The organism is Nocardiopsis sp. NPDC006139 (assembly GCF_040614155.1).
Classification (GTDB): Bacteria; Actinomycetota; Actinomycetes; order Streptosporangiales; family Streptosporangiaceae; genus Nocardiopsis; species Nocardiopsis changdeensis.
This window is the reverse complement of sequence record NZ_JBEXTT010000004.1, coordinates 56,040-170,787: the sequence shown is the minus strand read 5'-3', so window position 1 is coordinate 170,787 and position 114,748 is coordinate 56,040. Positions and strand designations below refer to the sequence as shown.

The 114,748-nt window shown below is 73.2% G+C and carries 100 protein-coding genes and 1 riboswitch (2 of these 101 only partly in view); of the genes, 63 read left to right on the top strand and 37 right to left on the bottom strand.

The window, feature by feature from the left end; genetic code table 11:
* The 3 genes from cydB to ABZ249_RS06900 all read right to left on the bottom strand — a co-directional run.
* Window positions 1-816 carry the 5' portion of a cytochrome d ubiquinol oxidase subunit II gene (gene cydB / locus ABZ249_RS06910; RefSeq protein WP_355258752.1) on the bottom strand. 210 nt of this gene lie to the left of the window's left edge, so 816 of the gene's 1,026 nt are visible here — the first part of the coding sequence; the start codon lies at window positions 814-816; its stop codon lies beyond the left edge, outside the window.
* A 9-nt stretch (window positions 817-825) separates the two neighbouring features.
* The gene (locus tag ABZ249_RS06905; protein WP_355258316.1) at window positions 826-2,283 is read right to left on the bottom strand and encodes a cytochrome ubiquinol oxidase subunit I; all 1,458 of its coding nucleotides are present in this window, start codon (window positions 2,281-2,283) and stop codon (window positions 826-828) included.
* 302 nt (window positions 2,284-2,585) lie between these two features.
* Complete coding sequence (locus ABZ249_RS06900) at window positions 2,586-3,317, bottom strand: DUF305 domain-containing protein (RefSeq protein ID WP_355258313.1); 732 nt, start codon at window positions 3,315-3,317, stop codon at window positions 2,586-2,588.
* Window positions 3,318-3,406: 89 nt separating this feature from the next.
* Here ABZ249_RS06900 and ABZ249_RS06895 point away from each other — a divergent pair, with 89 nt between their 5' ends.
* On the top strand, window positions 3,407-4,213 hold the full coding sequence (locus tag ABZ249_RS06895) for a DUF3105 domain-containing protein (protein ID WP_355258310.1): 807 nt from the start codon (window positions 3,407-3,409) through the stop codon (window positions 4,211-4,213).
* Between the two features lie 173 nt (window positions 4,214-4,386).
* Here the strand turns inward: ABZ249_RS06895 and ABZ249_RS06890 are convergent, their stop codons facing one another.
* A complete protein-coding gene (locus ABZ249_RS06890; protein ID WP_355258308.1) occupies window positions 4,387-4,851 on the bottom strand; it encodes a DUF3515 domain-containing protein in 465 nt (154 codons plus the stop codon).
* 21 nt (window positions 4,852-4,872) lie between these two features.
* Entirely contained in the window at window positions 4,873-5,106 is a 234-nt protein-coding gene (locus ABZ249_RS06885; protein WP_355258306.1) for an Lrp/AsnC ligand binding domain-containing protein, read from the bottom strand.
* Between the two features lie 116 nt (window positions 5,107-5,222).
* Here ABZ249_RS06885 and ABZ249_RS06880 point away from each other — a divergent pair, with 116 nt between their 5' ends.
* Window positions 5,223-6,191, top strand: a complete 969-nt coding sequence (locus ABZ249_RS06880) for a thiamine-phosphate kinase (protein ID WP_355258303.1) — start codon at window positions 5,223-5,225, stop codon at window positions 6,189-6,191.
* 130 nt (window positions 6,192-6,321) lie between these two features.
* Window positions 6,322-6,966, top strand: a complete 645-nt coding sequence (locus tag ABZ249_RS06875; protein ID WP_355258300.1) for a cellulose binding domain-containing protein — start codon at window positions 6,322-6,324, stop codon at window positions 6,964-6,966.
* A gap of 108 nt (window positions 6,967-7,074) precedes the next feature.
* On the opposite strand, the gene rpmB is transcribed toward ABZ249_RS06875, so the two are convergent.
* Complete coding sequence (gene rpmB, locus ABZ249_RS06870) at window positions 7,075-7,260, bottom strand: 50S ribosomal protein L28 (protein ID WP_013151263.1); 186 nt, start codon at window positions 7,258-7,260, stop codon at window positions 7,075-7,077.
* Between the two features lie 378 nt (window positions 7,261-7,638).
* Here rpmB and recG point away from each other — a divergent pair, with 378 nt between their 5' ends.
* On the top strand, window positions 7,639-9,819 hold the full coding sequence (gene recG / locus ABZ249_RS06865; RefSeq protein ID WP_355258297.1) for an ATP-dependent DNA helicase RecG: 2,181 nt from the start codon (window positions 7,639-7,641) through the stop codon (window positions 9,817-9,819).
* A 372-nt stretch (window positions 9,820-10,191) separates the two neighbouring features.
* On the opposite strand, the gene rsmD is transcribed toward recG, so the two are convergent.
* On the bottom strand, window positions 10,192-10,758 hold the full coding sequence (gene rsmD, locus ABZ249_RS06860; protein WP_355258294.1) for a 16S rRNA (guanine(966)-N(2))-methyltransferase RsmD: 567 nt from the start codon (window positions 10,756-10,758) through the stop codon (window positions 10,192-10,194).
* Between the two features lie 171 nt (window positions 10,759-10,929).
* Here rsmD and coaD point away from each other — a divergent pair, with 171 nt between their 5' ends.
* From coaD to smc, 8 genes are all read left to right on the top strand, one after another.
* On the top strand, window positions 10,930-11,412 hold the full coding sequence (gene coaD, locus ABZ249_RS06855) for a pantetheine-phosphate adenylyltransferase (protein ID WP_220563109.1): 483 nt from the start codon (window positions 10,930-10,932) through the stop codon (window positions 11,410-11,412).
* A 154-nt stretch (window positions 11,413-11,566) separates the two neighbouring features.
* Window positions 11,567-12,145 (top strand): DUF177 domain-containing protein, encoded by a 579-nt coding sequence (locus ABZ249_RS06850; RefSeq protein WP_355258291.1) that lies wholly within the window; start codon window positions 11,567-11,569, stop codon window positions 12,143-12,145.
* A 144-nt stretch (window positions 12,146-12,289) separates the two neighbouring features.
* A complete protein-coding gene (rpmF, locus tag ABZ249_RS06845) occupies window positions 12,290-12,466 on the top strand; it encodes a 50S ribosomal protein L32 (RefSeq protein ID WP_073379826.1) in 177 nt (58 codons plus the stop codon).
* A gap of 544 nt (window positions 12,467-13,010) precedes the next feature.
* Window positions 13,011-13,736 (top strand): ribonuclease III, encoded by a 726-nt coding sequence (gene rnc, locus ABZ249_RS06840; RefSeq protein WP_220563106.1) that lies wholly within the window; start codon window positions 13,011-13,013, stop codon window positions 13,734-13,736.
* Window positions 13,737-13,744: 8 nt separating this feature from the next.
* Window positions 13,745-14,605: a bifunctional DNA-formamidopyrimidine glycosylase/DNA-(apurinic or apyrimidinic site) lyase gene (mutM, locus tag ABZ249_RS06835; protein WP_355258287.1), complete on the top strand. Its 861-nt coding sequence runs from the start codon at window positions 13,745-13,747 to the stop codon at window positions 14,603-14,605.
* 105 nt (window positions 14,606-14,710) lie between these two features.
* Entirely contained in the window at window positions 14,711-14,998 is a 288-nt protein-coding gene (locus ABZ249_RS06830; protein ID WP_220563104.1) for an acylphosphatase, read from the top strand.
* A 387-nt stretch (window positions 14,999-15,385) separates the two neighbouring features.
* Complete coding sequence (locus tag ABZ249_RS06825; RefSeq protein WP_220563103.1) at window positions 15,386-15,574, top strand: hypothetical protein; 189 nt, start codon at window positions 15,386-15,388, stop codon at window positions 15,572-15,574.
* Window positions 15,575-16,019: 445 nt separating this feature from the next.
* Window positions 16,020-19,565, top strand: coding sequence for a chromosome segregation protein SMC (gene smc, locus ABZ249_RS06820; RefSeq protein WP_355258283.1), 3,546 nt, complete (start codon window positions 16,020-16,022; stop codon window positions 19,563-19,565).
* Between the two features lie 60 nt (window positions 19,566-19,625).
* On the opposite strand, the gene ABZ249_RS06815 is transcribed toward smc, so the two are convergent.
* Window positions 19,626-22,250 (bottom strand): S8 family serine peptidase, encoded by a 2,625-nt coding sequence (locus tag ABZ249_RS06815; protein WP_355258280.1) that lies wholly within the window; start codon window positions 22,248-22,250, stop codon window positions 19,626-19,628.
* A 624-nt stretch (window positions 22,251-22,874) separates the two neighbouring features.
* Between ABZ249_RS06815 and ABZ249_RS06810 the strand changes: the two genes are divergently transcribed.
* From ABZ249_RS06810 to ABZ249_RS06735, 16 genes are all read left to right on the top strand, one after another.
* Window positions 22,875-23,882, top strand: a complete 1,008-nt coding sequence (locus ABZ249_RS06810; RefSeq protein ID WP_355258278.1) for an ABC transporter substrate-binding protein — start codon at window positions 22,875-22,877, stop codon at window positions 23,880-23,882.
* On the top strand, window positions 23,882-24,919 hold the full coding sequence (locus ABZ249_RS06805; protein WP_355258275.1) for an iron ABC transporter permease: 1,038 nt from the start codon (window positions 23,882-23,884) through the stop codon (window positions 24,917-24,919). Before ABZ249_RS06810 ends, ABZ249_RS06805 begins: the two co-directional genes overlap by 1 nt.
* 90 nt (window positions 24,920-25,009) lie before the next feature.
* Window positions 25,010-26,191, top strand: coding sequence for a signal recognition particle-docking protein FtsY (gene ftsY, locus ABZ249_RS06800; protein ID WP_220563099.1), 1,182 nt, complete (start codon window positions 25,010-25,012; stop codon window positions 26,189-26,191).
* Window positions 26,192-26,628: 437 nt separating this feature from the next.
* A complete protein-coding gene (locus tag ABZ249_RS06795; protein WP_355258271.1) occupies window positions 26,629-27,954 on the top strand; it encodes an ammonium transporter in 1,326 nt (441 codons plus the stop codon).
* 379 nt (window positions 27,955-28,333) lie between these two features.
* A complete protein-coding gene (locus ABZ249_RS06790) occupies window positions 28,334-29,539 on the top strand; it encodes a hypothetical protein (protein ID WP_355258268.1) in 1,206 nt (401 codons plus the stop codon).
* A gap of 141 nt (window positions 29,540-29,680) precedes the next feature.
* Window positions 29,681-31,273, top strand: coding sequence for a signal recognition particle protein (gene ffh / locus ABZ249_RS06785; RefSeq protein WP_220563096.1), 1,593 nt, complete (start codon window positions 29,681-29,683; stop codon window positions 31,271-31,273).
* 179 nt (window positions 31,274-31,452) lie between these two features.
* Window positions 31,453-31,896, top strand: a complete 444-nt coding sequence (rpsP, locus tag ABZ249_RS06780; protein ID WP_220563095.1) for a 30S ribosomal protein S16 — start codon at window positions 31,453-31,455, stop codon at window positions 31,894-31,896.
* A gap of 1 nt (window position 31,897) precedes the next feature.
* A complete protein-coding gene (locus tag ABZ249_RS06775) occupies window positions 31,898-32,140 on the top strand; it encodes an RNA-binding protein (RefSeq protein WP_220563094.1) in 243 nt (80 codons plus the stop codon).
* Between the two features lie 158 nt (window positions 32,141-32,298).
* Entirely contained in the window at window positions 32,299-32,811 is a 513-nt protein-coding gene (gene rimM, locus ABZ249_RS06770; RefSeq protein WP_355258263.1) for a ribosome maturation factor RimM, read from the top strand.
* Window positions 32,812-32,821: 10 nt separating this feature from the next.
* Window positions 32,822-33,595, top strand: coding sequence for a tRNA (guanosine(37)-N1)-methyltransferase TrmD (gene trmD / locus ABZ249_RS06765; RefSeq protein WP_355258260.1), 774 nt, complete (start codon window positions 32,822-32,824; stop codon window positions 33,593-33,595).
* Between the two features lie 214 nt (window positions 33,596-33,809).
* On the top strand, window positions 33,810-34,169 hold the full coding sequence (gene rplS, locus ABZ249_RS06760; RefSeq protein WP_220563091.1) for a 50S ribosomal protein L19: 360 nt from the start codon (window positions 33,810-33,812) through the stop codon (window positions 34,167-34,169).
* Window positions 34,170-34,231: 62 nt separating this feature from the next.
* Complete coding sequence (gene lepB, locus ABZ249_RS06755; RefSeq protein WP_355258257.1) at window positions 34,232-35,092, top strand: signal peptidase I; 861 nt, start codon at window positions 34,232-34,234, stop codon at window positions 35,090-35,092.
* A gap of 225 nt (window positions 35,093-35,317) precedes the next feature.
* The gene (locus ABZ249_RS06750; RefSeq protein ID WP_073379808.1) at window positions 35,318-35,644 is read left to right on the top strand and encodes a DUF2469 domain-containing protein; all 327 of its coding nucleotides are present in this window, start codon (window positions 35,318-35,320) and stop codon (window positions 35,642-35,644) included.
* 79 nt (window positions 35,645-35,723) lie between these two features.
* Window positions 35,724-36,089, top strand: a complete 366-nt coding sequence (locus tag ABZ249_RS06745) for a YraN family protein (RefSeq protein WP_355258254.1) — start codon at window positions 35,724-35,726, stop codon at window positions 36,087-36,089.
* A gap of 427 nt (window positions 36,090-36,516) precedes the next feature.
* Window positions 36,517-38,040, top strand: coding sequence for a YifB family Mg chelatase-like AAA ATPase (locus tag ABZ249_RS06740; RefSeq protein ID WP_355258749.1), 1,524 nt, complete (start codon window positions 36,517-36,519; stop codon window positions 38,038-38,040).
* Between the two features lie 96 nt (window positions 38,041-38,136).
* The gene (locus tag ABZ249_RS06735; RefSeq protein WP_355258251.1) at window positions 38,137-39,273 is read left to right on the top strand and encodes a DNA-processing protein DprA; all 1,137 of its coding nucleotides are present in this window, start codon (window positions 38,137-38,139) and stop codon (window positions 39,271-39,273) included.
* A gap of 2 nt (window positions 39,274-39,275) precedes the next feature.
* On the opposite strand, the gene ABZ249_RS06730 is transcribed toward ABZ249_RS06735, so the two are convergent.
* Complete coding sequence (locus tag ABZ249_RS06730; RefSeq protein WP_355258248.1) at window positions 39,276-40,403, bottom strand: helix-turn-helix domain-containing protein; 1,128 nt, start codon at window positions 40,401-40,403, stop codon at window positions 39,276-39,278.
* A gap of 341 nt (window positions 40,404-40,744) precedes the next feature.
* On the opposite strand from ABZ249_RS06730, the gene ABZ249_RS06725 reads away from it, so the two are divergent.
* Genes ABZ249_RS06725 through ABZ249_RS06710 form a run of 4 tightly spaced genes read left to right on the top strand, consistent with a single transcriptional unit; the run spans window position 40,745 to window position 44,186 of the window.
* Window positions 40,745-42,088 (top strand): NAD(P)-binding domain-containing protein, encoded by a 1,344-nt coding sequence (locus ABZ249_RS06725; protein ID WP_355258245.1) that lies wholly within the window; start codon window positions 40,745-40,747, stop codon window positions 42,086-42,088.
* On the top strand, window positions 42,085-42,948 hold the full coding sequence (locus ABZ249_RS06720) for an SDR family NAD(P)-dependent oxidoreductase (RefSeq protein WP_355258242.1): 864 nt from the start codon (window positions 42,085-42,087) through the stop codon (window positions 42,946-42,948). Before ABZ249_RS06725 ends, ABZ249_RS06720 begins: the two co-directional genes overlap by 4 nt.
* Before the next feature lie 12 nt (window positions 42,949-42,960).
* A complete protein-coding gene (locus ABZ249_RS06715) occupies window positions 42,961-43,314 on the top strand; it encodes a RidA family protein (protein ID WP_220563084.1) in 354 nt (117 codons plus the stop codon).
* Window positions 43,311-44,186: a tyrosine recombinase XerC gene (locus ABZ249_RS06710; protein ID WP_355258238.1), complete on the top strand. Its 876-nt coding sequence runs from the start codon at window positions 43,311-43,313 to the stop codon at window positions 44,184-44,186. Before ABZ249_RS06715 ends, ABZ249_RS06710 begins: the two co-directional genes overlap by 4 nt.
* 178 nt (window positions 44,187-44,364) lie before the next feature.
* On the opposite strand, the gene ABZ249_RS06705 is transcribed toward ABZ249_RS06710, so the two are convergent.
* Window positions 44,365-44,856 (bottom strand): M23 family metallopeptidase, encoded by a 492-nt coding sequence (locus ABZ249_RS06705; protein WP_355258235.1) that lies wholly within the window; start codon window positions 44,854-44,856, stop codon window positions 44,365-44,367.
* A 280-nt stretch (window positions 44,857-45,136) separates the two neighbouring features.
* Here ABZ249_RS06705 and rpsB point away from each other — a divergent pair, with 280 nt between their 5' ends.
* From rpsB to ABZ249_RS06675, 6 genes are all read left to right on the top strand, one after another.
* Window positions 45,137-46,060, top strand: a complete 924-nt coding sequence (gene rpsB / locus ABZ249_RS06700) for a 30S ribosomal protein S2 (RefSeq protein WP_355258232.1) — start codon at window positions 45,137-45,139, stop codon at window positions 46,058-46,060.
* Window positions 46,061-46,182: 122 nt separating this feature from the next.
* Window positions 46,183-47,019 (top strand): translation elongation factor Ts, encoded by an 837-nt coding sequence (gene tsf / locus ABZ249_RS06695; RefSeq protein WP_355258229.1) that lies wholly within the window; start codon window positions 46,183-46,185, stop codon window positions 47,017-47,019.
* A gap of 184 nt (window positions 47,020-47,203) precedes the next feature.
* Window positions 47,204-47,929 (top strand): UMP kinase, encoded by a 726-nt coding sequence (pyrH, locus tag ABZ249_RS06690; protein ID WP_220565329.1) that lies wholly within the window; start codon window positions 47,204-47,206, stop codon window positions 47,927-47,929.
* Window positions 47,930-47,988: 59 nt separating this feature from the next.
* Window positions 47,989-48,546, top strand: coding sequence for a ribosome recycling factor (gene frr / locus ABZ249_RS06685; protein ID WP_220563080.1), 558 nt, complete (start codon window positions 47,989-47,991; stop codon window positions 48,544-48,546).
* 3 nt (window positions 48,547-48,549) lie between these two features.
* Window positions 48,550-49,500, top strand: a complete 951-nt coding sequence (locus ABZ249_RS06680; protein ID WP_220563079.1) for a phosphatidate cytidylyltransferase — start codon at window positions 48,550-48,552, stop codon at window positions 49,498-49,500.
* Window positions 49,501-49,597: 97 nt separating this feature from the next.
* The gene (locus ABZ249_RS06675) at window positions 49,598-50,779 is read left to right on the top strand and encodes a pyridoxal phosphate-dependent aminotransferase (RefSeq protein ID WP_355258225.1); all 1,182 of its coding nucleotides are present in this window, start codon (window positions 49,598-49,600) and stop codon (window positions 50,777-50,779) included.
* 151 nt (window positions 50,780-50,930) lie between these two features.
* Here the strand turns inward: ABZ249_RS06675 and ABZ249_RS06670 are convergent, their stop codons facing one another.
* The 5 genes from ABZ249_RS06670 to ABZ249_RS06650 all read right to left on the bottom strand — a co-directional run bounded on the left by ABZ249_RS06670 (window position 50,931) and on the right by ABZ249_RS06650 (window position 60,736).
* On the bottom strand, window positions 50,931-52,340 hold the full coding sequence (locus tag ABZ249_RS06670) for an APC family permease (RefSeq protein WP_355258223.1): 1,410 nt from the start codon (window positions 52,338-52,340) through the stop codon (window positions 50,931-50,933).
* A gap of 250 nt (window positions 52,341-52,590) precedes the next feature.
* On the bottom strand, window positions 52,591-54,756 hold the full coding sequence (gene glgB, locus ABZ249_RS06665) for a 1,4-alpha-glucan branching protein GlgB (protein ID WP_355258744.1): 2,166 nt from the start codon (window positions 54,754-54,756) through the stop codon (window positions 52,591-52,593).
* Between the two features lie 588 nt (window positions 54,757-55,344).
* Complete coding sequence (locus ABZ249_RS06660; protein WP_355258220.1) at window positions 55,345-56,727, bottom strand: phosphotransferase; 1,383 nt, start codon at window positions 56,725-56,727, stop codon at window positions 55,345-55,347.
* Between the two features lie 2 nt (window positions 56,728-56,729).
* Entirely contained in the window at window positions 56,730-58,655 is a 1,926-nt protein-coding gene (treS, locus tag ABZ249_RS06655) for a maltose alpha-D-glucosyltransferase (protein WP_355258217.1), read from the bottom strand.
* Window positions 58,656-58,765: 110 nt separating this feature from the next.
* Entirely contained in the window at window positions 58,766-60,736 is a 1,971-nt protein-coding gene (locus tag ABZ249_RS06650; protein WP_355258214.1) for an alpha-1,4-glucan--maltose-1-phosphate maltosyltransferase, read from the bottom strand.
* 750 nt (window positions 60,737-61,486) lie between these two features.
* Between ABZ249_RS06650 and ABZ249_RS06645 the strand changes: the two genes are divergently transcribed.
* The 9 genes from ABZ249_RS06645 to ABZ249_RS06605 all read left to right on the top strand — a co-directional run bounded on the left by ABZ249_RS06645 (window position 61,487) and on the right by ABZ249_RS06605 (window position 74,850).
* A complete protein-coding gene (locus ABZ249_RS06645; RefSeq protein WP_355258211.1) occupies window positions 61,487-63,604 on the top strand; it encodes a transglycosylase domain-containing protein in 2,118 nt (705 codons plus the stop codon).
* A gap of 158 nt (window positions 63,605-63,762) precedes the next feature.
* Window positions 63,763-63,868: riboswitch (TPP riboswitch) on the top strand.
* Window positions 63,869-63,974: 106 nt separating this feature from the next.
* Complete coding sequence (locus ABZ249_RS06640; RefSeq protein ID WP_220563073.1) at window positions 63,975-64,586, top strand: ECF transporter S component; 612 nt, start codon at window positions 63,975-63,977, stop codon at window positions 64,584-64,586.
* Between the two features lie 2 nt (window positions 64,587-64,588).
* Complete coding sequence (locus ABZ249_RS06635) at window positions 64,589-66,142, top strand: ABC transporter ATP-binding protein (protein WP_355258207.1); 1,554 nt, start codon at window positions 64,589-64,591, stop codon at window positions 66,140-66,142.
* Window positions 66,129-66,917: an energy-coupling factor transporter transmembrane component T gene (locus tag ABZ249_RS06630; RefSeq protein ID WP_355258204.1), complete on the top strand. Its 789-nt coding sequence runs from the start codon at window positions 66,129-66,131 to the stop codon at window positions 66,915-66,917. The genes ABZ249_RS06635 and ABZ249_RS06630 overlap by 14 nt, the downstream gene beginning before the upstream one ends.
* A 62-nt stretch (window positions 66,918-66,979) precedes the next feature.
* A complete protein-coding gene (locus tag ABZ249_RS06625; protein WP_355258201.1) occupies window positions 66,980-67,768 on the top strand; it encodes an enoyl-CoA hydratase-related protein in 789 nt (262 codons plus the stop codon).
* 422 nt (window positions 67,769-68,190) lie between these two features.
* Window positions 68,191-70,620, top strand: coding sequence for a bifunctional serine/threonine protein kinase/MFS transporter (locus ABZ249_RS06620; protein WP_355258199.1), 2,430 nt, complete (start codon window positions 68,191-68,193; stop codon window positions 70,618-70,620).
* 463 nt (window positions 70,621-71,083) lie between these two features.
* The gene (locus ABZ249_RS06615; protein WP_220563069.1) at window positions 71,084-71,863 is read left to right on the top strand and encodes an electron transfer flavoprotein subunit beta/FixA family protein; all 780 of its coding nucleotides are present in this window, start codon (window positions 71,084-71,086) and stop codon (window positions 71,861-71,863) included.
* 33 nt (window positions 71,864-71,896) lie between these two features.
* Entirely contained in the window at window positions 71,897-72,841 is a 945-nt protein-coding gene (locus ABZ249_RS06610; protein WP_220563068.1) for an electron transfer flavoprotein subunit alpha/FixB family protein, read from the top strand.
* Between the two features lie 269 nt (window positions 72,842-73,110).
* The gene (locus ABZ249_RS06605) at window positions 73,111-74,850 is read left to right on the top strand and encodes an HD domain-containing protein (RefSeq protein ID WP_355258195.1); all 1,740 of its coding nucleotides are present in this window, start codon (window positions 73,111-73,113) and stop codon (window positions 74,848-74,850) included.
* A 70-nt stretch (window positions 74,851-74,920) separates the two neighbouring features.
* Here ABZ249_RS06605 and ABZ249_RS06600 read toward each other — a convergent pair whose 3' ends face one another.
* Together ABZ249_RS06600 and ABZ249_RS06595 are read right to left on the bottom strand one after the other, a co-directional pair.
* The gene (locus ABZ249_RS06600) at window positions 74,921-75,382 is read right to left on the bottom strand and encodes a hypothetical protein (RefSeq protein WP_355258192.1); all 462 of its coding nucleotides are present in this window, start codon (window positions 75,380-75,382) and stop codon (window positions 74,921-74,923) included.
* A 104-nt stretch (window positions 75,383-75,486) separates the two neighbouring features.
* Complete coding sequence (locus ABZ249_RS06595; protein ID WP_355258189.1) at window positions 75,487-76,551, bottom strand: hypothetical protein; 1,065 nt, start codon at window positions 76,549-76,551, stop codon at window positions 75,487-75,489.
* 50 nt (window positions 76,552-76,601) lie between these two features.
* On the opposite strand from ABZ249_RS06595, the gene ABZ249_RS06590 reads away from it, so the two are divergent.
* Both ABZ249_RS06590 and ABZ249_RS06585 read left to right on the top strand, forming a co-directional pair.
* Complete coding sequence (locus ABZ249_RS06590) at window positions 76,602-77,192, top strand: TetR/AcrR family transcriptional regulator (protein ID WP_355258186.1); 591 nt, start codon at window positions 76,602-76,604, stop codon at window positions 77,190-77,192.
* Between the two features lie 236 nt (window positions 77,193-77,428).
* Window positions 77,429-77,761 carry a hypothetical protein gene (locus ABZ249_RS06585; protein ID WP_355258183.1) on the top strand — a complete coding sequence of 111 codons (333 nt, stop codon included), beginning with the start codon at window positions 77,429-77,431 and terminating at the stop codon, window positions 77,759-77,761.
* A gap of 158 nt (window positions 77,762-77,919) precedes the next feature.
* Here ABZ249_RS06585 and ABZ249_RS06580 read toward each other — a convergent pair whose 3' ends face one another.
* Both ABZ249_RS06580 and ABZ249_RS06575 read right to left on the bottom strand, forming a co-directional pair.
* Entirely contained in the window at window positions 77,920-78,747 is an 828-nt protein-coding gene (locus ABZ249_RS06580; protein WP_355258181.1) for a class I SAM-dependent methyltransferase, read from the bottom strand.
* Between the two features lie 573 nt (window positions 78,748-79,320).
* Window positions 79,321-79,545 (bottom strand): DUF397 domain-containing protein, encoded by a 225-nt coding sequence (locus ABZ249_RS06575; protein WP_355258178.1) that lies wholly within the window; start codon window positions 79,543-79,545, stop codon window positions 79,321-79,323.
* 263 nt (window positions 79,546-79,808) lie between these two features.
* Here ABZ249_RS06575 and ABZ249_RS06570 point away from each other — a divergent pair, with 263 nt between their 5' ends.
* Window positions 79,809-80,228, top strand: coding sequence for a hypothetical protein (locus ABZ249_RS06570; protein ID WP_355258175.1), 420 nt, complete (start codon window positions 79,809-79,811; stop codon window positions 80,226-80,228).
* 99 nt (window positions 80,229-80,327) lie between these two features.
* A complete protein-coding gene (ligD, locus tag ABZ249_RS06565) occupies window positions 80,328-81,203 on the top strand; it encodes a non-homologous end-joining DNA ligase (RefSeq protein ID WP_355258172.1) in 876 nt (291 codons plus the stop codon).
* 59 nt (window positions 81,204-81,262) lie between these two features.
* Here ligD and ABZ249_RS06560 read toward each other — a convergent pair whose 3' ends face one another.
* Entirely contained in the window at window positions 81,263-82,237 is a 975-nt protein-coding gene (locus ABZ249_RS06560; RefSeq protein WP_355258169.1) for a glycoside hydrolase family 6 protein, read from the bottom strand.
* A gap of 270 nt (window positions 82,238-82,507) precedes the next feature.
* Between ABZ249_RS06560 and ABZ249_RS06555 the strand changes: the two genes are divergently transcribed.
* Together ABZ249_RS06555 and ABZ249_RS06550 are read left to right on the top strand one after the other, a co-directional pair.
* Entirely contained in the window at window positions 82,508-83,518 is a 1,011-nt protein-coding gene (locus ABZ249_RS06555; RefSeq protein WP_355258166.1) for a LacI family DNA-binding transcriptional regulator, read from the top strand.
* 115 nt (window positions 83,519-83,633) lie between these two features.
* Window positions 83,634-84,920 carry a hemolysin family protein gene (locus ABZ249_RS06550; protein ID WP_355258163.1) on the top strand — a complete coding sequence of 429 codons (1,287 nt, stop codon included), beginning with the start codon at window positions 83,634-83,636 and terminating at the stop codon, window positions 84,918-84,920.
* Here the strand turns inward: ABZ249_RS06550 and ABZ249_RS06545 are convergent.
* Both ABZ249_RS06545 and ABZ249_RS06540 read right to left on the bottom strand, forming a co-directional pair.
* The gene (locus tag ABZ249_RS06545) at window positions 84,894-85,652 is read right to left on the bottom strand and encodes a class I SAM-dependent methyltransferase (RefSeq protein ID WP_355258160.1); all 759 of its coding nucleotides are present in this window, start codon (window positions 85,650-85,652) and stop codon (window positions 84,894-84,896) included. The two genes, ABZ249_RS06550 and ABZ249_RS06545, sit on opposite strands and share 27 nt — an antisense overlap.
* Window positions 85,649-86,377 carry a methyltransferase domain-containing protein gene (locus ABZ249_RS06540; protein ID WP_355258157.1) on the bottom strand — a complete coding sequence of 243 codons (729 nt, stop codon included), beginning with the start codon at window positions 86,375-86,377 and terminating at the stop codon, window positions 85,649-85,651. Before ABZ249_RS06540 ends, ABZ249_RS06545 begins: the two co-directional genes overlap by 4 nt.
* A 150-nt stretch (window positions 86,378-86,527) precedes the next feature.
* On the opposite strand from ABZ249_RS06540, the gene ABZ249_RS06535 reads away from it, so the two are divergent.
* The gene (locus tag ABZ249_RS06535; RefSeq protein ID WP_355258154.1) at window positions 86,528-88,588 is read left to right on the top strand and encodes a hypothetical protein; all 2,061 of its coding nucleotides are present in this window, start codon (window positions 86,528-86,530) and stop codon (window positions 88,586-88,588) included.
* A 4-nt stretch (window positions 88,589-88,592) separates the two neighbouring features.
* Here ABZ249_RS06535 and ABZ249_RS06530 read toward each other — a convergent pair whose 3' ends face one another.
* Window positions 88,593-89,918, bottom strand: coding sequence for an acyltransferase (locus ABZ249_RS06530; protein ID WP_355258151.1), 1,326 nt, complete (start codon window positions 89,916-89,918; stop codon window positions 88,593-88,595).
* A gap of 171 nt (window positions 89,919-90,089) precedes the next feature.
* On the opposite strand from ABZ249_RS06530, the gene ABZ249_RS06525 reads away from it, so the two are divergent.
* The 4 genes from ABZ249_RS06525 (at window position 90,090) to ABZ249_RS06510 (ending at window position 94,197) form a co-directional block, all read left to right on the top strand.
* Entirely contained in the window at window positions 90,090-91,013 is a 924-nt protein-coding gene (locus ABZ249_RS06525) for a DUF3068 domain-containing protein (protein ID WP_355258148.1), read from the top strand.
* Between the two features lie 72 nt (window positions 91,014-91,085).
* Window positions 91,086-92,024 carry a decaprenyl-phosphate phosphoribosyltransferase gene (locus ABZ249_RS06520; protein WP_355258145.1) on the top strand — a complete coding sequence of 313 codons (939 nt, stop codon included), beginning with the start codon at window positions 91,086-91,088 and terminating at the stop codon, window positions 92,022-92,024.
* 12 nt (window positions 92,025-92,036) lie between these two features.
* Window positions 92,037-93,407, top strand: a complete 1,371-nt coding sequence (locus tag ABZ249_RS06515; RefSeq protein ID WP_355258142.1) for an FAD-binding oxidoreductase — start codon at window positions 92,037-92,039, stop codon at window positions 93,405-93,407.
* A 37-nt stretch (window positions 93,408-93,444) separates the two neighbouring features.
* Complete coding sequence (locus tag ABZ249_RS06510; protein ID WP_220563051.1) at window positions 93,445-94,197, top strand: SDR family NAD(P)-dependent oxidoreductase; 753 nt, start codon at window positions 93,445-93,447, stop codon at window positions 94,195-94,197.
* Here the strand turns inward: ABZ249_RS06510 and ABZ249_RS06505 are convergent.
* The gene (locus ABZ249_RS06505; RefSeq protein ID WP_355258139.1) at window positions 94,194-94,850 is read right to left on the bottom strand and encodes a TetR/AcrR family transcriptional regulator; all 657 of its coding nucleotides are present in this window, start codon (window positions 94,848-94,850) and stop codon (window positions 94,194-94,196) included. The two genes, ABZ249_RS06510 and ABZ249_RS06505, sit on opposite strands and share 4 nt — an antisense overlap.
* Window positions 94,851-94,965: 115 nt before the next feature.
* Between ABZ249_RS06505 and ABZ249_RS06500 the strand changes: the two genes are divergently transcribed.
* Entirely contained in the window at window positions 94,966-96,366 is a 1,401-nt protein-coding gene (locus ABZ249_RS06500) for a DHA2 family efflux MFS transporter permease subunit (RefSeq protein WP_355258136.1), read from the top strand.
* Between the two features lie 15 nt (window positions 96,367-96,381).
* Window positions 96,382-97,293 carry an NADP-dependent oxidoreductase gene (locus ABZ249_RS06495; RefSeq protein ID WP_355258133.1) on the top strand — a complete coding sequence of 304 codons (912 nt, stop codon included), beginning with the start codon at window positions 96,382-96,384 and terminating at the stop codon, window positions 97,291-97,293.
* A gap of 42 nt (window positions 97,294-97,335) precedes the next feature.
* Here ABZ249_RS06495 and ABZ249_RS06490 read toward each other — a convergent pair whose 3' ends face one another.
* The 7 genes from ABZ249_RS06490 to ABZ249_RS06460 form a co-directional block, all read right to left on the bottom strand.
* On the bottom strand, window positions 97,336-98,715 hold the full coding sequence (locus tag ABZ249_RS06490) for an MFS transporter (RefSeq protein WP_355258130.1): 1,380 nt from the start codon (window positions 98,713-98,715) through the stop codon (window positions 97,336-97,338).
* On the bottom strand, window positions 98,712-99,689 hold the full coding sequence (locus ABZ249_RS06485) for an oxygenase MpaB family protein (protein ID WP_355258127.1): 978 nt from the start codon (window positions 99,687-99,689) through the stop codon (window positions 98,712-98,714). The genes ABZ249_RS06490 and ABZ249_RS06485 overlap by 4 nt, the downstream gene beginning before the upstream one ends.
* Window positions 99,690-99,745: 56 nt before the next feature.
* A complete protein-coding gene (locus ABZ249_RS06480) occupies window positions 99,746-100,729 on the bottom strand; it encodes an oxygenase MpaB family protein (RefSeq protein ID WP_355258124.1) in 984 nt (327 codons plus the stop codon).
* 254 nt (window positions 100,730-100,983) lie between these two features.
* Window positions 100,984-101,565, bottom strand: coding sequence for an ATP/GTP-binding protein (locus tag ABZ249_RS06475; RefSeq protein WP_220563044.1), 582 nt, complete (start codon window positions 101,563-101,565; stop codon window positions 100,984-100,986).
* Window positions 101,546-101,995, bottom strand: coding sequence for a DUF742 domain-containing protein (locus ABZ249_RS06470; RefSeq protein ID WP_220563043.1), 450 nt, complete (start codon window positions 101,993-101,995; stop codon window positions 101,546-101,548). The genes ABZ249_RS06475 and ABZ249_RS06470 overlap by 20 nt, the downstream gene beginning before the upstream one ends.
* A 9-nt stretch (window positions 101,996-102,004) precedes the next feature.
* The gene (locus ABZ249_RS06465; RefSeq protein ID WP_220563042.1) at window positions 102,005-102,451 is read right to left on the bottom strand and encodes a roadblock/LC7 domain-containing protein; all 447 of its coding nucleotides are present in this window, start codon (window positions 102,449-102,451) and stop codon (window positions 102,005-102,007) included.
* 2 nt (window positions 102,452-102,453) lie between these two features.
* Complete coding sequence (locus ABZ249_RS06460) at window positions 102,454-104,985, bottom strand: nitrate- and nitrite sensing domain-containing protein (protein ID WP_355258119.1); 2,532 nt, start codon at window positions 104,983-104,985, stop codon at window positions 102,454-102,456.
* Between the two features lie 524 nt (window positions 104,986-105,509).
* Between ABZ249_RS06460 and ABZ249_RS06455 the strand changes: the two genes are divergently transcribed.
* Window positions 105,510-106,586, top strand: a complete 1,077-nt coding sequence (locus ABZ249_RS06455) for an antibiotic resistance protein VanZ (RefSeq protein ID WP_355258116.1) — start codon at window positions 105,510-105,512, stop codon at window positions 106,584-106,586.
* Here the strand turns inward: ABZ249_RS06455 and ABZ249_RS06450 are convergent.
* The 4 genes from ABZ249_RS06450 to ABZ249_RS06435 all read right to left on the bottom strand — a co-directional run bounded on the left by ABZ249_RS06450 (window position 106,583) and on the right by ABZ249_RS06435 (window position 110,608).
* Entirely contained in the window at window positions 106,583-106,999 is a 417-nt protein-coding gene (locus ABZ249_RS06450; RefSeq protein ID WP_220563039.1) for a DUF3592 domain-containing protein, read from the bottom strand. The two genes, ABZ249_RS06455 and ABZ249_RS06450, sit on opposite strands and share 4 nt — an antisense overlap.
* A gap of 13 nt (window positions 107,000-107,012) precedes the next feature.
* Window positions 107,013-107,657 carry a TetR/AcrR family transcriptional regulator gene (locus ABZ249_RS06445; RefSeq protein ID WP_220563038.1) on the bottom strand — a complete coding sequence of 215 codons (645 nt, stop codon included), beginning with the start codon at window positions 107,655-107,657 and terminating at the stop codon, window positions 107,013-107,015.
* Window positions 107,658-107,721: 64 nt separating this feature from the next.
* Window positions 107,722-109,830, bottom strand: a complete 2,109-nt coding sequence (locus tag ABZ249_RS06440) for a YhgE/Pip domain-containing protein (protein ID WP_355258112.1) — start codon at window positions 109,828-109,830, stop codon at window positions 107,722-107,724.
* The gene (locus ABZ249_RS06435; protein ID WP_355258109.1) at window positions 109,820-110,608 is read right to left on the bottom strand and encodes an ATP-binding cassette domain-containing protein; all 789 of its coding nucleotides are present in this window, start codon (window positions 110,606-110,608) and stop codon (window positions 109,820-109,822) included. Before ABZ249_RS06435 ends, ABZ249_RS06440 begins: the two co-directional genes overlap by 11 nt.
* Window positions 110,609-110,852: 244 nt before the next feature.
* On the opposite strand from ABZ249_RS06435, the gene ABZ249_RS06430 reads away from it, so the two are divergent.
* Window positions 110,853-111,629: an endonuclease V gene (locus ABZ249_RS06430; RefSeq protein WP_355258106.1), complete on the top strand. Its 777-nt coding sequence runs from the start codon at window positions 110,853-110,855 to the stop codon at window positions 111,627-111,629.
* 77 nt (window positions 111,630-111,706) lie between these two features.
* On the opposite strand, the gene ABZ249_RS06425 is transcribed toward ABZ249_RS06430, so the two are convergent.
* Window positions 111,707-113,146, bottom strand: coding sequence for a GuaB1 family IMP dehydrogenase-related protein (locus ABZ249_RS06425; protein WP_355258103.1), 1,440 nt, complete (start codon window positions 113,144-113,146; stop codon window positions 111,707-111,709).
* Window positions 113,147-113,375: 229 nt separating this feature from the next.
* Between ABZ249_RS06425 and ABZ249_RS06420 the strand changes: the two genes are divergently transcribed.
* Complete coding sequence (locus ABZ249_RS06420; RefSeq protein ID WP_355258100.1) at window positions 113,376-114,326, top strand: CDP-alcohol phosphatidyltransferase family protein; 951 nt, start codon at window positions 113,376-113,378, stop codon at window positions 114,324-114,326.
* Window positions 114,327-114,422: 96 nt separating this feature from the next.
* Here the strand turns inward: ABZ249_RS06420 and ABZ249_RS06415 are convergent, their stop codons facing one another.
* Window positions 114,423-114,748: the final stretch of an acyltransferase family protein gene (locus ABZ249_RS06415; RefSeq protein ID WP_355258097.1), read on the bottom strand. 847 nt of this gene lie beyond the right edge of the window; 326 of the gene's 1,173 nt are visible here — the last part of the coding sequence; the start codon falls outside the window, past its right edge; the stop codon is at window positions 114,423-114,425.

Sequence of the window (114,748 nt, the reverse complement as noted above, 5' to 3'; positions counted from 1 at the left end):
GTCCGGGAACAGCGACCCGAACAGGGTGACCACGGCGGCCAGGATGGTGGCCACCATGAGCCCGAACGCCAGGCCCTCGCGCCGCGCCCGGGCCGCCGCGACCCCGCCGACCAGGGCGAGGGCGGCCAGCGCCACGAGCGGCCAGGTCCACGCCTGTCCGTGGGCGAGCTGGGTCCACAGCAGGAACGCGGCCGCGGCGGGCACGGCGACGTACGCGGTGCGCAGCGCGGCGGTGCGGGCGCGGGCCCGGACCGGCCCGTCGGTCTTCAGGCTCAGGAACACCGCCCCGTGCAGGGTGAACAGCGACAGGGTGGTGAGCCCGCCCAGGAGCGCGTACGGGTTGAACAGGTCCGCCAGGGACGCGGTGACGATGTGGTCGGCGTCCATGGCCACGCCCCGGACGACGTTGGCGAAGACGACCCCCCACAGCAGGGCCGGCGCGGCGCTGCCGAAGAAGATGGCCCGGTCCCACCACAGCCGCCAGACGGGGTCGTCCCGCTTGCCGCGGTACTCGAAGGCCACACCGCGCAGGATGAGCGCGATGAGGATGACGAACAGCGGCAGGTAGAACCCGCTGAACAGGGAGGCGTACCAGGCGGGGAACGCCGCGAACGTGGCGCCGCCCGCGGTGATCAGCCAGACCTCGTTGGCGTCCCACACCGGTCCGATGGAGTTGATGGCGACCCTGCGGTCGACGGAGTCCCTTCTGCCCATGAACGGCATCAGGGTGCCGACGCCGAAGTCGAACCCCTCCAGGACGAAGTACCCGATCCACAGGACCGAGATGGCGATGAACCAGATGACGGCCAGATCCATGGTCATGTCCTAGTAGCTGAAGTGAGGGATCTTCGACTCGTCGCCGTCCCTCTCGAGGTCGGGGACGAGGTGGGACGGGCCCGCCTTGATGTACTTGACCAGCAGGCCGACCTCGACGACGGCGAGGACGCCGTAGACGAGGGTGAACCCGGTCAGGCTCAGGGCGACGGTGCCCAGGCTCACCCCGGGCGAGACGCTGGCGGCGGTGAGCAGGTAGCCGTGGACGGTCCAGGGCTGGCGGCCCATCTCGGTGAGCACCCAGCCGAAGATGTTGGCGGCCAGGGCGGCGGGCAGGGCGAGCACGGCCAGCGGGTAGAACCAGCGGGTCAGCCTGCCGTGCACGGACGGCGTCCGGCCGCCGCGGGTGAGCCACAGCCCGAGCGCGGCGACGGCGACCCCGGCCATGCCCAGGCCCATCATGAGGCGGAACGACCAGTACGTGACGAACACGTTGGGGACGTAGTCCCCCTCGCCGTACTCGGCCTCGTAGGCCTCCTGGAGGTTGTTGATCCCGTGGACCTCGCCGTCGAACTCGCCGGTCGCGAGGAAGCTGAGGATGTTGGGGATGGTGATGTCGATGGGGTTGTACCGCGCCTCGGTGTCGCCGACGGCGAACGCGGAGAACGGCGCCCCCTCCTCGGTCTCCCACAGGGCCTCGGCCGCGGCGAGCTTCATGGGCTCGTACTGGGCGGCGAGCTTGGCCTGGTGGTCCCCGGAGAACACCACGATCACACCGGCGATGAGCGTGAACACCAGCCCGACCTTGAGCGTGCCGCGGAAGAGGGCGAAGTCGCCCTTGGGCGGGGTCGTCCCGCGGATCCCGGTGTCGTTGTGCCTCTGGTTGCGCCACAGCTTGTAGGCGCTGACGCAGACCACGAACAGCCCGGCGGTGATGAACGCGGCCGAGACGGTGTGCAGGTAGGTGGACCAGGCCTGGTCGTTGCTGAGCACGGCCCAGATGTCGTTGAGCTCGGCGCGCCCGTTCTCGGGGTTGACCTCGAACCCGACGGGGCGGCGCATCCAGGCGTTGGCGGCCAGGATGAAGTAGGCCGACAGGTTGGTGCCGATCGCCACCATCCAGATGCAGGCCAGGTGGGCGGCGCGGGGCAGCCGGTGCCAGCCGAAGATCCACAGGCCGATGAAGGTGGACTCCAGGAAGAAGGCGAGCAGCGCCTCCATCGCCAGCGGGGCGCCGAAGACGTCGCCGACGAACCGGGAGTACTCGCTCCAGTTCATGCCGAACTGGAACTCCTGGACGATGCCGGTGACCACGCCCATGGCGAAGTTGATCAGGAAGAGCTTCCCGAAGAACTGGGTCGCCTGGAGGTATTCGTGCCTTCCGGTGCGGTACCAGACCGTCTGGAGGACGGCCACGATGAACGACAGGCCGATCGTCAACGGAACGAACAGGAAGTGGTAGATCGTGGTGACACCGAACTGCCACCGCGCGAGTTCAAGGGCTTCCATACCCGCCTCTCAGGTACCGACCACCGGTAGTACTACACATCGTAGTTCTACAACGTGTCGTAGTCGCCTCCGGGGGCCCGCGAAGGGCCTCGGAGGGGCTTCCGGCGGGGAGGGAGAGGGGGTGCCGGCCCGGGGAGGGCGGCCCGAACGCGGTCGCGTGACCATTCTGACCTGGGAGAACGCGGTATCCACGGAGGCCGGGGAGTCGTGTCTGTGGACTCGGACACATGCGGGGCCGCCCCGGGAACGACGGAGGCGGCGCACCCCCGCGGGGTGCGCCGCCTCGGCGTCGACGGAGTCGGTCAGGTGTCGGTGCGGTCGGCCAGCATCCGCTCCATGAGGTCCACCTCGGCCCCCTGGGCGTCGATCATGCCCTGGGCGAAGTCCACGACCATCTCCTCCCGGCCCAGGTCCACCTCGGCCTCGGCCATCTCGATGCCGCCCAGGTGGTGGGCGATCATCAGCTCCAGGAAGACGATCTCGGCCTCCACGCCCTCGGCCGCGCGGAGCCCGTCGAGCTGCTCGGCGGTGGCCAGCCCCGGCATGGCCTCGGGCACCCCGCCGTCCCCGCCGCCGTGGTCGTGCCCCGCCATCCAGGCCATCGGCCGGTCCGGGGCGCGCATCGGCAGGTTCCAGGCCAGCAGCCACCCCTGCATGCGCCCCACCTGGGCCTGCTGGGTGCGGGCCATGTCGGTGGCGACGGTGTGCAGCTCGGGGTCCTCCGTCTTGTCGAGGATGATCATCGACATGTCCACGGCCTGGTTGTGGTGGACGCTCATGTCCCGCAGGAAGCCCGCGTCGGCGCCGGTGTCCAGCGGGTACGAGGGGCGTCCCAGCAGGTAGCCGCCGAGCAGGGCGACTGCGACCAGGATCACCGCGGCCCAGCTCGGTACGGAGGCGAACGACGTCCTGCGGGGCTCGGACTCCTCCGGGAACTCCCCCGGGACGGCCTCCCCGCCGTCGTCCCCGGGTCCGTCCGCGGTGTGGCCGAGGTCACCGATCGGGTCGCGCTCGGTACCGCTTTCGTCTCCCATGGGAACCATCCTGGTCAAATCGCCCGACTCTGATGCCAAAGTAGAGGATAGGTAAGTCCCAGGCCCCACCACCCACCTCAGGAGACCCAGTGGCCAAGAAGAAGACGGCGGAGGAGCGTCGCCAGCGCGCCGCCGCCCTCAAGGCGGAACGCCTGCGCAAGGAGAGACAGCGCAAGATCCTCGGCATCGCCGGCGGCGCGCTGGCGGCCGTGGTGGTCGTGGGTCTCATCGGTTTCCTCTTCTACATGGATCATCGCAGCCGGCAGATCCCCGGTATGGCGGAACACGAGATCGGCTCCTACCTCCACGTCGACACCGGTGAGAAGGTCGACTACGAGCAGAGCCCGCCGGTCGGCGGCGACCACTGGAGCGCCTGGCAGAACTGCGGCGTCTACCCCTCGCCGGTGACCCCCGAGTTCGCGGTGCACTCCCTGGAGCACGGCGCGGTGTGGATCGCCTACGACCCCGAGCTGCCCGCGGACCAGGTCGAGCAGCTGAACGGCTTCTACACGCCGGGCTCCTACCTGCTGGTCACCCCGTACGAGGGTGAGATGGACGGCCCGATCGTGGCCTCCGCCTGGGGCCGCCAGGTCGCCGTGGACAGCCCGACCGACGAGAGCCTCCAGCGCTTCGTCCGCGCCTTCGAGCAGAGCAGCGACGTGCCGGAGCCGGGCGCGCTGTGCTCCCAGGGCGTGGCCGAGAACGCCGAGGAGGTCGAGGCCATGCTCGCCGGCGGTGGCGGCGAGGAGCAGCTCCCCGAGGGGATGGACGGCCCCGCCGAGGGCGCCGAGGGCGACGCGCCGGCCGAGGGCGAGAGCGACGCCCCTGCCGAGGAGGAGAGCGACGCCCCCGCCGGGGACGAGAGCGAGGCTCCCGCCGAGGAGGGTTCCGAGTAGCGGGCGCCGCATGTCGGAAGACGGAGGGAAGGGGCGGTGCGACCACGGTCGCACCGCCCCTTCCGGGTTCTGCGGGCCGCTCCCGGGACCGCTCTTTCGCGGGCCGTCCGTCGGGGACCCTCCGCCGTCCGGCGGGCGGGCCGCGGCGCGACGGAGGCCCGAAAGGACTCTGCCTAGAGCTCTCCGTCGGGCAGCGGCGGCAGGTGCTCGGAGACCAGGTCGCCCACGGTCGTGAGCGCCGCGGCCGGGGGGCCGTAGGAGGTCGGGATCAGCAGCTCGACGTAGGCCTCGTGGCCGACCGCGGTGAAGACCGTGGGGGCGTCGGCCGGCTCGGACAGCCACGGGACCCCGTTGACCTCCTCGAGCAGGGAGTCCGGGGCCAATGCCACGGGCCGCTCCACCCCGCAGCGCAGGCCGATCGCCGGGTCGCCCCAGGCGGCGGTGAGGTCGGACGCGGGCCGGACGTCGACGCGCTCGGCGTCCATGAGGGTGTCCGGCAGGTCGGCGACCAGCGCCGTGCACAGCTCCTCGGCCGCGGCGTCGGGCAGTGGCGGCTCCATGCGCACCGTCTGCGCCCCGCACCCCGCGACCGCGCCCAGCAGGAGGAGCACGGGGGCCAGCCGCAGGAGTACGCGCACCACATTCTCCGAAGGGTCGGGTCAGATGTTGACGATGGGACAGGTGAGCGTCCGGGCGATCCCCTCGAGACGCTGGATGCGGGCCACCACCAGCGACCCCAGGGCGTCCACGTCGTCGGCCTCGGCCTGGACGATCACATCGTAGGGGCCGGTCACGTCGTGGGCCTCCGTGACCCCCTCGATGCCCCGGATGCGCTCGGCGACCTCGGCGGCGCGGCCGACCTCGGTCTGGATCAGGATGTATGCCCGCACCATGTGTACTCCTTCGTGCATGCCGGGTACGGGAGCACCCGACGGTGAGGCCGATGACGAACGTGTGACGAACGTGGGTCTGGACCACCGCGCCGGAGCGTCACCGTACCCTGTTCCCTGTGCAGAACACCATTGGGGGTCTGGGCGAGTTCGCTCTGATCAGACGCGTGACGGGCCAATTCCCCGGGACGGACGATGTAATCCTCGGCCCGGGTGACGATGCGGCCGTCGTCGCCGCCCCCGACGGCCGGACCGTGGCCACCACCGACCTGCTGGTGGAGGGGCGCCACTTCCGGCGCGACTGGTCCACGGCCCGCGACGTCGGCCACCGGGCGGTGGCCCAGAACTTCGCCGACGTCGTCGCCATGGGCGCCCGCCCCACCGGCCTGCTCATCGGCTTCGCCGCCCCCGCCGACCTGCCCCTGGAGTGGGCGGAGGAGTTCACGCTGGGCGTGCGCGACGAGTGCGCGGCCGCGGGCGGCGCGGTGGTGGGCGGCGACACCGTCGGCTCCGACACCATCACCGTCGCGATCACCGCGCTGGGCGACCTCCAGGGCCGGGCCCCGGTCCGCCGCGACGGCGCCCGCCCCGGCGACGTCGTCGCCTACTGCGGGCACCTGGGCCTGTCCGGCGCCGGGCTGGCCCTGCTCACCGCCGGGATCGACGGGCCCGCCGCCTGCCTGGACGAGTACCGCAGGCCCTCCCCGCCCTACTCCGCCGGACCCGAGGCGTCCCGGCTGGGCGCCACCGCCATGCTCGACGTCAGCGACGGCCTCGCCCAGGACCTGGGCCACGTGTGCCGGGCATCGCGGGTGCGCATCGACCTGGACCCGGACCTGCTGCGCCCCGAGCCCGCGCTGGTCGAGGCCGTGCGCGTCCTGGGCGGGGAGCCCGGCCGGGCCCTGGCGTTCATGGTCTCCGGGGGCGAGGACCACGCCCTGGCCGCGACCTTCCCCGCCGGAGCGGACCTGCCCGACCACTGGCACCGCATCGGGACCGTCCTCCCGGCCGAGGAGGGGGAGCACCGCGTCACCGTCGGCGGGCGGGTCCCCGAACGCACCGGATGGGATCATTTCCCCGGCGAATGAGCGCGTTTGGATTTGTCTGTTTTGGCTCGCGCGCTAGGCTTGCGGCCGGGAATCGCCCGGTCCCGCTCGCACCGAGCGGCGGCCACCGGGCAGGGCGAGATCGGTTTCCGATCCCGGGGAGAGGCGGTCCATGGGGCGGCACGGCCAGCGGCAGGGCACCCGTCGCGGTGCGCACCGCAACGAGCCCGCGGACACCGGGGCGCTGCGCCGGCTGGGCGGCTTCATCGAGAGCACCGTCCCCAAGCGCGTGGAGCCCCCGCGCCTGCTCAACGTGCTCGTCGTCTCCGGTGTGATCCTGGGCCTGCTCCTCTTCGGCTACAGCACCACCCAGATCTACCTCCAATTCGGCGGCACCCCCGGGGGCACCGCGCAGAACCCGGGCACCCAGGACGGGGTGGGCCCCAGCGGCGGCGTCACCCCCGAGCCCGACGCCGGGACGCCCGCGCCGCAGACCCAGGCGGGCACCGAGCCCACCACCGTCTCCTACCGCGTCGTGGAGTCGGGCGAGGCGGGCTTCAGTGCGCAGGTCACGGTCACCAACACCTCCCGCAGCAGGCTCGACGCCTGGGAACTGGCCCTGGCGTTCGAGGACGCCGAGGTCACCCACGTCGAGGGCGCCGATTGGGAGGCCATCGACGACGGCATCCTGGCCCGCCAGCCCGGCAGCGCCGACGGGCTCGAACCCGGGGAGAGCGCCTCGCTCACCTTCCAGGCCCTGGGCGCCGCGCAGAGCCCGACCCGCTGCTCCCTCAACGGGCACATCTGCAGCCTGTGAGCGGTCCCACCGCGTTCCGGCGCCGACCCCTCCGTCCGGGCCCGGGAACGGCGAAGGCCCCCCGACCGGAGTCGGAGGGCCTCGAAGACCTGTCGGGGGCGGTGCTCCCTAGCGGGTCACCTTGCCGGCCTTGATGCACGAGGTGCAGGCGTTCACGCGCTTGGGCGTGCCGCCGACGCGGGTGCGGACGGTCTGGATGTTGGGGTTCCAGCGGCGGCGGGTGCGACGGTGCGAGTGGGAAACACTGTTACCGAACCCTGGTCCCTTGCCGCAGACGTCGCAGACGGAAGCCACGGTAACTCCATTCAAGTGTTCGGGATCGCGCACGTCGCCGCACGCGAAGGTTCAACCGGCCGGAAGGGGCCGGGCGGACAGGCCGGCGCGAACGCCAACCGTGGAAGAGTACACGAGGGGAGGTAAAAAGCCCCCCGCGTGCGCCGACGGGACGTGGTGCCGCCGGAAGGACCATCGACCGCCGCCACGCGGGCACGGCGGAAACACGATGAACTCACACGAGTATAGCGCCGCCGGAGACGTCGGCGGACATCCGTGCCTTCGGCCCCGTCCCGGGAGAATGCCGACCCGCCGCCGCCCCGCTCCCGGGAGCCGCCGCCGAGCGTCGCAGCGGGGCACTAGCGTTGGCCGTGACCGGCGATCCTGAAGAGGAAGACCATGACCACCTGGGACGAACCGCTGGGCCGGGGCCCGCTGCGCGGCAAGACGGCCAAGGCCCTGGAGGAGAAGCTCGACCTCCACACCCTCGGCGACCTCCTGCGCTACTACCCGCGCCGCTACGACCGGCGCGGCGACCTCACCGACCTGGCCCTGCTGCGCGAGGGCGAGCAGGCCACCGTGCAGGCCCGCGTCCTGGACGCCAAGAGGCGCACGGTCCCGCCCCGGCAGGGGCGGCGGAGGATGGACCTGCTGGAGGTCGTCGTGACCGACGGCACCGGCCGGCTGCACCTCACGTTCTTCAACCAGGGCGCCTACCACCAGACCCGGCTCACCCCCGGGCGGCTGGCCATGTTCTCCGGCCGGGTCGGCACCTTCAAGGGGCGCCGCCAGCTCGACCACCCGCAGTACGAGCTCCTCGACGAGGACGGCTCCGAGGTGGACCGGGCCCGCGCCTACGCCGACGAGCTCATCCCGGTCTACCCGGCGGTCAAGGGCATGGACTCGGCCACCATCGGCCGCGCCGTCGAGGTCGCCCTGGGCGTCGTGGACGACCTGCCCGACCCGCTGCCGCCCGCCGTCCTCGGCGACCGCCCGGGGATCGCCGACGCCCTGCGGAGGATCCACCGGCCGCAGAGCGATCAGGACATCGGCTCCGCCCGCCGGCGCCTGAAGTGGGACGAGGCGTTCGTCCTGCAACTGGCGCTGGCCCGCCGGCGCCGCGACGCCGAGAGCCTGCCCGCGGTGCCCCGGCCCGGCGCCGACGGCGGCATCCTCGACGCCTTCGACGCGCAGCTGCCGTTCACCCTCACCGACGGCCAGCGGGAGGTCGGCGACCTGCTCGCCGCGCGGCTCGACTCCGCCCACCCCATGCACTGCCTGCTCCAGGGCGACGTGGGCGCGGGCAAGACCCTGGTGGCGCTGCGGGCCATGCTCCGCGTGGTGGACTCCGGCGGCCAGGCCGTCATGCTCGCCCCCACCGAGGTGCTGGCCCAGCAGCACCACCGCTCCATCGGCGCCATGCTGGGCGCGCTGGGCCGGGCCGGGCAGATCGACGGGGCCGAGCGGGCCACCCGGACCGCCCTGCTCACCGGGTCCATGGGGGCCGCCGCCCGGCGCGAGGCCCTGCTGGACGCCGCCTCCGGCGCCGCCGGGATCGTGGTGGGCACCCACGCCCTGCTCCAGGAGCACGTGTCCTTCGCCGACCTGGGCCTGGTCGTGGTCGACGAGCAGCACCGGTTCGGGGTGGAGCAGCGCGACGCCCTGCGGGCCAAGGCCGCCGACGGCCGCCCGCACGTGCTGGTGATGACCGCCACGCCCATCCCGCGCACCGTCGCCATGACCGTCTACGGCGACCTCGACGTGGTCGCCCTCACCCAGCTGCCCGCCGGGCGGGCGCCGGTGTCCACCCACGTGGTCCCGGCCAAGGACAAGCCCCACTACCTCAGCCGGGCCTGGGAGCGGATCCGCGAGGAGGCGGCCCAGGGCCGCCAGGCCTTCGTGGTCTGCCCGCGCATCGGCGACGGCGACTCCGCCGAGGACGCCCAGGCCGCGGGGGAGGAGGGCGAACGCGCCCCGCTGGCGGTACTGGAGATCGCCGCCCGGCTGACGGAGGGCCCCCTGGCCGGCCTGCGCGTGGAGGTGCTGCACGGGCGGATGGCCCCCGACGACAAGGACGCGGTGATGGGCCGCTTCTCGGCCGGCACCACCGACGTGGTGGTGTCCACCACCGTCATCGAGGTGGGCGTGGACGTGCCCAACGCCACTGTGATGGTCATCATGGACGCCGACCGGTTCGGGGTCTCCCAGCTGCACCAGCTGCGCGGCCGGGTCGGCCGCGGCAAGCTGCCGGGTCTGTGCCTGCTGGTCACCGAGTCCGAGGAGGGCTCGCCCGCCCGGGAGCGGCTCGACGTGGTCGCCTCGACCACCGACGGCTTCGTGCTCTCCCAGGAGGACCTGCGGATGCGCCGCGAGGGCGACGTTCTGGGCGACGCCCAGTCGGGCCGCTCCAGCCTGCGCCTGCTCACCCTGCTCAAGGACGAGAAGGTCATCGAGGAGGCCCGCGAGCGCGCCGCCGCCTACCTGGAGGAGGACCCGGAGCTGACCGCCCACCCGCCCCTGGTCCGCGCCCTGGAGGAGCTGCTCCCGGAGGAGCGCGCCGAGTACCTCGACAAGACCTGAGCTCCTGGCCCCGAGGCCTGTCCTTCGAACGGCTGCGCCGCCGGGGTTCGTGAGGCGCCCGGCGGGTTCCAAAGGCCCGGGGGAGCGGAGGAGGCGGTCCTCGGCGAAAGCCTGCGGCCGTGGGCCGTCCGCCGGGGGCCTTCCGCCGCCCGACGGGCGGGCCGAAGGGCGGCGGAGGTACGAAAGGGCGGCCTAGGGCGTGTTTTTTGAACCTCCGCTGCGCTTCGGTTCGTGCTCGGCGCCCCCCGAGGGCGGGAACCTTCGGCCCTGCGTCGACATCCTCGTTCCTCGGATGCCTCCTCCGGGCCTCCAGAACCCCGCCGGGCGCCTCACGAACCCCCAGCAGTACAGGAGAGCATTCAAAAACAGGCACTAGGCGGAGTAGTGGGCGTACCAGAGGACGGCCTCGCCGTAGCCGCGCTTGCGGTCGCGGGCGAGGCCGGCGGGCCAGGCGGGCTCGGCGGTGCGCTTGGAGCGCTCCACCACCACCAGCGCGCCGTCGGCCAGCCAGGAGCGGGAGGCCAGGTCGGCGAGCACGGCGGCGATCTCGGCGTCGGTGACCGCGTACGGCGGGTCCGCCACCACCAGGTCGTAGGGCCCGTCCGGGTTGTCCTGCGCGACCACCCGCTCCACCCGGTCGGCGGCCAGCCGGGCGCCGGGCAGGCCCAGCGCGTCGATGTTGTCCCGCACCACCTTGGCCGCCCTGCGGTCGGCCTCCACCAGCAGCGCGTGGGAGGCGCCCCGGGACAGGGCCTCCAGGCCGATGGCCCCCGAGCCCGCGTACAGGTCCATGACCCGCAGCCCGGTCAGCGGGCCGAGGTCGGACTGGGCGGAGGCGAACAGGGCCTCGCGGGCCCGGTCGCTGGTGGGGCGGGTGGTGCGGCCGTCGGGGACGGAGAGGCGGCGCCCCCCGGCCGTCCCGGCGATGATGCGGGTCATGGCACCACCGTAGCCAAGGCGCCGCGCCTCCCGGACTCCCCGGCGCGCCTCCTCCCGCGGTGGGGCCGACGGGGGGAAAGTGGCCACTAAGCGGGAGTTGCCCGAATCCGTACCGGAGGCGACCCCTACGATCGCGGTACTCGAACGCCATGTCCGAAAGGGGCGATCACCGTGCGCCGTGCCGTCTGCCCGGGTTCCTTCGATCCGGTGACCTACGGTCACATCGACATCATCGGCCGGGCGGCCAAGCAGTACGACGAGGTCGTCGCCGCTGTGCTCAACAACGTGAACAAGAGGGGCTTGTTCACGGTCCCGGAGAAGCTCGACATGCTCCGCGTGGGGACCGAGGACCTCGCCAACGTGCAGGTCGCCGAGTTCGACGGGCTCCTGGTCGACTTCTGCCGCGCCAACGGCATCGACACCATCGTGCGCAGCCTCCGCTCGGTCAGCGACTTCGACTACGAGCTCCAGATCGCCCAGATGAACTACCGCCTGTCCGGGGTGGAGACGGTGTTCATGACCGCGAACCCGCAGTACTCCTTCCTGTCCTCCAGCCTGGTCCGGGAGATCGCCCAGTACCACGGCGACGTCTCCAACCTGGTGACGCCCTACGTGCAGGACCGGCTGCGCGAGAAGTACACCGCGAACGGCTGATACGCGGGCCTTCCGGAGCTGATTTGGGTGCTCGGGGACGTGATGGGTAGAATCCAGGTTCGACCATGTGCGTCGCCGTCTTCGGCGTGCGCGCGGGCCGGTACCGGCCGCCACCGGCGGACCGCCCGGCTCCCGGAATCCTCGTGAAAGCCCGATGACCCTGTCTCGTCTCAATCCCCGTGACCCGTTCGTGGTCGACACCCAGGCGCTGGGCCGCCAGCCGGGGTCGATGCGGACGGTCCAGCGCATCGTGACCGTCCCCGAGGCGTTCGCGAACGCGATGTCCTCCGTGCCCGAGGGCCGCGAGCTGGAGCTCGACCTGCGCCTCGAAGCGGTGATGGAGGGCGTCCTGGTCACCGGGACCGTGCGCGGGCAGATCACGGCCGAGTGCTCGCGCTGCCTCGACCCCCTCTCCGAGGACTTCGAGGCGGGCTTCCAGGAGATGTTCCGGTACACCGCCGACGAGGACGGCCTCCACCAGGAGGACCTGGAAGCGGACGACGACGATGAGGACTACTATCTAGAGGGCGACCTGCTCGACCTCGAACCCGTGGTCCGAGACGCCGTCGTCCTCGCCCTCCCGCTCTCGCCGCTGTGCGACCCGGACTGCCCGGGCCTGTGCTCGGAGTGCGGTGCCCGACTCGCCGACGCGGGACCCGACCACGGTCACGGCGACCGTGTCGACCCCCGGTGGGAGGCGCTCCGCGACCTCGCGGAGCGGCCCGGCGAGTGACAACAGCCCTTCCCCGTGCACCACGGGGATGATCCCGGCCCCGTGCCGGGCGCCCCGTTCTACGGAGCACACCCCGCAGTGCGCGGGGCCGACCAGATAAGCGACCTCCCGCGATCCGCGCGGGGGTGACCCAGGAGGATTGAAGTGGCCGTCCCGAAGCGGAAGATGTCGCGGAGCAACACCCGGACCCGCCGTTCCCAGTGGAAGGCGTCGCGCCCGGTGCTGGTCAACTGCCCGCGCTGCCGCGACCCCAAGCAGCCCCACGTCGCCTGCCCGACCTGCGGCACCTACAACAACCGCCAGGTCGTCAACCCGGCGTAACCGCGTATGCCAGGTCCTCGGGTCACCGCACCCGACTCCTGCCCCCGGGGCGGGTCCGTACCACGGACCCGCCCCGAACGCTGTCCGGGGCCCGCGGGGGAGGCGCGGACGGGCCGGGATTTGTAGAGTGTGACCGAGGGACGGCCCAGGGCGTGTTCCGCGGATGTCCTCGTGCCGTCCGGCGTTCGCGCCGTCCGGCACGAGCGGCCTCCAGGCGATCTCTCGCAGGACGACCGTTCCGGGGTGCCGCGCGGCACCGCGCGGCGGGGCCCGCCCGGGCCCGGCCGGCACCGCGAGAGACGGACCGGAGGACGCGAGCGAACACGCCCCGAGCCGCCCCGCCCGTCCTACCGTCCACGCGACGGCCGGCCCGCGGACCGCACCGGAGTTCCCGAGTTCGTGGTGGCCGCCGGGGGAGCGGGCGCCGTGTCCGGCGCCGGGCTCCCGCGACGCTCACCTCGTTTTCGAGCACCCTGGTCGGGCCGTGCGTCCGCGACCGCGCACGCGCGCCGCACCGGCGTGCCCGAACAGGGAAGTGAAACGAGTGGCCACCCAGCTCTCCTCCGCCGAGACCAAGGCGTTCCACCAGGCCATCGGGGTCGAGGTCGACCCCAGGATCCTGGTCCGCGCGCTGACCCACCGCTCCTACGCCTACGAGAAGGGCGGCCTGCCCACCAACGAGCGCCTGGAGTTCCTGGGCGACTCCGTGCTCGGCCTGGTGGTCACCGACACGCTCTTCCGCAAGCACCCCGACCTGCCCGAGGGGCAGCTGGCCAAGCTGCGCGCCGCGGTCGTCAACATGCGGGCGCTGGCCGACGTGGCCCGCGGCCTGGGCATCGGCGCCTACATCCGGCTGGGCCGCGGCGAGGAGGGCACCGGCGGGCGCGACAAGTCGTCGATCCTGGCCGACACCCTGGAGGCCATCATCGGCGCGGTCTACCTGGACCGCGGCCTGGACACCGCCTCGGAGTTCGTGCACCGGCTGTTCGACCCGCTGATCGCGACCGCCTCCGGGCTGGGCGCGGGCCTGGACTGGAAGACCTCGCTCCAGGAGCTGACGGCCGCGGAGATGCTGGGCGTGCCCGAGTACCACGTGGACGAGTCGGGCCCCGACCACCAGAAGACGTTCCGGGCCACGGTCAGGGTCGCGGGGGAGAGCTACGGCCTGGGCGAGGGCCGCAGCAAGAAGGAGGCGGAGCAGCAGGCCGCCGAGTCCGCCTGGAAGGCGATCAAGGCCCGATCCGAGGCCGCCGGAAACGGAAAGAGGTAGGTACCCCGATGCCCGAGCTGCCCGAGGTCGAGGTCGTACGCCGGGGGCTGGCCGCCCACGCCGTGGGACGCACCGTCGCCGGGGTCGAGGTCCTGCACCCCCGCGCGGTGCGCAGGCACGCCCCCGGCCCCGCCGACTTCGCGGCCCGGCTCGAGGGGCGCACCCCCACGGCCGCGCTGCGCCGCGGCAAGTACATGTGGCTGGCCCTGGACGACGGGTCGATGCTCCTGGCCCACCTGGGGATGAGCGGCCAGATGCTGGTCCAGCCGCAGGGCAAGCCGGACGAGAAGCACCTGCGGGTGCGGCTGCCGCTGTCGGACGGCAACGAGCTGCGGTTCGTCGACCAGCGCACCTTCGGCCACCTGATGGTGGACGGGCCGGGGGAGCGGGCGGACGTGCCGGCGTCGGTCGACCACATCGCCCTGGACCCGCTGGACGCGGAGTTCGTCCCGGAGGCGTTCGTGCGCGCGCTGCGCGCCAGGGACACCGAGGTCAAACGGGCGCTGCTGGACCAGTCGCTGATCAGCGGCGTGGGCAACATCTACGCCGACGAGGCCCTGTGGCGGGCCGGCCTGCACGGGCGGCGCGGCACCCGGGGGCTGACCCGGGCGCAGGCGACCGAGCTGCTGGGGCACGTGCGCGACGTCATGACGGAGGCGCTGGCGGTGGGCGGCACCACCTTCGACGGGCTGTACGTCAACGTCAACGGCGAGAGCGGCTACTTCGCCCGGGGGCTCAACGCCTACGGGCGGGAGGACCGGCCGTGCGGCCGGTGCGCCTCCCCGATCGTGCGGGAGTCGTTCATGAACCGCTCCTCGTTCAGCTGCCCCTCGTGCCAGAGGCCCCCGCGGAGGTCCCGCACCGCCTGACGGGTCTGTGACGGGTGGGGCGGGTGGGGTTTTCCGGGTCCGAACGGCCCAGAGGACCGCACAGTGAGGAAAGTGTCTCCCCAAGGTAAGGAAGAGGAACGGTCAATGAGCGGCGGCGACGAGGTCGTCCGACTGACCGCGTGGGTGCGCGGACATGTACAGGGAGTGGGTTTCCGCTGGTGGACGCGTTCCCGAGCGCTGGAACTGGGGCTGGTCGGGGCCGCCACGAACCTCGCGGACGGCCGTGTGGAGGTCGTGGCGGAGGGTTCCCGGAAAGCCTGCGAGGAGCTTCTTGAACGCCTCAAGGGCGGCGGAACACCCGGCCGTGTGGACTCTGTGGTCGAACGTTGGGGTCCGGTCGGGGGTACGTTCACCGGTTTCGTCGAGCGGTGAGTATCCTGGAGGGGTAACGCGATTCGAGCGCACCCCGCGACCGCGACGGTCGGTACCGAAGGCTCGTGGCAGGGTCTCGTGAGGTGCGTCGGCCGTCATCGTGCGTTCCCGCGCGTCTCCGGCCCGGCCGGGGCGGCCTTCTTCGCATCGTGTTGACGCCACCTGCCCGGGACTTCTCACTCCGGATCAGAGTGGTTACCGAGTGTTTGTAATCCAATCTTGACCAGTGGCGCGCCTAGTGAGACTCTGGAAGGCACACCGCGCAGCCTTCCACCCGCGTGGAAGAAACGTCCATGAAAGCGAATCGCACATCATGGAGAAAGAAATCCCGCGGGGTGTCGCATGCGCAAAATCACAACTGGTCACTCAGTGTGGAGGACCCACATCATGGCGAAGGCTCTGTTCGGCCACGTCGGCGGCTCCGACCCTCGTATGGTCCAGGAGATGCGACGGCTTCAGAAGCGGGTACGCGACCTCGAGGACGAGGTCAGCCGGCTCCAGGCGCGCAACGACCAGCTCAGCATGGCGGTCAGCGACGTCGCGGGTGCCACCGACCGCGAGCCCGCGCTCGCCTGATCCGCGCGTTCCGCGCCCGGCGATGACCGGCCGCGCGCGCCGCGCACGAATCCAGGGGTGGGGACGCCTTTCCGCTGTATCGTCCGGGCGTCCCTGAATCCTCACCGGTGGGATTCCCACCGGATCCACAAGTCCACCGCGCCGCAGTCTTTCCTTTTCCATTGCGGCCTCTTTTCCTTTTAGTACCCGGCGGACTCCGTCACAACCCTCCGTGTCCGCCGGTGATCCCCCCTCCTCGACTCCTCCCGGGAAAGCCGGGAGGAAACGTACGAACACGCGACGCGCAGGGCGGACCTGCTCCGCCCGGCGACGCGTCCCCCACCGGCACACCGCGCCGACCCCCGCACCCCTGTCGCCTCTTCGTGGCACCCTTGTACGGGTCGGCCCGCCTTCCCTCCCCGGAAAGCGCGGCGCGAACGCCCGGTGGCCACTGCGGGAGGTGTGGGTGTACCTGAAGAATCTGACGCTGCGCGGCTTCAAGTCGTTCGCGTCGGCCACCACCCTGCGCTTCGAACCGGGGATCACCTGTGTGGTGGGCCCCAACGGCTCGGGCAAGTCCAACGTCGTCGACGCCCTGTCCTGGGTGATGGGCGAGCAGGGCGCCAAGTCGCTGCGCGGCGGCAAGATGGAGGACGTCATCTTCGCGGGGACCTCCACCCGCCCCGCGCTGGGCCGCGCCGAGGTCAGCCTCACCATCGACAACACCGACGGCGCGCTGCCCATCGACTACACCGAGGTCACCATCAAGCGGACCATGTTCCGCAACGGCGGCTCGGAGTACGCGATCAACGGCGACACCTGCCGCCTCCTCGACATCCAGGACCTGCTCAGCGACTCCGGCATCGGCCGCGAGATGCACGTCATCGTCGGCCAGGGCCAGCTCGACACCGTCCTGCACGCCGGCCCCGAGGAGCGCCGCTCGCTGGTGGAGGAGGCCGCGGGCATCCTCAAGCACCGCAAGCGCAAAGAGAAGGCGATCCGCAAGCTCAACGCGATGCAGGGCAACCTGGACCGGGTCACCGACCTCACCGCCGAGCTGCGCCGCCAGCTCAAGCCGCTGGGCCGCCAGGCCGAGCTGGCCCGCCGGGCCGCCGTCATCCAGGCCGACCTGCGCGACTCCCGGCTGCGGCTGCTCGCCGACGACATCGTCACCCTCACCGAGCAGCTCGCCAAGGAGGAGGCCGACGAGAAGGACGTCCTGCGCCGCCGGGCGGCGGTGGAGGCCTCCCTCGCCCAGGCCCAGGAGCGCGAGTCCGAGCTGGAGGCCCAGGCCGCCGAGGCCGCCCCCGCCCTGGCCCGCGCCACCGAGACCTACCACGCGCTGTCCCGGCTCACCGAGCGGCTGGACGCCGTGCGCGGACTGGCCGCCGAGCGCTTCCGCAACCTCGCCTCCGTCGGCGACGAGCCCGCCCACCGGCGCGACCCCGCGGAACTGGAGATGGAGGCCGAGGAGGCCGCGGCCCAGGAGGAGGAGCTGCTGGCCCGGCTGGACGAGGCCCGCGAGGTCCTGGAGACCGCCGTCGCCGAGCGCAGCGCCGCCGAGGACGCCCTGTACCGCGAGGAGAAGCGCCTGGAGGCCGCGGGCCGGGCCGCCGCCGAGCGCCGCGAGCAGCTGGTCCGCCTGTCGGCGAGCGTGGAGGGGCTGCGCGGCCGCCTGGCCTCCGGCGAGGCCGAGATCACCCGGCTGGAGGAGGCCGCCGCCCAGGCCGCCGAACGCGCCGAGCAGGCCCAGGCCGAGTACGAGATGGCCGCCGAGGAGGCGGCGGGCCTCGACGAGGGCGACGCCGAGCTGGACGCCGCCCAGGAGGAGGCCGCCGCCGCGCTCGCCGCGGTCGAGTCCGAGCTGAACCGGCTGCGCGACGCCGAGCGCTCCGCCGAGGGCGAGCGGGCCGCGCTGGCCGCCCGCAAGGAGGCCCTCGAACTGGGGCTGGCCGGCAGGGACGGCGCCGCCGCCCTGCTCGGCTCCGACCTGCCCGGACTGCTCGGCTCGCTGGCGTCCCTGGTCCAGGTGGAGCCCGGCCGGGAGGCCGCGGTGGCCGCCGCTCTGGGCGCGGCCGCCGGCGCCGTCGCGGTCGCCGACCCCGACGCCGCCGTCGCCGCCCTCGAACTCCTGCGCGCCGAGGACGCGGGCCGGGCCGGGATCGTCATCGCCGGGGCCGTGCCCGCCGTGCCGCGCGCCGACTGGCCCCAGCCCCCGCCCGGGGTCCGCTACGCGGTGGACGCGGTCACCGCCCCCGAGCACCTGGCCGGGCCGGTCACCGCGCTGCTGGACCGGGTGCTGCTCGCCGCCGACCTGGCCGCCGCCCGCGACCTGGTCGCCAAGCTGCCCGCGGTGCGGGCCGTCACCCCCGACGGCGACGTGCTGGCCGGGGCGCTGGCCCACGGCGGCTCGGCCGCCGCGCCCAGCCTGCTGGAGGTCCAGGCCGCCGTCGACGAGGCCGCCGCCAAGCTGGAGACCGCCACCGCGGCCGCGGCCGCCGCGGCCGAGGAGCTGGACGCCGCCAAGGCCGAGCGGGCCGAGCTGTCCGCCCGGGTCCAGGAGCTGACGGCCCGCCGCCGCCAGGGCGAGCGCAAGCGCAACGAGACCGCCCAGCGCCTGGGCAAGCTCGGCGGTCAGGCCCGCTCCGCCGAGGCCGAGTCCGCGAGGTACGCCGCCGCGGCGGCCAAGGCGGCCGCCGCCCGCGCGGAGGACGTCGAGAAGCTGGCCCGGCTGGAGGAGCGGCACGCCGAGGCCGAGGAGATGGCCGCCTCCCTGGAGGAGGAGGCCCCCGACCCGGAGGTGCGCGACGAGCTGTCCGCGCAGGCCTCGCGCGCCCGCGCCGCCGAGATGGAGCGCCGCCTGGCGGTGCGCACCGCCGAGGAGCGCGCCCGCGCCGTCGCGGGCCGCGCCGAGCAGCTGCTCGCCCAGGCCGCCGAGGAGCGGCGGGCCGCCGAGCGCGCGGCACAGCGCCGCGCCCTGCGCGGGGCGCAGGCCACCCTCGCCGAGGCCGTCGCCGAGGGCGCCCGCCTGGCCCTGGAGCGCATCGCCGCCTCGCTGGCCGCCGCCGAGTCCGAGCGGTCCGCCGCCGAGGCGGGCAAGGAGGCCCGCGACGCCGAGCTGCGCACCGTGCGCGCCCGCGTCCGCGAGCTGTCCGTCGACCTGGAGAAGCTCACCGGTTCGGCGCACAGCGGCGAGATGGCCCGCGCCGAGCGCCGCCTGCGCCTGGAGCAGCTGGAGACCAAGGCGATGGAGGAGATGGGCGTGGACGTGCCCACCCTCGTCGCCGAGTACGGTCCGACCGTCCCGGTGCCGCCGCCCGCCGAGGCGGGCGAGGACGGCGTCCCGGTGCCGTACGTGCGCGAGGTCCAGCTCAAGCGGGCCAAGGCGGCCGAGCGCCAGCTCAACCAGCTGGGCAAGATCAACCCGCTGGCGCTGGAGGAGTTCGCCGCGCTGGAGGAGCGGCACGCCTTCCTCAACGCCCAGCTGGAGGACCTCAAGAAGACCCGGCGCGACCTCATGGACATCGTCCAGGAGGTGGACGCCCGGGTGCAGGAGGTGTTCGCCTCCGCCTACCTGGACGTGGAGCGCGAGTTCTCGGCGATCTTCGGCCGGCTGTTCCCGGGCGGTGAGGGGCGGCTGCTGCTCACCGACCCCGACGACATGCTCACCACCGGCATCGAGGTGGAGGCCCGTCCGCCCGGCAAGAAGGTCAAGCGGCTGTCGCTGCTGTCGGGCGGCGAGCGCTCGCTGACCGCGGTGGCGTTCCTGGCGGCGATCTTCAAGGCCCGCCCGTCGCCGTTCTACGTGATGGACGAGGTCGAGGCGGCCCTGGACGACACCAACCTCCAGCGGCTGCTGGTGATCTTCGAGGAGCTGCGGGAGTCCTCCCAGCTCATCGTCATCACCCACCAGAAGCGCACCATGGAGGCGGCCGACGCGCTGTACGGCGTCACCATGCAGGGCGACGGCATCTCCCAGGTCATCAGCCAGAAGATCGAGCGCTCCGCCTGACCCGGGAAGGGGAGCGGCCGCCCCCTCCTGGAGAGGGGACGGCCGCGGGCCGGGGAGGGGTCAGCCCCGGTCGATGGTGATGACCGGGGAGGTCCAGGTCTCCCAGTGGTCGGGGTTCCCGGCGTCGCCGAGCGCCTTGAGGGCGCGCAGCTCCAGCCGGTACTCGCCGTTCCTCACGTCCTTGACGCGGCCGTGCGCGTCGACGTAGGTGCCGTCCCACACGTAGCTGTGGAACGAGGTCGGCGTGGCGTTGCGGCCGACGTGGTCGACCGACACCGCGATGTTGTTGCGCGGGTGGATCGGGCGGCCGGTCCGCTCGTCGATGACCACCAGCTCCAGCCTGGAGACGTGGTGGTCCAGGTGCGCGATGACGTAGGGGGCGTCGGGCAGGCCGTCCACCCACTCCAGGGTGTAGGTCTCGCCGTCGGGGCGGTTCTCGAACGAGCCGCCGTCGGCGCACTCCAGGCCGGAGAACGCGGCGCACTCGGTGATCCGGGTCAGCCAGGGCAGCCCGTACTCGGTCGGGGTGACCGCGGTGATCTCCTGGTAGTCCCCGTTGTAGGCGGCGTAGGGGACCCGGAAGGTCTCCCCGCCGACCTGGGACACCACCACGTAGCCGCCGTAGACCATCTGCTCGTAGTCGCGGGCGGGCGGGGTGACGGTGACCCGGACGTCCACGGAGTCGCCCGCGGCGACGGTCACCTTGTCGGAGTCGAACGCCACGTCGGCGGAGCCGTCGTTGAAGCTCGGCGCGAAGGTGTCGCCGTGGGTGCCCAGCGCGCTCTCGTGGGAGAGCTCGTACACGGCCTCCTCGTCACCGTCGTTGGTGATGGTGACGGTCTCCGTGGCCGGCCCCTCGGTCGCGCCCAGGGACAGCTTGCCCGGGGTGACCGTGGAGGCGGCCAGCACCGAGCCGGGGATGTCGAGCATGCCCGCGCCCTGGCGGTGGACGTTGTCCAGGAGGCCGAGGCCGGGGTTGCCCCACCAGGCCCGGGGGTCGGCGCTGTTCTGGAGGACGGTGCGCACCTCGTGCGCGTCCAGGTCGGGGCGGGCCTGGAGGAGCAGGGCCACGCCGCCGGCCACGTGCGGCGACGACATCGAGGTGCCGCTGATGGTGGCGTAGCCGCCCTTGGCCATCGGGTAGGTCGAGTTGATCAGGCCGCCGGGGGCGCCGATGTCCGGCTTGACGGAGAGGTCCGCGGCCAGGCCGTAGGAGCTGAAGGAGCTGATCAGGCCGCCGGTCGGGTTGGGGACGGTGGAGGTCTGCTCGGTCCACTCCAGGGTGACGGGCTCGCCGCCCTCCAGCAGTTCCAGCAGATGGGCGCCGGAGGTGTCGGAGACGCCGACGGAGAAGGCGTCGCCCGCCGCGACGCCGCCGCCGGCGAACAGGCCGGGCACGTTGTTGTAGATGACGACGCCGGTGGCGCCGGCCGCCACGGCCGCGTCGTACTTCTCGGCGAAGGTGCACCCGCCGCGGATGACGAGCGCCGTCCGCCCGGTCATGTCGCCGACCTCGTCGCCGAGAGCGGTACAGGCCCGGCCGGCCTCGGCGAGCGGGTCGGTGGTGCCCGAGGTGGCCGGCACCGGGGCGTCGTCCATCTCCATGTAGGGGACGGGCTCGCCGCCGGGCCGCGCGAGGGCGGTGGCGGTCCGCACGTGGGTGTTGTCGAAGGACGCGACGCCGATGACGTTCTCGCCCAGGCCGGGCGCGCCCGCAGAGTACAGGCCGGTGGCGCCCTCGTTGCCGATGGAGGCGACGACGACCATGCCCTCGTCGACCAGGTTGTCGGCGGCGGTGGCGGTCGGGTACTGCGGCCAGGAGTGGGAGGAGCCGATGCTCATGTTGAGCACGTCCATGTCGTCGGCCAGCGCCTGCTCCATGGCCGCGATCATGATGTCGGAGGTGGTGGAGCCGGAGCAGCCGAACACCTTGTAGGCGCCGAACTCGACGTCGGGGGCCACACCGGTGACCTCGCCCTCGGCGCCGACGATGCCCGCGACGTGGGTGCCGTGGCCGTTGCAGTCCTGGGGGTCCGCGTCGGGCACCGGGACGGCGGCCGGGTCCTGGGCGTTGAAGTCGTCGCCGACGAAGTCGTGACCGGTGACCACGCGGTCGTTGGGGAAGCCGCCGCCGCCCAGGTCGGGGTGGGTGTAGTCGACGCCGGTGTCCATGATGGCGACCCGGACGCCCTCGCCCCTGAGGCCGAGCTCGTTCTGGGCGATGTCGGCGCCGGTCATGGGGAGGGCGGTGTCGAGGTCGGGGACGCTCTCGTCCACCTCGGGGATCCGGTAGGTGACGACGGGGTAGATGGCCCGGACGCCGGGGATCTCGCGCGCGGTGCTCACCTGCGCGTCGTCCATCTCGACGGAGAAGCCGTTCCACAGGTCGCTGAAGGAGTGGCGTTCGTCGTACTCCAGGCCGAACGCCTCGGCCTCGGTGCGGAACTCGTCCTGCTCGGCGTCGACCTTCGACTCGGAGGTGCCCTGGGTGGTGGGCGGGCTCTCCAGCTCGATGAACCACAGGCCGTTCGCCTGGTGGACCAGTTCGCCGTCGCCGGGGGCGGGAACGGGGTGCAGGGGCGCGAGTTCCGAGATCTCGTCGGCTCCCGCCGGGGCGGCGGAGACGAGGCCCGCCAGCAGGGTCAGCCCGGCGAGTGACGCCAGGTGTTTACGGTGGGGTGCCACCTTGTCAACACATCCCTTCTCTGCGCGCGCCTCGGGACGCCGGGGGAATGGTGGCGGGACAGCCCGTGGGGGTACGGGGTACACGGTTGGGGCTATACACCGCGTCAAGTCCTTACTCGGTTAAATGGCGCGCATAGCAACGAGATCATTGCTGTGTGCCATCTCCGTGTCAATGTTCACCAAGACTCAATATGGCCACACAGAGGATGAAAACGCTCCCAAGTGACGTGTGTTTCGCAAGGTGAGAAAGCGGATGAAGTTCACTTTTGGGTAGATTCCGGAGTCCTGAATTGTGGTACCGGGTTCCTTTTCCGCCCTCGTCCGCCGCGAACGCCGGGCCGGACGCGGTGTCGCCCCGGCCGGTGCCCGCCGGGCGCCGGCCAGTACAGTGGTGGGGCCGATCCGCCCCGCACACGGGCGACCGGCCGGTGTCGACAAAGCGAAGTCCGGTACCGCGGCCCCCACGGCCGCCCAACCCGGCGCTGCCCCGCAACCGTGAAGCCCCGCCCCGGCGGGGACGAGCCGGGTCGCCTGACCGACACCGCACGCCACCGTCCTCGTGGGAGGGACAGGGCCGTCCTCCGCCATGGCCGCTCCCCTTCCCCCGGTTCCCCAAGGAGCACCGTGCGGATCGCACACCGACTTCCCGCCGTCCTGCTGGGCGCGACGCTCGCCCTCACCGCCTGCGGCGGCCAGGGCGAGGAGCCCGAGCCCGCCGAGTCCGCCGAGCCGGGCACCGACACCGCCGCCGCGACCTGCGCGCCGCCCGCGGCCGACCCGGACCGCCCCGGCGTCGGAGACGGCACCTTCCCGGTCACCCTCACCGACGCCACCGGCGAGGTCACCCTGGAGGCCGCCCCCGAGCGGATCGTCTCCCTCTCCCCGAGCCACACCGAGATGCTCTTCGCCATCGGCGCGGGCGACCTGGTGGAGGCGGCCGACGAGTACTCCAACCACCCGCCCGAGGCGCCCACCACCGACCTGAGCGGGTTCACCCCCAGCGTGGAGGCCGTCACCGAGTACGACCCCGACCTGGTCGTCATGTCCGACAGCACCGCCGAGGTCGCCGAGCAGCTCGGCGAGGTGGACATCCCCACCCTGGTCCTGCCGGCCGCCGCCACCCTGGAGGACACCTACGCCCAGATCCGCCTGCTGGGCGACGCCACCGGCCACAGCGAGGACGCGGACGCGGAGGCGACCCGGGTCGAGACCGAGTTCGCCGAGGTCGTCGAAGAGGTCTGCGCCGAGGCGGGCGACAGCGGCCTGACCTTCTACCAGGAGCTGGACGAGACCCCCTTCGCCGCCACCTCCGAGACCTTCGTCGGCCAGGTCTACTCCTCGTTCGGCCTGGTCAACATCGCCGACGCGGCCGACGACGGCACCGCCGGGGGCTACCCGCAGCTCTCGCAGGAGTACATCGTCGAGGAGAACCCCGACCTGATCTTCCTGTCCTACGGCGACGAGGCCGCCGTCGGGGCCGTGGCCGAGCGCCCCGCCTTCGACACCGTCACCGCCGTCCAGAACGACGCCGTCTACCTGCTCGACGCCGACATCGCCTCCCGCTGGGGGCCGCGCGTGGTCGACTTCGCCCGGCTCGTCGGCGACGCCGTCCTCGAGAACGCGGACAAGTAGTGCCCCGGGGCGTTGTCGGTGTCCCCCTCGGCTGGGGCGCGGGCGGCCTGGTCCTGTTGGCCGCGGCCGTCCTCTTCGGGGTCTCCGCGGGAGCGGCCTCCCTGTCCGCGTCCGACATCGTCCTGCACCTGCTGAGCCTCCTGCCGCTCGACGTGGAGTCACCGCTCACCGAGCGGCAGGCGGCCCTGCTGGTCGAACTCCGGCTGCCCCGGGTGGTCATGGGCGCCGTGGTCGGAGCCCTGCTGGCCACCGCGGGCGCCGCCTACCAGGGCGTCTTCCGCAACCCGCTGGCCGACCCCTACCTGCTGGGGGCCGCCGCCGGGGCCGGGCTGGGCGCCACCGCGGTCATCGTCTTCGGCGCCCAGATCAGCGACGACCCCCGGGCCCTGGTGCCGGTGGCCGCCTTCGCCGGGGCCCTGGCCGGGGTCGCCGCCGCCTACCTGCTCGGCACCACCGCGGGCGGGGGCGGCACCGCCGCGCTCGTCCTGGCGGGGGTGGCGGTGTCCTCGTTCCTGTCGGCCGTCCAGACGTTCGTGCAGCAGATGGGCACCGACCAGCTCCAGCGCATCTACGCCTGGCTGCTGGGCGGACTGGGCCGGGGCGGCTGGGACGACGTGCGCCTGATCGCCCCCTACGCGGTGACCGGGATGCTCGTCCTGCTGGTGTGCGGCCACCTGCTGGACATGCTCGCGCTGGGCGACGACAAGGCCGTCAGCCTGGGGCTGGACCCGGCCGTGGTGCGGATCACCGTGATCTCCGCCGCCTCCCTGGCCACCGCCGCGGCGGTGTCGGTGAGCGGCCTCATCGGGTTCGTCGGCATCGTGGTGCCGCACATCGTGCGCCGGCTGGTGGGGTCGAGCTACCGGGCCGTCCTGCCGGTGACCATGATCGTCGGCGCGGCCTTCCTGGTCGCCGTCGACATCGTCGCGCGCACCGTCGCGGCACCGGCCGAGCTGCCGATCGGGGTGGTCACCGCGTTCCTGGGGGCGCCGTTCTTCGTGCTGATCCTGCGCACCACACGCCACCGCTCCGTCTGAACGGGCCCGTGCCCGGTCACCGGTTCGTTCCCGGCACGCCACCACGGTGTGATGCGAATGCGTCGAACACTCTGGGAGACTGGGCGGGCTATGGAAATCTACTTGTACGCAGGTCTTGCCATCGTCCTCGTGCTCGCGGCCGTCGGCGGATTCTTCCTGGTCAGGACCCGGCGTTCGGTCGCGCCGGGCGAGGAGGAGACCGCTCCCGAGGTCACCCGCGAGCCCCAGCCGACCACCCCGGAGGACCGGGAGAAGGACGGCGGGGCCGACCTCCTCCCGCCCGCCCAGGCACCTCCGGCGGGCGCGACCGCGGCCCCCGCGCCGCCCGCCGAACCCGAGCTGGAGACGCCCCCGCCCTCGGCCGGACGCATGGTCCGGCTGCGCGCCCGGCTCGCCCGCTCGCAGAGCGCCCTGGGCCAGGGGCTGCTCAACCTCCTGTCCTCCTCCTCCCTCGACGAGGACGCCTGGGAGGAGATCGAGGACACCCTCATCACCGCCGACATCGGCGTCACCTCGGCCACGCAGATCGTGGAGAACCTGCGCACCAAGGTCAAGGTGCTGGGGACCCGCGACCGCGACGAGGTCCGCGCCCTGCTCCGCGAGGAGCTGCTCGCCCAGATCCGCACCGACGCCGACCGGGCGGTGCACACCGCGCCGCACGGCGACCGCCCCGCGGTCATCATGGTCGTCGGCGTCAACGGCACCGGGAAGACCACCACCACGGGCAAGCTGGCCCGGGTTCTGGTGGGCGACGGCCGCTCGGTCGTCCTGGGCGCCGCCGACACCTTCCGCGCCGCCGCCAGCGAGCAGCTCCAGACCTGGGGGTCGCGGGTGGGCGCCCCGGTCGTGCGCAAGGAGGAGGGCGCCGACCCGGCCAGCGTGGCCTTCGACGCGGTGGCGCGCGGCATCGAGGACGGCGCCGACACCGTCATCATCGACACCGCCGGGCGCCTGCACACCAAGACGGGCCTGATGGACGAGCTCGGCAAGGTCAAGCGCGTGGTGGAGAAGAAGTCCCAGGTGGACGAGGTGCTGCTGGTGCTGGACGCCACCACCGGCCAGAACGGCCTGCGCCAGGCGCGGGTGTTCGCCGAGGTGGTCAACGTGACCGGCATCGCGCTCACCAAGCTGGACGGCACCGCCAAGGGCGGCATCATCGTGCAGGTCCAGCGGGAGCTGGGCGTGCCGGTCAAGCTGGTCGGCCTGGGCGAGGGCCCCGACGACCTGGCGCCGTTCGACCCCGAGGTGTTCGTGGACGCCATCCTCGGCTGAGCGCGGACCCCTCCACGGCGGCCGGCCGCCCCGATACGGGGCGGCCGGCCGCCGGCGTCTCCGGGGGAGTCGCGCGAGCCTCCTGTGACCCACGTCATGCAATTGGAATACCGGTGTTACACGGCGGGGTGACTTCCTGGCAATGACTCCGTTATCGCCGTGAGATGTGACGCTACGCTGCGCGAACATCGCCCAGAGTCGATGTGAGGGTGGTCGCCCTGCGCCGGTGCACGTGCATCGGCCGCATGCGGGGGGTTCGTTCACGGGGCGTTAACACGACTGGCTGTCCTTTTACGCCCGTGCAACACGTGGGGCGACACCGAGAAACACCCCGGTCGGACAGTTGCCTGCGTGGTGTTCTGCATCGGGCCCGATGATGCGCTCGCTGACTGCCGCCCTCACAGACAATCCCCCGTCCGTCCTATGGAGGCGACGTAATGATTGACACCGGCACGACAGCCTGGTTGTTGACCAGTGCCGCGCTCGTGATGCTCATGACACCGGGCCTGGCCTTCTTCTACGGAGGCATGTCGCGGGCCAAGAGCGTCCTGAACATGATGCTGATGAGCTTCGCCAGCATCGCCATCGTGAGCATGCTCTGGGTCCTGATCGGCCACTCGCTGACCTACTCCGAGGGTTTCGGGCCCCTGCAGGCGTTCATCGGCGGCTTCGACTACGTCGGCCTCACCAGCCTGATCGGCGAGAACTCGGGTGAGGGCCCCGGTTCCTACCCGCTGCTGGTCGACGCCGGATTCCAGATGATGTTCGCCATCATCACCGTCGCCCTGATCAGCGGTGCCATCGCCGACCGCGCCAAGTTCGGCGCCTGGCTGCTGTTCGTCCCGGTGTGGGCCCTGCTGGTCTACTTCCCCGTCGCCCACTGGGTCTGGGGCGAGGGCTGGATCGAGAGCATGACCATCGGCGGCTACAACGTCATCGACTTCGCCGGCGGCACCGCGGTCCACATCAACGCCGGCGCCGCGGCCCTGGCGCTGACCTTCGTGCTCGGCCGCCGCAAGGGCTTCGGCTCCGAGTCGATGCGCCCGCACAACCTGCCGTTCGTCCTGCTGGGCACCGCGCTCCTGTGGTTCGGCTGGTTCGGCTTCAACGCCGGCTCCGCCTACGTCGCCGACGGCACCGCCGCCCTGGCCCTGGTCAACACCCAGGTCGCGACCGCCGCCGCCACCGCCGCGTGGATGCTCGTCGAGCGCATCCGCTACGGCAAGGTCAGCGCCCTGGGCTTCGCGTCCGGCGCCGTCGCCGGCCTGGTCGCCATCACCCCGGCCGCCGCCAACCTCACCCCGGTCGGCGCGATCATCCTCGGCCTCGTCTCCGGCGGCGTCTGCGCCTACGCCATCAGCTGGAAGTTCAAGTTCAAGTACGACGACGCCCTGGACGTGGTCGGCATCCACATGGTCGGCGGCATCATCGGCTGCCTGGCCCTGGGCTTCCTGGCCGCCGACGTCACGGGCGGCTCCGCCGGCCTCTTCTACGGGGGCGGTGTCGGCCTCCTCGCCGTCCAGGCCGTCTCCGTGGTCGGCGTCATGCTCTACTCCTTCGTCATCACCTTCGTCATCGGCAAGGTCATCGACCTCATCATCGGGTTCCGCATCCCCGAGGAGGTCGAGACCAACGGGCTCGACCACGAGCTCCACGCCGAGTCGGCCTACGCCTTCGACGAACTCGACGAGCTGGAGGCGGAAGCGGTCTCCTCGCCGACGCCTCCGGGCGGGGAGACGGCCTCATCGCAGGTCAAGGCCTAGTCTTCAACGTTGAGGCCGGAGGTCTTGCGCCGCTGACGCGGTGAGGTGACCCAGGGGCCGGCGGGGAGTGATCCCCGCCGGCCCCGTCGTCGTCCACGGAACCACCGCCGACGCGGCATATGGGGGCATTCGTACCGGATGTTGGCCGTGTTCTGTGCTGTGGTTCGATACCCTGGCGGGGCGGCGCGGTCGGGGCGCCGGACGCCGTTGAGGCCGGTCGTACGGCCGGATCGCGCGAAGCGCCCATGCCGACCCGAACCCGGGGGCGCGCGGGCGCATCCCAGGGGGCGAACAGGTCGAGGGGGTGCACCCCGGCCGGACTCCCGGAAGAAACCACGCTGATTCGTACGTGCCCCGCACAGCGGGGTCAGGAGGCAAGATGGCGCCGGTCATTCACAACAGGCTTCGCAGGGGCGGGCGCACCGTGCTCGCCGCGGCGGGTGCGACGGTCGTGCTCGGCCTGGCCGGATGCTCCATCGACCTGAGCAACCTGCGCCCCGGCGGCGGCGAGGAGGAGCCCAGCCCCGAGCCCGCCGAGCCGGTGGCCGCCGCGCCCCTGGTGGAGCAGGCGCTGACCGACCTCGCCGGGTACCAGGGCCTGGTCGCCACCGGCCAGGTCGCCGAGAGCGTGGGCGCCGACGTGCGCGACGCCTCGCTCACCGTCGCCGACGGCGGTGCCGCCAACGGCACCATCCGCTCCGGCAGCATCGAGGCCGACCTCATCAGCGCCGACGGGCGGATCTTCATCCGGGCGCTGGAGGACTTCTGGCTCGACCAGGGCGTCTTCGCGCCCGACTTCGACGAGTTCGGCGGCAACTGGGTGCGGGCCTCCGGCGCGCAGGCCGGGATCGACCCCAGCGCCGTGCTCGCCCCGCCGGTCCTCGCCGAGATCCTGGGCGGTATCGAACTGGAGTCGGACGAGGCCGTCGAGGAGAACCTGGACGGCACCCTCACCCACCGCATCGACCTGGCGGGCGAGCGCAACCAGATGTGGATCGACGCCGAGAGCGGCCAGATCAAGCGCATCGCCATCGAGGAGCTCGTGGCGCCGGAGGCCGAGAGCGGTCCCCAGGTCCGCCTGGACCTGGCCGAGGCCGACACCGCCGCCGTCGAGGAGCTCTACGACGGGGTCATCGCCGCCACCACGGACGAGCTCGGCTCCTCGCGCGACGCGCGCATCGAGGTCGGCTGGGAGGGCCAGGCCGAGATGACCTGCGAGGACGGCCCCAACTGCACCTGGTCGGGCACCGTCCGCGACGCCGCCGGGACCGGCAGCGGGACGGTCGCCGTCCGCATGGACGTGACCTTCAGCAACTCCGAGATCGGCGAGCAGACCTGCGACGACAGCGGGAACCTGGAGGCGGGCGGCACGCTGGACCTGTCGTGCAGCGCCGACTACAACATCGTCAGCCAGACCCAGCAGACGTACACGATCGACGGCAACGCCACCCTGAGCACCCGGGGCCTGCCCGGAAGCCAGCAGGAGAGCATGCTGGAGGCCCTGAACGAGCAGCGCGAGGCCACGCTGTCCGGCGGCGGAGAGCCCGCGGACGAGGAGAGCGAGGAGGACGGGGGCGGCAACTGACACGCTCCGCGTCCGGGTGGAGGAGGGGCCGGGGTTTCCCGGCCCCTCCTCCCCGTTCCGGGCCCCGACGGGTTTCCGCCGGTGTGACGAGGTCCGGGTAGGCTTAGAGACCAATTCCGAGACGAAGGACTGGCCACACTCGTGTTCGAGACGCTTTCCGACCGGCTGACATCGGTCTTCTCCTCGCTGCGGGGCAAGGGGCGCCTGTCCGAGGAGGACATCAACGCGACCGCGCGGGAGATCCGTCTCGCGCTGCTGGAGGCGGACGTCGCCCTGCCCGTGGTCCGTGATTTCATCGCGCGGATCAAGGAGCGCTCCCGGGGCGAGGAGGTCTCCAAGGCCCTCAACCCGGCCCAGCAGGTCATCAAGATCGTCAACGAGGAGCTCATCGAGGTCCTCGGCGGCGAGACCCGGCAGATCCGCTACGCCAAGAACCCGCCCACCGTCATCATGCTGGCGGGCCTCCAGGGCGCCGGTAAGACCACCCTGGCGGGCAAGCTCGCCAAGTGGCTGGCCGCGCAGCGCAACACGCCGCTGCTGGTCGCCGCCGACCTCCAGCGTCCCAACGCGGTCACCCAGCTCCAGGTCGTCGGCGAGCGCGCCGGCGCCCCCGTCTTCGCGCCCGAGCCCGGCAACGGCGTGGGCGACCCGGTCGAGGTCGCGCGCGGTTCCATCGAGTTCGCGCGGCGCAACAACCACAACATCGTCATCATCGACACCGCCGGCCGCCTCGGTGTGGACACCGAGATGATGCAGCAGGCCGCGGACATCCGCGACGCCGTGTCGCCGGACGAGATCATCTTCGTCGTCGACGCGATGATCGGCCAGGACGCCGTCAACACCGCCCAGGCCTTCCTGGACGGGGTCGGCTACGACGCGGTCGCCCTCACCAAGCTCGACGGCGACGCGCGCGGCGGTGCCGCGCTGTCGATCCGGCACATCACCGGCCGTCCCATCATGTTCGCCTCCACCGGCGAGAAGCTGGACGACTTCGACCTGTTCCACCCGGACCGGATGGCCTCGCGCATCCTGGACATGGGTGACGTGCTCACGCTCATCGAGCAGGCGCAGCGCACGTTCGACGAGGCCGAGGTCCAGAAGATGGCCTCGACGATGGCGTCGGACGAGGACTTCACGCTGGACGACTTCCTCCAGCAGATGATGATGGTCCGCAAGCTCGGCCCCATCGGCAACCTGCTCGGCATGATGCCCGGCATGGGCCAGATGCGCGAGCAGATCGACAACATCGACGACAAGGCCCTGGACCGCCTCCAGGCGATCATCCAGTCGATGACGCCCGGCGAGCGGGCCAACCCCAAGATGATCAACGGCTCGCGCCGGCTGCGCATCGCCAACGGTTCGGGCACGCAGGTCGGCGACGTCAACAACCTGGTCACCCGGTTCTTCGAGGCGCAGAAGGTCATGCGCAAGATGAAGAACGGCGGCATGCCCGGGATCCCCGGCATGCCCGGCATGGGCGGTGGCGGCGGGGCCCGCAAGAAGGCCAAGGCCCAGCAGAAGAAGAAGGGCAAGCAGCGCAGCGGCAACCCGATGAAGGCCCGCCAGCAGGAGCTGGAGCGCCAGCAGCGCCGCAAGGAGCAGCAGGAGAACGCCCAGCCGCAGCTGCCGCCGGGGCTCGGCGGCGGCAAGCAGCCGCAGCTGCCCCCCGCGTTCGGCGGCGGCGGAATGCCGAACATGCCCGACCTGTCGGGGTTCAAGCTGCCTGAGAAGTAGGCCACGCCGCGGGGCTGTCCAAGGAACCCGCGGGTGTCTGGCACAATGAGTAGTCGACTAACGGTGGCGGGCCGGCCCTCTAACTAGCCCGCCGCCCACGTCTGTTCCGGTGGGCTCCACAACCCCACGTGGCCGCCCCGCCGGGCGCCTCAACCGTTAATCGGGAGAAGACCACTCCAGTGGCTGTCAAACTGAAGCTCAAGCGTATGGGCAAGATCCGTACGCCCCAGTACCGCATCGTCGTCGCCGACGCCCGCACCAAGCGTGACGGCAAGGCGATCGAGGAGATCGGCAAGTACCACCCCAAGGAGCACCCGAGCCTCATCGAGGTCGACTCCGAGCGGGTCCAGTACTGGCTCGGCGTGGGCGCCCAGCCCTCCGACGCGGTCAAGGTCCTCCTGCGCAAGACCGGTGACTGGCAGAAGTTCAAGGGCCTGGCCGCGCCGGCTCCGCTGAAGGTCGCCGAGGCCAAGGACCCGGAGGCCAAGGAGGCCGCCTTCCAGGCCGCCCTGAAGGAGCTCGTGCTCCCGGGCGCCGAGAAGAAGACCGCCGCCCCGAAGAAGAAGGCGGAGAAGCCCGCCGCCGAGACCGCTGAGGCCGAGAAGTCCGAGGGCGAGGCCTGACGTGCTGGAAGAGGCGCTTGAGCACCTCGTGAAGGGGATCGTTGCGAACGCCGACGATGTCCAGGTGCGGGTCAAACGACTCCGCAAGGGCAAAGTCCTGGAGGTCCGGGTGCACCCCGACGACCTCGGCAAGGTGATCGGCCGTAACGGACGCACCGCCAAGGCCCTGCGCACCGTCATCGGTGCGCTGGCCGGCGGCCGCTACGTCCGCGTCGATCTGCTGGACCTGAACGAAGTGCGCTGACGCGCCTTGCGGGGGCGCCGATCTCGGTCGGCGCCCCCGCAGCCGTGCCCGGGGCCACACGGCCCCGGGCACGGTCTTTTCCCCGCCGTTCCCGGCACCCGAGTTTCCCCTTGTTCCCCGACTACCCCGCGCGAGGGCGGGAGGGAGGACGGAGTCCCATGCGTCTGGTGGTCGGCCGTATCGGCCGCGCCCACGGCATCCGCGGCGACGTCGCCATCGACGTGCGCACCGACACCCCCGAGGAGCGGTTCTTCGTCGGCTCCGTCCTGGAGACCGACCGGCCCGGAGGCGGTCCGCTGACCGTCGGGGCGGTGCGCGTGCACAGCGGCCGCCTGCTGGTGCGCTTCAAGGGCGTCGCCGACCGCACCGCCGCCGAGGAGCTGCGCGGGACCACCCTGCTCATCGACTCCGAGGACCTGGGGCCCACCGGCGACCCCGACGAGTTCCACGACCACGAGCTCATCGGCCTGACCGCCGTGACGACCGACGGCGAGGAGGTCGGGACGGTGGACGACGTGCTCCACAATGCCCAGGACGTCCTGGTCCTGGCCGCCCCCGGCGGCCGCGAGGTGCTCGTCCCGTTCGTCGCGGAGCTGGTCCCCGAGGTGGACGTGCCCGGCGGCCGGATCGTCCTGGACCCGCCCCCGGGGCTGCTCGACCTCGCCGACTGAAGGGCGCACCGTGCGCATCGACATCATCAGCATCTTCCCCGACTACTTCGCGCCGCTGGAGCTGTCCCTCATCGGCAGGGCGCGCGCCTCCGGGCTGCTCGACGTGCACGTCCACGACCTGCGCTCGTGGACCCACGACCGCCACAACACCGTGGACGACACCCCCTACGGCGGCGGCCCCGGCATGGTGATGAAGCCCGAGCCGTGGGGCGAGGCGCTGGACGCCGTGGTCGGCGACGCGCCCGCCCGGCTCATCCTGCCCACCCCCAGCGGCCGCCCCTTCCGGCAGGCCGACGCCGAGAGGCTGGCGGGGGAGGGGCACCTCGTGTTCGGCTGCGGCCGCTACGAGGGCATCGACTCCCGGGTCGCCCAGGACGCCGCGGAGCGGATGCCCGTCGAGGAGATCAGCATCGGCGACTACGTGCTCAACGGCGGGGAGTCGGCGACCCTGGTCATGGTCGAGGCGATCACCCGGCTGCTGCCCGGGGTGCTGGGCAACCGGGAGTCCGCGGTGCAGGACTCGTTCGCCTCCGGGGGCATGGAGAACCTGGTCGAGGGCCCGGTGTACACCAAGCCCGCCGAATGGCGCGGCCGCGGGGTGCCGCCGGTCCTGCTGTCGGGCAACCACGGCGCGGTCGACCGCTGGCGGCGCGACGAGGCGCTGCGCAAGACCGCGCGCAACCGCCCCGACCTGGTGGCCGCCATCCCCGCGGAGTCCCTGGACCGGCGGGACCGGGAGGTCCTGGCCGAGGAGGCCGGGGAGGGTGTACCCGAGACCACCTGACCAGGTGGTTCGGTGCGCCGCACGGGATGTGGCAAACTGGGTGGGTTCCCCCCTGGTGATCCTCAGGCATCCGCATGCCGGCGGCACGACGTCGGCCTCTGTGTCGGTCACCCGGGCGGTTCGACAGTCAGACCCTTACGGGCCATCGCCCGCGCACCCCCGCACGCCCGGAGCGGGCGGGGTGGGGCGCGGAGCGCTATCGATGAGGATTCAGATGCACACCGCCATTCAGGAGCTGGAGAAGGCCCAGCTGCGTTCCGACGTCCCGGAGTTCCGCCCCGGTGACACCCTCAACGTTCACGTGCGCGTGACCGAGGGCAACCGTACCCGTGTCCAGGTCTTCAAGGGCGTTGTCATCCGCCGCCAGGGCTCCGGCAGCCGCGAGACCTTCACCATCCGCAAGGTGAGCTACGGCGTCGGCGTGGAGCGGACCTTCCCGATCCACACCCCGGCGATCGAGAAGTACGAGGTCGCGGCCCGTGGCCGTGTCCGCCGCGCCAAGCTGTACTACCTGCGCGACCTGCGCGGCAAGGCCGCCCGCATCCGCGAGCGCCGCGAGCCCGCCGGTCAGTAGTCGCCTGGTTCCTCTCCGGAGTCGCCCCCGCGGTTTTCCCGCGAGGTATAAGCTTCGGCTCGATGAGTACAGACGACAGGGACCTCGGCGCGGACGGGGTTCAGGACGAGGATTCCGCCCGGCCCGGCCCTGAGGAGCACGGCTCCCCACTGGCTCCCGAGTCCGATCAGGACTCGGGAGCCAGTGCTGTCTCCGAAGCCGAGGACGCCGACGCGGAGGAGAAGGCGGACGAGTCGATGAGCAAGGAGAAGCAGGGGTCGTTCTGGAAGGAACTGCCCATCCTCATCGTGATCGCCCTGGTACTGGCGTTCGTGATCAGGACCTGGGTGATGCAGGCCTTCTACATCCCCTCCGGGTCGATGGAGAACACCCTGCAGGTCGGCGACCGCGTGCTCGTCAACAAGGTCGTCTACGAGATCCGGGACATCCGGCGCGGCGAGGTCGTGGTCTTCGACGGCGACGGGTCGTGGGACGACCCCAACACCGTGGTGATCCCCGAGCCGACCAACCCGGTCTCGCGCGGCTTCACCTGGGTGCAGCAGCAGCTGGGCGCGGCGCCCACCGGCAAGGAGTACATCAAGCGGGTCATCGGCCTGCCCGGCGACGTGGTGCAGTGCTGCGACGAGCAGCAGCGGGTCACGGTCAACGGCGTCGCCCTGGACGAGGAGGAGTACCTCTACCCGGGCAGCCTGACCTCGCACGAGGAGTTCGGGCCGGTCACGGTGCCCGAGGGGCACGTGTGGGTGATGGGCGACCACCGGGCGATCTCCTCCGACTCCCGGCGCAACCAGGGCAACCCCGGGGGCGGGGCGGTGCCCATCGACCACGTGGTCGGGCGGGCGTTCGTGATCATCTGGCCCTTCGACCAGGCCGGCGGCCTGGGGATCCCGGAGACCTTCGCGCGGCTCGACGACGACGCCTGACGGGCGGCCGGAGGGCCGGCCGGCGGGATCGGTCCGAGGAAATCCTCTCGTCCGGGCACGAAAGTCCGTTCCGTGACGCATGATGGATCCCAGACCGTGTGGGTCTCGCGTGGAACGTCCCAGGGCCTTCCCCCGTTGGGAACAGAGCGAAGGCCGACAACGAGTGGATGACAGGGAGGAACCGGACACCCCGGCCGGAGACTGCAGACGAAAGCGAGCACGTGGATGAGTTCTGAGGACCTGGAGAAGTACGAGGCCGAGATGGAGCTCCAGCTCTATCGCGAGTACCGGGACGTCGTGGGGCTGTTCGGCTACGTCGTGGAGACCGAGCGGCGGTTCTACCTGACCAACCACGTCGACCTGCAGCCGCGTTCCACCGAGAACGGGGAGATGTACTTCGAGGTCGTGATGGAGGACGCCTGGGTCTGGGACATGTACCGGCCCGCCAGGTTCGTCCGCAACGTCCGCGTCGTGACGTTCAAGGACGTCAACGTCGAGGAGATCACCAAGGCCGACATCGAGCTGCCGCCCGCCGAGGGCGGCAGGGACTGACGCCGGTTATCCACAGAAGAGAACCGACCCTGGCGGGACGCCGCCCGATCACCGACCGTGGTAACGGGAGGTGGTCGACGTGGACGTGTACGCCGCGTACCGGAGGGACCTGGGCGGCCTCGGCGAGGACCTGGCCGCCGCGTTCCTGGAACGATCCGGGATACGGGTGGTGGACCGCAACTGGCGGTGCCCCGCCGGGGAGATCGACATCGTGGCGCGGGACGGCCCCGTGCTGGTCGTCGCCGAGGTCAAGACCCGCACCCGGCTGCTGCACGGACACCCGGTGGAGGCCATCGGCCGGAGCAAGCGCGGACGGCTGCGCCGCCTGGGCCGGGCCTGGGCCCGCGCCCGCCGGGTGCCCGGGCGCCCCCTGCGCGTCGACGGCCTGGGCGTCCTGCTCACCGGCGGCCGCGTGTACGTCTCCCACGAGCGGGGCCTGTCATGACCGCCCCGCGGGATCCCGCCCGCCCCTCACCGTGGCGTGTCCCCCCGGACCCCCGCCCGGCGCCCGCCGCCTTTGATGGGCGGCCTGGAGGCCGTAGCCCTCGCTTGGTGCGGTGCCCCTGGAGGGTAGGGCCCCGCCTTTCCGGCGATGCCCATCCGTGGCCTGGTGCCGCCTTCGGCGGGTGGCCTGGAGGCCGTAGCCCTCGCCTTGTGCGGTGCCGGGGTGCCTTCGGTCTTTCCGTCGTGATTCCCGCTCGCCTGTCGCCCCCTGCCGTCTACGGGCGGCCCCACGGGCACGGGTCCTTCCCGCGGACCGCTCCAGCGGAGCCCGCCGTTCCCCGGTGGTACGGGAGGGCGGGCGGAGGGCAGGTGCCACAGCCGCCTGAGGGCGCACCCCCTCCCGGGCGACCCGTGCGGGGGGTGCGATGATCACGCTCGCCCGGACCCACTGCGTCGCGCTGCTGGGGGTGGAGGGACACGTCGTCGAGATCGAGGTGCACCTGGGCGGCGGCGACCCCGGCGTCACCCTGGTGGGCCTGCCCGACGCGGCGCTGCGCGAGGCCCGCGACCGGATCCGCGCGGCCCTGGCCAACAGCGGCGAGGCCTGGCCCAGCGGCCAGATCACCATCAGCCTGTCCCCGGCCAGCCTGCCCAAGGCGGGCAGCATGTTCGACCTCGCCATCGCCGCCGCCGTCCTGGCCGCCGAGGGGGCGGTGCCGCCGGACCCGCTGGCGGGCACGGTCCTCATCGCGGAGCTGGGGCTGGACGGCCGGGCCCGCCCGGTGCGCGGGGTGCTGCCCGCGGTCATCGCCGCCCGCGAGCGCGGCCACGACCGCTTCGTGGTCGCCCGGGGCAACGCCGCCGAGGCGGCCCTGGTCCCCGACATCGAGGTGGTCGCGGTCGACTCCCTGGAGGAGCTGTGCCGCTGGGCGCGGGAGGGCCTGCTCCCCGAGGCGCGGCCGCCCGACCCGGCGCCGCGGCCGCGCCGCCCCGCCGACACCGAGCCCGACCTGGCGGACGTGCTGGGCCAGCCGGTGGCCCGGCGGGCGGTGGAGATCGCCGCCGCGGGCGGGCACAACCTGATGATGCTCGGCCCGCCCGGCACCGGGAAGAGCCTGCTGGCCGAGCGGCTGCCCACGGTGCTGCCCCGGTTGGACCCGGCGGCGGCGCTGGAGGCCACCGCCATCCACTCGGTCGCCGGCCTGCTGCCCGCCGGGTCCCCGCTGGTCACGGTGCCGCCCTTCGCCGCACCGCACCACACCTCCACCCGGTCGGCCATCATCGGCGGCGGCAGCGGCCACCCCGCCCCGGGGTGGGTGTCCAAGGCGCACCGCGGGGTGCTCTTCGTGGACGAGGCTCCGCAGTTCGGACGGGGCGTGCTGGACTCGCTGCGCGAGCCGCTGGAGCGCGGCGAGGTGGTGCTGGCCCGGGCCTCCTCCACGGTCGTGTTCCCCGCCCGGTTCCAGCTGGTGATGGCGGCCAACCCCTGCCCCTGCGCCAAGCCGGGCGCCCTGTGCGACTGCCCCGCCGGGGAGCGGCGCCGCTACTTCTCCCGGATCTCCGGGCCGCTGCTGGACAGGATCGACCTCAAGGTCGAGCTGCCCCAGGTGGGCCGGGCCGAACTGCTCGCGGACCGGGCCTTCGCCGAGTCCTCGGCGGTGGTGGGCGCCCGGGTGCTCGCGGCCCGCGGGCGGGCGGCCGCCCGCCTGGAGCGGACCCCGTGGACCGCCAACGCCCAGGTGCCCGGCGCCCACCTGCGCCGGGAGTTCCCCGTGGAGCCCGGCGCGCTGCGCATCCTCGGGACGGCCATGGACCAGGGCCGGATCAGCGCGCGCGGGGTGGACCGCACCCTGCGCGTCGCCTGGACGCTGGCGGACCTGGCGGACCGCGACCGCCCCGGGGAGGAGGAGGTGGCCTATGCCTTCGCGCTGTGGTCCGGCCGCGCCTGGTGACGCCGGGACCGGGCCGTGGGGCCCACCGGGCGGGCGGCGGCGGGGGAGTGCGGCCCGGGGCGGGCCGCGGTGACGGGCGAGGCGAGGAGCGGTGCGGTGGACGAGGACGAGGTGCGGGCCCTGGCGGCGCTGACGACGGTGGCCCCGCCCGGGGACCCGTGGCTGGGGGCGGTGCTCGCCGAACACGGGGCGGCGCGGGTGTGGGCGGACCTGGTGGCCGGGGCGCCGCCGCCGAGCGGGCCCGCGGACGGGGAGGCGGTCGTGGACCGGGACCGGGTGGCGCTGCGCTGGCGGCGCTGGCACGCGCAGGCCCGCGGAGTGGACGTCGACGCCCTGCTGGCGGCCTCGGCCGCGGCCGGGGTCAGGTTCGTGGCGCCGGGGGACCCCGAGTGGCCCGGCAGGCTGGAGGCGCTGGACGCCCCCGGCGGCCGCCGCTCGCACGGACTGTGGGTGCGCGGCCGCGGCGACCTGCGCAACCTGTGCCTGCGCTCGGTGGCGATCGTCGGCTCCCGGGCGGCCACCCCCTACGGCGGGCACGTCGCCGCCGAACTCGCCTACGACCTGGCCGAGCGCTCCGTCGTGGTGGTGTCCGGCGGGGCCTACGGCATCGACGGCGCCGCGCACCGGGCCGCCCACGCGGCGGGCGCCACCGTGGTCGTGCTCGCCTGCGGGCCGGACGTGGACTACCCGCGCGGCCACGCGGGGATGTTCACCGACATCGCCCGCACCGGGGTCCTGGTGAGCGAGCGCCCCGTCGGCCTGCGCCCGCGGGCCAAGGACTTCCTGGTCCGCAACCGGCTCATCGCCGCGCTCACCCCCGGCACCGTGGTGGTCGAGGCCGGGCTGCGCAGCGGGGCGCTCAACACCGCCGCGCACGCCGCGGAGCTGCACCGGGTGCTCATGGCCGTCCCCGGCCCGGTCACCTCGGCGATGTCCGCGGGCTGCCACCTGCTGCTGCGCGACCGGCAGGCGGCCTGCGTCACGAGCGCCGAGGACGTGCTCGACCAGATCGGGCCCCTGGGCGGGGTCCCGCCCGGCCCGGTGCGGGTCACCGCCGAGCTGGCGCCCGAGAGCGCCCGGGTGCTGGCCGCGGTCCCCCGCGGCGGGGGCGGGCCCGCGGTCATCGCCCGGGCCTGCGGCCGGGACCTGGAGTCCACCATGCGGGCGCTGGGACTGCTGGCCGCCGCCGGGCTCGTGGAGCGCTGCCCCGCGGGGTGGCGGCCCGTCCGGTGAGGTCACTCGGCGGCGAGCAGCCAGGTCCGGCACAGCCACCAGGCGTCCACCGCGCCCAGCGGCGTGTACGGGTCCGTTCCGGTGGCCTCCGCGAAGCGCTGGAGCCGGTTGCGCACGGTGTTCGGGTGCACGAACAGGGCCTCGGCGGTCCTCGCCACGTCGCGGTCGCACTCGAACCAGGCGCGCACGGCCCGGGCCACGGGCAGCGCGTTCGCCCCGAGCGCACGGCGGGCCGGAGCGTGGTGCCGCGCCAGCACTCCGGCCAGGTCGTCGCGCTCCACCACGGCGGCCAGCGCGGCCAGGCCGGCGATGTGCACCACCCCCGTGCGGCCCGCGGCCTCGGCCGCCGCCAGCGCCGACGCGGCCAGGCGCCGCAGCTTGGACACGTGCTCCGGCTGCCCGGGCCCGGCCAGGCCCGCCGGCCCCGGCAGGGCGTCCGGGGCGGGGGAGCGGGCCAGCACCGCCACGAAGAGCCCGTCCACCTCGGCCGCCAGGACCGGGGCCGGGCCGCGCAGGTCCCGCTCCCAGCGGGCGGCGCTGCCCACCGGCTCCCCGGAGCGGGCCGCCACCACCCACAGCTCCGGGGGCAGGCCCGCTTCGGCGGCGGCCAGCGTCGCCGCCGATCCGCCCTCCAGCAGGCGCAGCAGCAGGGCGGTGTCCCGGGCGGTGGCGGACCGCTCCCGGTCGGCCAGGGTCTCGCGGTGGGCGGTGATCAGGCGGCCGCGCACCGCCTCGGCCCAGTCCTCGTACAGCTCGCGCATGTCGAGCAGCCGCTCGGCGCCCACCCCGTGGGCCCGGGCGATCTCCCGGACGTGCGCCCAGATCCCGCGTTCGGCGACATGGATCGCGGACAGCACCGCCTCCACCGGGACGCCCTGGAGGGCCCGGGTCACCCCGAGCTCCTGGACGAAGCCCAGTTCGGCCTCGGTGGGCCCGCGCCGGGCCGCCACCGCCCGGGTCGCGGCCAGCAGCAGCGCCCGGGTGTGCGCGCTCATGTCGCCCGGGGTGAGCGCGGCCACCTCGCGCACCGAGCCGCGGACACCGGCCACGGTCGCCGCCAGCAGCCGGTCGTCGGCCACCACCTGTTCGATGACGGCGACCACGCCGTCCCAGTCCCCCCGCGGATCCATCAGCGCCTCCTCGTGCGTCCCGCCGGATTGTGGCGGAGCACAACCCCGCCGGGCAAGGGTGTGTCCGTGACCATGTCCTTCGGGCGGGGGGACGCTTACGATTGGTCCCGCGCACAAGCCCGGCGTCCGGGCGGCCGGTGTGCGGCGGCGGCCCCCTCTCCCCGAACAGGGCCGCGTCCCGGAAGCCGCGCCCTCCCCGAGCACACCGGCCCACGGCCGCCCCGCCGGCGCCGGCCCCGCCCCGGGCCCGGCGCCGACGGGGCGGGAACACCCCGAGTACCGCGGTGCCCGCCGAACCGGGAAGGGCCCGGCGGGCGCCGCCCCCCCACGAAAGGCCACCCATGAGCCGCCCACGCGTCGCCGTGATCGGAGCCGGGGCGGCGGGTCTGGCCGCCGCCAAGGCCCTGCTGGACCGCGGCCTGGAACCGGTGGTCCACGAACGCGGCGACCGCCCCGGCGGGCTGTGGGTGCGCACGGCCCCCGGCTCCCCGGCCTACGCCTCCCTGCACCTCAACACCAGCCGGGGGCGCACCGGGTTCGCCGCCCGCCCCATGCCGCGGACGTGGCCCGACTACCCGTCGGCGGACCTCGTGGCCGGGTACCTCGCCGACTACGCCGACGCCTTCGGGGTGACCGGGCACATCCGGTTCGGCACCGACGTCACCTCGGTGGAGCGCACGGAGGACGGCCGCTGGGAGGTGGCCGCCGGCCGGGACACCGACCTCTACGACGCCGTCGTCGTCGCCAACGGGCACAACCGCGAACCCCGCATGCCCGCCGCGGCCTACCCGGGCGACTTCTCCGGCGTCCACATGCACGCCCGCGACTACAGCGACCCCGAACCGTTCCGGGGCCGCCGGGTCCTGGTCGTCGGCACCGGCAACTCCGCCATGGACATCGCCGTCGACGCCTCCCACGTCGCCCGCGGGCCCGTCCTGCTGTCGGCCCGCCGCGGCGTCCACATCGTGCCCAAGTACCTGTTCGGGCGGCCCTCCGACGCGACCGGCGGGGCCCTGGCCGTGCTGCCCTGGCGCATCCGCCAGGCCGTCGCCCAGACCCTGCTGCGGCTGGCCGTGGGCCGCCCCCAGGACTACGGGCTGCCCGCCCCCTCCGGCGGACTGCTCCAGAACCACCCCACGGTCAGCGACACCGTCCTGAGCCGCCTCACCCACGGCGAGATCGCCGTCCGGCCGGGGATCGCGCGCTTCGAGGGCGACCGGGCGGTGTTCGCCGACGGGAGCGGCGACACCGTCGACACCGTCGTCTGGGCCACCGGCTACCGCGTCACCCTCCCCTTCCTCGGCGAGCGCTGGACCGGCCCCGACCCCGAGCGCCTGCCCCTGTACAAGCGGGTGTTCCACCTGGACGACCCGAGCCTGGCGTTCGTCGGCCTCATGCAGTCCACCGGCGCCGCCCTGCCCGTCGTGGAGGCCCAGGGCGAGCTCGTGGCCGCCCACCTGGCGGGGGAGTACGCCCTGCCCGACCCGGCCGCGCAGCGCCGGGCCGTCGCCCGCGACCTGCGTGCCGCCACCGCCCGCTGGGGCGACAGGCGCCCCATGATGCGGGTGGACTTCGACCACTACGTCGCCGACCTGCCCCGCGAGCGCGCCGCCGGGGCCAGGCGCCTGGCCGCCCGCCCCGAACGCGCCTTCGCGCCCGCCCGCCCCCAGGAGAGCCCCCGATGAGCCGACCCCTGCGCGACCTGCTGTCCGGCGGCCGCCGCGACCCCCGCGGCCTGCGCGTCCTGGTCACCGGGGCCTCGGGCACCTTCGGCCGGGCCCTGTGCACGAGGCTGAGCGACGCGGGCGCGCGGGTCGTCGGGCTGGACGCCCGCCCCCGCGAAGACGACCCCGTCGAGGTCCTCGCCTGCGACCTCACCGACGACGCCGCGGTGCCCGCGGCCGTCGCCGGGGCGCTGTCCCGGCTGGGCGGGCTCGACCTGCTGGTCAACAACGCCGGGATCGGCGGGCCCGCGCCGGCCGAGCTGCCCCCGGGCGCCGAGGTCCGCCGCCAGCTGGACGTCAACCTGCTCGGCGCCTGGCGGGTCGGCGCCGCCTGCGTGGACGCCCTCGTCGACTCCCGGGGCCGGGTGGTCATGGTGTCCTCGCGCATGGCCGTCATGCAGCTGCCCCTGGCCGCCGCCTACGGGGCCTCCAAACGCGCGCTCGTCGCCTACGCCGACGCCCTGCGCCTGGAGCTGGCCCCGCACGTGACCGTCACCTGCGTCTACCCGTCGATGGTGCGCAGTCCCATCCACGACTCGACCGCCCGGGCGGGGCTGTCCCTGGAGGGGATGAGCACCTACGAGAGCCTGGACGGCGTCGTGGACACCGTGCTGCTGGCGGGGCTGTCGCGCCGCCCCCGCCGCGACCTGCCGACCACCCGCCGGGGCGCGGTCGAGTTCTTCCTGGCCCGGCACCTCCCGGCGGTCACCGACCGGATCGTCGCCCGCGCCCTGGCCGCCCGGGTCCGCTCCGGGGCCCTCGACGGGGCCGAACCCGCCCGCGGCGTGGTCCGGCGCACCGCTCCGCCGGAGGCGCGCTGATACCGTGCGTCCATGGCCAAGCCCTACAGTGACGCCCTGACCGCCGACGGCCCGCTGCTGTTCATCTCGGGCCAGGTCCCGGTGGGTCCCGCCGGAGAGGTCGCCGGGGACATCGGCGGCCAGACCCGGCAGGTCCTGAGCAACATCGAGGCGATCCTCGCCCGCCACGGCGCGGACCTGAGCCACGTGGTGCGGCTCACCTACTACCTGCGGCACATCAGCGACCTGGAGGAGTTCCGCTCCGCGCTCCTGTCCCGCCTGCCCGAGGGGCACCGGCCCACCTCGACCCTGGTGGAGGTGAGCGCCCTCATCGACCCCACCTACATGGTGGAGATCGACGGCATCGCCTGCCTGCCCCGCCGGTGAGCCCGCTCGACGGCTTCGCCGCCCACCTGGCGGGCGAGCTGGGCCGCTCCCCGCACACCGTGCGCGGCTACCTCGCCGACCTGCGGTCCCTGCTGGAGGACCTGGAGGAGCAGGGGCTGGAGGTCCGCGACCTCGACGTGCCCGCGGTGCGCGCCTGGCTGTCCCGCGCCCGCGACCGGGGGGCGGGCCGCTCCACCGTCGCCCGCCGGGTGGCCGCCGTCCGCGCCTTCACCCGCTACCTGCACCGGGAGGGCGTGCTCGCCGCCGACCCGGGGCCGCGCCTGTCCGCCCCGTCCCAGCGGCGCGCGCTGCCCGCCGTCCTGGACGAGGCCCAGGCCGAGGCCGCGCTGTCGCGCCCGGTGGACGACACCCCGGTGGGCACCCGCCGCCGCGCCGTGGTGGAGCTGCTCTACGCCACGGGCGTGCGCGTCGCCGAGCTGTGCTCCCTGGACGTGGACGACGTCGACCGCGCCCGCACCACCGTGCGCGTCGTCGGCAAGGGCGACAAGGAGCGCACCGTCCCGGTGGGCGCCCCGGCCCTGGACGCCCTGGACGACTGGCTCGCCGTCGGCCGTCCGGCCCTGGTCGGCCCGTCCAGCGGCCCGGCCCTGTTCCTGGGCGTGCGCGGCGGGCGCCTGGACGTGCGCCGCGCCCGCGAGGACGTCCACGCCCACCTGGGCGCCGCGGGCCTGGACGCCGCCCCGCACGACCTGCGCCACAGCGCCGCCACCCACCTCCTCAACGGCGGCGCCGACCTGCGCAGCGTCCAGGAGTTCCTGGGCCACGCCAGCCCCCGCAGCACGCAGATCTACACCCACGTCTCCGTCGACCGCCTCCGCGACGTCTACCGCCGCTCCCACCCCCGCGCCTGAGACCCTGGCCGGTGGGCGCGTGTCGGCCGCCGCCGATGGCCTTCGCCGTCCCGGGAGGCCCCGACGCGGGCGCGGCGACGCCCTCCTTGCAGCCCGGTCCCGCCGGCGACGGATGCCGCCGGTACCCGGCTGCTCGCGCGGGTGGGCGCGGTTCGCCGGCGGTCGGTCGGGCGGCGGGTCAGGGGGTACGGGGGAGGAGGCGGACGGGGACGGGGCCCAGCAGGGAGAGCGGGTCGAGGTAGTCCCGGCCCCGGAGCAGGCCCCAGTGGAGGCAGGCGCGCTGCGGACAGTGCCGCGGCGCGGCGGCGACGGTGCCGATGACCTGCCCGGCGGTCACCGGGTCGCCGCGGGCCAGGCCGGTCTCCACCGGCAGGTAGGTGGTGCGCAGGCCGCCGTGGGAGACCGACACCACGGGCGTGCCCGCGACCGTGCCGGCGAAGTGGACGCGGCCGGGGCCGGCCGCGAGGACCTCCTGGCCGGGCTCTGCGGCCAGGTCGGCTCCGCGGTGACCGGGCAGCCAGGGGCGCTCGGGCGGGTCGAAGGGCCGCAGCACCCGCGGCGCCGGGTCCAGCGGCCACCGCCAGTCGGCGCCGGCGGCCGCCGGGGGAGCGGGCAGGAGGCAGGCCAGCAGGAGGAGGACGGGCAGGAGGAGGGGCACGAGGTTCCGCATGCATCCAGGTTCGCCGCCGCGGGCCCGGCGGGCGGGCTTTTCCGCCGGCCTGTGGACGACCGCGGGGGCCGCCCCCCGCGCAGGTCCGGCCCGTTCCCCGCGGAGGATAGAATCATCTGTGGCCCACCGGGCCGAACACACTACGCACGTCCACCAGCCTCCCTCCGGAGGGGTCGTACCCACGGTCCACACCGCCTCGGCGGAGTGGCGGTACGGCCGGGGCGTCAGGAACAACCGAAGGCGGGGAGCCCTATCCCCGCCACCACTAGGAGGACCTGTCATGGCCACAGTCGTGACGACCCGCCAGCTCCTGGAGAGCGGCGTCCACTTCGGGCACCAGACCCGTCGCTGGAACCCGAAGATGAAGCGCTTCATCCTCACGGAGCGCAACGGCATCTACATCATCGACCTCCAGAAGTCGCTGGCGCACATCGACCGCGCCTACGAGTTCGTCAAGCAGACGGTCGCCCACGGCGGCACCGTCCTGTTCGTCGGCACCAAGAAGCAGGCGCAGGAGGCCATCGACGAGCAGGCCCGCCGCGTCGGCATGCCGTTCGTCAACCAGCGCTGGCTGGGCGGCATGCTCACCAACTTCTCCACCGTCCACAAGCGGCTGCAGCGCCTGAAGGAGCTGGAGGAGATCGACTTCGACGACGTCGCCGGCTCCTCGCTCACCAAGAAGGAGCTCCTCAACCTCCGCCGCGAGAAGGAGAAGCTCGAGCGCACCCTCGGCGGTATCCGCGACATGTCCCGCGTGCCCAGCGCCGTGTGGATCGTGGACACCAAGAAGGAGCACATCGCGATCAGCGAGGCCCGGAAGCTCAACATCCCGGTCGTCGCGATCCTCGACACCAACTGCGACCCGGACGAGGTCGACTACCCGATCCCGGGTAACGACGACGCCATCCGCAGTGTCAGCCTGCTGACCCGCGTGATCGCCGACGCCGTGGCCGACGGTCTGCTGACCCGCTCCGGCGCCGGTGAGCAGAAGGCCGCCGAGGAGCCCCTGGCCGAGTGGGAGCGCGAGATCCTCGAGGGCAAGGGCGAGACCGCCGACTCCGTCGGGGCCGGCCAGGACGCCTCCGAGGTCCCGGTCCAGACCCCCGAGCCCGCCGCCGAGGCCGTCGCCGAGTCCGAGGCCGCCACCGTCGACGAGGCTCCGGCCGAGGAGACCCCGGCCCAGGACACCCCGGCCGCCGAGTAGCAGTCGGTCCCCCGGGACCCACGACACCCCGGTGCCGCTCCGCCTTCGAGCGGGGCGGCACGCGGGGTGTACGGACCGCTCACCTTCCGTACAGACTTCACTTCCAAGGGAATCCAACAGTCATGGCGAACTTCACCGCCGCGGACGTCAAGAAGCTGCGCGACATGACCGGCGCGGGCATGATGGACTGCAAGAAGGCCCTGACCGAGGCCGACGGCGACTTCGACAAGGCCGTCGAGGCCCTGCGCATCAAGGGCGCCAAGTCCGTCGACAAGCGCGCGGGCCGCACCGCCGCCCAGGGCACGGTCGTCCTCCGCCAGCAGGGCGAGGGCAAGGCCACCCTCATCGAGCTCAACTGCGAGACCGACTTCGTCGCCAAGAACGCCCAGTTCATCGAGCTGGCCGACCAGGTCGCCGACTTCGTCGCCGCCCAGGACAGCGACGACCTCGCCACCGTCGCCGCCGCCGAGATCGAGCCCGGGAAGACCCTCCAGGGCTACATCGAGGAGAAGAGCGCGATCATCGGCGAGAAGCTGGAGTTCCGCCGCTTCGCCAAGTTCGACGGCGCCTACGTCTCCGCCTACCTGCACAAGTCCGACCCGGACCTGCCCCCGACCATGGGCGTCCTGGTCGAGCTGGACAAGGCGGACGAGGAGGTCGGCAAGGACCTCGCGCAGCAGATCGCCGCGATGGCCCCGCAGTACGTCTCCAAGGACGAGGTGCCCGCCGAGGTCGTCGAGAACGAGCGCCGCATCGCCGAGCAGACCACCCGCGAGGAGGGCAAGCCCGAGCAGGCGATCCCCAAGATCGTCGAGGGCCGCCTCAACGGCTTCTTCAAGGACGTGACGCTGCTCGGCCAGCCGTTCGTCAAGGAGAACAAGAAGACGGTCCAGCAGGTCGTCGACGCCGCCGGCGTCACGGTCAAGCGCTTCGCCCGCTTCAAGGTCGGCCAGGCCTAGGTTTTGACATGATGGAGGTGCCGGGGAGAACGCTCTCCCCGGCACCTTCGGTGGATATGGGCGGTTTCGGAGGGCATGACGACCCCCACCGCCCGCAGCAGGAGCACTCGGGGGACCCTGTGCCGCTCGGGGACGACAAGGGAGGCCACAGGCCGTGAACGCAGCGACGAACACCGAACCCGCCATGCACGACGCAGGCTGGAAGCGCGTGATGCTCAAGCTCTCCGGCGAGGCCTTCGCCGGCGGGGGCGGCCTGGGCATCGACCCGGAGGTCGTCCAGTACGTCGCCGAGTCCATCGCCGAGGCCGTGTCCGAGGGCATCCAGGTCGCGGTCGTGGTGGGCGGCGGCAATATGTTCCGCGGCGCCCAGCTCACCGAGGGCGGCATCGAGCGCGGCCGCGCCGACTACATGGGCATGCTCGGCACCGTCATCAACTGCCTCGCCCTCCAGGACTTCCTGGAGCGCCTGGGCGTGGACACCCGCGTCCAGACCGCCATCCACATGAGCCAGGTCGCCGAGGCGTACATCCCCCGCCGCGCCGTGCGCCACCTGGAGAAGGGCCGTGTGGTCATCTTCGGCGCCGGCCTGGGCGCCCCGTTCTTCTCCACCGACACGACCGCGGCCCAGCGCGCCCTGGAGATCGGCGCCCAGGCCGTCCTCAAGGGCACCCAGGTCGACGGGGTCTACGACTCCGACCCCCGGAGCAACCCGGACGCGGTCAAGTTCGACAAGCTCAACTACAACGAGGTCCTCACCCGCGGCCTCAAGGTCATGGACGCCACCGCCGTCAGCCTGTGCATGGACAACGGGCTGCCCATCGTCGTCTTCGACCTGATGAGCCAGGGCAACATCCTGCGCGCCGTCCGCGGTGAGAAGATCGGCACCATCGTCGGGCCGACCCCCGCCTGAGGCGGCCGCGGCGACACCCTCAAGCCACGCACACCACAGCCGAGAACCGGGAGCGCCCCATGATCGAAGAGACCCTCCTCGAAGCCGAGGAGAAGATGGAGAAGGCCGTCATCGTCGCGAAGGAGGACTTCGCGGCGATCCGCACCGGGCGTCCCACGCCGGCGACGTTCAACAAGATCACCGTGGACTACTACGGCGCGCCGACGCCGATCAACCAGCTCGCGTCCTTCTCGGTCCCCGAGCCGCGCATGGTGGTCATCTCACCGTTCGACGTCAACTCCCGGACCTCGATCATCAACGCCATCCGCAACAGCGACCTGGGCGTCAACCCGTCCGACGACGGCCAGGTCATCCGGGTCGTCTTCCCGGACCTGTCCGAGGAGCGCCGCAAGGAGTACGTGAAGGTCGCGCGCACCAAGGGCGAGGACGCCAAGATCTCGATCCGCAACGTCCGCCGCCGCGCCAAGGACGCCTTCGAGAAGGCCGTCAAGGCGGGCGAGGTCGGCGAGGACGAGGCCCACCGTGCGCAGGCGGAGCTGGACGAGCTGTCCCACAAGTACGTCGCCTCCGTCGACGAGCTCCTCAAGCACAAGGAATCGGAACTCCTTGAGGTCTAGCCGGTGACGACTCCTTCCAGCGGCTCCGGAGGCGATGACCACTCGCCGGAGCACAGACCCGACGACGATCAGCAGGTCGGCCCCGGCGACGCCGGGGCCGACAGGGCCGCCGGTCAGCGCTTCGTGCTGCACAAGCCGGGAGGTGAGCCGGTCAAGACGGGCCGCAACCTCCCGGTGGCCATCGCCAGCGGCTGCCTCCTGGGCGCACTGGTCTTCTTCTCGATCTTCCCCTGGCCCGCGCTGTTCACGATCATCACCTCCGCGGGGGTGCTGATCGGCATGCGCGAGCTCAACCGGGCGTTCGCCAGCAAGGGGATGGACGTCGCGGTGGTCCCCCTGGCCGCCGGCGGCGTCGCCATGCAGGTGGCCGCCTACTTCGGCGGCCCCGAGTGGCTGCTGGGCGCCACCGCCCTGACCGCGATCGCCGCCCTGGTGTGGCGGTTGCGGGGCGGGGCGGACGGGTTCGTCGCCGACACGTCGGCGAGCATGTTCACCCTGGTCTACCTCCCCTTCCTGCTGGGGACGTGGCTGCTGCTGATCGCCCACCCCGAGGACGGCCAGCAGCGCCTGGTGACGTTCATCGTGGTGACGATCTCCAGCGACATCGGCGGCTACTTCGCCGGGATCCTGCTGGGCCGGCACAAGATGGCGCCGGTGATCAGCCCGAACAAGACCTGGGAGGGCTTCGGCGGCTCCGTGCTCGGCTGCGCCCTGGCCGGGGCCCTGTGCGTGGTGCTGATGCTCGACGGCCCCTGGTGGGTCGGCGTGGTCCTGGGGCTGGCGGTCGTCCTGGCCGCGACGGTCGGCGACCTCATCGAGTCGCTGTTCAAACGCGACCTGGGGATCAAGGACATGGGCCGGTTCATGCCGGGCCACGGCGGCCTGATGGACCGGCTGGACTCCCTGCTCATCGCGGGGCCGGTGGTGTGGATCGTGCTCAGCCTGCTCCTGTGAGGGACCGAGACGCACGCGTGGGGCGGGACCCGAGGGGTCCCGCCCCACGCGTGCGCCCGGATGGGCGCGGCCGCGGTCCGGGGGATACGCTCGGGACGTGGACAATCCGCTGATCGAACGAATGCGCGTGTACGGCGAGACGATCTTCGCCGAGATGACGCGACTGGCCACGGAGACCGGGTCGGTCAACCTGGGCCAGGGATTCCCCGACACCGACGGGCCCCGCTCACTGCTGGAGGCCGCCTCCCGCAACATCCTGGAGGGCGTCAACCAGTACCCGCCGGGCCCGGGGCGGCCGGAGCTGCGTCGGGCGGTCAGCCGCTACCGGTCGCGCCATTACGGCATCGACCTGGACCCGGACACCGAGGTGTACATCACGGTGGGGGCGACGGCGGGCATCGCCGCGGCCCTGCTGGCCCTGGTCGAGCAGGGCGACGAGGTCATCGTGTTCGAGCCGATGTACGACTCCTACGCCGCGATGGTCACGCTGGCCGGCGGCGTCCGCCGCCCGGTCACCCTGCGCCCGGACCCGGCGACCGGCCGGTTCGTCTTCGACCCGGACGAGCTGCGCGCCGCGGTGGGCCCCCGGACGCGGATGGTGCTGGTCAACAGCCCGCACAACCCCACGGGGACGGTGTTCACCGCGCAGGAGCTGGAGGAGATCGCGGCGGTGTGCCGCGAGCACGACCTCATCGCGTTCACCGACGAGGTGTACGAGTTCCTGACCTTCGACGGCAGGCCGCACGTGCCGCTGGCGACGCTGCCGGGGATGCGCGAGCGCACCGTGTCGGTGTCCTCGGTGGGCAAGATGTTCGCGGTCACCGGGTGGAAGACCGGCTGGGTCATGGGCCCCGAGCCGCTGGTGACGGCGGTGCGCACGGTCAACCAGTTCCTGACGTTCAGCGCCAACGGGGCGCTCCAGCTCGCGATCGCCGACGCCATCGACAACGAGGGCGAGTGGGTCGCCGCCCAGCGCGCCGCGCTCCAGGGCAAGCGGGACCGGCTGGCGGCGGGGCTGGCGGAGACCGGGTTCGAGGTGGGCGTGTCCGAGGGCACCTACTTCGTGATGGCCGACATCCGCCCGCTGGGGTACACGAGCGGGGTGGACATCGCCCGCGCCCTGCCCCGGGAGGCCGGGGTGGCGGCGGTCCCCGCCCAGGTGTTCTACGACCGCGAGAAGGAGGGCGAACACCTGCTGCGCTTCGCCTTCTGCAAGCGCGACGAGGTCCTGGACGAGGCGGTCGCCCGCCTCACCGCCTGGCACCACCGCGCGTCCTGACGACGGGGCCCGCCGTGCGGCGCGCCGCCGAACGCGGCCCCGGAGGTGGCCACCGCCTCCTTCCCGCGCCGGGGCGTCCGCGGCCGGGCTTTTCGTCGGGGGACCGCACCGCCCGGGCGGGCCGGTGGCCCCGCGGGGCCACCGGCCCCGTTCAGCGGCGGGCGTCCATGAGGGCGATGAGGCGCCGCTCGGCGTCCGGCCCCGGGGGGACGCGGGGGAGCCGCCACAGCAGCAGCGCCCCGGCGGCCCACCAGGCCAGCACCATCGGCCACTCCTGGGGCCAGCCCAGGGCGGCGGGCATGCCCGGCAGGTACAGCGAGAACAGGCCGAGCGACAGCACCAGGGCGATCCACCCCACCGCCGGGCCGGCCGGGGTGCGGAACGGCCGTTCCATGGCTGGTTCGCGGCGGCGCAGCACCAGGAAGCTCACCACCACCACCAGGTACGCGAGCACGATGTTGATCCCGCCCGCGTTGGTCAGCCACACCAGCATGGGGCGGCCGAAGAACGGCGCCGCGGCCGACAGCGCGCCGATGAACAGGACGGCGTTGGCCGGGGTGCGGTACCGCGGGTGCAGGCGGCCGAACCACGCCGGGAGCATCCGCGACGCCGCCATCGCGTAGACCAGGCGGCTGCCGCCGATGAGGAAGGCGTTCCAGCTGGTCAGCAGACCGGCGATGCCGCCCAGGACCAGCACGTCGCCCATCACCGGGCTGTTCCACAGGGCGGCCACCGCGTCCGCCGAGGCCAGCTCCGAGGCCGCCAGGTCCGCCGCGGGCAGGCCCGCCCCCGCGGTGAGCATGACCATCACGTACCAGGCGGTCGCGCACAGGACCGAGACCACCAGCAGCGCCCCCACCAGCCGGTGGGGGATCCTGACCTCGGACGCCGACTGCGGGATCACGTCGAACCCGACGAACAGGAACGGCACCGCCACCAGGACCACGAAGACCCCCGGCACGCCGCCGGTGAACAGGGGCTCCATGTTCGCCGCCGAGCCGCCCGCGAACGAGCCGGTGAGCATGACGGCGCCGACGCACACCAGGAACAGCACGGCGACGGTCTGGAACACGGCGGCGGGCTTGATCCCGACGTAGTTGACGAAGGTCATCACCGCCGCGGCCACCACGCCGGTCGCGACCAGGCTCGCGTACACGTCGTACCCGGCGACGGTCCACAGGTGCCCGGCCGCCATGTCGGGGAAGAGGTAGACGAGCGTCTGGGGGACGGCGACCGCCTCGAACGCGACCACCGACACGTAGCCGAGCACCATCGCCCAGGAGGCGACGAACGCCCCGTGGGGGCCGACGGCCCGCATGGCGTAGTGGTGCTCGCCCCCGGCGTGCGGCATCGCCGAGACGAGTTCGGCGTAGGTGAGGCCGACGAAGGCCATGATCACCCCGCCGATGACGAAGGCGGCGGCGGCACCGCCGGGGCCGGCCGCGCCGATGAAGTCGCCGACCAGCACGATCCAGCCGAAGCCGATCATGGCGCCGAAGCCGAGGGCGAGGACGTCGCCCCGGCCGAGGACTTTCGCGAAACTCTGGGAGGTGTCGGACATAGGGGGTGTCCCATCGTTCGTGACTGTGGTGCAGGCCACCCCAGCACGCGGACCCGCGGAGGTAAAGGGCCGTTCCGGACGAATTCCGGACGGGTTTCATCCCCCCTGGCGCACCGGATCCCCACGGAGGGTCATGAAGTCCGTGTGACCTGCGGTGTCATCGGCGTGACACCGGATGACGCCGCGATGACGTTTCCACGGGAACGGCCCCGGTCCGACCGGACCGGGGCCGCTCCCGCGCTCGTCGGGCTCAGGGCCGGTGCTCGAACCAGACCGCGCCCAGCGGCGGCAGGGTCACCGGAGCCGAGTACGGCTGGCCGTGCCACTCCTGGACCTGGGCCTCCACGTGTGCGGGGGCCGGGTACTCCGAGCCCCCGAACCGGGCCTCGTCGGTGTTGAGCACCGCGTCCCAGCGGCCCTCCCAGGGCAGGCCGATCCGCCAGTCGGGGCGCGGCACCGGCGAGAAGTTCACCGCGCACACCAGGGCCGAGCCGTCCTCGCCCCGCCGCAGGTACGACAGCGTGTTGCCGTCGCGGTCGCCGCCGTCCAGCCACTGGAACCCGGCCGGGTCGGTGTCCAGCGACCACAGCGCCGGACGCGGCCGGTACAGGTCGTTGAGCGCCTTGACCAGCCGCTGCGCCCCCGCGTGGTGGTCGTACTGCAGCAACCACCAGGGCACCCCGTCCAGGTGCGACCACTCGTCGCCCTGGGCGATCTCCCCGCCCATGAACAGCAGCTGCTTGCCCGGGTGGGACCACATGAACGCCAGCAGCGCCCGCAGGTTCGCCGCCCGCTGCCACTCGTCGCCCGGCGGCCGGTTGAACAGCGACCCCTTGCCGTGCACCACCTCGTCGTGCGACAGCGGCAGCACGTAGTTCTCGCTGTAGGCGTACACCATCGCGAAGGTGACCTCGTCGTGGTGGTACTTGCGGTGGACCGGCTCCTTGGAGAGGTACTGGAGGGTGTCGTGCATCCACCCCATGTTCCACTTGAGCCCGAACCCGAGCCCCCCGTGGTCCACCGGCAGGGTCACCCCCGGGTAGGCGGTGGACTCCTCGGCGATCATCACCGCGTGCGGGTTGCGCCGGTAGACGACCGTGTTGAGCTCCTTGAGGAAGTCGATCGCCTCCAGGTTCTCCCGGCCGCCGAAGGCGTTGGGCTCCCACCCGCCGTCCTCGCGCGAGTAGTCCAGGTACAGCATGGACGCCACCGCGTCCACCCGCAGCCCGTCGATGTGGAACTCCTCCAGCCAGTACAGGGCGTTGGCCACGAGGAAGTTGCGCACCTCGGTGCGCCCGTAGTTGAAGATGAGCGTCCCCCAGTCGGGGTGCTCGCCCCGGCGCGGGTCGGGGTGCTCGTACAGCGCGGTGCCGTCGAACCGGGCCAGCGCCCACTCGTCCCTGGGGAAGTGCGCGGGCACCCAGTCCAGCAGGACCCCGATCCCGGCCCGGTGCAGCGAGTCCACCAGGTGCCGGAACTCGTCGGGCGTGCCGAACCGGGGCGTGGGCGCGTAGTACGACGTGACCTGGTAGCCCCAGGAGCCGTCGTAGGGGTGCCCGGCCACCGGCAGGAGCTCCACATGGGTGAACCCCATCTCGGTGACGTACCCGACGAGCTGGTCGGCCAGCTCGGTGTACGACAGGCCGGGCCGCCACGACCCCAGGTGCACCTCGTACACGCTCATCGGCGCCCGGTGCGGCTCCACACCCTTGCGCTCGGCCATCCACTCCTGGTCGGTCCACACGTGGCCCGACGTCGTCACCACCGACGCGGTCTGCGGCGGCATCTGGGTGGCCCGCGCCATCGGGTCGGCCTTGTCCCGCCAGTGCCCGTCGGCGCCCAGCACCTGGAACTTGTACAGCGCCCCGTCGCCCACGCCGGGCACGAACAGCTCCCACACGCCGGTGCCGCCCAGGCTGCGCATGGGGTGGCCGACGCCGTTCCACAGGTTGAAGTCGCCGATCAGGCGCACCCCGCGGGCGTTGGGCGCCCACACGGTGAAGGAGGTGCCGGACACCTCGCCCGCTTCGGTCTCCAGGGTGCGGGTGTGCGCCCCCAGCGCCCGCCACAGCTCCTCGTGCCTGCCCTCGCCGATGAGGTGCAGGTCCAGGTCGCCCAGGACGGGCGTGAACCGGTAGGGGTCGGCGGCCGTGTGCTCGGCGCCGTCCTCGTAGCGGGCGGTGACCCGGTAGTCGGCGGGGTCGCCGAGCCTCGTGCCGGGCACCTTGGCGGTGAACACGCCCCGGTGCAGGTGCTCGGCCCGCACCCGCTCGCCGTCGCGCAGCTCCAGGTGGACCTCGGTGGCGTGGGGCCGCAGCACCCGTACCACGGTGGACCGCCCCTGGGGGTGTACGCCCAGGACGGAGTGCGGGTCGTGGTGGTGGCCGTCGACCAGGCGGTCGACGGCGGCGAGCAGCTCCTGCTCGGGCCCGGAGGCCGCGCGGGCCGGGGCGGTGCGCGCGGGCGCCCTCCCCGCCGGGGCGGCCTTGGCGCGGCCCTTGGTGGCGGGCGCCGTCTTCTTCGCGGAGGCGGCCCTGGTCGCGGGCTCCTTCGCGGCGGTGGCCCGGCCCGCGGGCTTCTTCGCCGCGGCCGTCTTGCCCGCGGTCGCCTTGGCGGCGGCCGTCTTGCCCGCCGTCGTCTTGCCCGCGGCCGTTCGCGCGGCGGCGGGCTTCTTCGCCGCCGCCGACCCGGCGGCGGTCTTGCCCGCGGCGGCCTTGGCGGCGGTGCTCTTGGCGGCCGTCGTCTTGCCCGCCGTGGTCTTGGCGGCGGTCGTTTTCGCGGTGGCGGCCTTAGCCGCCGCCGGCTTGCCCGCGGTCTTCTTCTTCGCGCCGGCGGCCTTGCTCCCGGTCTTCTTCGCGGTCTCCTCATCGGTGGTCGCGCGCTGACGCTGTTCGCTGCGTGGCGAGGACAATGCTGCTCCGTGGTGCTCGTGGACAGGAACGGTGGACAGGAAACGGGGAGGGGCGGGGGAGCGGAGGCGGCCCGCCCGGGGGCGGGCCGCTGTTCAGCGGGGCACCGGCGGGGCCGCCGCGGCGGCGATGGACTCCAGCGGTACCCGCAGCCAGTGCGGCCGGTTGCGGGCCTCGTACAGCACCTCGTACACGGCCTTGTCGAACTCGAAGGCCCGCAGCACGACCAGGTGCTTCTCCGGGTCGGCGCCGCCGCCGTCGGCGTAGCCGCGGCAGAACGCCTCGCGGTTGGCCCGCGCCCAGGACCGCGCCGACCACTCCAGCCCCTCGTCGCCGGGGTGGTCGACCAGCAGGTACCCGGCGGCGTAGTCGAAGGAGCGGAGCATCCCGGCCACGTCCCGCAGCGGGCTGGCGAGCTGCCGGCGCTCGGCGACGGAGACGGTGGGCTCGCCCTCGAAGTCGAGCAGCACCCACCCCCCGGTCCCGGTGCGGATGACCTGGCCCAGGTGGTAGTCGCCGTGGATGCGCTGGATCGGCAGCGGCTCGTCCACCCGGGCGAACTCGGCGTAGGCCTCCATCACCAGGGGTGCGTGCTCGGCCAGTTCCGGCACCTCGGCGCTGGCCATGGCCAGCCGCTCCACCATGGCGTCGGCCAGCTCCGCCACGGCCGTCACCGACAGCACGTCCGTGGGCAGGGTGCGGGCCAGGGCGCGGTGCACCTCCGCCGTGGTGCGCCCGAGCAGGGCGGCATCCCCGGTGAACGAGGTCCGCGCCGCGCGGTCGGCGCCCCGGGTCAGCGCCTCGGCGTCGGCGGTGGCCAGCACCCAGCCGTCCGTGGCCCCGGGGATGTAGTCCTGGAGCATCGCCAGGGTGGTGGGCTCGGCGTACCCGGGCAGGTCCGCCTCGATCCACCCGCACGGCCGGGCCACGTACGGCGAGCCGTACAGCGCCCGGTTGAGCTCCAGGTCCGGGTTGGGCCCGGGCCACACCCGCCGGAACGTCTTGAGGACGTAGTCCTCTCCGAACACCAGCGACGTGTTGGACTGCTCCCCGGTCAGCACCCGCCCCGAGGTACCGGTGCGGATGCGCTCGCCGGGCAGGGTGCGGAACCGGACGTGCCCGGCCGCCGAGGGGGCCGCGAAGCGTTCCAGCAGCATGGCGGTCAGCTGGGCGTCGTTGGCCGCGTCGTAGACGACCCGCGACCTCCCGCCCGGGGCCTGGTGGACGCCGATGGCGGCGCCCGCCAGCTCCGCGGGCAGGGAGCGAGACGACCGGGAGCCGAGCAGTACCTGGTAGCGGGAGCTGCGGCCGCGCTGCCCGGCGCGGACGACGAGCAGGTTGAGGTCGGGGCCCTCGGGGCCGGCGGACACCAGGGTGTGCCGGCTTTCGACCCGGATGTTGCGGATGGGGATCCCCTTGCCGGAGAACCAGCGCTGACGGGGCATCCAGACGGCGAGGAGCTCTTCGAGTTGGGACATGATCAGTCGGGCCTGTTCCCCTTCTCGTCGGAGGACGGCATGGTGACCGTGGTGCGGTGGCCGCCGCGGGTGCGGGGGGAGTGCCCGCCCAGCGCGGTCCGGGCACTGACCCCGGCCGCGGGCAGGCCGTAGGTCGGTGCGGTGTCCTCCTCGCCGACGACGGGACCGGGGCCGGTGTCCGCGGCGGGGGGCAGCTGGAACCAGTAGAAGCCGTGTCCGGGCAGGGTGAGCAGGTACGGCAGCTCGCCGATCCGCGGGAAGCGCGTCCCGCCCACGCACTCCACCGGGTTCACCCCGAGGTAGCCGGACAGGTCCAGCTCCACCGGCTGCGGGTGCTTGGACAGGTTGTTGACGCACAGCATGCGGTCGTCGCCGTGCTCGCGGATGAACGCGAACACGCTGGGGTTGCTGGCGTCGAGCTCGGTGAACGCCCCGGTGCCGAACACGGGGTGCCGCTTGCGGATCTGGATCATCTGCCGCGTCCAGTTGAGCAGCGAGCCGGGGTTGGCGCGCTGGGACTCGACGTTGACCGCCTGGTAGCCGTACACCGGGTCGAGGATGAGCGGAAGGTACAGGCGCCCGGGGTCCCCGGTGGAGAACCCGGCGTTGCGGTCGGAGCTCCACTGCATGGGGGTGCGCACGGCGTCGCGGTCGCCCAGCCAGATGTTGTCGCCCATGCCGATCTCGTCGCCGTAGTACAGCACCGGGGAGCCGGGCAGGGACAGCAGCAGGGCGGTGAACAGCTCGATCTGGTTGCGGTCGTTGTCCAACAGGGGGGCGAGCCGCCGCCGGATCCCCACGTTGGCGCGCATGCGGGGTTCCTTGGCGTACTCGGCGTACATGTAGTCGCGCTCCTCGTCGGTGACCATCTCCAGGGTCAGCTCGTCGTGGTTGCGCAGGAAGATCGCCCACTGGCAGTTGGCCGGGATCTCCGGGGTCTGGGCGAGGATCTCCGAGATCGGGTACCTCTGCTCCCGCCGCACCGCCATGAACATGCGCGGCATCAGCGGGAAGTGGAAGTTCATGTGGCACTCGTCGCCGCCGGCGGCGTGGTCGCCGAAGTAGTCCACGACCTCGGAGGGCCACTGGTTGGCCTCGCTCAGCAGGACCCGGCCGGGGTAGAGCCGGTCCACCTCCGCGCGCACGCGCTTGAGGAACTCGTGCGTCTCCTTGAGGTTCTCGCAGTTGGTGCCCTCGCGCTCGTACAGGTAGGGCACGGCGTCCAGCCGGAAGCCGTCGATGCCCAGGTCCAGCCAGTAGCGCAGGACCTCCAGGATGGCCTCCTGGACGGCCGGGTTCTCGAAGTTGAGGTCGGGCTGGTGGGAGAAGAAGCGGTGCCAGTAGTACTGGCCGCGGACCTCGTCGTAGGTCCAGTTGGACGTCTCGGTGTCGACGAAGATGATCCGGGCGTCCTCGTAGCGGTCCTTGGTGTCGGACCACACGTAGAAGTCGCCGTAGGGGCCCTCGGGGTCCTCCCGGGAGGCCTTGAACCACGGGTGCTGGTCGCTGGTGTGGTTCATGACCAGGTCGGTGATGACGCGGATGCCGCGCCGGTGCGCCTCGTCGAGCAGCTCCACGAAGTCGGCGGTGGTGCCGAACTCGGGGAGGATCTTGAAGTAGTCCGAGATGTCGTAGCCGCCGTCGCGCAGGGGGGACTCGTACATCGGCAGCAGCCAGATGCAGTCGATGCCGAGCCACTGGAGGTAGTCCAGTTTCCGCACCAGGCCGGCGAGGTCGCCGGTGCCGTCGCCGTTGGAGTCGTGGAAACCCCGGGCGAGTACTTCGTAGAAGACGGCGTGCTTGTACCAGTAGGGGTCACCGGTACCGCCGGAGGACATGAGCGGGCCGGTGGCGGCCCCGGTGGCCGGCGCGAGCGGACCGTGCGCGGGGTGTTCGGGGCGGCCCGGTCCGGACTCGTCGTTGCTCATCTACTGCTCCCCACCAATGAATGTTCGACATCGGATCAACGGCTGCTCGGGCATGGGAAGGGCGCCGGCGGACACCGTCCGCCGCGCCCCTCCGGATGCTCCGCGGGCCGCTATCTGCCGTTGACGGTGAACACGTGCGCGGGACCCCGCTCGGGGTCGAGCCGGACGTAGTTCGCCGCCCCCCACGTGTAGGCGGCGCCGGTCAACTCGTCGGTCACCTTGAGTTCCTCCTCCCACGCGCGGCCGATGGACGGCAGATCCAGGTGCACCGTCGCCTCGCGGACGTGGTGCGGGTCGAGGTTGACGACGGCGACGACCAGGTCGTCGGGGTCGCCGGGGCGCTCGCCGGGGCGGCGCTTGGAGAAGCAGATGATCTCCGGCCGGTCCACCGGGTGGAACCGCAGGTTGCGCAGCTCGCGCAGGGCGGGGTGGGCGCGGCGCAGCCGGTTGAGCCGGGTGATGAGGCCGGAGATGCTCCGTCCCTCGGCCTCGGCCCCGGCCCAGTCGCGCGGCCGGTACTGGTACTTCTCCGAGTCCAGGTACTCCTCGCTGCCGGGCCGCACGGGGGTGTTCTCGCACAGCTCGTAGCCGGAGTAGACGCCCCAGGTGGGCGAGAGCAGCGAGGCCAGGACCGCGCGGATCTCGAAGGCGGGGCGGCCGCCCTCCTGGAGGTAGGCGTTGAGGATGTCCGGGGTGTTGGCGAAGAAGTTGGGCCGCAGGTAGTGGGCGGTCTCCCGGCTCAGCTCGGTGAGGTAGTCGGTGAGCTCGTCCTTGCCGTTGCGCCAGGTGAAGTAGGTGTACGACTGGTGGAACCCGACCTTGGCCAGGGTCCGCATCATGGCGGGGCGGGTGAACGCCTCGGCCAGGAACAGGACGTCCGGGTGCTTCTTCGCCACGTCGGCCAGCAGCTTCTCCCAGAACGCCACCGGCTTGGTGTGCGGGTTGTCGACCCGGAAGATGCGCACCCCGTGGTCGATCCAGTGCTGGACGACGCGGCGGATCTCCCGGTACAGCCCCGGGAAGTCGTTGTCGAAGTTCAGGGGGTAGATGTCCTGGTACTTCTTGGGCGGGTTCTCGGCGTAGGCGATGGACCCGTCGGCCCGGGTGGTGAACCACTCGGGGTGCTCGGCGACCCACGGGTGGTCGGGGGAGCACTGCAGGGCCAGGTCCAGGGCGATCTCCAGGCCGTGTCCGCGCGCCTCGGAGACGAAGGCGTCGAAGTCGGCGAGGGTGCCCAGGTCGGGGTGGACGGCGTCGTGCCCGCCGTCGGCCGAGCCGATGGCCCATACCGACCCGGGCTCGCCCGGACCGGCGGTCAGGGCGTTGTTGGCGCCCTTGCGGTGGGAGTGCCCCACGGGGTGGATCGGCGGCAGGTACACCACGTCGAAGCCCATGTCGGCGATGGCCGGCAGCCGCTTGGCCGCGGTGGCGAAGGTGCCGGAGACCTCCTGGCCGGGGGCGGTGTCCACCTGGGCGCCCTCGGACCGGGGGAAGAACTCGTACCAGGAGCCGAAGAGGGCGCGCTCGCGGTGCACGACCACGCTGGTGCGCTGCGAGCGGGTGACGAGCTCGCGCAGCGGGTGGTCGTGCATGAGCTCGAGCACCTCGGGGGTGACCGCGGCGGCGTAGCGCTCGGCCGGGGTCAGCGAGGTGTCGCGCAGGGCGGCCGCGGCCCGGGCGAGCGGGGGCTTGCGGGGAACGCGGCGGGCGGCCCGGGACAGCAGCCGGGCCCCCTCCTCCAGGACCAGGTCGGTGTCCTGGTCCAGGGGGAGCTTGACCTCGGCGACGTGGTGCCAGGTGGCGAAGGGGTCGCTCCAGGCCTCGATGGCGAAGGACCACTTCCCCTCGGCGGGGAGGGAGATCTCCGCCTCGTGGCGGTCGGTCCCGGGGGCGCGCTCGCTCATGCGCACGAGGCGTTCCCGGCGGCCCTTGGGCGAATAGACGACCACACCCGCGGCGAGGGAGTCGTGCCCTTCGCGGATGACCGTCGCGCCGACGGTGAAGCGTTCACCGGGAACGGCTTTCACCGGGCCGAGATCGTTGTCCGGAGAGATGTCGAGGATGGGCAGGCGTCCGATCACTGGCTACACCGTAATTGTCGTGGTTCGGGCGTTTCGGGGAGGCGCTTCGGTCGACGTCGGGCAGAAATAACCCAGAGTTAATCCGAGGCAAGACGGAGTTAATGAAGGGCCCGGATCGGATTCTGTCCGGATTGCGGCTTCGGTGCCCTCCGCTCTCTATCGTGTGCCCTCTCGTGTGGTTTGGCGGAGTGCCAGGGCCGGATAATTTATGTGATCCTCGTCACACTGGCTGTAAGGGCTTTCTGCTGGTATTTGACTGGTTTCACCTGCGTAAACTACGCAAATCGGTCAGAAAGAGACACGTGTTTCGGGGGTCTCTCTGGTTGTTCTGCCGTTCTCTGTGGTGAAAAGTCGGAAAACTCATCGGTCATGTTGCAGGGGTGTGGCGGATGGGTAGGGATGACCAAATGCCCGGAGGAGGGGTCCGACCTTATTGCGGACATGTCCGTGTGTCGGAATGATCCATGGAAGTCGGCTAGTCCCGGATCCGGTGCATCGGTGCGGCGGGCCGTCCCGTGCGGCTTCGTTTCGTCTCGATGTCGAGAAATTGAAATGCCCGTTTCGTTGAGTAGTGCACCTGGCGTGAGCGATGTCCGATCTGTTGGCTTTGCCATGGATTGATGAAGAGTTTCAGTGACACGCCCGATCCCGCGCCGTCCGCGGCGGCCCGTCCCTGCGAGGGTGGTCGACGCAGCAGTGCCCCGCCCGTGCCGAGCGCGGGCGGGGGCCACACGGCGTTGGGGGGACGACGTGACGGAGCCGAACCGGAAGGGCCGGCCGGAGGAGAGACGCAGGACGATCCTGGGACTGGCGGGGACGGGCGCGCTGGCGGGGCTGCTGACCGCGGCGCTGATCCTGCCCTGGGCGGGCGGCCTGGGGCTGGCCGCCCGCGACGCCGCGGCCGGGTTCATGGCGCTGCCCGCCGACCTGGAGATCCACCGCCTGACCGAGCGGGTCCTCATCACCGACGTCGACCACGAGCCCATCGCCGAGGTGGCCCGGCGCGAACGCGAGGTCGTCGACCTGGCGGACATCAGCCCCTGGGTCCCGGCCGCGCTGATGGCGATCGAGGACGAGCGGTTCTACGAACACGCCGGGCTCGACCTGCGCGGCCTGCTGCGCGCCGCCACGCGCACCGCGCAGGGCGACACCCAGGGCGGCTCGACCATCACCCAGCAGTACGTCAAGAACCTGCTCATCGAGCAGGCCACCGACGAGGAGGGGGTGCGGCGCGCCAGCGAGCGGACCCTGGTCCGCAAGCTCGTCGAGCTGCGCTACGCCATCGACGTCGAGGACCGCCTGAGCAAGGACGAGATCATGGAGGGCTACCTCAACCTCGCCTACTTCGGCTCCGGCGCCCACGGCATCGAGATCGCGGCCCGCCGCTACTTCTCGACCACCGCGGACCGGCTGGACCCCGGCCAGGCGGCGACCCTCGTGGGCCTGGTGCGCGCCCCCTCCTACTACGACCCGTTGGCCAACCCCGAGGCCGCCGCCGAACGGCGCGACCTGGTGCTCGACCGCATGGTCGCCACCGGCCACCTGTCCGAAGGGGAGGCCGACCGGTACCGCGGGGCCGACCTGCGGCTGGACCCCACGCCGCGCGGCGGCAGCTGCTACCACAGCGAGCAGCCGTTCTTCTGCGACTACGTGATGCGCTGGCTCCAGGACTCCGAGGAGCTGGCCGAGGACCCCGCGGAGCGCGAGTTCCTGCTCGGGCGCGGCGGCATCACCGTGCGCACCACCCTGGACTCGGGGATGCAGGCGGCCGCGCAGGAGGCCATCGACTCCCGGGTGCCCCCGGGGGACACCACCAAGTTCGCCGCGCAGGTGCTGGTGGAGCCCGGGACCGGCAAGGTCCGGGCGATGGCCCAGAACATGCGGTACGGGTTCGACGAGGAGGAGGTCGGGACGACCTCCATCAACCTGGCCGTCGACCACGAGGACGGCGGCTCGCACGGGTACCAGGCGGGGTCCACGTTCAAGGCGTTCACCCTGGCCGCGGCGCTCGACAAGGGGCTGAAGTACGGGACCAGCTTCGACTCGCCCAAGAGCGTCTCCGTGAGCGGGATGGCCAACTGCGAGGGCGGGACGATGTCCACGTGGAAGGTGAACAACGCGGGTGAGAGCGACGCGGGCTCGCACAACATGATCAGCGGGACCAAGGGGTCGGTGAACACCTACTTCGCCCAGCTCCAGAGGCGGGTGGGGCTGTGCGAGACCGCCGAGATGGCCGAGCGGACCGGCATCCACCGCGCCGACGGCGAGCCGCTGGGCGTGTGGAGCTCCTTCACCCTGGGCGACCAGGAGGTCTCCCCGCTCACCGTCGCCAACGCCTACGCCACCTTCGCGGCGCGGGGCGAGTACTGCGAGCCGCGCCCGGTGTCCTCCGTGACCATCGGCCGCGAGGGCGACGAGGACTTCCGCGAGATCCGGATGCGCTCGCACTGCGAGGAGGGGGCGGTGCCGACCCACGTGGCCGACGGCGTCAACCACCTGCTCCAGCAGACCTTCAAGGGCGGCACCGCGAACGGCCTGGGCATCGGCCGCCCGGCCGCGGGCAAGACCGGCACCACCGACAGCGCGGCCTACGCCTGGTTCGCCGGGTACACGCCCAACCTGGCCTCGGCCGTGGTGGTCGGCGACATCCGGGGCGGGGAGCAGAACCCGCTCCAGGGGGTGTGGATCGGCGGCCGGTACTACGGGATCGTCTACGGCGGCACGCTGCCGGGGCCGATCTGGCAGGCCACGATGAACCGCGCCGCGGCCGACCTGCCCGCGGAGTCCTTCGCCCCGTCGCCGCCCCGCTTCGGCGACCCGTCGGCGGCCCCGCCCAAGAAGGAGGAGGAGGGCGACGAGGACGCCTGACCGCAAGGCGCGGAGGGGCCCGGGGAGGGCCCTCCGGAGCAGTCCCCGGGGAGGGGACGGGGGCCGGTCCCGGTTCGGGGCCGGCCCCCGCGGCGTCCCGGGAGGTGAGACGGCACGGCACAGGACTGGCCTTCTCCGGCATATGGCGCATAATGGGGGCGAACCGACAGGGGAGCGCGTGAGCGCTGAGAGTGCGGAGAGTCCGCAGACCCTTACACACCTGATCCGGGTAATGCCGGCGAAGGAAGTCGTGGGAACCGCCACCGGTGGCGCGTCTCGCGCGCCGGAGGTCCGCTTCCGGCGCCGCAGTGCCCCGGTGCCGCTCTTGGCCGTATCCGCCCCTCGTCACACCGACGAAGGGACACATCGAATGGGCACCGACACCACCCCCGGTGGCACCTGGGCCGACATCAGGTCGCGGGCACGCGGCTGGCGCACCGTCGACATCGTCGTCGCCGCCGTGCTGGGCGTCGCCGTCGGCGTCGTGTTCTGGCTCTGGAACATCGTCTGGTCCATCACCACCCCGCTGTTCGCGGCGTTCCCGCCCGGGCAGGCGGCCGTCTACGGCATGTGGCTGATCTCCGGCGTCCTGGGCGGGCTCATCATCCGCAGGCCCGGCGCCGCCCTGCTGACCTCGATCGCCGCCGCCTCGGTGTCGGCGGTCCTGGGCACCCAGTGGGGGGTCATGGTCCTCCTCGACGGCACCCTCCAGGGCATCCTGCCCGAGCTGGTCTTCCTGGCCTTCGGCTACCGCCGCTGGGGCATGGGCGTCGCCGTCCTGGCCGCCGCCGTCGCCGGGATCTCCCCGGCGATCCGCGACAACATCGCCTACAACGTCACCTGGCCGCTGCACTACCAGGTGATCTACGGGGTCATCGTGGTGATCAGCGCCGCGGTCATCGCCGGGGTCGGCGCGCGCCTGCTCACCACCGCCCTGGCCCGCTCCGGCGCGCTGGCCCCCTTCGCCTCGGCCAAGGGCTGACCGTGGCCGACCGAGGACGCCCGGGCGCCCGCGTCGAGCTCTCCGGCTGGGGATGGCGGCACGCGGGCCGGGACGCGTACACCCTGCGGGGCGTCGACCTGGCCGTCGGGCCCGGTGAACGGGTGCTGCTGCTCGGCGCCTCCGGCACCGGCAAGTCCACCCTGCTGCACGCCCTGGCCGGGCTCACCGGCGACGACGGCGCCATCGGCGGAGAGGAGGAGGGCCTGCTCCTGGTGGACGGGGAGCGGGCCCGCCGCGGCCGGGCCGGGGTCGGGCTGGTCGCCCAGGACCCCGAGTCGCAGATCGTCATGGCCCGGGCCGGGGACGACGTCGCCTTCGGCCCGGAGAACCTGGGCGTGCCGCCGGAGGAGATCCGCGAGCGGGTGGGCGAGGCGCTGGAGGCCGTCGGGTTCCCCTACGGTCCGCGCCACCCCACCGGTGCGCTGTCGGGCGGCGAGAAGCAGCGCCTGGTCATCGCCGGGGCGATGGCGATGCGCCCGCGCCTGCTGCTGCTCGACGAGCCCACCGCCAACCTCGACCCGGACGGGGCCGCCCTCGTGCGCGGGGTGCTCGCCCGCCTGCTGGAGCGGACCTCGGCGACGATGGTGCTGGTGGAGCACCGGGTCGCCGAGGTCGTGGACCTGGTGGACCGGGTGGTCGTGCTGGAGGCCGGGGGCGGCGTGGCCGCCGACGGCCCGCCGCGCGAGGTGTTCGCCGCCCACGGCGCGGCGCTGGCCGCGCAGGGCGTGTGGGTGCCCGGGCACGAGCCCGACCCCTCCCCGGAAGCCGCCCCCGGCGGCCCGGTGCTGCTGCGGGCCGCCGGGGTGGACGCCCGCACCCCGCCCGGGCTGGGCGTGCGCGTCCCGCCCCGGCGCACGGTCCTGGAGGACGTGGACGTCGCGGTGCGGGCCGGGACCGCCACCGCGCTGACCGGGCCCAACGGCGCCGGCAAGTCCACGCTGCTCACCCTGCTGGCCGGGCTGTCCCGCCCCCACCGCGGCGCCGTCCTGCCGCACGGCCCGCTGGCCGACGCCGACCGGCGGCCGCTGGCGCGCTGGCCGGCGCGCAGGCTGGCCCGGCACGTGGGCACCGTGTTCCAGCACGCCGAGGACCAGTTCGTCACCGGCACCGTCCGGGACGAGCTGAGGTTCGCCCCGCTGCGCGCCGGGAGGGGCGAGGCGGAGACCGAGGCGTGGGTCGGCGAGCTGCTGGAGCGCCTGCGGCTGACCGCGCTGGCCGACGTGCACCCGTACACGCTTTCCGGGGGAGAGAAACGGCGGCTTTCGGTCGCCACCGCGCTGAGTTCCGGCCCTTCGCACGCCCCCGACGTGCTGGTCCTGGACGAGCCCACCTTCGGCCAGGACACCCGGACCTGGACCGAGCTGGTGGAACTGCTCGGCGGACTGCGGGCCGAGGGCCGCGCCGTCGTCATGGCCACCCACGACGAGCTGCTGCTGCGCCGCCTGGCCGACGTGCGGATCCGGGTCGCCGGCGGCCGGGCCGAGGAGACGGGCCGCGCCGACGCGGCGGAGGGGGGCACCCGTGGCCGACCGTGAGACCAACGCGCCGGTCGCGGACGCGCTGACCTTCGACGCGCCCGGGGACGGCGGCGCCCGCACCTGGCTGACCCGGTTCAACCCCGCGGCCAAGCTGCTGGCCGCGCTGGTCCTGGGCCTGGGCCTGGTCCCGGCGGTGGACGCCGTCACCGGCGGCGTGGTGCTGCTGGGCGTGCTGGCCCTGGTGCCGTTCAGCGGCCTGGACCGGCGCACCCTGCTGGTCCTGGGCGGGCCGTTCGTCCTCATGGGCCTGTCCAGCGGCCTGGTCAATTACCTGTACGGCGAGGAGGGCCTGGAGGGGGCGGTGGGGGCGGCGGTGCGCCTGCTGGCCATCGCCCTGCCCGGGCTGCTCGCCGCCGCCGGGAGCGACCCCACCGACATGGCCGACGGCCTGGTGCAGAGGCTGAGGGTGCCCGAGCGCCCGGCCATGGGCGTGCTGGCCGCGCTGCGGCTGGTCCCGCTGCTGGCCGACCAGTGGCGCACCATCACCCTGGCCCGGCGGGCCCGCGGGCTGGAGGCGGGCCGCAACCCGGTGCGGATGGTCGCGCTGTTCTTCGGGCGGATGTTCGCGTTGCTGGTGCGGGCCATCCGCACCGGGACGCTCATGGCCACCGCCATGGACGCCCGCGCGTTCGGCACCGGACGGCGCAGCCACGCCCGGCACAGCCGCTGGCGCACCGCCGACACGCTGCTGCCGGTCGGGGCGTTGCTGCTGCTGGCGGCGGCCTACACGCTGTCCGCCAGGCTGGGCACCCTGGTACTGCTGTTCTCGTGACCCGGGTGATAGGAATCCCTGGGACCCAGACACTGACGTCGACAAGCGAAGAGGTGGAGCACGTGGCCGAGTTCGTGCGCGTGGAGACCGACCCCGAGCACCCGGCGGTCGCCGTGATCCGGCTGGACCGCCCCAAGGTGAACGCGCTCAACGCGGTACTGACCGCCGAGATCGCCGAGGCCGCCGCGCAGGTCGCCGCCGACCCGGCGGCCCGAGCGGTCGTGGTCTACGGCGGCGAGCGGTTCTTCGTGGCGGGGGCCGACATCAAGGAGATGGCCGAGCGCACCCACGCGCAGATGCTGGAGTACGCCCGCGACCTCCAGAAGGCGCTGACCGCCGTGGCGCGCATCCCCAAGCCCGTGGTCGCGGCCGTCACCGGCTACGCCCTGGGCGGCGGCCTGGAGCTGGCGCTGGCCGCCGACTTCCGGGTGGTGGGGAGCAAGGCCAAGCTGGGCGTCCCCGAGATCCAGCTCGGCGTGATCCCCGGCGCCGGCGGCACCCAGCGGCTGCCCCGGCTCATCGGCCCGGCCCGCGCCAAGGAGATGATCTTCAGCGGCCGCCACGTGGACGCCGCCGAGGCGAAGGAGATCGGCCTGGCGGACGCCGTCGTCGCCGACGAGGACGTCTACGCCGAGGCGGTGGCCTTCGTCGCCCGCTTCGCCGACGGCCCCGCGGTGGCGCTGGCCGCCGCCAAGGAGGCCGTGGACCGCGGCCTGGAGACCGACCTGGACACCGGGCTGGAGATGGAGCGCCTGCACTTCGCCGGGCTGTTCGCCACCGAGGACCAGAAGACCGGCATGCGCAGCTTCATCGAGCAGGGGCCCGGCAAGGCGGTCTTCAACGGCCGCTGACCCGCCGGGGCCGTCCCGCGGCCGGTAGCCGCGGCACCGGTCGCGGGACGCGGGGTGAGAAGGGGCACGGCGGTGCCCGGCACGGGCCGCCGGTCCGCGGGGGCCGGTACGGAGGACGGGGCGGGTGGGACGGGCACACACGGACCGAAACACCCTTCCCGGAGACCGAAACCGGCCAGTTCGGACAGGTGGAGGGGAACCGCACGCCCGGATTTTCCGTCATACTCGGTGGTGGTCGTCCGACGAGGGACCGACCGCCGGAGCCCCCAGACTTCCCGGCGGCGCCGAACAGACCACAACGGCCCCGTCGGGGCCCGTACAAGCCAATGGTGACCCATTCCCCCGGCCGATAAGCTGGACGTGGCGGTTATGCGGTCTTTTGAGGGGATGAGTACTCGATGGCAATGTCGGCAGGTTTCCCCATGGGTGAGGAGCTGCCGGAGCGCATCGGCCACTACGTGATCCGCCGCCGCATCGGATCGGGCGGCATGGGCGTGGTGTACCAGGCCGAAGATCCCCGGACCCAGCAGTTCGTCGCGGTGAAGGTCCTCAAGCCCGAGGTCGCCGGAGACCGCATCGCCCGCGCCCGGCTCGCCCGCGAGGTCGAGACGATGCGCCGGGTGCAGAGCCCCAACGTCGCCGAGGTCATCGACGCCAACATCGACGCCGAGCTGCCCTGGGTGGTCACCGAGTACATCCCCGGTCCCACCCTGGACGCCACCGTCACCGACCACGGGCCGCTGCGCGGGCGCGCGCTCACCCGCTTCATCACCGGCCTGGCCCGGGCGATCAAGGACATCCACGCGGTCGACGTCATCCACCGCGACCTCAAGCCCGGCAACGTCATCATCTCCAACGGCGAGCCGATCGTCATCGACTTCGGCATCGCGCACGCCGTCGACGGCGCCAAGCTCACCCAGACCGGCACCTTCGTCGGCACGCCCAGCTACCTCTCCCCGGAAGTCATCGAGGGCACCGCGCTGGGGCCGGCCACCGACATCCACGCCTGGGGCGGCACCGTCGCCTTCGCCTCCACCGGCCGCCCGCCCTACGGCGCGGGCGCCTTCGAGGTGATCTTCTTCCGCATCCTCAACGGCGAGATCGACATGGACGGGATGCACGAGGCGCTGCGGCCGCTGGTCACGCGCGCCGTCTCCCGCGACATGCGGCGCCGTCCCACCGCCGCCGAGCTGGTGGAGGAGGCCGGGCGGCTCAACCTCGACCTGCCCTGGACCGAGGACCCCGGGGCCAAGTCCGCGGGGCTGACGGGCGGGCACACCGTCTACCACTCGCCGGTGCCCGGGAGCGATACCGGCGGCACGGCCGCCGCGGACCCGGGCGGCTCCGGGGCGGGCGCGGGCGGCGCCGCGGGCGCGGCCCTGGGCGGCGCGGCCGGGTACCTGGCCAGCCGGATGACGCAGGGCGGGGGCGAGGGCTGGACCAGCGGTCCCAACCCCGCCGCCAGCGCCTGGTCCGCTCCGGGCGACCAGCGCCGGGAGGCGCGCTCGGAGTCGGGCGGCCTGCCCGGCGACGAGGCCACCGACGACCTCTCGGGCGGCCGCGGCCGCGGCTGGGAGGACGAGGCCACGGACGACCTGTCCGGCGGCTGGGGCGCCGGTGAGGAGGCCACCGACGACCTGGGCGGGGCCGGCACCGAGCGCATCGGCCCCGGCCGCTTCGACGACCCGGGCGACCGGGGCACGGAGCGGATCGCCCCCGCGGGGGCGGACGACCTGGACGACCCGCAGGGCACCATGCGGATCGACCCGCTCGCCGACGACGCGGGCACGCAGCGCTTCACCCCGGTGTCCGCCGGCGACGACCAGGGCACCGTGCGGATCGACCCGGCGGACGGTGGTTCCAACGACCCGCAGGGCACGATGATGCTCGACCCGGTCGACGGCGGCTCCAACGACCCGCAGGGCACCATGATGCTCGACCCGCGCGAGACGGCGCGGGGCAAGCGCTCCTCCCTCGACTACGAGGAGCCGTACGAGCAGCAGTACGAGTCGCCGCAGACCCAGTTCTTCAACACGCCGCTGCACAAGGGCGACTTCTCGGACATCCTCACCCCCGTCGACGAGGACGGCGGGCGCAGCCGGCACACGCAGGAGTTCGACGAGGACGACGAGGAGCAGGGCGGCTGGCTGAACCGCTTCCGTCGCGGCGGCAACGACCGGATGGGCGGCTACTTCCGGGGCGACAACAACACCGGCGAGTACGACGAGTACGACTCCCTCTACGAGGACGGGGACGGCGAGGAGTACGAGGAGCGGGTGTACCAGATGCACCCGCTGATCCTCATCCCGGTGGTGCTGGCGCTGGCCGGCCTGGGCCTGGTGTTCCCGTGGATCGGCATCCTGCTGGGCATCCTGGTCATCGCCGGGCTGAGCGCGCTGGACGTGGTCAAGGCCGAGCACGCCAAGCGGCTCCAGACGCGCGGCCCGCGCAACTCCGACAGCGTGGTGGTGGCGCTCAGCTTCCCGTGGGCGTTCGGGCGGATGCTGCTGCGCACCGTCGGGTTCGGCCTGGTGTACCTGGTGGCGGGCATCCTCGTGGGCCTGGTCTACGCCCAGATCGTGGAGACCGGCGACTCCGGGGCCAACTACATCGGCGGGTTCGCGGTGTTCGTGACGATGCTGCTCAGCTACCTGATGCCCAGCGGCCGCCAGGCCCGGCACCAGGCGGTGTGGCTGGTGGAGCGGGTCCGGTTCCGCAACCTGTACCTGTACATCGGCGTGATCGTCGCGGTGGTGCTGCTGACGATGCTCATCCTGTCGTTCGGCTTCGGCTCCGCGCCGGACTGGCGCCTGGGGCCGCTCCGGGGCCCCTCGGACTGGTTCAGCGGCTGACGCCCGCCACGCGTCCCGGACGCCCCCGCTCCTCCTCGGAGAGCGGGGGCGCCCCCGTTTCCGGGGGAGTGCGGGGGCCGTGGGGGCCGCCGGGCGCCCCGGTGCGGGGGCGGTGCGGCTGCGGGGCCGCGGCACGCGGTGGTTAAGGTGTGAGAAGGGCCTCCGACCCCGCGTGCGCACGGCCCGGAGAACCGGTGGAACGCCTGATGGCGCCGCTCGTTCGGTTCGCGCTATCCGTAGGGGTTAGGGTTTCCTAAGTAAAAGCGGGGGCTGCGGGTTGGCCTTCATGCTACTAGCCAGTAACATCTGGACTATGAGCACACCGCGGGGCCGATCGACCGGAAAGACCGGACCCGCCGTCGGATGACCGAACGTCGTTCGACATTGTTGGGCAGTACGGGGCGCGCCAGCGTCCGGCCGCCGCACGGCGGATCATGGAGTGCAGGGAGGTCGGCCACCGGCCATGAATATTGTCGTTTTGGTCAAGCAGGTCCCGGACACGGCGACCGAACGGAAGCTCAACGCCGCCGACAACACGCTGGACCGCGCAGCGTCCGACGGCGTCGTCAACGAGCTCGACGAGTACGCGATCGAGGAAGCCCTCCTGCTCAAGGAGAAGCACGGCGGCGAGGTCACCATCCTGACGATGGGACCGGACCAGGCCACGGACTCGATCCGCAAGGCGCTGTCCATGGGCGCCGACAAGGCCGTCTTCGTCAACGACGACGCCCTCCACGGCTCGGACTCCCTCCAGACCGCCTACGCGCTCGCGCAGGCCCTGGGCACCCTGGAGTTCGACCTCGTCGTCCTGGGCTCGGAGTCCACCGACGCCCGCACCGGCGTCGTCGGCGCCGCGCTCGCCGAGTACCTCGGCCTGCCCCAGCTCACGCTGGCCGGCAAGGTCGACGTGGACGGCGGCGCCATCAGGATCCAGCGGCAGACCGACTACGGCTACGACGTCGTCGAGGCGCAGCTGCCCGCCGTCGTCTCCGTCGTGGAGAAGATCAACGAGCCGCGCTACCCGTCCTTCAAGCTGATCATGCAGGCGAAGAAGAAGCCGGTGGACAAGAAGTCCGCGGCCGACGCCGGCATCGACACCGCCAAGGTCGGACTGGCCAACGCCACCACCGAGACCGTCGACTTCGCCGCCGCGCCGCCGCGCGCCGCGGGCACGATCGTCAAGGACGAGGGCGACGGCGGCGTGAAGATCGCCGACTTCCTCGCCGAGAAGAAGTTCGTGTAGGTCAGGCGAGAGACTCAGGAAGGTTCAAGGATTATGGCTGAGGTCCTCGTCCTCGTCGACCACGTCGACGGACAGGTCAAGAAGGTCACCACCGAGCTGCTGACCGCCGCGCGCCGCATCGGCGAGCCCGCCGCGGTCTGGGTCGGCGAAGGTGCGGAGTCGGGCAAGGCCGCGCTGGCCGAGTTCGGCGCCGAGAAGGTCTACGTCGCTCCGGCCGAGCTCAACGACTACGTCGTCGCGCCCAAGGCCGAGCTGCTCGCCAAGCTCGCCCAGGACAAGGGCGCCGCCGCCGTCCTCGTCTCGGCCACCGCCGAGAACAAGGAGATCGCCGGCCGCACCGCCGTCAAGCTGGGCTCGGGCGTGCTCACCGACGTGGTCGACGTCAACGCCGACCTGGTCACCGAGCACAGCATCTTCGGCGGCGCCACCGTCACCCACGGCCGCGTCCGGACCGGCGTCCCGGTCATCGCGGTCCGCCCGAACTCCATCCCGGCCGAGGCCGCCGCCGGCGCCGCCGCCGAGGAGGCCGTCACCGTCGAGCTGTCGGACGCCGCCAAGACCGCCAAGGTCGTCGAGCGCGTCGTCCAGGAGCAGGGCGAGCGCCCCGAGCTGACCGAGGCCGCCGTCGTGGTCTCCGGCGGCCGCGGCGTGGGCTCCGACGACTTCACCGTCGTCGAGAACCTCGCCGACTCGCTCGGTGCCGCCGTCGGCGCGTCCCGCGCCGCCGTCGACTCCGGCTGGTACCCGAACCAGTTCCAGGTCGGCCAGACGGGCAAGACGGTCAGCCCGAACCTGTACATCGCCCTGGGCATCTCCGGCGCGATCCAGCACCGGGCCGGCATGCAGACCTCGAAGAACATCGTCGCGGTCAACAAGGACCCCGAGGCGCCGATCTTCGAGCTGGTGGACTTCGGTGTCGTGGGCGACCTGCACACCGTCGCCCCGCAGCTGACCGAGGAGATCAAGAAGCGCAAGTAGCCGCACCCACCCGTGACCGGCCGCCGCCGGTCGCGGGCGGCGCGGGTACCGCGCTCGCGAGCCCCGAACGCCCGGCCAGGACCCTGGCCGGGCGTTCGCGCGTCCCGGGCCGGGGGAGCGGGACGGGGTGACCCACCTCTCCCGGGAACGGCGATCCCCTGCCCGCAGCCGGTTCCGCACCGGGTTGTGGGGTTCGTGGGCCGGGGGCGCCCGGGGATAAGTAGGCTTAGCGGAATACCCGGTCCGCAGCGCGATGGGAAGGGGTCCATATGGGTGCTCCCGATGTGGATGTGACGGCCTCCACCGAGTGGTGGCGCGGGCTCAACCAGGCCAAGGCCACCACCCGCCCCGCTTCCGAGGCCGAACCGCTCATCGCCGAGCACCTGCGCTGGTACCCCAAGGCCGACACCGCCCTGCTGGCGCGCGCCTACGCCGTCGCCGACCACCTGCACCGGGAGCAGAAGCGCAAGAGCGGCGAGCCCTTCATCATCCACCCCCTGGCCGTCGCCACGATCCTCGCCGAGCTCGGCCTCGACACCGCCACCCTCGTCGCCGCGCTCCTGCACGACACCGTGGAGGACACCCCGTTCAGCCTCGCCCACCTCGCCGCGGAGTTCGGCACCGAGGTGGGCGTCATGGTCGACGGGGTCACCAAGGTCGACCGGTCCATGTACGGCAGCGCCGCCGCCGGCGAGACCTTCCGCAAGATGGTCGTGGCCGCCCGCGACGACCTGCGGGTCCTGCTGATCAAGCTCGCCGACCGGGTGCACAACCTGCGCACCCTCCAGTTCCAGCCGCCGCACAAGCGGGTGAAGATCGCCAGGGGCACCCGGGAGCTGCTCATCCCGCTGGCCGAGCGGCTGGGCGTGTACAAGCTCAAACGGGAACTCGAGGACCTGTGTTTCGAGTACCTGGAGACCGAGGAGTTCGAGCGCACCCGCGAGTGCGCCGCCCTGGTCCGGGGGCGGGCGCGGCCGGAGACCGAGGCCCTGACGGTGGCCCTGCGCGACAGCCTGGCGGCCTTCCGGGTCAAGGCGGACGTGGAGGTGCGCCCGCGCCACCTGGCGTCGGTCTTCCACTCCGGCGCCCCGCTGGCCGCACTGGACCCGCAGGCGACCGTGCGGTACCTGGTGGTGGTCCGCGGCGAGGAGCGCAACGCCTACCTGGCGCTCGGGGCGGTCCACGGCCGGTGGCAGCCGGTCCCCGCGAAGTTCCGCGACTTCATCGCCTCGCCCAAGTACAACCTGTACCGGGCGCTGCACACGACCGTGCTCACCGACACCGGGCACCGGGTGCAGATCATCATCTGCGACAACCGCGCCCAGCAGGTTTCGGAGTACGGGATCATCGCCGAGATCCACGAGCGCACCGGCCGCGACGGGCGGCTGGCCGCCGGGGGCACCACCGACCCGGAGTGGCTGACCCGGCTGCTGCGCTGGCAGGAGGGCGCCTCGGCGGAGGAGCTGCTGGAGGGGGTGCGCACCGACCTGGCGGACAGCATCACGGTGCTCACCGCGGACGGCGTGGTCCTCATGCTGCCCGAGGGGTCGACCCCGGTGGACGTGGCCTACGCCCTGGACAACGAGATCGGCGACCGGTTCTCGGCGGCGACGGTCAACGGGCGGCTGGCGCTGCCCAGCGCCCAGGTGCGGGAGGGCGACACCGTCCAGATCATCACCAAGACCGAGCCGGGCCCGGACCGGGCGTGGCTGGAGTCGGTGCGCACCGGCAAGGCGCGGGTGGCGATCGGGGCGTGGCACCGCACCCGGGACCGCGAGCGCGCCGAGGTCGCGGGGCGGCGCAGGATGGCGGAGTCCATGGGCGGCGACCGGAGCCTGATCGAGGCGGAGTCGTCGGGGGACATGATCAGCGTGGCCCGGCGGGCGGGGTACGCGACGCTGGAGGAGTACTACGTGGCCATGGGGTACGGCCAGATCGACCCCGCGGACGCGCCGGCCCGCCCGGCCCCCGCCCCGCCGCGCGAGGGCACCGACACCGAACCGGCCTGATCCCGGTGCCACGGCCGCCCCGGCGGGCGGGGACCCGCCGGCGGCCGGGTGCGGCGGTCGGGCGCGGGGCTCAGGTGACGTGGCGGGCGCGGGCGCGGATGCGCGCGGCCGAGACCGGCTCGTACACCGAGATCGCGTCCGTGAGCAGCTTGGGCATGCGCGGACTCCGGCCCTCCTCGGGGATGAGGAGCAGCGGGAGAGAACCGGCCTCCCGCGGTGGCGGGGTGTTGTCGATCCCCGCGGAGAGGAGCTCCCGGTGGCCCTCGGGGGTCCGGGGCCAGGTGAGGACCGACTCCCCGGCCTCGATGGGGCGCGGGAGGGAGTCGACGACCTCCCACATCGGGTCGGTGTTCGTCTCCTCGACGAACACCACCCCCAGGGCGGTGGGCAGGTAGAGGGTGCCGCCGTCGCAGCCGACCAGGACCGAGGACCAGAACCTGTTCGGGCAGAAGACGTAGACGCGCTCGTTCCTCATGTCGTCGGCGAGGCGCTCGGCGGCGTCGGCGTCGGGGAGCGGTATCGGTTTCTGCATGGTCCGATCCTCACACCTGCGGGCGGGGCCGGTGGGGGTTTCCCGGTTTTCCGCGGAGACGGGAGGGGTCTTCGCGACCGGTCCGGGGCACGGGACCGGACGGTTCAGACGCCGACGGGCCGCCGCTCGCCGGCGGCCGCCTCCCGGCCGGGATCCTCCGCCGGGGTGCGGCGCAGGCCGCTCACCAGGGTCAACAGGAGCCCGCAGGCCGCCCAGGCGGCGAGTACGAGCCAGGGGAACGCCAGGTCGGCGTCCGGGAAGTAGGAGAGTCCGCGCACGAGGGTGGCCGAGGCCCCGGGCGGGAACCACTGGCCGACGGCTCCCCACGCGCCGGGGAGGAACTGCGCCGGCAGGGTCGCGCCGGAGATCGGGTTGGCGAAGAGCATCATCACGACCGGGCCGACGGCGATGCCCGCGCGGCCCAGCAGGGAGACGAAGCCGACGATCGGCGCGGCGATGGCGCCCAGGGCGAGGCCGAAGGCGGCGGCGTTGGACCAGAAGTCGCCCTGGAGCGATCCGAACCAGGTCTGGAGGATGCCGGTGAGCAGGGTGCCGCCGACCGCGGAGTAGGCGAGCACCGCGACCGCCCGGCGGCCGGCGCCGTGGACGGCGAGCCCGATGGCGATGCCGCCGATCATGCCGCCGAGCAGGAGCGGGAAGAACGCGGAGGAGAGCTTGCCGCCGTTCGGGTCGTCCTCGGAGTAGGGGACGACGTCGGTCACCGTCAGGGCGACGGGCCGCCCGCCCTGGTCCGGGGCCTGCTCGGTCAGCGCGGCCTGGAGGGGGGCCGCCAGCTGGGCGACGGGCTGGTTCAGGGGGCCGGTGGCGGAGGCCGTGAGCAGTTCCGGCTCCGGGCCCAGGACCACGGCGCCGGCGACCTCCCGACGCTCGACGGCCTCGACCGCGCTGTCGCGGTCGCCGAGGATATCGGTGTCGAAGAGGCCCTCGGAGTCCTCCGCCAGCCGGGCCCCGAGGGCCTCGACGGCCGCGTCAGGACCCACCAGCGCGATCGGGACGTCCTTGGGCTCCGCGGTCACGGCGGGCCAGGAGAAGGCGAGCACGACGAGGGCCACGACCGCGGTCAGGGCGGTCGCGATGCCTAAGGCGCGCAGGAGGGGCGTGGGTCCGGGGGCGGCCGGCCGGGGTGTCGGCGAGGAGGTCTGAGACATGGCTTCTCCAAAAAAACGAATGTTCGTTCTGTATAACATATGCTGTCCCCATGCCGAAAGTGAGTGACGCGCACAGGGCCGCCCGCCGCGACCAGATCCTCGACGCCGCCGAACGGGTGATCATCCGCGACGGTTACCGCGGCGCGTCCATGGCGGTGATCGTCAGGGAGACGGGCCTGTCCACGGGCGCGGTGTACGGGTACTTCGAGGGCAAGCAGGAGCTGTTCCGGGCCCTGGCCGAGCGCACCTTCGACCTGAAGGTGATGAGCTTCGCCAGGCCGCAGGGGGAGCCGCCGCGGTCGCCGGGCGAGGTCGTCCGAGCGATCGTCCGGGTGCTGCAACGGCACCCGGCGATGACCGTGGCGCCGCAGATCTGGGCCGAGGCGACCGTCGACCCGGAGATCCGCGCCATCGTGGAGATGATCTTCGGCCGGGTCCGGGGGATCATCCGGGCGGAACTGGCGGAGTGGGCGGCGGGCGAGCCGGAGGCCGTGCGGGGGAAGGACCCGCAGGCGTGGGCGGAGCGGGTGACGCCCGTGCTGCTCTCGTCCATCCCGGGGTTCATGCTCCAGCGGATCGTCGTCCCCGGGTTCGACGAGCAGGCGTACCTGGACGCCCTGTCCGAGGTCTTCCCCGGCTGACCTGTGCCGAGGCGCGTGGCGGGCCGGGAGCGCGGGGGGTTCCGCTGCCGTGCGCGCACCGCCACCGGACCCCCGCGTTCGACTCGGGAGGCGCCGGAGGGGGAACGGGCGTCGGCCCCGGCCGGGGCGCGGACGTGCAGGGAGGGACCGCGTTCCCCCTGAGTACGGGTACTCACGACAGGGGAGCGGCCGCGCCCCACCATGGAGGGCATTCCACCTCTTCATCAAGGGAGACGATGAACGCTCATCCCCTCGTCCGGCTGACCTTCGCCAACCCGGCCTCGGCGATCTACCTCGGACTCGTCGGAAGCTCCATCGCGGTGGCCGCGGCCGTCACCGCGTTCAGCACGGACCCCGGGTTCATCTGGGTATGGCCCGCCATGTTCACCTTCCCCGCCTTCGCGGCCGTGACGACCATCGCCGACGCGGTCTGGGGGCTGGACGCGCCCCTGTGGTTCCTCGGCGTCGGGCTCGTCGTCTGCGCCCTGGTCCAGTCCTTCATTCTCGGATCGCTCCTGGCCGGTGTGCGGCGCCTCTTCCGCGGGATCCTCGGCCCGGCCCGCGACTGACCCGCGCGGTTCCGGCCGGTCCCCCGGGGCGGGCGCACGCGGAGTGTGCGCCCGCCTCCACCACTCCCGGAGTCCGACCACGTGGGAACGGTGATAGGGGTCGCCGTCCGATACGCCCGCGGACCGACGGGTACGCAGCGGCCTGGTCCGGGCCGTTTCTACCCCGGGGCGGGGAGTGTGCGCGATACCCGCAGCTCGGTGAGGTACCTCTTGGTGATCCGGCCGTCGTAGCGGCGGTCGATGAGCGCGGCGATGCAGCCCAGAAGGCCCTCCCGGGCCTGCGGCGGCAGAGCGCGGTGGCCGGAGTAGGTTCGCAGCACGTCCAGGTACCCGGCGGTGGTGTAGGCCAGGTCCCACTCGTAGCGCCGGATGGTGACGGGGCCGAAGCGGCCGCTGCGGGCCACCTCGTCCGCGTGGTCCGAGGTGTCGATGTCCGCCGCTGCGGGCAGCCGCGTCCCCGGGACGGTGGCGGGGTCGAAACGCTCGTAGCAGTCCTGCACCTCGACGAAGAACTCCTCGCTGCCGCCCGCCACGTGCTGCGTGCCGATCACGGCGAGAGCGCCGCCGGGCCGCAGGGCGTCGGCGGACTTGACCATCCGCACCACTGGATCGATCCAGTGGAACGCCGTCGCCGCGACGACCGCATCGAACGGCTCCTCCGGCAGCGGCCAGGTCTCGAAGTCCGCCGTCACGACCTCCACCGCCCCGAATCCGGCCAGGTTGCGCCGGGCGACGGCGGCCATGTCCGCGCCCAACTCGACGGCCGTGACACGGCAACCGCGTTCGGCGAGCGGCAGGGTCGCCTTGCCGGTGCCCGCGCCCATCTCCAGGACGCGGCAGCCGGGGCCGATGCCGGCCATCGGGGCGAGGTCGTCGAACAGCTCCGGCGGATATCCGGGCCTGGCGCGGTCGTACAGCTCCGCGTCTTCGTCGAAGGTCCGGCTCAAGCGGACACGGCGCGTTTCGTCAGGGGTGTCATCGCGCATGACAGCACACTAGATCCCGACCGGTGCGTGTCGGCCTGAAACGGGGCCGGTTCCGCACCGGGAGCGCCTGACGGCCTCGGGCCCGTTCTCCGTCCGCGCCGCCGTGCCCACGAGAGCCTGAACCTCTGGGAACGGCTCGGAATCTACAATGTACAGCTCGAGGCGGGCCATCCTCGCGTGTTCGTGGGGACGGTGTTCGTCCCGGGAGTGTTCAGGCAGACGGCCTACCGCCCGCTGGAGGCGGGGGCACCACCGGTGCCACAGCAGGTGGTGATGTCCTTGGCGATCCTGCCGGTGGTGGTGCTGGATGCGGAGGGTGTGCTGCGCTTGGTGTTCGAGGGGCACAAGCAGTGCTGGCGAGCCCCTGGGAAGCCCCCGTTCCAGCGGGGGCTCTTGCGTGTCAGCTCCCTCCGCCACCGTCGCCGCCTCCCGAGTCGCCGGCGGGCGGGATCCATGGATCGGCTTTGGTCTGCAAGGAGCGCTCCCGTGCTTCTCTGCTCATCATGATCCAGATGAGGAGGCCGATTCCCGGGGGGATGGAGAGGACGATCAAGAGTTCCAAGAGGGGTCCTGTCAGCGGTCGAGGGTGTTGAGGAGCGCCGCCCATTCTCCGGGGGCGAATCCGAGATGGCCGGCGGCCCGGTTCCGGGTGTCGCGGACGAGGGTGGCGGTGGGGGTATCGGCGGCCCCGATGTAGTTGTTGCCGGTGCCGCTGTAGCTGCTCTTACGGAACGCGACCTCCACGCACTCGCCTTCCCCACTGCGGTGGCCGGACTTGAAGAACACGGGTTCGCTCATGCGGGTGGTGTACCCGCCCGAGGGCGGGCGGGGGCGGCCGGAAGAGGACAACGGCTCGGTTCGGGTGTTGTCCCGATCATGTCGTCCCAGCACGACCATGGCGGCAGGGACAAAGACAAAACGCCGAGCGACTGGCGGAAATCACGGAAACCGTGTCTGAATGTGCCACGGTTCCATCCCCGCGTGCGCGGGGCTTGCCGAGCTTCTCGGGCCGCGCCCCCGCGGTCTTGCGGGCCGGTGGAGAACCGGGCGATACTGCCCGCATGTGCACCCGCCCCGCCCACCTCGGACGCCATCACGTGTGCCTGGAATGCCGGGTCGGGTTCAAGCATCGTGTCGATGAACCGCGCGCCCGGCTGTGCCCGAACTGTGCGGGGGAGCTGATCGACGCCGGGAGCGATCTGGAGGTGCCCCGGCGCGGTGATGACGCCGGTTGGCGGGTGCTGGGGACGCTGCTCCGTGCCGGGGTCACCTTCCACTCCACCTGCTGCGACGGCCCGGGATGGCGGCCGCGCACCATGGCGCAGGTCAGGGAGCGGCTGGCCGCCGCCGAGCGCACCGGTGTCCCCGTGGCCGAAGCGCTGACCACTGTCGACGTGGACGGGATCGGTCGCGGGTCCGGGCCCCGGGCGGCGCTGAGCGGGGGTGAACCGCTTCCTACGCCGCAGGGGTTTCCCACCTGACCGGGGCGTGAGTGGTGTGTCCGCACGTCGCGGCTCTGGCGGGGGTCGGGTGAACGGTTTTCCGCCGGGTGGGTAGGGGACCTCCGGGAGGTGGTCGCCGTGGGGGACGGTGTGAGGATCCGGGCGGGGCGCCGGGTGGTCGAGGTGAAGCGCCCGGACAAGGAGCTCTTCGGGGCGGGCGGCCCCACCAAGGAGGACCTGGCCCGCTACCACGTGCGGATCGCGCCTTTGATGCTGCCGCACCTCAAGGGCCGCCCCGTGGCGCTGGAGCGCTACCCCGGCGGGGTCGGCGGCCCCGGGTTCTTCGTCAAGCACCCCTCGGTCCCCGACTGGGTGCGCACCCTGGAGATCGAGGGCGAGCCGATGATGGAGGCCCGCGACACCGCCGCCCTGGTGTGGTGCGCCGACCAGGCCGCCATCACCCTGCACGCCTGGCAGTCCCGCGAACCCCGCCTGGGCCGGCCCGACCTCCTGATCCTCGACCTGGACCCGCCCGACACCGACCCCGGCGCGTTCGCCGCCTGCAAGGCGGCCGCCCGCGACGCCCGCGAGGTCCTGGAGGGGGCGGGCCTGGCCGCCTACGTCATGACCACCGGCTCCAAGGGCCTGCACGTCCGTTCTCCGCTGCGCCCCGAGCTGGACGACCAGGAGGTCCGGGACCTGGCGAAGCTCCTCGCGGAACGGGTGGCCGAGCGCGCACCCGGGGAGCGCACCACGGAGGTGCGCAAGAACAAGCGCGAGGGCCGCCTGTTCGTCGACTACCTCCGCAACGGCCGCGAGCAGCTGGCGGTCGCCCCCTACTCGGTCCGGGTCCGCGAGGGCGCGCCGGTGGCCGCGCCCCTGTTCTGGGAGGAGCTGGACGGCCTGGAGTCGCCCCGCGCCTTCGGCCTGGACCTGGAGCGCGAGGAGTGCCCCTTCCGGGGCATGCACCGCCGCGCCCGCTCCCCGAAGCGGGCGCGCGACCGGCTCGGCTGACCGCGCGCCGCCAGACCGCGCGCCGCCCGGGACCGGGCGGCGCGCGGACGGGCCGGGGGCTAGTACCCGTAGATCATCCTGTACGCGACCTCCGGCAGGAAGTCCCCGGCCCGGGACCCCTGTCCGACACCGCAGTCACCGTCGGACTCGCCCGGGGTCTTGATCCACAGGAGCATCTCCGCCCCGCCGCCCAGCCGCGTGGGCGTTCCCAGCCTGCGCCCGGCCGGGTTGCACCACTCCCCGTTGGACCCGTTGCCGTTGCGGCTGGTGTCCACCACGAACGGCTTCGTGTACCCGTACCGGGAGGAGAGCACCTGGTTGATCCTCTGGGCGTAGGCGGTGTTCTCCGCGGTGGTGAAGTAGTTCGACACGTTCAGCGAGAACCCCCGGGCCCCGCTGAGCCCGGCCTGGTGCAGGCGCTCGGCCACGGTCGCGGCGTCGAGCCACCCCGGGTTGCCCGCGTCCATGTACACCCACGTGTTGGGGGCCTGGTTCCGGAACTGCGTGAGGGCGTTGGACAGCATGCCCCGGCGCTCGGCGATCTCGTCCGGGCTCATGCAGTCGTAGTCGCCGAGGGAGTCCGGTTCCAGGATGACGACGGCCGGGCGGTGGCCGACGCCCCCGGCGAAGGCGCCGATCCACGTCGCGTACTCGGCGGGCGAGGCCGCGCCGCCCGAGGAGTGCCCGCCGCAGGCGTCGCGCCCGTACATGTTGTAGGCGACGAGGACGGGCAGCTTGTCCTGCTGGTCCGCCCGGCCGACGTAGGAGCCGGTGGCCGGTCCGATGCTGCCGCTCCAGGACCCGAACCAGCGGGCCATGGGCACGGAGGCGATCGAGGAGGTGATCGCCGCGGCCCGCCCGTCGTGCGGGTTGGCGGCGGCCCAGGCGCCCGGTGTGGAGGCGGGGTCGACGTAGAAGCCGCTGGTCATGGAGACCGGGTCTCCGGCGCGGGCGGCGTTGGCGGGTGGGGCGACGGCGAGGGCCAATGGCAGGGCGAGGATCGCGGCCGCGATCGAGCGGGTGAGGCGACGCATGGGTGGTACCCCTGTCTCTGCGCTGTTCGTGGCACGCCGCGCGGTGTGCGCGGCGCTGCCCCGGGCTTTCGTGGAAGCGCTCCCATTGGAAGCGCTTCCAGCCCGGTCCCGGGTCGTGGTGAGGCGCCTCACATCATGAGTTTCCCTGGAACCACCGTCAAGGGGGTGAAGGAAAATCTCCTCCGGACCCGTTCGGGGCTGACTCCGGAGTTAAACTGGAACCGCTTCCAGTCGAGCCCACGACCGCCCTGCCGGGAAGAACGGACCGCGATGACCGAGCAGCGCCCTCCCGCCCCCACCCTCGACGCCGTGGCCGCCCGAGCCGGGGTGTCCCGCTCCGTCGCCTCCCGTGCGCTCAACGGCGCCCCGCACGTCAGCCGGGACAAGCGCGAGGCGGTCCGGCGCGCGGTCCAAGAGCTGGGCTACGTGCCCGACACCAGGGCCCGCGCCCTGGCCACCCGGCGCAGCGGCACGGCCGCCCTGGTCGTCTCCGGCGAGGACCCGTCGATCTTCGCCGACCCCTTCTTCGCCCAGGTCATCGTCGGCCTGTCCGCCGCCCTGGAGGAGGGCGACCTGCACCTCATGCTGTGCCTGGCCGCCTCCGAGCGCGGCCGCCGCCGGGTGGAGGAGCTGCTGCGCTCCCGGGGCACCGACGGCGTGATGCCGATGGCGATGCGCGAGGGCGACCCCCTGCTGCCGGTGTTCGCCGCCTCCGAGGTGCCGGTGGTCTTCGGGGGGCTGCCCCCCGGCCCCGCCCCCCGCTGGTACGTCGACGTCGACAACGCCGGCGGCGCACGGCTGGCCACCGAGCACCTGCTCGCCCGCGGCCGCCGCCGGGTGGCCATGATCTCCGGCCCCGCCGACACCGAGGTCTCCCGCGCCCGCGAGCGCGGCCACCGCGAGGCCCTCGCCCTGGCCGGACGGGAGGCCCTCGCCCCCGAGCGCGGGGACTTCACCGAGGCCGGCGGCGCCGCCGCCATGTCCCGCCTGCTGGAGCGCCTCCCGGACGCGGACGGGGTGTTCGCCGCCAACGACAACATGGCCGCGGGCGCCCTGCGCGTCCTGCGCGCGGCGGGCCGGGACGTCCCCGGCGACGTCTCCCTGGTGGGGTTCGACGACCTGGACACCGCCCGCACCCGCGAGCCCGCGCTGACCACCGTGCGCCAGCCCGTCCGGGCCCTGGGCCGCGAGACGGCCCGGATGCTCCTCACCGTCCTGGGCGGCGGCGAGGCCACCCCGCTGATCCTGCCCACCGAGCTGGTCGTCCGCTCCACGTCCTGAGCGGTTCCGCCCCCTGTCCGGGCGGGGCCCGGGCGGGGCGTGTGTGGAGGGCGGGGAATCGGGGAAGACCCCCATCCCAGCACAGCACAGCGCAACCGACCCACGGGAGCACCACATGGAGGGCTACGGGGCCCAGATCGGCCTCGTGCTGGTCTTGGTCGTGGTGAACGCCCTGTTCGCCGGCAGCGAGATCGCGCTGGTCACCCTGCGCGAGGGCCAGATCCGCCGCCTGGAGGCGGGCGGCCGGGCGGGCCGGGCCGTCGCCAGGCTCGCCCGGGACCCCAACCGCTTCCTGGCCACCATCCAGATCTTCATCACGCTCGCCGGCTTCCTCGCCTCCGCGACCGCCGCCGTCACGCTGGCCGGGCCGCTGGTCGAGCCGCTGGGCTTCCTCGGCGCCTACGCCGCCCCGACGTCCGTCGTCCTGGTCACCCTGCTGCTGACCTTCCTCACCCTGGTCCTGGGCGAGCTCGCGCCCAAGCGCATCGCCATGCAGCGCGCCGAGGCGTGGTCGCTGCTGGCGGCCCGCCCCCTCGGCCTGCTCGCCGCCCTGTCGCGCCCGGTGGTGTGGCTGCTCGGGGTCTCCACCGACCTGGTGGTGCGGGTCTTCGGCGGCGACCCGGGGGCGGAGCGGGAGGACGTCACCGAGGAGGAGCTGCGGGACATGATCGTCTCGCGCGGCGACATCACCCCCGAGCAGCGGCACATCCTGGCCGGGGCGTTCGACATCCGCGAGCGCAAGGTCCGCCAGGTGCTGGTCCCGCGCCCCGAGGTCGACGTGGTCCCCGCGGGGACCACGGCCCGGGAGGCGCTGCGCATGCTCGCCGACCACGGGCACTCGCGGGCCCCTGTGGTGGCGGCCGGGGACGTGGACGACGTGCTCGGGGTGGTCCACTGGTCGGACCTGATCGGCCGGGACGACAGCGACGTCGCCGCCCTGATCCGCGAACCCCTCCTGCTCCCCGACTCGCTGTCGGTGTCGGAGGCCCTGCGGCGGATGACCGCCGACCGCCGCCGGCTGGCCGTGGTCATCGGCGAGGCCGGGGACGTCAGCGGGATCGTCTCGCTGGAGGACCTGCTGGAGGAGATCGTGGGCGACATCGCCGACGAGACCGACGAGCGGGACCCCGGGGTCGCCCGGCTGGACGGGGGCGCGCTGCGCGTCCCGGGCGCCTACCCGGTGCACGACCTGCCCCTGCTGGGGGTGGAGGTCGCCGACCCGCCCGAGGGCTCCTACGTCACGGTCGCCGGGATGGTGCTGGTCCTGCTCGGCCACATCCCCGGCGGGCCGGGGGAGCGGGTCGAGCTGGGCGGGTGGAGCGCGACGGTGGACGCGGCCGACGGCCGGGTGATCAGCAGCCTGGTGCTGGCGCCCTCAACGCTTGCGCAGCACCAGCAGTAGGTTCCAGGTGACGACCTCGCGCAGCCCCGGCACGCGCACGACCGGCTTGACCCAGGTCGGCAGGTAGCGGGGCCGCAGGTCCACGGGCTCGACGTCGGCGCGGCGGCGCGCCCACCGCAGCATCTCGCCCGCGTGCGCCGCGTACATGGTGCGGCCGAAGTCGTTCTTGGGCCTGCGCCCGTTGCGGCGGGCGAACCGCTCGGCGGCGTACCGGCCGCCCAGGTAGTGCCAGGGCGAGGTCTCGTGCCCGCCCCAGGGCGAGAACCACAGCGTGTACGACAGGTACACCAGCCCGCCGGGCCGGGTCACCCGCACCATCTCGTCGGCCATGCGCACCCGGTCCGGGACGTGCTCCAGCACGTTGGAGGAGAAGCACACGTCCACCGACCCGGTGCGCAGCGGCAGGTCCAGCGCGCTGCCCTGGAGGGCGAACGCGTCCGCGGAGCGCCCGTGCAGGGTCATCTCGTGGGCGTCGGAGTCGATGCACAGGCAGCGGGCGCCCGCCTCGCGCAGGGCGTCGGCGAAGTACCCGGGCCCGCCTCCCACGTCCACCACCAGCCGGCCGTCCAGCGGCGTGTACGAGCGCAGCTGGGCGACGGTGTCGCGGGCGAGGGTGCCGTAGAAGAACGCGGGGTCGGTCTGCTCCCTGCGGAACGCCGAGAACAGCGCGACCGACCGGCCCAGGGTGGCGCGGAACGGCACCGTGCCGTCGGGGCGGGTGGCGGTGGTCATCCCCCCACCGCCACGTAGTGGCGCAGGTGCCGCCAGTGGTCGCCGCCCCAGTACTCGTCGGAGGCGGCGATGCGCGCCTGGGGGAGCAGTTCGGCCAGGCGCTCGGTGCGCAGGGTGTGCATGCGCATCGGGGCGGGGTAGCGCAGCAGCGTCCGCTGGGCCCAGGCCACCAGGGGCCAGGGCGCGTACCGGAACACCAGCCCCTTGAAGGTGCGGCGCTCGCCCTCGGGGACGCCCAGCACCATGGCCCCGCCCGGGCGCACGACCCGGGCGAACTCGCGCACGTACCCCTCGGCCAGCTCCGGGGGCAGGTGCTGGAGCACCAGGTCGGTGTAGACGAGGTCGAAGGAGCCGTCCCCGAACATCGACAGGTCGGGCCGCTCGTTGAGGACGAACTCGATGCGCCCGCCGGAGCGGTCCAGCCGCCGGGCCTCCTCCAGCATGGGCGCGGAGATGTCGACGCCCACGACCCGGTCGAAGTGCGCGGCCAGCGCGTTGGACAGCCGTCCCGCGCCGCAGCCGAAGTCGAGCACCCGGCCGCCCTCGGGCCGCAGCCCCAGCTCGTCCAGGCGGGCCACCGCGGGGTCGACGGCGGCGCGGCCGGAGGCGAGGAACTCGTCGTCGTCCCAGCCGCCGTCGCGCTTGGCGGGGTCGACGCACACCGCCCACAGGGGTTCGGTGGCCCCCAGCCGGGTCCAGTCGCGGCGGACCTGTTCGAGTCCCACCACATCACCTCCAGGGGCGTTCTGAATCAAGTTCCCGTTCGGAGCATCCCGAGTGGAAAGACCAGTGTCAACAGCGATGCCGAAACTGGAACCTGTTGTATTCTGGCATCCGTTTTCCGGCTTGGCCAACCAGCGGCGGGGAGAGTACCGATGCCGTCCACCACCCCCACGACCGGTCCGGATCGGGAACCGGAGGTCGAGGTCAGGGTACGCCGCCCGGTCGAGGAGCCCGAGGACGAGGGCCCCGGCATCGGCGCGATGGCGGCCGAGTCCCTGCGCGCGCTGCGGGAGGTCTCCCGGGACAACGTGTTCCGCGCGGCGATGGCCGTCCTGGTGGTGGCGCTGGCCGCCAAGGTCTTCGTCCTGAACGCGTCCTACTTCGTCGAGGACGACTTCCTGTTCTTCGGCGCCGCCTACGCCACCGACCTCACCCCGGACTACCTGTTCTCCCTGCACAAGGGCCACTTCATGCCCGGGGCGATGTTCCTGGTCTACCTCCAGACGGCCTTCTGGCCGTACAACTGGTGGGTGAGCGCCGGGGTGATGCTGGGACTCCAGGCCCTGGCGCTGCTGGTGTTCCTGCGGCTGCTGTGGGAGCTGTTCGGCCGCCGCTGGGCGCTGCTGATCCCGTTCACGGTCTACGCGCTGGCCCCGCTGACCATCCCGGTGCTCGGCTGGTGGGCGGCGGCGCTGAACGCGGTGCCGTTCCAGCTGGCCATCCTGCTGTCCCTGCTGTGGACGGTCCGCTACGTGCGCACCGGCGACCCCCGGTACGGCTGGTGGACGACGGCCGCGGTGGTCTTCGGCATGTTCTTCTCGGTGAAGGCGCTGTTCCTGCCCTCGCTGCTGTTCGTGTTCGCCGTCGCGTTCCTGTACCCCGGGAGCCTCTTCGCGGGGGCGGTGCGGGCGTTCCGCGCTCACCGCGCGTTCTGGGCCGCGATGGTCGCCATGACCCTGGGCTACCTGGTCCTGTACCTGGTCAGCCAGAACACCGGCAGCGGCACCGAGGGCGCCGGGGTGCCCGAGGCCGAGGCGGCCGGCGAGCTGCTGCGGCGCATGCTGGGGCAGGTGTTCCCGGTGGGCGCGCTGGGCGGCCCCTTCGAGTGGGCGATCATCACCCCGGCGGGCGGCCTGATCGAACCGCGCGGGTTCGTGGTGCTGGGCGCGGGCGTCATGTGGCTCGCCGTCGTCCTGAGCAGCCTGTGGCTGCGCGGGCGCGCCTGGCGGGCGTGGGCGCTGCTGCTGGGCTACCTGGTCTTCGTGGACGCGATCCCGACCGTGATCGCGCGCGGCCGCGGGCACGGCCTGGCCGGGGCCGACCCCCGGTACGTGGCCGACGCGGCGCTGGTCTTCGCCCTGTGCCTGGCGCTGGCGTTCCTCGTGGTGCGCGAGCAGCGCGCCCGGGAGTCGGTCTCCACGGCCGGGGTCCCGCTCGCCACGCGCGCGGCCCCGGGCCGCCGGGCCCGGCGCAACCGGGCGGTCGCGGCCGCGGTGCTGACGGCCGGCTACGCCGCGGGCGCCCTGTACTCCACCTACACCTACGCCGGGACGCTCAACGGCGACCGGCTGCGCGAGTACATGGACAACGTGCGCGCCTCCATGGCGGACCTGCCGGAGGAGGGCGCGTTCTACCCGCGGCCGGTCCCGGAGGACGTGGTCCTGGACTGGAACGGCGACCGGCGGCTCACCTCCTACGTGCTGCCGCCGATGGCCCCGGAGCAGGACGGGGACCGGTTCGCGCACCCGGAGCAGGGCGCCGCCGCGTACGTGTTCGACGACGAGGGGACCCTGGTCCCGGGCGAGCACACCCTGTTCAGCAGCACGTTCCTGCCCGGGCCCGAGGACGAGTGCCTGGGGACGCTGGAGGGCGCGGTGTCCTGGCCCGCGCTGGCGCAGGGCGGCCCCCAGCAGGTGGCGACGGTCGCCTACACCGCGGACGCGGACACGCAGCTGGTGGTGTCGGTGGGCGGCGGCTGGATCGAGGCGGTCCTGCCGGCGGCCCCCGAAGGCGGCTTCTGGCACCTGCCGGTGCCCCAGCAGGGGGACCGCCTCTCCCTGCTCACCGAGGGCGACGAGCTGTGCATGACGGCGGTGGCCATCGGCGGGCTGGCCCCGGACGCGGAGGGCGGCCACCCGATCCCGCTCTCCCAGGAGGAGCCCGCCGAGCCCGCGGACGGCGCCGAGGACGGGGACGCCGCGGAGGGGGAGTGAGCCCTCAGGCCCGGCGCCGCTCCCGGAAGAACCGGCGCGACCAGCGCCGGGACGGCTCCTCCACCCAGCGGTACGTGGCGGCGGCCAGCAGCACCGTCGCGAGCGTCACCGGCACCATGTCCAGCCAGAACGCGCCGGTGAAGATCTCCTGCCCGGTGAAGTCGCGCCACAGGTACAGCGCCAGGAACTGCCACAGGAACACCCCGTAGGACACCTTGGCCAGGTACTGGCACACCCGGTGCCGCAGCAGCGCCTCCATCCACCGGCCCCCGCGCCAGGCCTCGGCCGAGCGCAGCGGTGCGGGCGGGCCCGCCGGCCGGGGCGCGAGCGCTGCGGGGGCGATGATCAGGAACGCGAAGCCGATGTCGGCCGCGGAGGAGAACGCCGAGCTCCACAGGTCGCCCGCGCCGATGAACCGGCCGCCGGTGGCGTCGGTGGCGGCCAGGGCGAAGAACCCGCCCGCCGCCGCCCAGCAGACCCCCGGGGCGGAGGCGACGGTGCGGCAGAAGCGCCGCACCGGGCCGTCGGGGCCGGACTCGCGCCAGGCCCACTCCGACAGCACGGCCAGCGCCATGCCGGCGGCGAACATGCCCAGCGTGCGCGGCAGCCAGGCGTGCATGTAGTGGCGCGGCTCGGGCAGGAACTGCGGCAGCAGCGCCGCGAACCCCAGCGCCGCCATGACCCCCAGGCCCCACAGCAGGCGGCGGCCCCGGGCGTCGGGGGTCCGGCCGCGCCGGGCCCACAGCGACAGCAGCAGGGCGAACACCGGCAGCAGCAGGTAGAAGCTCACTTCGACGGACAGGCTCCACATCTGCCCCAGGCCGTAGGGGCCGGTGCCCACCCACGAGGGGTCGGTGTTGAACGGGAAGGTGAGGGTCATGGCCTCCAGCCAGTACCGCGGCGAGTCCAGGTGCTCGCGCGAGTACAGCAGCAGCGCGGCCAGGGCCACCACCCAGTAGGCGGGGAACACGCGCACGACCCGCCGCCACAGGTAGGTGCGGGAGGAGGGGGAGGGCGTCCCGTCCAGGACGGCCCGCGCCCAGGGGCGGTACAGCAGCACCCCGGACAGCGTGAAGAACAGCGGCACCGCGAGGTCGAACGCCGACAGCACACCGCCCAGGACGCCGGGGGCCAGCGAGTCGCCGGTCTCGGTGGCGACGTGGAAGACCAGGACCATGAGGGCGGCCACGGCGCGGATGCCGTCGAGGGTCTCGTGGCGGCCGTCGACCTGCGGCAGGAGCCGGGCGGGGTCGGGGACCGCGGAGGAGGTGCGCGCGCCGCCGGAGGGGGTGCCGGTGGGGTCCTCGGGCGCGGAGGGAATGGGCGCCATGGGGCCTTCCAGGACGGGGAGGAGCCGGAACACGGTCCACTAGAACGTGTTATAAAAATTCAGACACGCCCTGGTGACGTCGTTCACTACTGGGCAGTACTCTACCCGGAACTGAAGCTAGTTCCACTGAAGCCCGTTACAGATCCAGACTCACATCGCCCAGGAGGGCAAATGCGCCGTGCCATAGCGGTCGTTCTCATCGGGTTTGGAGTCTTCTTCCTCGCCGTTGCACCCCTCATGCGCACGTGGGTGTCCAGCTCCCTGATGAAGACCCCCCTGACCTACTACGTCGAGTACACCAACGTCGCCGAGGGGGCGACCTACTTCAACATCGAGGAGGTCGAGCTCGTCGAGAACGCCACGCTGGAGGCCAGCGTCACCATCCGGGCCGACGTGGCCTCCAGCACCGACGAGATCGTGGTCTGGGACCAGTTCACCTGGCTGCGGGACGCCGACACCGACTTCGGCATCACCTCCACCAGCCGCCGCGCCGGCCACGACCGGGTCACCGGCGAGGCCGTCGACTGCTGCGACGCGATGGTCAACGAGGAGGCCACCGTCCAGAGCGGCCAGGCGTGGAAGTTCCCCTTCTTCACCGAGCAGCGCGACTACGACTTCTTCGAGACCACCGTCAAGGAGCCGGTCCCGATGGAGTTCCAGGCCGTCGAGGAGATCGAGGGCGTCGAGGTCTACCGCTTCGAGCAGGTCGTCGACGGCGAGGTCATCGGCGAGCGCACCCTGCCGCGCTCGGTCGCCGGGCTGGAGGGCGAGGGCGACGTGACCGGCGACGAGGTCTTCTCCATCACCCGCACCTACTGGATCGACCCGGTCACCGGCTCCCCGATCAAGGTCAGCGAGCACCAGAACCGCGTCGTCGTCGTGGACGGCGAGGAGGTCCTGACCCTGCTCGACGCCGAGCTGGTCTTCGACGACGCCTCCGTCCGGACCGCCCTGGAGAACTCCGAGCAGGGCCGCACCATGCTGCCGCTGATCCACACCACGATCCCGCTCGCCGCCCTCATCGTCGGCGTCGGCTTCATCGGGATCGGAGTCGTCCTGTACCTCACCGGCCGATCCCGTGCCCACCACAACTGAAGGACCCGTCGGACCCCGTCCCCGCCGCGACCGGCGGGGCGGGTCCGTCCGAGCGGCCGGGAGGGTGAGCGGATGACGTCGGTGGTGCCGGGGACCGGGACCGGGGGGACCCCGTCCGGTGACCGCCGTCTGCGCGACACCCTGCCCTTCGCCCTGCTGCGGGCCTGCCGCCCGCGCCAGTGGCTGAAGAACCTGCTGGTCCTGGCCGCCCCGGCGGCGGCCGGGGCGCTCTCCGAACCGCGCGCCCTGCTGCTGTGCGCGGCGGTCTTCGCGCTGTTCTCCGCGGCGGCGAGCGGCACCTACCTGCTCAACGACGTCCGCGACGTCGAGCGCGACCGCGCCCACGCGCGCAAGCGCCACCGCCCCATCGCCGCCGGGCTGGTCCCGGTACCCCTGGCGGTGACCGCGGGGATCGCCCTGTGCGCCCTGGCCCCGGCGGCCTCCCTCGCCCTGGGCGAGCCGCTGCTCACCGGCGTCCTCGCCGGGTACGTCCTGCTCACCCTCGCCTACACGCGCTACCTCAAGGACATCGCGATCTGCGACCTGGTCGCGGTCGCCGCCTGCCACGTGCTGCGCGCCGTCGCCGGGGGCGTCGCCGTCGGCGTCCCGCTGACCTCCTGGTTCGTCATCGTGGTGTCCCTGGCGGCGCTGCTGGTCGTGGTCGGCAAGCGCGAGGCCGAGCTGCGCGCCCTGCACAAGGGGGACGCGGGCGGACCGGTCCGGGCCACCCTGCGCGCCTACACCCCCACGTACCTGTCCCAGACCCGCACCATGGCGTCGGCGGCGATGATCGTCACCTATTGCCTGTGGGCGCTGGAGCAGGACGGCGGCGCGCAGAACCTGTTCCACGTGGGCAGTATCGTTCCCTTCATCATGTTCGTCCTGCGCTACAACCTGCTGGTGGACCGGGGCGTGGGCGAGGAGCCGGAGGAGATCGCCCTGCGCGACCGCCCCCTCCAGGTCGTCCTCGTCTCCCTCGCCCTCCTGGTGGGGCTGGGCATCTACCTCTAAGGGGGACCCTCCGTGGCCTCGCAGCCGGAACGCCCCGTGCTCCTCACCGGGTGGGGCCGTACCGCGCCGACCGCCGCCCGCGTCGTGCGCCCCCGCTCCGCCGCGCAGGTCGCGCGGGCCCTGGCCGAGGCGGGGCCGCGCGGAGTGCTCGCCCGCGGCCTGGGGCGCTCCTACGGCGACGCCGCCCAGGCGGCCGGCGGCACCGTCCTGGACTGCACCGAACTGACCGGCCCCATCCGGTTGGACGCCGACCGCGGCGAGGTCACCGTCCCGGCCGGGGTGTCCTTCGACCGGCTCATCGCCCACCTGCTCGAACGCGGGTACTTCGTGCCGGTCACCCCGGGGACGCGGCAGGTCACCGTGGGCGGGGCGATCGCCGCCGACGTGCACGGCAAGAACCACCACGCCGACTCCTCCCTGGGCGCGCACGTGCGCTCCCTGACCCTGGCGGCGCCCACCGGGGAGGCGCTGACCCTCACCCCCGACGGCGGGGACGCCGAGCTGTTCCGGGCGACGCTGGGCGGGATGGGGCTGACCGGGGTCGTCACCGAGGCGACCCTGGCCGTGCTGCCGGTGGAGACCTCCTACATGCGGGTGGACACCGACCGCACCGACTCCCTGGACGCCACCCTGGACCTGATGTCGCGCACCGACGCCGACTACCGGTACACGGTGTGCTGGGTGGACCTGCTCGCCAAGGGGAGCGCGATGGGGCGCGGGGTGCTGACCCGCGCCGACCACGCCGGCCTGCGCGACCTGCCGCCCGCCCTGCGCCGCGACCCGCTGCGCCACCGCGCGGGCAGCCCGCTGGCCGCCCCGCCGTGGGCGCCGCCGGGGCTGCTCAACTCCTGGACGGTGGGCGCGTTCAACGCCGTGTACCGGGGCGCGGCGCCCCGGCGCAGGCGCGGGGAGGCCCAGCCGATCGCCGGGTTCTTCCACCCGCTGGACGCCGTCCGCGGCTGGAACCGGCTGTACGGGCCGCACGGGCTGGTGCAGTACCAGTTCGTGGTGCCGTTCGGGGCCGAGGACACCCTGGTCCGGATCATGGAGGGGCTGTCCCGGGCGGGCGCGCCGTCGTTCCTCACCGTGCTCAAACGGCTGGGCGAGGGCACCGGCGGCCACCTGTCGTTCCCCCGGCCCGGGTGGACGCTGGCCGTGGACCTGCCCGCCGGGCTGCCGGGCCTGGGCCGCATGCTGCGCCGCTTCGACGAGCTCCTGCTGGCCGCTGACGGCCGCCTCTACCTGGCCAAGGACGGCCGCGCCGACGCGGAGACGGTCCACGCCATGTACCCCGACCTGCCCGCCTGGCGCAAGGTCCGGGAGCGGGTCGACCCCGACGGGGTGCTCGTCTCCGACCTGGCCCGCCGCCTGCGGCTGCTCTGACATCCGCGTTCGTCACCCGGAAGGACATCCAAGGCACATGCGCGACTCGGTGGGAACGGTGCGGACCGTACTGCTGCTCGGCGGCCGCAGCGAGATCGGCCTGGCCATCGTCGAACGTCTGGTGCGCGAGGGCGCCCGCGAGGTGGTGCTGGCCGCCCGCGGCGGCGTCGCCGAGCCCCCGGCCGCCCTGGCCGCCCTGGGCGCGAAGGTCCACTCGCTGGAGTTCGACGCGACCGCCCCCGACACCCACACCGCCACGGTCGACGGGGCGGTGGCCCTGGTGGGCGACCTCGACGTGGTCGTGGACGCGTTCGGCGTGCTCGGCACCCAGGCCGACTACGAGGCCGACCCGGCGGCCGCGGCCCGCGCGGCGGCGGTCAACTACACCGGGCACGTCTCCGCCGGGCTGGCGGTCGCCGCCCGCCTGCGCGAGCAGGGACACGGAGCGCTGGTGGTGCTGTCGTCGGTGGCCGGGGTGCGGGTGCGCAGGTTCAACTTCGTGTACGGCTCGGCCAAGGCGGGCCTGGACGGGTTCGCCCAGGGGCTGGCCGACTCCCTGCACGGCAGCGGGGCGCGGGTGCTGGTGGTGCGCCCCGGCTACGTGCCCACCCGGATGTCGGCGCACGTGGACCCGGCGCCGTTCCCGGCCACCCCCGCCCAGGTCGCCGAGGCCGTGTCGGCGGGGCTGCGCTCGGGGGCGACCACGGTGTGGGCGCCGCGCGTGCTCGCCCCGGTCTTCGCGGGCATGCGGCTGATGCCGCGCCCGATCTGGCGCCGCCTGGGCCGCTAGGAGCGGCCGGGGCCGTAGATGCGCAGGAACGCGGTGACGCCGGAGCGGACCAGGGCCCGGCGCTCGGCCTCCTCCAGGGGGGCCGCGTTGAAGAACGACCGGTTGGCCGCCGGGGTCTGCACCAGCGCCACGTAGTGCTCGGCGGCCGTCTCCTCCCCTCCGGCGGGGATGTCGAGCAGGCCCCGGTCGGCCATCGCGCGCAGCCGCGCGGCCAGGCCCCGGCGGACCGGCCCGGGGCCGGTGTCCAGCCACACCCGGACGGCGTCGGGGAAGTGCAGCGCCTCGGCGATGAGCAGCCGCACCAGCGCCCCGTGGTCGGGGCGGTGCAGCCCGGGGGAGGCCCACGCGTCGCCGAAGGCGACCAGGGCCTCCTCGGCGTCCGCGGGGTCGGCCAGGTGGCGGGCGGCCGTCGCGGCGAAGTCCTCGGCGACCGCGGCGCTGCTCTGCTCGACGATCGCGGAGAACAGCCCCTCCTTGTCGCCGAAGTGGTTGTAGACGGTGCGCTTGGAGACTTCGGCGCCGGCCGCGATCGCGTCCATGCTCGCGCGGGTGTAGCCCTCGCGCAGGAACACCCGCCGGGCCGCGTCGAGGATGGCCGCGTGCTTGGCGGGACGGCCGCAGGTCGGCGGGGGAGCGGGGCGCTGGGCGGTCATCGGGTGGGTCCGTTCGGTTCGGGTCGCGGCGGGCTCTCCAGCAGCGTATTCCCCGATCCGGCGGTCGGATACGGCACGGCGACAAATCTATACTGCACGGTGTAGTTTACTTTCCATGTCCGAGAAAGCCCCTCGCACGCGGGGCCGGGAGCGCCTCGACGCACCCCTGGTCCGGCTCACCGCCGTCCTCCTGGCCGGAGCCTTCGCCGCCCTGGCCGACAGCACCGTCGTCACCGTCGCGGTCGACGACCTCTCCGACGCCTTCGACGCGCCCGTGTCCCGGGTGCAGTGGGTCGTGACCGCCAACCTCCTGGCCATGACCGCAGCCATCCCCGTCGTCGGCTGGGCCCTGGACCGGTTCGGCCCCCGCGCGGCCTGGATCGGTGCGCTCACCCTGTTCGGGGCCGGCGCCGCCCTGTCCTGCGCGGCCTGGTCCCTGGAGTCCCTCATCGTGATGCGGGCCCTCACCGGGTTCGGCGGCGGCATGGTCCTGCCGCTCACCATGGCGATCCTCGCCCGGGCCGCCGGACCCGGCCGCGTGGGCCGGGCCATGGCCCTGATCAGCGTGCCCGGCCAGCTCGCCCCCGTGCTCGGCCCGGTCGCCGGGGGAGCGGTCCTGGAGTCCCTGGGCCACCGCTGGGTGTTCGCCCTGGTCCTGCCCCTGGTCGCGGTCGCCGTCCTGTCCGCCGTGCGCGGGATCCCCCGGGGCGGACCCGACCGCTCCGAACGCCTCGACCCCCTGGGCCTGGCCCTGCTCTCCCTCGGCCTGGTCGCCCTGCTGCACGGGCTGTCCTCCCCGACGACCTGGGCCGGTCCCCTGTGGGCCGGGCTCGGCGCGCTGCTGCTCTCCGGCTTCGCGCTGAGCGCCCTGCGGCCCCGCGAGGGCGCGCCGCCGCCCGCCCTGGACCTGCGGCTGTTCGCACACGCCCCGTTCCGGAACGGGGCCGCGCTCATGTTCGTCTTCGGGCTGTGCATCTGGGGCGGCATGTTCCTGCTGCCGCTCTTCCACCAGCGCGTCTCCGGGGCCGACCCCCTGGACGCCGGACTGCTGCTGGCCCCCATGGGCGCCGGGGTGGCCCTGGCCGTCCTCTGCGTCGGCGGCCCCGCCGACCGGCTCGCCCCCCGCCACCTCGTGGTCGCGGGGCTGGCCGTGGCGGCCCTGGCCACGGTCCCCTTCGCGCTCGCCACCGCCGACACCCCGCAGTGGTGGCTCGGCGCCGCCCTCTTCGTCCGCGGCGCGGGCCTGGGCACCGCCTCGGTGCCCCTGCTCGCCGCCGCCTACCGGGGGCTGGAAGCCGACCGGATCCCGCACGCCACCGTCGCCCTCAACGTGCTGCAACGGGTCGGCGCGGCGGCCGGGACCGCCGGGCTCGCCCTGGTCCTGACGGGCGGCGCGGCCTCCGCCGACCCGGTCCCCGCCTTCCAGGCGGCCTTCTGGTGGATGGCCGCCCTGACCGCCGCCGCCCTGCTCCCCGCGCTCCTGCTGCCCGCCACCCGTCCCGACCGGGACGCCTGAACCCACGGAGGCACCGTGTACGCCGTCGCCATCACCCGCTTCGGGGACCCCGAGGTCCTGACCCCCGTCGACCTGCCCCTGCCCGAGCCCGGCCCCGGGCAGGTCCGCGTCCGCGTGGCCGCCGTCGGCGCGCTGCCCCTCGACGCGCGGATCCGCCGGGGCGAGCTCCCCTGGCGCGACCGGATCGACCTGCCGCTGGTCCCCGGGAACCAGTTCGCCGGAACCGTGGACGCCCTCGGAGAGGGGACCGCGGGACCGGCGGCCGGGACCCCGGTCCTGGGCTTCTCCACCTTCGGCGCCTACGCCGAACACATCGTCGTCGGCGCCGACCAGGTCGTCCCCCGGCCGGACGCCCTGCCGGAGGCCGAGGCGGCGGCCCTGCCCGCCCGGGGCCAGGGGGCGGTCATGGTCCTGGAAGCGCTCGGGGTGGGCCCCGGCGACACCCTGTTCGTCAACTCCGCCGCCGGCGGCCTGGGCTCGGCGATCGTGCGGCTGGCCCTGCTCCGGGGTGCGGCACGGGTGATCGGCGCGGCCTCCGAGCGCCACCACGACCACCTGCGCTCACTGGGCGCGGTCCCGGTCACCTACGGGGACACCATGGTCGAGCAGGTCAGGGCCGTCGCGCCGGACGGGGTCGACGCCGGGTACGACGCCCGCGACGACGCCTCGCTACGGCAGGTCCTGGAGATCGTCGGCGCGCCGGAGAGGGTGCTGAGCATGGTCTCCCCGGACGCCCCGGCCCGGTTCGGCACGGCGGCCGTCGACGGGGTCCGCTCGGCCGAACGGCTGGCCTCGGTGGTCGGCCTGTACGAGCGCGGCGAGTACGCGGTGGAGCTGCGCGAGGTCCTGCCGCTGGCCGAGGCCGCCCGCGCGCACCGGATCCTCGACTCCGGGCACGGGCGCGGGGCGGTCGTCCTCACACCCTGAGGGGGACACGGGCGGGGCCCGCGCTCCGGCGGGCCCCGCGGATCACTCCGGTGTCCCGGCGGCCGGGGCGGTGTCGGCCTCGGTGAGGCGGTAGAACGCCAGCGGCACCAGGCACAGCAGCATCACCGCGGCCGGGACCAGGGTGCTGCCGATCAGCATGCCCCGCAGCGCCTCGTCGCTCTGCCGGACGACCTCGCCCGCGCCCGACTCCACGTAGCCGCTCAGCGCGAGCGACAGCGACAGCAGGCCGGTGCCCACCGACTGGGCCAGCGCCTCGCCCGCCGTCCACACGCCCGACAGCACGCCGCCCTGGCGGCGGCCGTCGTCGGTGGCGGCCAGGCAGTCGGCCAGCATCGACCACGGCAGCAGCATCGTCCCCGACAGGCCGACGCCCACCAGCACCGAGGAGGCGACCGCGACCGGCACGCCCCCCAGCGGGATGCACAGCAGCCCCAGACCGCCCGCGGAGAACACGGCGGCCGCGTAGGCGGCGGCCCGGCGCTTGTCCACCCGCACGGAGACCCGCCGCCACAGCGGAGCGGCGGCCATCAGCGGGACCAGCACGCACACCATGAGGATGCTCGTGTAGGCGGGCTCGCCCATGACGTTCGCGGTCACGTACGGCACGCCCGCCACCATCGTGCCGCTGGCCACGGACATCAGCAGCTGGGCGGGGAACAGCACCCGGAAGTGCCGGTGCGTGAGCGCCGTCCGCAGCTGGGCGGCCATGCCCTCGGTGCGGTGCGGGAACACGGTGCGCGGCGCCCGGCGGGTGCCGACCACCGTGCCCAGCATGGACACCAGCAGCACGACGCCCATCAGCGCGCCCATGAGCCGGTACCCGGCCACCTCGTCGGCGGGCGCGTTCTGGACGACGGGGGCCAGCGCCCCGCCGAGCATCAGGGCCAGGCCCACGAACACGGTCCGCCACGCGGTGAACGTCGACCGCTCGTGGTAGTCCGAGGTGATCTCCCCGGGCATCGCCGCGTGCGGCACCTGGAAGGCCGACGACGCCAGCGCCGCGGCGACGAACACCGCCGCCACGTACACCGCCGCTCCGTTCCCCTGGAGCGGCGGGCCGGCGAACATCGCGGCGAACAGCAGCGGCAGGGTCAGCGCGCCGGCCAGCATCCACGGCCGCCGCGGCCCCCAGGAGGAGCGGGTCCGGTCCGACCAGACCCCGATGTAGGGGCTGACCGCCAGGTCCACCAGCTTGGGCAGCAGCACCACCAGGCCGGCCACCGCCGGGCTCACCGCGAGCGTGTCGGTGAGGTAGATGAGCAGCAGCAGGCCGGGCACCGTGTTGAAGACGCCGGTGGCCACCGCACCGCTGCCGTACCAGGCGTGCACCGAGCGGGGCAGGGGGCCCGCCGCCGGAGGCGCGGCGGTCCCGGCGGTCGCGGGCTCGGAGGTGGCGGTCACGCGCGCCCGTCCGCTCCGGCCTCGGCGGTCGCGGGGGCCTCGGCGGGCTCGGCGGAGGCGCCGTCCTTCTTCCCGTACAGCTCCTCGTGCGCGACCGGGTCCACGTCGTGGGCGACCGGGCAGCCCGCCGGGAACGTGCCGATCCTGTTGACGTCGTAGCCGCCGGGGTAGCTGCGGATGTTCGGGTTCTGGTCGGCCCAGAACGGCTCCTCGCGCGGCTTCATCCGGCGCACGACCTTGGCGCGGATCTTCAGCGCGATGTCCGCCGACCTGCGCCAGGCCTTGGACGGCGGCTCGTAGCGGAACGTCTCGATCAGCGACTCGTCCAGGATCGCCATGGAGAACCGGCGGGCCAGCCCGGCCACCCGCGGCGGGTAGAAGGTCACCATGAGGTCGAGGGTGGCGTCGGAGACCCTGCGGCCGCCCTCGGTGTAGGCGAAGTGCTCCTTCTCGTAGGCGTCGAGCAGGTCCCGGAACTCCTCGTAGGTCTCCGGGATCTCCTTGATGCCCATGTACCTGCCGAGCCTGCGGTAGTAGTGGACGATCGCCGAGACCTCGTGGTCGGACAGCCGGCGCCAGCCGTACCCGTACTCGTTGATCCAGCGCACCGGCATGACGACGAACGTGCTGAGCACGTAGCGGTAGTCGTCGTTGGAGATGTCGTAGGACCGGTGCATCTGGTTCATCCGCCGCAGGGCGTCGCGGCCCTGGCCGGGCTCGAACCCGTACCGCATCATGCTGTTGAGGATGAGCGCGGTGTCGTCGTAGCGCTTCTGGGTCTTGCCGGTGAACTCGTCCGTCCTGCCCAGCAGCTCCCCGATGCTCGGCACCGCGTAGGTCCGGTACAGGGCGATGCCCAGGGCCCGGCCCATGTCCCAGGGGAACTCGTGGGCGTTGAGGATCTGCATGATCCGCACGCAGTCGGCCTCGGCGTCCAGGCGGTGGATCTCGTCGCGGAAATCGAAACGCTTCATCAGCGGCTCCTTCGGGGTTAGGGGAGAGGCGGGGGGCGCGTGCGGGATCGGCGGGATCAGTCGGTACCGGTGGCCTCGGGGGTCTCGGCGGGCGTCGCCCCCTCGGGGGCCAGGGCCTGGCCGTCCGCGGGGACCCGCGCACCGGTGGCGGGCACCTCCACGGTGGCCATGCCGTGGGGCACGGGGCAGCCCTGGGGGAAGGTGCCGATGCGCGAGGGGTCGTAGCCGCCGGGGTAGCTGCGGACGTTCGGGCTCTGCCGGGCCCAGCGCGGCTCGGTGCGCGGCGGCATGAACCGGACCACCCTCGCCCGCAGGCGCAGCGCGCCCGCGGCCAGGGAGCGCCAGGCGGCGGACGGCTCGGGGTAGCGGAACGCCGTGATGAGGCGGTCGTCCAGCAGCGCCTTGGTGAAGGGGCGCACCAGCGGGCGCTGCCAGGCCGGGTAGAAGTCCACCATCAGCCCGAGGGTGGCGTCGGAGACGGCCCGGCCGCCCTCGGTGTAGGCGAAGTGCTCCTTCTCGTAGGAGTCGAACAGCTCGTGGAACTCCGCGTAGGTCTCGGGGATGTCCTTGATCCCCATGTGCCTGCCGAGCCTGCGGTAGTAGTTGGTGCTCGCGGCGATCTCGTGGTCGGACAGCCGGCGCCAGCCGTACCCGTACTCGTTGATCCAGCGCACCGGCATGACGACGAACGTGCTCAGGACGTAGCGGTAGTCGTCGTTGGAGATGTCGTAGGACCGGTGCATCTGGTTCATCCGCCGCAGGGCGTCGCGTCCCCGCCCCGGGCCGAACCCGTGCTCCATGATGTCGTTGAGGATGAGCGCGGTGTCGTCGTAGCGGTGCTGGGTGCGCTCGGTGAACTCCTGTGTGTGCGCCAGCAGCTCCCCGACGCTCGGCACCGCGTAGGTCCGGTACAGGGCCAGACCGAGCGCCTGCTCGATGTCCCACGGGAACTCGTGCGTCGCCAGGATGCGCACGATCTCCTCGCAGTCGGCCTCGGCGTCCAGGGCGTGGATCCGGTCGCGCCACTCGAACCGCTTCATGGGGGAGTCAACTCCAGTCACCTCTGCGGGCCCGCCCGTGACGGGTCCATGGTCGGCGGGGCGGGGCACATCCGTGACGTGCCACGGAGCGCACTTTACCCGGAATGTCCTTTTGTACAAGGACTCCGGGTGCGGTGGCCACTCCGCCGAACCCTAACCGTGTCCGGTTCGTAACCCCCCGTACGGGCCCCCGCAACACGCGGGGCGGGCGGGTCCGCGACCCGCCCGCCCCGAGAAGAGGGGTGCGCCCCGGCTCAGGCGGCCATGCGCTCGGCGACCCGGGTGACCAGGGTGAGCAGGACCTGCTTGGCCGAGGAGCGCACGCGAGCGTCGCACAGGACCACCGGGATCGCCGGGTCCAGGGTCAGCGCCGCCCGCACCTCCTCCGCCTCGTACTGGTGCGCGCCGTCGAAGCAGTTCACCGCGACGACGAACGGCACCCCCCGCCGCTCGAAGAAGTCCACCGCGGCGAAGCAGGTCTCCAGGCGGCGCGTGTCGGCGATGACGATGGCGCCCAGGGCGCCCTCCGACAGCTCCTCCCACATGAACCAGAAGCGCTCCTGGCCGGGCGTGCCGAACAGGTACAGCACCAGGCTGGGGCTGATGGTGATGCGGCCGAAGTCCAGCGCCACCGTCGTGGTCGTCTTGGACTCCACGCCCGACAGGTCGTCCACGCCGTAGCTGGCCTCGGTCATCACCTCCTCGGTGCTGAGCGGGGCGATCTCGCTCACCGAGCCCACCAGGGTGGTCTTGCCGGCCCCGAAGCCGCCCGCGACCAGGATCTTCAGTGCGGACGGAACGATGTCCCGGGAGAGGTCAGAGTCGCTGGATGCCATCGAGAACCGCCTGGAGTACGTCCCGGCTGACCGGGCTCTTCGCTGTGTAGGGGGCGCGGGCCAGGGCGAGCCCGCGGTTGAGGAGGTCGCTGAGCAGGACCTTCACGACGGCCACCGGGATGTCCAGGTGGGCGGACAGCTCGGCGACCGACAGGGGGCGGCGGCACAGCTCCAGGATCCGGATCTGCTCGGGCTCCAGGGCCATCTCGTCGACCTCGGCCCGCTTGGCCGCGATGACCACGCTGATCATGTCCAGCTTGACCGTGTCGGCGTGGTCGCGCCCCTGGGCGATCACGTACGGACGGACCAGCGGCCCGGCCTCCGGGCCGTCCGGTCCGCCCGGCTCCGCGTCCCCGTACCCGCCGACCGCGTCGCGGTGCGGCGGGCCGTGGGGATCCGTGCCCGGATCGAATGCGTCGTGCGCTTGCATGGCCGCCCCCTATCGCGTGGCTTCTCCGGTCGCTCCCTCATGGCGGGGTGCCGCGTCGAGGTAGCGGCCCACCTGCTCGACCAGGACGTTCATCTCGTAGGCGATGAGGCCCACGTCGGCGCTCTCCTCGGCCAGGACCGCCAGGCAGGCGCCCCGGCCCGCGCCGGTGACGAAGAGGTAGGCGCGCTCCATCTCGACCACGGTCTGGAGCACGTCGCCGCCGTCGAAGTGCCGGCCCGTGCCCCGGGCCAGGCTCTGGAAGGCGGAGGCGACCGCCGACAGGTGCTCGGCGTCCTCCTTGGCCAGCTCGCGCGAGCGGCCGATCAGCAGGCCGTCCGCGGAGAGGACGATGGCGTGCCGGGAGCCCACCGCGCGCTCGAGCAACTCGTCCAGCAGCCAGTCGATGTCCTTCTTGCCCGAGCCTTCGCGCTCGATGCGTTCGGGAGTACTCGTCACTGTCAGTCGTCCTTGTCGGTCTCGTGGGTCTGCTGCTTGCCTTCGCGCCGACCGCGATCGGTCCCCTTCTGGAACGCGGTCATATTCCGGCGCAGGCGCGCCAGCCGCTCGGCGCCGTCGACGCCGCCCGCGCCGGGGGCCGGGGCCCCCGCCGCGTCACCGTTCCGAGCAGGGGGCTCGGGGTCGGCGGCCAGTTGCGGGGCCAGGTTCTCCTGGGGACGGCGTTTGGGGAGGGAGGGCCGTCCGCCGCCGGCCTCGACCCGCTCCGGCGCCGCCGGCCCGGGGCCGGGGACCGCGCTGATGGCGGGCCGGCGGGTGGGCAGTGGCGGCCGGGGGCCGGGGTCCCCGGCGAGGACGTCGGCGCCGTCGAGGACGTCGGTGCCGCCGGTGGCGGGGGGCGCCTCGGCGCCGGTCGCGCCGTCCCCGGACTCCGCGCCGGCGGACGGGGCGTCGCCAACCTGTGAGTCTTCAGCCGCGTCGGCGGACGGGGTCCCCGCGTCCGCGGGCACCGGGGCCAGGACCGGGGTGGGCCCGGACTCCAGGGCGCGGCCGGGGGCGTGGTCGATGATCTCGCGCACCTCCCAGATGTCGCCGTCCTGCTCCTCGGAGGCGGGCAGCGAGGAGCGCTCGCCGGTGATGATCTCGTGCGGCAGCAGGACGATCGCCTGCACGCCGCCGTACGGCGACGGGCGCAGGTGCACCTTGATGCCGTGCCGGTGCGCCAGGCGGGACACCACGAACAGGCCCAGGCGCATCTTCTCGTTGAGGCGCATGACGTCGAACTCGGGCGGGTCGGCCAGCAGCCGGTTGGCGGAGGCCAGCTCCTCCTCGGTCATGCCCAGGCCGCGGTCCTCGATCTCGATCGTCACACCGTTGGGCACGTCGTCGCTGCTCAGCCGCACCTGGGTGTGCGGGGGCGAGAACATGGCGGCGTTGTCGACCAGCTCGGCGACCAGGTGGATGACGTCGGCGACGGCCGGGCCGTTGAGGTGCACGCGGGCGATGCGCTCGCGCTTGACCCGGGTGTAGTCGCCGGACTCGGAGATGGCGCCGCGCAGCACGTCGATGAGCGGCATCGGCCGGTGCCAGGTCCGCCCGGGGGCCTCGCCGCCGAGGATCAGCAGGTTCTCGGCGTTGCGGCGGGAGCGGGTGGCCAGGTGGTCGAGCTTGAACAGCTGGGCGAGCTGCTCGGGGTCCTCCTGCTCGCGCTCCATCTTGTCCAGGAGGCGCAGCTGGCGGTGGACCAGGGTCTGGCTGCGGTGGGCGATGTTGAGGAACACCCGGTTGATGCCCTGGCGCAGCTCCGTCTGCTGGACGGCCTCGTCGACCGCGGCCCGCTGGGCGGTGTTGAACGCGCGGGCCACGTCGCCGATCTCGTCGTCGCTGGTCGCCATGAGCGGCAGCATCGCGTCGGTGTCCACCCGCTCGCCGCGGTGCAGCCGGTCCATGAGGTCGGGCAGGCGCTGCTCGGCCAGGTCGTTGGCGTCGTTGCGCAGGCGCAGCAGGCGGGCGGTGAGCGACCGGGAGGAGCGGCGGGCCAGCAGGAAGGCGACGCTGAAGACGGCGGCGACGCCCAGGCTGCCGCCGACGGCGACGAACACGGCCCGGTGGGCCTGGTCACGGGTGATGCTAGCGGCGTAGAACGCCTCGTCCGCGCCGATCTCGGTGAGCTCGCCCAGCACGTACGCGTGGTCGGCGGCCCACTCGTCGCGGTTCACCGGCATGGACAGGTTCTCGACGTCGGTGACGGCGAGGGTGACCGGGTCGGTGACGGACTCGGTCTCGATCCGCCGCTCGATGATCCGCGACTCCATCTCGGTGAGCCGCGCGAACTCGGGGCTGTCCAGTACCGCTTCGAGCCGCTCGGCCTGCCCGGGGCCCGAGATGTAGGGACCGTTGGCCTCCAGCAGGTGCCGGTAGGAGCTGACGAGCTCGGCGAAGGCGAGCTGGTCCTCCCAGGTGAGCTCGTCGTCGGCGAAGCCCTGCGCGAGCTGGGCGTCGGCGCGGGCGAACAGGTCGACGGTGCGGAACATGTACACGGCGCTGAAGCCGGGGTCGACCGACTCCGCCTCGTTGCCGGTGCGGGCCTGGCTGTCGAACGTGTCGGCACCGTGCAGGACCAACTCGTTGTAGTACTCCAGGACCTCGTCGCGGGACAGGGAGCCGTCGTCCACCCCGGCCCGGATCTCGTCGATCCGCCCGTACTCCTCGTGGAGCATGGTGATGTGGTGGCCGGAGTCGCCGGGGGCCAGGTCGACGAACCCGATGAGCTCGCCGATGACCACACCGAGCGAGGCGTCCGTGCTCTCCCGGGCCTCGGCCAGCTCGGCGGCCAGCTCCTGGTCGTCGGAGTGCTCGATGTAGGCGATGCTGCGCGCGCGCTCGCGCATGGCGTCGACCAGGCCCACGGCGGCCGGGGTGACCATGTCGTCGGTCGCCGAGGCCCGGATCAGCTTCATCCCGGCGTCGAAGGCCAACACCAGGGTGAGGATCAGCCACAGGGCGAGCAGGGCCGCCGTGGGGATCGTGACCATTGCGCGGATGCGGGACGCGATCGTCCGCCCGCGTCTCGGGGGTACTGCCTGCACGGTTCTCCTGTCGATCCGCGTCGAAAGTCTTCTCGGGGTGCGGTATCAGGGGCGCCGTCCCGACCGGTGCCCTGTCCTCGACACCGCGGGCCCTTGAGGGGTCGCCCGCCCTGCGGGCCGCGTGCGCTCGGGGGTGTCGCGACACGGGACCTACCGCAGGGTAACCACAAACGCGGCATTTCGGCGTCGGGGATCGTATCTCGGCAGAGAAACGACGAAATATCCGGGTGGTGGAGGCAGTCTGCCATGACGAGGCGGAACGTCCGCCTGGAGGGTCGGGACTATTGGGGTGGGCGGCCCCTGGGGGCCTATAGGGCGAATGTCACATATTGCGGAGCGAAGTGCAAGAAGTGCTCCGTGTGACGACGTTCGAAAGCGACCATATCGGTTCAAAGAGGCGTTCGACACCCGGAGAGCCGCCCGGCGTACTACCGTTGCGCCCTGGACAGGGAGCAGGGAGGGCAGTGCGCGTGATCCGACCGTTCGGCACGGGGCAGGGGGCCGTGGACGTGGCCGTCGTCGCCGTTCCCCTGCTCGTCCTTCTCGCCGCCGCCTTCTACCTGCGCGGACAGCACCGGCGCTACGGCCGGCTGTACGGCCGCCCCGGCCGCGCCAGCCTCGCCGCGCTGGCGGCCGGCCTGGCCCTGGCAGCCTATGCCGTCTGGCCGCTGCCCGCCGCCGTCGACGGGCTGTGCTCGCCCGGGGCGGGCCAGGGGCCCGCCGACCGGTACGGACCGGTCCTGGCCTTCGCGCTCTTCCTGCCCGTCGGCTGGCTGGCCCGCGACCGCTTCCGCCGCGGCCCGGTCGTCACCCTGTTGCTGGGGTCGGGCCTGGCCCTGGCCGCCGACGCCGTCCGCGGCACCGGCCTGCTGGGCGTGTACCCCTGCGCCTACGCCGAGGCGTCCCCGCTGTTCGTCGCGCTCGGCGCCGCGGGGACCGCCGCCGGCTGGCTGCTCGCCCGGTTCCTGCTGCCGCTGTGGCCCTGGGGCGACACCCGCGGCTGGCCGGGCGCGGTGCCCGACCGGGTCGCGCCCGACCTCACCCGCCGCACCCTGGGCACCCTGCTCGACCTGGGCCTGTGGTGGTACGGGGCGGGCACCCTGACCGCCGCCATGACCGCCGTGGGCGTGATCGGCTCCGACCCCGACGGGCACGTCCGCACCGCCGTGCTGCTGGGCACCGCCGCCGTCTTCGGGGTGTTCGTGCCGCAGGTGCGCAGGGACCGCTGCACCCCCGGCCGCGCCGCCGTCCGGCTGGCGCTCACCGAGCCCGCCCGCCCCGCCCCCGCCTCCCGCCCGCGGGTGCTGGCGCGCACCGCGCTGCTCACCGCCCCGGTGGCGCTGCTCACCGCGTTCGGCCACCCGTGGATCGCGCTCGCCGTCGTGGTGGTGCACGCCAGTTCGGCGCTGGTCCGTCCGGACCGGGTCGGCCTGGCCGACCTGCTGTGCGGCACCCGCGTGCGCACCCGGGCGATCACCGACGGCTCGTTGCCGTCCCGCCTGGTCCGCTACTCCGAGCCCCGCGAACCCGCCGCGGCCCGGATCTAGCTTCCCGGGTCCCAGTCGAGGTCCCAGGCGAGGTAGCCCAGCAGCACCCCGGCGGCGACCAGGATCGCGCCCAGGGCGGCGAACATGCCGCGCACCCAGTGCGACAGCCAGGGCGCCGACACGATGCGGGCCAGCTCCGGGGTCTCGGGGTCGTAGGAGACGGTGACGATCTCACCCGCCCGCGAGGCCGTCCATCCCGTGTTCTCGTGCTCGGCGTGCACCTCCCGGCCGTCCTCGGTGCGGAACTGCACGACCATCCGCGAGGCCGTCGAGGTCTCGCGGTAGCCGATGACCCGCCCCTTGGCGCGCACCCCGTGGCGGATCAGGCGCAGCTCCAGCCGGGTGTCACGGGTGACCACCGCCAGGATGACCAGCCCGGACAGCAGGGGCAGCAGCGGGTACAGCGAGGCCATGTCAGGCGTCCTCTCAGGGGTCTGCGGGGGAGTCGGACGTCCCCAGGAGGCCGTGGACCATCCGGGTCAGGGTGGCGTGGACCTCCTCCGCCGGCCGGTCCGGCTGGAGGGTCCGCCAGTCGAGGGCCACCGTCACCACCATGCCGAACAGCGCGGATCCCGCAAGCCCGGTGTCCAGGTCCGGCCGGAGCCGTCCGATGGCGGCCAGCGCGTCCAGACGCGCGGTGACGACGCCGATCGCCTCCGTGCGGATCTGGCGGACCGTGGTGTACCAGGTCCGGTTGGTCCGCCAGGCCTCGGCCATGAGCAGCCGGGCCAGTGCCTCGTGCGCTCCGATGAACTCCACCCCGGCCCGCAGGACCGCCGTCAGGGCCTCGGCCGGGTCGGCGTCCGGGTCGGGGGCCGCCTCCTTGAGGGTGTCGGCCAGCCGGGTGATGCCCCATTCCATCAGCGCCGTGTAGAGCTCGCTCTTGCCGCCGAAGTTGTAGTAGACGGTGCCCTTGGCCACGCCCGCGCGCTCGGCGATCTCGTCGACGGTGGTGGCGCCGTACCCCTGCTCGGAGATCAGGGTCACGGCGGCCTCGAACAGCCGCCGGCGGGTGGCTTCGCGGCGGTTGCTCACGGGTCGGTCGGGGGTGCTCACACTCATCCGGTCCATTCTGCCCCCGAACGGCACCGGAACTCCTCCGGCGCCGCCGCGGGCATCGCCCCCTCGGCCCTGTTCAGAGCTTCAGGGAGGGGTACAGGGCGCTCATCGTCCACACCCTCTTGCGGTCCACGGTCATCCAGGTCAGCAGCAGGGGCACGACGAGCCACAGGGCCATGACCCCGAACGCGGGCCAGACCAGGTCCAGGTCGCCGCCGCCCGTCAGGTTGCGCAGGGCGGTCACCCCCCAGTGCAGCGGCAGGTAGGGGCCGATCGCCTGGAAGAACGCCGGGCTGGTCTCGATCGGGTAGGTGCCGCCGGCCGAGGTCAGCTGGAGCACCAGCAGCGCCAGCGCCACCACCCGCCCGGCCGCGCCGAACCGCACGTTCAGGTACTGGACCGTGGCGGCGAACGCCGCGGCGGTCAGCAGCAGGAACGCGATGAGCACCGGCCAGTTCCAGGACTGCAGCCCCAGCAGCAGGTGCAGCGCCGCCATCATGACGGCCACCTGCCCGAACCCCAGCAGCATCGGGGCGATCCGCCCGGCCAGCGCCACCCGCCAGGAGGGGGCGGAGGAGGCCAGGGCGCGCGTGGACAGCGCCGGCAGCACCATGAACACCACCATCGCGCCCACCCACAGGGACAGCGGGACGAAGAACGGCGCGAACCCGGTGCCGTAGTCGGGGGCCTCGTTGTCGATCTCGCTGCTCAGCCGGACCGGGGCGCTCATCATGTCGCCCGCGTTCTCCCGGCCCGCGTCGCTGTAGGTGGGGATCTCCCCGACCCCGTCCTCCAGCCCGCCGGCCAGCTCGTCGGAGCCCTCGGACAGCTCGCCCAGCCCCTCGTGGAGTTCGCCGGAGCCCTCGCTGAGCAGCCCCAGGCCCTCGTCGAGCTCGCCGGAGGCGGTGGACGCCTCCTTCAGGCCGTCGCGCAGCTCCCCGGCGCCCTCGGCCAGCTCCTCCAGGCCCTCGTCCAGCTCGTCGAGCTTCTCGCGGGCGTCCTCGGCGTCCTCGATGTACCCGGGCAGGTCCTCGGCCAGCTCGGCGGCCTTCTCGCTCAGGTCGGCCGCCTCGTCGGCGGCGGAGACGATGTCCTCGCGGTTGTCCTCCACGAACGTCGCCGTGGACAGCGCGATGCCCATCCCCTCCTGGAGGTCGCACAGCAGCAGGTAGAGGTCGGGCTGCTCGGTCTCCAGCTCCGGGTGCTCCCGCAGGTAGGCGTCCAGCCGCCCGTCCAGCTCCTCCAGCCCGGCGGTGTCGATCTCCTCGGGGAGCTCGTGCAGGAGGTCGGCCAGGCCGCCGGAGAGGTCGGCGACCAGCTCGGCCCGCTCCTGGATGTCGGGGGCGTCCTCCTCCAGCCGGGGCAGCCACTCGTCGGCGAGCTCGTCGATCTTCTCGACCTGCGCGGACACCTCGGTCGAGGCGGTCGAGGCGCCGGTGGCCAGGGTCCGCGAGCCCGCGTACAGCTCGCCCAGCCCGGTGTCCAGCTCGCCCATGCCCTCGTGGGCGGTGCCCAGGTTGGTCGACAGCTCGCCGGACCCCTCGTAGGCGTCGCCCGCGCCCTCCGACAGCATCCCGGCGCCCTCGGCGGCCTCCTCGGTCTTGCCGTGGATCTCGTTGAAGCCCAGGAAGATCTGGTCGAGGTAGCCCTTGATCGCGGTCTGCTCGGCGGCGTCGCGGACCTCCTTGAAGGCCGAGCCCGCCAGTTGGCGCACGACGAAGCTGTTGGCGTCGTTGTAGTGGGCGATCAGCATCGCCTGCACCGGTTGCTCGCGGTCGCGGGAGGGCGAGGTCAGGTCGGCGCTGAAGGTCTCGGGGATGGTCAGGGACACGTAGTAGTCGCCCTCGGTGACCCCGCGGGCGGCCTCCCGCGCGTCCACGAGGTGCCAGTCGAGGTCGCCGCGCTCGACGAGGGTGTCGGCCAGCTCCTCGCCCGCGTTCACCTCCTCGCCGTCCACCACGACGGGGCGGTCCTCGTTGACGAGGGCGACGGGCAGGTGCTCCATCCGGCCGAAGGGGTCCCAGAAGGACCACAGGTACATGCCGGAGTAGAGCAGGGGGATGAGCAGCAGGGCGGCCAGCGCCGCGGTGGGCAGCGGGGAGCGGAGGAAGGACCGCACGGTGAGCAGTCCCAGGCGGGGGACCGCGAAGGGGCGGAACCGGGGGCGGGTGGTCTCATCGGTCACGGCGGTCGTCCCCGTCCTCTCCCTCGGCGCCGGCGGCGGTCCCGCGGTCGGCGAACAGCTCGGACAGGCGCATCTCCCCGCCCTCCCCGGAGTCCGCGGAGTCCCCGTCCGGGGGGTCGCCCTGGTCGATGGGCAGCGGCCCCTGGGTGTCGGTGCCGGCGACCTCGGCCAGGGCGTCGGCGTCGGCGCAGGTGGCGATCACGGTCAGCCCGGCGTCGGTCAGCCGTTTGAGGCTGCGCCACATCAGTGCCTGGTGCTCGTCGGACAGCCCGCCGTCGACGTCGTCCACGGCCAGCAGCCGGGGCTCGGCCATCAGGGCCAGCGCCACGCCCAGGCGGCGGCGCTGGAGCGCGTCCAGCTCCTTGACCAGGGTGCGCCGGTCCAGGTCCTCCAGGTCGGCGGCCTCCAGGGCGAAGTCGGCCAGCCCCCGCGCGGCGGGACGGAACCGCAGCAGCGCCGCCTCGGACAGGTGCTCGCCCACCCGCAGCCGCTCGTCCAGGGAGTTGACCTCGGTCATCAGCCCCAGCGCGCTGATCCGGCGCACCCGGCGCGCCCGCCGGGGCAGCTCGTGGCCGTCCACGTACACGGTCCCCGAGGTGGGCCGCATCCGGCCGGTGAGGGTCAGCAGCAGGGCGCTGCGCCCGCCGCCGGAGTCGGCCTGGAACACGGTGAGGGTGCCCGGCCGCGCGGTGAAGTCCACGCCCGTGTACACGGGACCCTCGCGGGTGACCAGCGCGACGTCCTCCGCCACGACCCGGGCCCCGGTGGCCAGACGCATTCTCCGCCTCCTTTTTGAACTGACCGGTCAGTGCAAAACCGGCGGGTTCACCGTACCGCCCCGGCCCGCCGCTCCGAGCATCCGACGCCGTGACTCCGCGCACAACGCGACGCACGCTGCGGCGGCGGGAACACACGAGGATTTGACGGGCGGCCCGCCCTGTGCCGGATCCCGGCCCGGGTGCGGTTGTATGGGGGAGGGGCCCGCCTCCGGCGGGCCGCGTCGAAGCGAGGGGAGGCGTCGGGTGTCGGACATCGCCGAACGGGTCGGCCGGATCCTGGACGACCCGGAGAACTGGCCGAGCGATCCCAAGGAGGCCGTGGCGCTCCAGCGCCGCATGGCCGGCCGGGTGCGCGCGGAGCCGCTGGACGCGTCGGCGGTCCGCACGGTCGCCGGGCTCGACGTCAGCTACGCCAAGGACGACTCGGCGCTCTCGGCGGCCGCCGTGGTCCTGGACGCCGCCACCCTGGAGGTCGTGGAGTCGGTCGCCATCGCCTCCGAGGTGTCCTTCCCCTACATCTCCGGGCTCTTCTCCTTCCGGGAGCTGCCGCCCGTGCTGGAGGCCCTCGGCCGGCTGGAGACCACGCCCGACGTGTACCTGTGCGACGGGTTCGGCCTGGCCCACCCGCGCCGCTTCGGGGTCGCCTCCCACCTGGGGGTCCTGCTCGACCTGCCGGTCGTCGGCTCGGCCAAGTCGGTGCTCTACGGCAGGCACTCGGAGCCGGGGCGGGAGCGCGGGTCGTGGACGCCCATGGTCGCCGGGCGCTCGGAGGTCGTCCCCGACTCCGCGGCCCTGGCCGCCGGCGGCGCCGAGGTGATCGGCCGGGTCCTGCGCACACGCGCCGGGGTCAAGCCCGTCTACGTCTCCGTCGGCCACCGGGTGGACCTGGACGGCGCCGCCGACCTGGTGCTGCGCCTGTCGCCGAAGTACCGGGTGCCCGAGCCGGTCCGCCACGCCGACCGGCTGTGCGGCGAGCACCGCAAGGAGGTCCTGGCCGCCCGCACCGCGTCGGGGGAGTAGGGCCCGGCCCCGGGGACGCGAGAGGGGAGGCGCCGCGGCGCCTCCCCGGGGTCCGTCGGTTCACCCGCGGCGGCGGGTCACCAGCTGGTGGGCACCGGGCGCCCCTCGGCGTAGCCGGCCGAGCTCTGCACGCCGACCACGGCGTGCTCGTGGAACTCCTCCAGCGAGCTCGCGCCCGCGTAGGTCATGGAGCTGCGCACACCCGCGATGATCTGGTCGATCAGGTCCTCCACACCCGGGCGCTCGGGGTCCAGGTACATGCGGCCGGTGGAGATGCCCTCCTCGAACAGCGCCTTGCGGGCCCGCTCGAACGGCGAGTCGTCGGCGGTGCGCAGCCGGACCGCGCGCGCCGACGCCATGCCGAAGCTCTCCTTGTACTGGCGGCCCTCGGCGTCGCGCATGACGTCGCCCGGCGACTCGTAGGTGCCCGCGAACCAGGAGCCGATCATCACGTTGGACGCGCCGGCCGCCAGCGCCAGGGCCACGTCGCGCGGGTGGCGCACGCCGCCGTCCGCCCACACGTGGCCGCCCAGCTCGCGCGCGGCCGCCGCGCACTCCAGCACCGCCGAGAACTGGGGGCGGCCCACCGCGGTCATCATGCGGGTGGTGCACATCGCGCCCGGGCCCACACCGACCTTGACGATGTCGGCCCCGGCCTCGATGAGGTCGCGGGTGCCCTGCGCGGTGACGATGTTGCCCGCCACGATCGGCACCGACGGGGACAGCGACCGCACCTTGGCGATCGCGGACAGCATCTTCTCCTGGTGGCCGTGCGCGGTGTCGATCACCAGGGTGTCCACCCCGGCGGCCAGCAGGTCGGCGGCCTTGCCCGCCACGTCGCCGTTGATGCCGACGGCCGCGGCCACCCGCAGGCGGCCCCGGTCGTCCACGGCCGGCTTGTACAGGGTGGAGCGCAGCGCCCCCGTGCGGGTCAGCACGCCCACCAGGGCGCCGCCGCCGTCCACCACCGGCGCCAGCCGGTGCCGGGAGTCGTGCAGGATCGCGAACGCCGCCTCTGGCTCGGTGTCGACCGGGATGGTCACCAGCTCCGTGGACATGACGTCGCGCAGCTGGGAGAAGCGGTCGACGCCCGCGCAGTCCGCGTCGGTGACCACGCCGACCGGGCGGCGGGCCTCGTCGACGACGATGACCGCGTTGTGCGCCCGCTTGGGCAGCAGGTTGAGGGCCTCGCCCACGGTGCTGCCCGGGTTCAGGGTGATCGCGGTGTCGTGGACCAGGTGCCGCTGCTTGGTCCAGGCGATGACGTCGGAGACCACCTCGATGGGGATGTCCTGCGGGATGACCGCGACACCGCCGCGCCGGGCGATGGTCTCGGCCATCCGGCGGCCCGCGACCGCCGTCATGTTCGCCACCACCAGCGGGATGGTGGTGCCGGTGCCGTCCGGCGAGGACAGGTCCACGCTGAGCCGGGAGCCCACGGCGCTCCGGTTCGGGACCATGAACACGTCGCTGTAGGTCAGGTCCTGCTGGGGCGCCTGGTCGTTGAGAAAACGCAATGCCTCTACCTCGGTCGAGACCGAAGGGGGTGGACCATCCGGTGCCAGCGCACACGGCCGCCTGTTGATCCCCCTCTTACCAGTCAAGTATGCCGTCACCGATTGGCTCGGACGACCCCCCATCTGGCATGATGACTCGATTCCCGCTGACACGGCCCCTCCCCCGGCCCCTGGCAGACCGCTGTCGCAGGGTGCGGGTGCGGGGCGGCGCTTCCCTGGAGACACACGCATGCCGCGTTTCACGTTCGCGCAGGTGAAGGAAGAGACCTACAAGGCGAAGGACGCCTGGTGGACGGTCTTCCTGGTCGACCCGCTCGCAGGTCGACTGGTGGTGTGGACCGCCAACCGCACCGACATCACCCCCAACCAGCTGACCCTGGGGGCGGGGGTCCTGGGCCTGCTGTCCGCGGTGAGCTTCGTCATGCCGGTGTCGGGGATCGGCGCAGACTGGGCCTGGATGGTGCTGGGCGCCCTGCTGTTCCACCTCAGCTTCGTGCTGGACTGCATGGACGGGAAGATCGCCCGCCTGAAGGGCACCGGCACGGTCTTCGGCAGCTGGGTCGACTTCGTGTTCGACCGCATCCGGTTCTTCGGCTGCGTCATGGCGCTGCTCATCGGCCAGTGGCTGGTGACGGACCAGGTCGCCTACCTGATCGCGGCCCCGGTCATCGTGTTCTTCGACCTGCTGCGCTACCTCAACGGCTCCCAGGTCGCCAAGACCCGCCGCGGGATGAACCAGACCCTGGCCGAGCTGGCCGGCGACACCGACACGCTGCGCGCCGACGCCGCCTCGGTCCTGGGCGGCGGAGGCCCCGAGGACGACGAGGGCGACTCCGTGCCCGGTGCGGCCGTCCCGGCGCAGGCCCCGGCGCCGAGCGGGCTCTACGGCCGGGTGCGCCACTTCCTGCTGAGCCACCGCGTGCGCCCGCACCTGTTCAGCGGTATCGAGTACGAGATGTTCCTGTGCGTGGTCGCCCCGGTCACGGTGCTGGTCTCCCTGTTCACCCCGCTGAACAGCCTCATCATCCCGATCGCCGTGTTCTCCGTGCTGGCGCTGGGCTTCTTCGAGGTCGTGCTGGTCGCCCGCCTGTGGAAGGACACCCGCCGCTTCGAGGTGCGCCGCCGCGAGCTGATCGCCGCCGGTGCGGTCCCGCAGCAGGAGCGGGTCGGCGGCAGCTGATCCGCGGGTCCTGCCGGATCCGGGGACGGGGAAGGGGCGGTGCGCACCGGCGCACCGCCCCTTCCCCGTCGTGTCCGCCGTGCCGGGGACCGGGGGTCAGACCCCCGCGACCGGCTTCTCCCGGTTCCCGTCGCCCTGCCCGCCGCCGTCCGCGGCGGGGGCCGGGGAGGCCGCCGGGGCCGGGGTGGGCTCCTCGCGCTTGAGGAACCAGGACATCTGCGGCTCGACCGCCCAGCGCATGGCCGCCCGCACCCACGGGGTGCACAGCAGCAGCGCCACCGCCAGGCCCACGCCGACGGTGATCGCCGCGCCGGTGAGGTTGTCCATGACGTCGTACCAGGGCGACGCCTTGAGGAGGATGAACACCACCGAGTGGCCCAGGAAGACGTACAGGGTGTAGGCGCCCAGGTCCGTGAACCAGG

Excerpts from the sequence above, each read along its gene's own strand:
- ABZ249_RS06670 (WP_355258223.1), bottom strand. The coding sequence starts at position 52,340 with ATGTCCGACACCTCCCAGAGTTTCGCGAAAGTCCTCGGCCGGGGCGAC.
- ABZ249_RS06660 (WP_355258220.1), bottom strand. The coding sequence starts at position 56,727 with ATGTCCCAACTCGAAGAGCTCCTCGCCGTCTGGATGCCCCGTCAGCGC.
- ABZ249_RS06900 (WP_355258313.1), bottom strand. The coding sequence starts at position 3,317 with ATGGGAGACGAAAGCGGTACCGAGCGCGACCCGATCGGTGACCTCGGC.
- ABZ249_RS06790 (WP_355258268.1), top strand. The coding sequence starts at position 28,334 with ATGGCGCCGGTCATTCACAACAGGCTTCGCAGGGGCGGGCGCACCGTG.
- rsmD (WP_355258294.1), bottom strand. The coding sequence starts at position 10,758 with ATGACCCGCATCATCGCCGGGACGGCCGGGGGGCGCCGCCTCTCCGTC.
- treS (WP_355258217.1), bottom strand. The coding sequence starts at position 58,655 with ATGAGCAACGACGAGTCCGGACCGGGCCGCCCCGAACACCCCGCGCAC.
- ABZ249_RS06505 (WP_355258139.1), bottom strand. The coding sequence starts at position 94,850 with ATGACCGCCCAGCGCCCCGCTCCCCCGCCGACCTGCGGCCGTCCCGCC.
- ABZ249_RS06525 (WP_355258148.1), top strand. The coding sequence starts at position 90,090 with ATGCGCCGTGCCATAGCGGTCGTTCTCATCGGGTTTGGAGTCTTCTTC.
- ABZ249_RS06605 (WP_355258195.1), top strand. The coding sequence starts at position 73,111 with ATGGGTGCTCCCGATGTGGATGTGACGGCCTCCACCGAGTGGTGGCGC.
- ABZ249_RS06905 (WP_355258316.1), bottom strand. The coding sequence starts at position 2,283 with ATGGAAGCCCTTGAACTCGCGCGGTGGCAGTTCGGTGTCACCACGATC.
- ABZ249_RS06570 (WP_355258175.1), top strand. The coding sequence starts at position 79,809 with ATGTGCACCCGCCCCGCCCACCTCGGACGCCATCACGTGTGCCTGGAA.
- ABZ249_RS06420 (WP_355258100.1), top strand. The coding sequence starts at position 113,376 with ATGCCGCGTTTCACGTTCGCGCAGGTGAAGGAAGAGACCTACAAGGCG.
- ABZ249_RS06555 (WP_355258166.1), top strand. The coding sequence starts at position 82,508 with ATGACCGAGCAGCGCCCTCCCGCCCCCACCCTCGACGCCGTGGCCGCC.
- ABZ249_RS06885 (WP_355258306.1), bottom strand. The coding sequence starts at position 5,106 with ATGGTGCGGGCATACATCCTGATCCAGACCGAGGTCGGCCGCGCCGCC.
- pyrH (WP_220565329.1), top strand. The coding sequence starts at position 47,204 with ATGCACGACGCAGGCTGGAAGCGCGTGATGCTCAAGCTCTCCGGCGAG.
- ABZ249_RS06795 (WP_355258271.1), top strand. The coding sequence starts at position 26,629 with ATGATTGACACCGGCACGACAGCCTGGTTGTTGACCAGTGCCGCGCTC.
- ABZ249_RS06575 (WP_355258178.1), bottom strand. The coding sequence starts at position 79,545 with ATGAGCGAACCCGTGTTCTTCAAGTCCGGCCACCGCAGTGGGGAAGGC.
- recG (WP_355258297.1), top strand. The coding sequence starts at position 7,639 with ATGACCACCTGGGACGAACCGCTGGGCCGGGGCCCGCTGCGCGGCAAG.
- ABZ249_RS06610 (WP_220563068.1), top strand. The coding sequence starts at position 71,897 with ATGGCTGAGGTCCTCGTCCTCGTCGACCACGTCGACGGACAGGTCAAG.
- ABZ249_RS06510 (WP_220563051.1), top strand. The coding sequence starts at position 93,445 with ATGCGCGACTCGGTGGGAACGGTGCGGACCGTACTGCTGCTCGGCGGC.
- ABZ249_RS06590 (WP_355258186.1), top strand. The coding sequence starts at position 76,602 with ATGCCGAAAGTGAGTGACGCGCACAGGGCCGCCCGCCGCGACCAGATC.
- ABZ249_RS06615 (WP_220563069.1), top strand. The coding sequence starts at position 71,084 with ATGAATATTGTCGTTTTGGTCAAGCAGGTCCCGGACACGGCGACCGAA.
- ABZ249_RS06720 (WP_355258242.1), top strand. The coding sequence starts at position 42,085 with ATGAGCCGACCCCTGCGCGACCTGCTGTCCGGCGGCCGCCGCGACCCC.
- ABZ249_RS06640 (WP_220563073.1), top strand. The coding sequence starts at position 63,975 with ATGGGCACCGACACCACCCCCGGTGGCACCTGGGCCGACATCAGGTCG.
- lepB (WP_355258257.1), top strand. The coding sequence starts at position 34,232 with ATGAGTACAGACGACAGGGACCTCGGCGCGGACGGGGTTCAGGACGAG.
- ABZ249_RS06445 (WP_220563038.1), bottom strand. The coding sequence starts at position 107,657 with ATGGACCGGATGAGTGTGAGCACCCCCGACCGACCCGTGAGCAACCGC.
- ABZ249_RS06470 (WP_220563043.1), bottom strand. The coding sequence starts at position 101,995 with ATGCAAGCGCACGACGCATTCGATCCGGGCACGGATCCCCACGGCCCG.
- ABZ249_RS06520 (WP_355258145.1), top strand. The coding sequence starts at position 91,086 with ATGACGTCGGTGGTGCCGGGGACCGGGACCGGGGGGACCCCGTCCGGT.
- ABZ249_RS06450 (WP_220563039.1), bottom strand. The coding sequence starts at position 106,999 with ATGGCCTCGCTGTACCCGCTGCTGCCCCTGCTGTCCGGGCTGGTCATC.
- ABZ249_RS06485 (WP_355258127.1), bottom strand. The coding sequence starts at position 99,689 with ATGAAGCGTTTCGATTTCCGCGACGAGATCCACCGCCTGGACGCCGAG.
- ABZ249_RS06825 (WP_220563103.1), top strand. The coding sequence starts at position 15,386 with ATGGCGAAGGCTCTGTTCGGCCACGTCGGCGGCTCCGACCCTCGTATG.
- ABZ249_RS06480 (WP_355258124.1), bottom strand. The coding sequence starts at position 100,729 with ATGAAGCGGTTCGAGTGGCGCGACCGGATCCACGCCCTGGACGCCGAG.
- ABZ249_RS06530 (WP_355258151.1), bottom strand. The coding sequence starts at position 89,918 with ATGGCGCCCATTCCCTCCGCGCCCGAGGACCCCACCGGCACCCCCTCC.
- ABZ249_RS06705 (WP_355258235.1), bottom strand. The coding sequence starts at position 44,856 with ATGCGGAACCTCGTGCCCCTCCTCCTGCCCGTCCTCCTCCTGCTGGCC.
- ABZ249_RS06535 (WP_355258154.1), top strand. The coding sequence starts at position 86,528 with ATGCCGTCCACCACCCCCACGACCGGTCCGGATCGGGAACCGGAGGTC.
- mutM (WP_355258287.1), top strand. The coding sequence starts at position 13,745 with ATGCCCGAGCTGCCCGAGGTCGAGGTCGTACGCCGGGGGCTGGCCGCC.
- rpsB (WP_355258232.1), top strand. The coding sequence starts at position 45,137 with ATGGCCACAGTCGTGACGACCCGCCAGCTCCTGGAGAGCGGCGTCCAC.
- ftsY (WP_220563099.1), top strand. The coding sequence starts at position 25,010 with ATGGAAATCTACTTGTACGCAGGTCTTGCCATCGTCCTCGTGCTCGCG.
- rimM (WP_355258263.1), top strand. The coding sequence starts at position 32,299 with ATGCGTCTGGTGGTCGGCCGTATCGGCCGCGCCCACGGCATCCGCGGC.
- ABZ249_RS06600 (WP_355258192.1), bottom strand. The coding sequence starts at position 75,382 with ATGCAGAAACCGATACCGCTCCCCGACGCCGACGCCGCCGAGCGCCTC.
- ABZ249_RS06715 (WP_220563084.1), top strand. The coding sequence starts at position 42,961 with ATGGCCAAGCCCTACAGTGACGCCCTGACCGCCGACGGCCCGCTGCTG.
- ABZ249_RS06580 (WP_355258181.1), bottom strand. The coding sequence starts at position 78,747 with ATGCGCGATGACACCCCTGACGAAACGCGCCGTGTCCGCTTGAGCCGG.
- ABZ249_RS06475 (WP_220563044.1), bottom strand. The coding sequence starts at position 101,565 with ATGGCATCCAGCGACTCTGACCTCTCCCGGGACATCGTTCCGTCCGCA.
- tsf (WP_355258229.1), top strand. The coding sequence starts at position 46,183 with ATGGCGAACTTCACCGCCGCGGACGTCAAGAAGCTGCGCGACATGACC.
- ABZ249_RS06750 (WP_073379808.1), top strand. The coding sequence starts at position 35,318 with ATGAGTTCTGAGGACCTGGAGAAGTACGAGGCCGAGATGGAGCTCCAG.
- ABZ249_RS06725 (WP_355258245.1), top strand. The coding sequence starts at position 40,745 with ATGAGCCGCCCACGCGTCGCCGTGATCGGAGCCGGGGCGGCGGGTCTG.
- ABZ249_RS06460 (WP_355258119.1), bottom strand. The coding sequence starts at position 104,985 with ATGGTCACGATCCCCACGGCGGCCCTGCTCGCCCTGTGGCTGATCCTC.
- ABZ249_RS06585 (WP_355258183.1), top strand. The coding sequence starts at position 77,429 with ATGAACGCTCATCCCCTCGTCCGGCTGACCTTCGCCAACCCGGCCTCG.
- ABZ249_RS06435 (WP_355258109.1), bottom strand. The coding sequence starts at position 110,608 with ATGCGTCTGGCCACCGGGGCCCGGGTCGTGGCGGAGGACGTCGCGCTG.
- ABZ249_RS06730 (WP_355258248.1), bottom strand. The coding sequence starts at position 40,403 with ATGGATCCGCGGGGGGACTGGGACGGCGTGGTCGCCGTCATCGAACAG.
- ABZ249_RS06550 (WP_355258163.1), top strand. The coding sequence starts at position 83,634 with ATGGAGGGCTACGGGGCCCAGATCGGCCTCGTGCTGGTCTTGGTCGTG.
- ABZ249_RS06595 (WP_355258189.1), bottom strand. The coding sequence starts at position 76,551 with ATGTCTCAGACCTCCTCGCCGACACCCCGGCCGGCCGCCCCCGGACCC.
- ABZ249_RS06545 (WP_355258160.1), bottom strand. The coding sequence starts at position 85,652 with ATGACCACCGCCACCCGCCCCGACGGCACGGTGCCGTTCCGCGCCACC.
- rplS (WP_220563091.1), top strand. The coding sequence starts at position 33,810 with ATGCACACCGCCATTCAGGAGCTGGAGAAGGCCCAGCTGCGTTCCGAC.
- ABZ249_RS06560 (WP_355258169.1), bottom strand. The coding sequence starts at position 82,237 with ATGCGTCGCCTCACCCGCTCGATCGCGGCCGCGATCCTCGCCCTGCCA.
- ABZ249_RS06620 (WP_355258199.1), top strand. The coding sequence starts at position 68,191 with ATGGGTGAGGAGCTGCCGGAGCGCATCGGCCACTACGTGATCCGCCGC.
- frr (WP_220563080.1), top strand. The coding sequence starts at position 47,989 with ATGATCGAAGAGACCCTCCTCGAAGCCGAGGAGAAGATGGAGAAGGCC.
- ABZ249_RS06850 (WP_355258291.1), top strand. The coding sequence starts at position 11,567 with ATGACCCTGTCTCGTCTCAATCCCCGTGACCCGTTCGTGGTCGACACC.
- ABZ249_RS06500 (WP_355258136.1), top strand. The coding sequence starts at position 94,966 with ATGTCCGAGAAAGCCCCTCGCACGCGGGGCCGGGAGCGCCTCGACGCA.
- ABZ249_RS06875 (WP_355258300.1), top strand. The coding sequence starts at position 6,322 with ATGGGGCGGCACGGCCAGCGGCAGGGCACCCGTCGCGGTGCGCACCGC.
- ABZ249_RS06830 (WP_220563104.1), top strand. The coding sequence starts at position 14,711 with ATGAGCGGCGGCGACGAGGTCGTCCGACTGACCGCGTGGGTGCGCGGA.